The organism is Pseudomonas palleroniana (genome assembly GCF_003031675.1).
GTDB classification, from domain to species: Bacteria; Pseudomonadota; Gammaproteobacteria; order Pseudomonadales; family Pseudomonadaceae; genus Aquipseudomonas; species Aquipseudomonas palleroniana.
The window spans coordinates 1-89,264 of record NZ_PYWX01000052.1; the positions used below are offsets into that span (position 1 = coordinate 1).

Below are 89,264 nucleotides of genomic sequence, written 5' to 3' on the forward strand. Positions count from 1 at the left end.
GGGCTTGCTCCCGATGGCGGTGTGTCAGTCACGGTTTCTGAACCTGACACACCGCTATCGGGAGCAAGCCCCCTCCCACAATTTATTCATCGTCCGCTTTATCGCTTAACTGACAGGCATTAGGGCAAGCCCCCTCCCACATTGACCGGTGCTTATCTTAAAAAGCCAGCTTGTAGCCGATGCTCATCAACATGATCGCCAGGCACGGGCGCAGCACGCCGTCCGGGACTTTGCCGGTCATGTGGCTGCCCAGGTAAATGCCGGGCAGCGAGCCCATCAGCAGGAAACCCAGCAGGTGCCAGTCCATGTTGCCCATGCTGGCGTGGCCCAGGCCCGCCACCAGGGTCAGCGGCACGGCGTGGGCGATCTCGGTGCCCACCAGGCGGCGCGTGGCCAGGAAGGGATAGAGGATAAACAGCGCAACGGTGCCCAGGGCGCCGGCGCCGATGGAGGTCAGGGCAACCATGGTGCCGAGGATGGCGCCGGTCACCACCGTGAGCCCGTTCAGGTTGCGCGGGCTCATGTGGTAATCATCGCCGGCATGACGTTGAGCGAAGGCCAACAGGCTTTTCTTGAACAGAATCGCCAGGGCCGTCAGCAGCAACACCACGCCGAGAGCCTGTTTGATCACCGCGTTCATCGCACTGGGATCGGTGTGCAGGCTGGCAAGGAACCACAGGGTCAGCAACACCGCCGGTACGCTGCCCAGGGTCAGCCAGCCAGTGATGCTCCAGTCGATATTGCGGTTCTTGCTGTGGACCAACACCCCACCGGATTTGGTAATGGCGGCGTACAACAGGTCAGTGCCCACGGCCGTCGCCGGGTTGATGCCGAACCACAGCAGGATCGGCGTCATCAACGAACCACCGCCGACACCGGTCATGCCCACGATAAAACCGACGATCAGGCCAGCGACGACAAACCCCAGATTACCCACATCCATTACAGCTACCCATGGCCTTATAAATTTCTGGCGGCAGGATAGCGATTTTTCTTATAACGACTTATACCAATATGATCTGACTTTATGCCTTTTAGCTTAGTCGGTGGCACACGTACGCTTGAGTCTGGTACGGGAACGCCACGCTATCGCGCCCTTGCAATGCGGGGTGAGTGTCGATCAGCGCCTGCAACTGCGCCCTGACCTTGGCCTTTTCGGCATCGGGCAGCGCGGCGATAAAGCTCACCGACAGGAAACGATCCATGATCACTTCCTGCGGGCTGCCCACATGCTGGTAGGGAAAACAGGTGACTTCAGGCGCGGAAAAATACTTGCCGGCGAACGCTTCGCGCCAACGCCCGGTATGAAAGCGCGGCGTGTCACCTTCATAAGGCGTGATGATTGCAGTGATGGCGGCGACCCAGTCCACCGACTCATCACGCACATTCCACACCAACCCCAGGCGCCCTCCGGGTTTAAGTACACGGTGGATCTGCGCGAGTGCCGCTTGCGTGGCGAACCAATGAAACGCTTGGGCGCAGACCACTGCGTCGGCGGTGGCGTCCCCCAGCGGGATCGATTCGGCGGTGCCTTCCACCAGGCGCACATCGGGTAGCGACCTGGCCAACTGCGCCGCCATCGCCGCAATCGGCTCGACGGCGATCAGCGCAGGCGTCAAGGTGCTGAGCAAGCGGGTGAACTTGCCGGTACCGGCGCCCAGGTCGATCACCGTCGACTGCGGCTCAACCCCCAGCGCCTCGCCGAGCCAGCCGATGAGTTGCCGTGGGTAGTCGGGCCTGCCCTGGGCGTAGGTGGCAGCCTGGGTCGAGAAGCCCTGCTGGGCAGACGCGTGAACATCGGTCATTGTCGAACGCTCCTCAGTCGAATCGGGGAGCCTGATTATGCGCCTGCCGCCGGCAACCACAACCTGAACCGTGCGCCGCCCAAGGGTGAGGCCAACGCGGTCAATGTTCCGCCCTGGGCTTCAACGGCGCGCCGGCTGATGGCCAACCCCAGGCCGAAGCCGCCGGTGGCGCGATCGCGGCTGCGGTCCAGGCGATAGAACGGTTCGAAAATGCGCTCGCGCTGGTCCAGCGGGATGCCGATACCGTCATCGTCCACGCAGATCTCACAGCCCTTGGGGCACACCTTCACCCCCACCTGAATGCGCTTTTCACAATAACGCGTGGCGTTGCGCAGCAGGTTCTGCAACGCGCGGGCGGTGAGGCGTGGGTCAAGGGCGAAACGCTCGACAGCACAGTCGAGCGCTACATCGATGACGATCTCGGGGTTTTCCATCTCGTCATCGACACTGCCCAGTACGCTGTCGATAAACTCGTCGAGCATCACGTCCACCTGCTCCGGCAAGTGCGCCGGGTTTTGCAGGCGGCTGTAGGAGAGCAATTCCAGCACCAGTTCATCCAGTTCGCGAATATGCGCCACCAGGCTTTGCAAGCGTTCGCGGCTGGCCTGGGGCAAGTCTTCGGACAAGGCCAGCGCCAAGCCGAAATCCAGGCGCGTCAGCGGCGTGCGCAGCTCGTGGGAGACCGCATTGAGCAGGTCGCGTTGCTGGTTGAGCAAGTGTTCGATGTCATCGGCCATGGTATCGAACACCGACGCCAGGCTGCCGATGTTGGAGCTGGGCGGAATGTGCGTTCGCTCACTGAGGTTCCCCCTGCCCAGGTGCGCAGCCGTGGTTTTCAGGCGCTCCAGGTCACGCCAGTGCGGGCGCAGCCAGACCAGCAGGCAGGCCAGCAGCGCAGCGCCGATCAACACATTCATCGACCAGTACAGCAGGTTCATGTCCATCGGGTCGGGCGGAACGGTCAGCTTGACCACGAACTGCTGGTTGATCGGTGAACTGATGTCCTCGACCCACCCCCACTCCCCCAGGCGAATCACCGGCTTGCCTTGCTCGAACAGCTTCTCCTCCTCGGGCGTGTAGCTGGCGTCCTGGCGCAACAGCAATTGCACCTTGAGCGGGGCAAAGTCGCGGCCGAGCTGCTCGGTGACCTGCGACCAGCGCTCCACCGGCGCTCGCAGGTATTGCTTGACGATAAGTGCTTGCTGGCCACGGGTCTGTTCGACGTTGTAGTCCATGTAGCGATGTTCGAACAACTGGATGACCAGCTTGGGAATCAGGAAGATCGCCGCGCTGTAGGTGACGATGGTGATCAGGTAGAGACGAATCAGCACACGGAACATGAATCAGCATTCCCACTCGGAACGGCTGAACAGGTAACCCTTGCCCCACACCGTCTTGATCTTGCGCGCCTCACCGGCATGGTCGTCGAACTTGCGACGCAGTTTGGAGATGGCCACGTCCACCGAGCGGTCGGTGCCATTGAATTCGATACCGCGCAGGCGTTGCAGGATCTGGTCGCGGCTGAGCACTTCGCCGGCATGCCGGGCCAGTACCACCAGCAGGTTGTATTCACCGCTGGACAGCTCCACCGGCTGCTCGCGCCAGGTCACCGTGCGTTCGGACAGGTCGATACACAGGTTGCCCATGATGATCTGGTCATTGGCCATCTGCGGTTCGGACAGGCTGCTGCGGCGCAGCAAGGTGCGCACACGGGCAAGCAGTACACGCGGCTCGCAGGGTTTGGTGACGTAGTCGTCGGCGCCCATTTCCAGGCCCAGGACCTGGTCGTGGCTGTCGTCGCGGGCGGTCAGCATCAGGATCGGCAGGCCCGCCGAGTCGGCGCGCAGCAGACGGCACACTTGCAGGCCGTCGAGACCGGGCAGCATCAGGTCGAGAATCACCAGGTCCGGCGGGTTGAGACGTGCACGTTCACGTACATGGTCGCCACGGCTGAGCACGCTGACGTGGTAGCCGTTGCGTTCCAGGTAGCTGGCAATCAGTTCCGAGAGTGCGACGTCGTCTTCCACCAGAAGGATGTTGGGCATAAAGGTGTTTCCAGAAAATACAGTATTGGTCGAACAAAAATCCCATGTGGGAGGGGGCTTGCTCCCGATAGCAGTGGTTCAGCGCCGCCTATTTCAGCTGATACACCGCCATCGGGAGCAAGCCCCCTTCCACATCGGATCTCCCGTGCCGGCAAGGTTGTGCAAGGATATACGCCCGCGGCGCCGAGCGCGCCGCACCTTACATTTCTTCACAGACACGCTACACAGCTTCACAGCACCACGGCGCAGGTGACCTTAGGATGCAGCCGTCATTATTGGGATAAGAGCATGTCGAAGAATCTGTTTGCGCCGTTTTGCCTGCTGGCCCTGACGCTGGCCCTCAGCGCTTGCGGCAACTCGGCGGACGAAGCGCCGGAAATGCCCCTGGCCAAAGTCCGCATTGAAACCCTGCAGGCCAAGCCCCTCTCCATTACCAGCGAGTTGAGCGGGCGCATCGCCGCCCCGCGAATTGCCGAGGTGCGTGCGCGAGTGGCCGGCGTGGTAATGCAACGGGTGTTCAAGGAGGGTCATGACGTCAAACAGGGCGACGTGCTGTTTCGCATCGATCCGGCACCGTTCAAGGCCGACCTGGACAGTGCCCAGGCCAACCTGAGCAAAGCCGAGGCCAATGCCTTCCAGGCTCGCTTGCAGGAACAGCGCTACAGCCAGTTGGTCGACGGCAACGCCATCAGCGCCCAGGACTACGACAATGCCCGCGCCAACCTGCGCCAGACCAATGCCGAAGTCGCCGCTAACAAGGCGGCCGTCGAACGCGCCCGGCTGAACCTGGGCTATGCCACCGTGACCGCGCCGATTTCCGGACGTATTGGCCGCGCCTTGGTGACCGAAGGCGCACTGGTCGGCCAGAACGAAGCCACGCCCCTGGCGATCATCCAGCAACTGGACCCGATCCACGCCGACCTGACGCAGTCCACCCGTGAGCTGAATGACCTGCGCCGCGCCTTCCGCGCCGGCAGTCTGAAGCAGGTCGGCCAGGACCAGGCCAAGGCCACGCTGATCCAGGATGACGGCAGCCCGTACCCGCTGCCGGGCAAATTGCTGTTTACCGACATCAGCGTCGATCCGGGCACCGGGCAGATCACCCTGCGCAGTGAGTTCCCCAACCCGAACCTCGACCTGCTGCCCGGCAGCTTTGTACGGGTGCGCCTGGAACAGGCCGTCGACAAGCAAGGCATCAGCGTGCCGCAACGCGCCATTACCCGTGACAGCGCCGGCATACCGATGGTGCTGCTGTTGGATGCCGAACAGACCGTCAGCCAGCAACCCGTGGAGTTGGGCGCCGTGATCGAGGACCGCTGGGTCGTCAGCAGTGGCCTCAAGCCCGGCGATCGCATCGTCGTCGAAGGGCTGCAACATGCGCGCCCCGGTGAAAAAGTCGAAGTGGATGACAGCCCTGCCTCGGGCCGTCTCGTAAAGGAATAACCCGCCATGCCGCAGTTCTTTATTGACCGCCCGATCTTCGCCTGGGTGGTCGCCCTGTTCATCCTGCTGGCCGGCGCAATCGCCATCCCGCAGTTGCCGGTGGCGCAGTACCCCAACGTCGCACCGCCGAAGGTGGAAATCTACGCGGTGTACCCGGGCGCCTCGGCCCAGACCCTGGACGAAAGCGTGGTCAGCCTGATCGAGCAGGAGCTCAACGGCGCCGACCACCTGCTGTACTTCGAATCCCAGAGCAGCCTCGGCTCGGCGACGATCACCGCGACCTTCCAGCCGGGCACCAACCCGGAAATGGCCCAGGTAGACGTGCAGAACCGTCTCAAGGCGGTAGAGTCGCGCCTGCCGCAGGCGGTGACCCAGCAAGGCTTGCAGGTGGAAAAAGTCTCTGCAGGCTTCCTGCTGCTGGTGACCCTGACGTCCAACGACGGCAAGCTCGACGACGTGGCACTCAGCGATTACCTGGCGCGCAACGTAATGAACGAACTCAAGCGCCTGGACGGTGTGGGCAAGGCCCAACTGTATGGTGCCGAGCGCGCCATGCGGATCTGGATCGACCCGCAGAAGCTGATCGGCTTCAACCTCACGCCGGCCGACGTCAACGCCGCGATCAGCGCGCAGAACGCGCAGGTTTCGGCGGGCAGCCTGGGCGATTTGCCGGGGACCAGGACCCAGGAAATCACCGCAGCGATTCTGGTCAAGGGCCAGCTGTCGACGCCGGCGGAATTCGCCGACATCGTGCTTAAAGCCAACCCGGACGGCTCCACCGTGCGCATCGGAGATGTGGCGCGGGTGGAAATCGGCAGCCAGGAATACCAGTTTTCCACACGCCTGAACGGCAAGCCGTCCACTGCGGTCAGCGTGCAGCTGTCACCCGGCGCCAACGCCCTGAACACCGCGACCCTGGTGCGGGCGAAGATGGATGAGCTGTCGCGTTACTTCCCGGCCAACGTGGAATACAAGATCCCGTACGACACCTCGCCGTTCGTCAAGGTCTCGATCACCAAGGTGGTCTACACCCTGCTGGAAGCCATGGCGCTGGTGTTTGCGGTGATGTTCCTGTTCCTGCAGAACGTGCGCTACACCTTGATCCCGACCCTGGTGGTGCCGATTGCCTTGATGGGTACTTTTGCGACCATGCTGTTGCTGGGGTTCTCGATCAACGTGCTGACCATGTTCGGCATGGTACTGGCCATCGGCATCCTGGTGGACGATGCGATTGTGGTGGTCGAGAACGTCGAGCGCATCATGGCCACCGAGGGCCTGTCGCCCAAGGAGGCAACGCGCAAGGCCATGGGCCAGATCACCGGCGCGATTGTCGGCATCACTCTGGTGCTGGTCGCGGTGTTCCTGCCGATGGCGTTCATGCCGGGTTCGGTGGGGGTGATCTACCAGCAATTCTCGCTGTCGATGGCCACCTCGATCCTGTTCTCGGCGTTTCTGGCCCTGACCTTGACGCCCGCCTTGTGCGCGACCCTGCTCAAGCCGATTGCCAAGGGGGAACACCACACCAAGGGCGGTTTTTTCGGCTGGTTCAACCGGCGCTTTGAAAACCTCACCGACCGCTACGAAGGCTGGGTGGCCTACGCGCTCAAGCGCAGCGGCCGCTATTTGCTGATCTACGTGGTATTGCTGGTGGGCCTGGGGTGGATGTTCAGCCGCCTGCCCTCCTCGTTCCTGCCGGTGGAAGACCAGGGCTACACCATCACCGATATCCAACTGCCGCCGGGTGCGAGCAAGAACCGCACGGTGCAGGTGGCCGAGCAGATCGAAGCACACAACGCCGAAGAACCTGGGGTGGGTGATACCACCATGATCATGGGTTTCAGTTTCTCCGGTTCCGGGCAGAACGCGGCGTTGGCGTTTACCACGCTCAAGGATTGGTCGGAACGTGGCAGCGATGACGCTGCCGCATCGATTGCCGAGCGCGCCAACATGGCCTTCACCGAACTCAAGGACGCCGTTGCCTACGCGATCCTGCCCCCGCCGGTCGATGGCCTGGGCACCTCCAGCGGTTTCGAGTTCCGTTTGCAGGACCGCGGTGGCGTCGGCCATGCCGGCTTGATGGCGGCCCGCACCGAGCTGCTGGCGGCGGCGGAAAAAAGCCCGATCCTGGCCAACGTACGCGAAAGCGCCCTGGCCGAAGCGCCTCAAGTGCAGTTGCAGGTGGACCGCAAGCGAGCCAACGCCTTGGGCGTTGCGTTCGCCGATGTGGGTAATGTGTTGTCCTCGGCCGTCGGCTCGGCCTATATCAACGACTTCCCCAACCAGGGCCGCATGCAGCGGGTGGTGGTGCAGGCCGAAGGCGACCAGCGCAGCCAGGTGGCGGACTTGATGAAGATCAACGTACGCAACAACGCCGGGAAGATGGTGCCCCTGTCGGCCTTTGTCGAAGCCAAATGGACTCAGGGGCCGACGCAGTTGACGCGCTACAACGGTTACCCGGCCATCGCCATCAGTGGTGAACCGGCGCCGGGTCACAGTACCGGCGAGGCCATGCAAGAGATCCAGCGCCTGGTCAGCCAACTGCCGGCGGGCCTGGGCCAGGAATGGACGGGGCTGTCGTTGCAGGAGCGCTTGTCCGGCTCCCAGGCGCCGCTGCTGCTTGGCCTGTCGCTGCTGATCGTGTTCCTGTGCCTGGCGGCGCTGTACGAAAGCTGGTCGATCCCGACCTCGGTATTGCTGGTGGTGCCGCTGGGTGTGCTTGGCGCGGTCGTGGCCGTGGCCTTGCGCGGCATGCCCAACGATGTGTTCTTCAAGGTGGGCCTGATCACCATCATCGGCCTGTCGGCGAAGAACGCGATCTTGATCATCGAGTTCGCCAAGGACCTGTACCAGCAGGGCGACGATCTGATCGACGCCACCTTGAAGGCTGCGCGGTTGCGCCTGCGGCCGATCATCATGACGTCGCTGGCGTTCATTCTCGGCGTGGTGCCGCTGGCGATTGCCACCGGTGCCAGTTCGGCGAGCCAGCAGGCGATTGGTACGGGGGTGATCGGCGGAATGATCACAGCGACATTGGCGGTGGTGTTTGTGCCGGTGTTCTTTGTGGTGGTCATGAAGTTGGTGCGCAAGCGCAGCAGCTAGCTCTAAGCTTCAAGCGGAAAGCAAAACAGGCTTGTTTCTAACTTGTCGCTTACCGCTTGAAGCTTGCAGCGGCGCAACCTATGGTGCTCATCTCTCCCCCGATTCGTGAGCGCCATGCCCTTTCTAGCCCGCACCCACCCTCGCCTCTCCACCGCCGCTGTAATGGGCATTGCGGTGGGCATCCTGGCACCGTCCGACACCCTCCTGGGCAAAATCCTCATCGGCTGGAACGCCGGCGTGTGGACCTATCTGGTCCTGATGCTGTGGCTGACCATCCGCGCCAAGGCCCCGGATGTAAAACGCATCGCGGAAATCGAGGATGAAAACGCCGGCCTTGTGCTGTTCATGGTCTGCATCGCGGCCATCGCCAGCCTCGCCGCCATCACGTTCGAGCTGATCGGCAGTAAAGACCTGGCCCCCACCGAGCGTCTGTTGCATTACGGCTTCACCGGGTTGACGGTCATCGGCTCGTGGTTGTTGATCGGGGTGATTTTCAGCGTGCACTACGCTCGCCTCTATTACACCTGGGAGGGCAAGGAGCCGGCACTGCGCTTTGCCGAAGGGCTGCTCACGCCGAACTATTGGGACTTCCTGTATTTCTCCTTCACCATCGGCGTGGCGGTGCAGACGTCCGATGTGGGCGTGGCCACGCGCAGCCTGCGCAAGGTGGTGCTGGGGCAATCGTTGATCGGGTTTCTGTTCAATACGGCGATTCTCGGTTTCTCGATCAACATTGCCGCCGGGCTGTTCGGCTAAGCAAATCCTTGACGATTCTCCTGGTTTGATGGTTTCCTGAAACCGGTTTCAGCCCTACCCATAAAAATAGCAGGTCAAAGACCGTGAATCACTTTTCCGCCGCCCAGCGCAGCCGCGTGACCATGCTCGACGTCGCCGAGCGCGCCGGGGTGTCCAAGGCCAGCGTGTCGCGCTTTATCGGCGATGACCGCGCGCTGCTCTCCGATGCCATTGCCCTGCGCATCGAACAAGCCATCGAAGCCCTCGGCTACCGCCCCAACCAGATGGCCCGCGGCCTGAAACGTGGCCGCACACGCCTGATCGGCATGTTGGTGGCGGATATCCGCAACCCCTACTCCATTGCGGTGATGCATGGCGTCGAAACCGCCTGCCGCCGGCACGGCTACAGCCTGGTGGTGTGCAACACCGACCGCGATGACGAGCAGGAGCGCCAGCACCTGGCGGCGCTGCGTTCGTACAACATCGAAGGGCTGATCGTGAACACCCTCGGCCATCACCTCGACCAACTGCTGGAGCTGCAACGGGAAATGCCCCTGGTGCTGGTCGACCGCAAGGTCGAACCGTTGCACAGCGACCTGGTGGGCCTGGATAACCCGGCCGCCGTGCGCATGGCGCTGGAGCATCTGCAGCAGCAGGGCTACCGCGATGTGTTGATGGTCAGTGAAGCGGCCGACGGCACCAGCTCGCGCCTGGAGCGCCAGGCCAGTTTCATCGCCGAGATCGACCGCCGCCCAGGGTTGACCGGCAGGGTGCTGGAGCTCGATGCGGCGCTGGAAAACAACCTGCACACCTTTCTCGCCAAGCCCGGCGCCAAGGCGCTGTTCTGCGCCAACGGCATCGCCGCGCTGGCCTGCACCCGCGCGCTCAAGACGTTGGGCTGCCACCTGTTCGACGACGTCGGCCTGCTCGCCCTGGATGACCTGGACTGGTATCCGCTGGTGGGCAGCGGCATCACCGCCCTCGCCCAGCCGACCGAGGCGATCGGCGCCAGTGCGTTTGACTGTCTGCTCAAGCGCTTGCGCGGCGACAGCGACCCCACCCGTACCCTGGACTTCCTGCCCGAGTTGATCGTGCGCGGCTCTACTCGGCGCCTTTAAATGTCTTGCACCTTTCTTTGCACCTTCCTTGCACAAAAAATGAAACCGGTTTCAGAGGTACACAACAATGCATAAATACCCCGTCTCCATCAGCCTTTCCAGCTACGGCGCCGACCTGGTACGCCAGCAGGGCCAATTGAGTTTTGTCCAGGTGCTCAGCGCTGCCGGTGCCCAACGCATCGAATGGCGTGAAGAACTGTTGACCGACGAGCAACCGGGCGAACTGGCGCAAGCAGCGGCGCAGCAGCATTTGGAATCAGTGTTCTCATCGCCCCTGGAACTCTGGGTCGCCGGTCGCGCCCAGCCCAATGCTGAACTGGCCGCGACTCTGGATCGCGCCCTGGCTTTCGGTTCGCGCTGGTTGAAGGTGTCCCTGGGTTACTTCACCGACACCAACGACCTGCAAAGCCTGCACGCCCTGCTCTGCCGTCACCCGGTCCGGCTCCTGGTGGAAAACGACCAGACCTTGCACGGTGGGCGTATCGAGCCGATGCAACGCTTTTTCAGTGAAGTGGAGCGCCTCGGCCTGCCGGTCAAGATGACCTTCGACATCGGCAACTGGCAGTGGCAGGACCAATCCGCCCTCACCGCCGCCCGCCTGCTCGGCCGGCATGTGGACTACCTGCACTGCAAAGCCGTGGCCCGTCGCCAGGACGGCAAGCTCGTCGCCCTGCCGCCCGGCCCCACCGACCTGCATTTGTGGGAACAACTGCTCAAGCACATGACCCAAGGTATTACGCGAGCCGTGGAATTTCCGTTGCAAGGCGATGACCTGGTCCAGGTCACCGCCCAGCAGGTCGCCGCCCTCGCCACCCTTGGCCAGCCCCGTCTGGAGAATGCCCATGTCTAAGCTCGATATCCTGTCGTTTGGTGAAACCATGGCGATGTTCGTCGCCGAACAGACCGGCGACCTGGCGCAGGTGGCGCAGTTTCACAAGCGCATTGCCGGGGCCGACAGCAATGTCGCCATCGGCCTTTCGCGCCTGGGGTTCAACGTGGCCTGGCTGAGCCGGGTGGGCAATGATTCCCTGGGCCGTTTTGTGCTCGACAGCCTGAAAAAAGAAGGGCTGGACTGCCGCCACGTAGCGGTCGACCCGCTGCACCCCACGGGGTTTCAACTCAAGTCCCGTGAAGACGGCGGCGCCGATCCCCAGGTCGAATACTTTCGCAAAGGCTCGGCGGCCAGCCACTTGTCTATCGAGGCCATCCAACCGGCATTGCTGCAAGCGCGCCACCTGCACGCCACCGGCATTCCAGCGGCCTTGTCCGACGCCACGCGAGCACTGTCCCGCGAGTTGATGATGCAAATGCGCAAAGCCGGGCGCAGCGTGTCGTTCGACCCGAACCTGCGCCCATCGCTATGGCCCGACGAGCAGCAGATGATCCGCGAGATCAATGCCCTCGCCGCCCTGGCCGACTGGGTATTACCGGGCTTGAGCGAAGGCCGTCTGCTCACCGGCTTTGATGACCCGGCCGATATTGCCGCCTTCTACCTGGACCAGGGCGCCGAGGCCGTGGCCATCAAGCTGGGGCCTGACGGGGCTTACTACCGGACCCGCATGGACCAAGGCTTCATCGCCGCCGTGCCGGTGGAAACCGTGGTGGATACCGTCGGTGCCGGCGATGGTTTCGCCGTCGGCATGGTCAGTGCCCTGCTGGAAAACCTCAGTTTCCCCGAGGCCGTGCAGCGCGGTAACTGGATCGGCAGCCGTGCCGTGCAGAGCCGTGGCGATATGGAAGGCTTGCCGTTCAGGGCAGACCTGCCGCCGGCACAGAAGGCGAGCTGAGCAAAGGCGCCGCCGCCCGGCGCGGGGCAAGCCCGCACACCACAACCTGTTGCAACAACTACAACAAGCTCAGGAGCAACACCATGGATACCGTGAAACTCGCCACCCGCCGCTGGTGGTACATCATGCCGATCGTTTTTATCACCTACAGCCTGGCCTATCTGGACCGCGCCAACTATGGCTTCGCCGCCGCCTCCGGGATGGCCGAAGACCTGATGATCACCCCCGGAATGTCGTCGCTGCTCGGCGCGCTGTTTTTCCTGGGCTACTTTTTCTTCCAGGTGCCGGGGGCGATGTATGCCCAGAAGCGCAGCGTTAAAAAGCTGATCTTTGTCAGCCTGATCCTGTGGGGCGGCCTGGCGACGCTGACGGGCGTGGTGTCCAACGCCTATATGCTGATCGCCATCCGCTTCATGCTCGGGGTGGTCGAAGCGGCCGTGATGCCGGCGATGCTGGTGTACCTGTGCCACTGGTTCACCCGTGCCGAGCGCTCCCGCGCCAATACGTTCCTGATCCTCGGCAACCCGGTGACCATGCTGTGGATGTCGGTGGTCTCGGGCTACCTGGTGCAGCACTTCAGCTGGCGCTGGATGTTCATCATCGAAGGTTTGCCGGCGGTGATCTGGGCCTTTATCTGGTGGCGCCTGGCCGATGAGCGGCCCAAGGATGCCAAATGGCTCAGCGACAGCGAGAAACAGGATCTGGAAACCGCCCTGGCCGCCGAGCAGGTGGGCATCAAGGCGGTGAAGAACTACGCCGAAGCCTTCCGCTCGCCCAAGGTGATCGTGCTGGCCCTGCAGTTTTTCTGCTGGAGCATCGGCGTGTACGGCTTTGTGTTGTGGCTGCCGTCGATCCTCAAGGCGGGTTTGAAAATGGATATGGTCGAGGCCGGCTGGTTGTCGGCCCTGCCTTATCTCGCGGCGGTGATCGGCATGCTGGTGGTGTCGTGGGGCTCGGACAAACTGCAAAAGCGTAAACGCTTTGTGTGGCCACCGTTGCTGATTGCCTCCATCGCGTTCTACGGCTCCTACACGCTTGGCGCCGAACATTTCTGGTGGTCCTACACCTTGCTGGTGATCGCCGGTGCCTGCATGTACGCGCCCTACGGTCCGTTCTTCGCCATCGTCCCGGAAATCCTGCCGGCCAACGTCGCCGGTGGCGCCATGGCGCTGATCAACAGCATGGGCGCGCTGGGTTCATTCGGTGGTTCGTACCTGGTGGGTTACCTCAATAGCAGCACCGGCTCGCCCGGCGCCTCGTACCTGCTGATGAGCGGCGCGTTGCTGCTGTCGGTGGTGCTGACGATTTTCCTCAAGCCCGGCGCCAGCGATCGCGTACGGGCGCCAACCCTGGAGTTGAAGGTCAAAACCTCATGAAAAAGTCTGTTGTGCTGTACAAAAAACTCTCCGCGCCGCTGATGGCTCGCCTGCATGAACAGGCCGATGTCACGCTGATCGACGCGCTGGACGACACGGGCCTGGCCAAACTGCGCGACGCGTTGCCCAGCGCCCATGGCCTGCTCGGCGCCAGCCTGCGCCTGGATGCCAGACTGCTGGACCTGGCGCCCCACCTGGAAGCGGTGGCCAGCGTCTCGGTGGGGGTCGACAACTACGACATCGACTACCTGACCCGGCGCGGCATCCTGCTCAGCAACACCCCGGACGTGCTCACCGAAACCACCGCCGACACCGGTTTTGCGTTGATCCTGGCCACCGCACGCCGGGTGGTCGAGCTGGCCGACATGGTGCGCGCCGGCCAATGGAACAAGAACATCGGCCCGGCGCACTTCGGTACCGACGTGCACGGCAAAACCCTGGGCATCATCGGCATGGGGCGCATTGGTGAAGCCCTGGCGCAGCGCGGGCATTTCGGCTTCGGCATGCCGGTGATCTACCACAGCCACTCGCCCAAGCCGCAGGTGGAACAGCGTTTCGGCGCGCGGTACCGCAGCCTGAACGAGTTGCTGCAAGAGGCTGACTTTGTCTGCCTGACCTTGCCGCTGACCGCCGAAACCGAGAAGCTGATTGGCGCCGAGGCATTCAGGCGGATGGGGCCGGAGACGATCTTCATCAACATCTCGCGGGGCAAGGTGGTGGACGAAGCGGCGTTGGTCGAAGCCTTGCAGCAGCGCACCATCCGGGCGGCGGGGCTGGATGTGTTCGAGCGTGAGCCGCTCAATCACGAGTCGCCGTTGCTGCGGTTGAACAACGTGGTCGCCACGCCGCATATCGGCTCGGCAACCCAAGAGACGCGCGAGGCGATGGCCAAGTGTGCGGTGGATAATCTGTTGCAGGCGCTGGCCGGGCAAAAGCCGACGAACCTGGTGAACCCGGGGGCCTGGAAGCCATAGCCTCTGAAAAAAAAAGAGAGCAATTGTGGGAGGGGGCTTGCTCCCGATAGCGGTGGGCCAGTCACTGATTTACTGAATGACCCACCGCTATCGGGAGCAAGCCCCCTCCCACACTCCCACACTCCTACATTTTTGGCCTTATTGCAGGTCAGATAACGAAGCGCGCCACCATCCCATTCAGGTCCACCGCCAGGCGCGACAGCTCATGGCTGGCCGCGCTGGTCTGGTTGGCACCCGCCGCCGACTGGGTCGCCAGGTCGCGGATGTTGACCAAGTTGCGGTCCACCTCGCGAGACACCTGCGCCTGCTCTTCCGAGGCACTGGCAATCACCAGGTTGCGCTCGTTGATCAGGCTGATCGATTGAGTGATCTGCTCCAGGGCCACACCGGCGGCGCGAGCCATTTCCAGGGTGGCATGGGTACGCTGGTTGCTCTGCTGCATCGACTGCACAGCTTCGCCGGTTCCGCTCTGGATGCCGGCGACCATTTTTTCGATCTCTTGAGTCGACTGTGCGGTGCGATGGGCCAGCGCCCGCACTTCGTCGGCCACCACCGCGAAACCGCGCCCGGCTTCACCGGCGCGGGCCGCTTCAATCGCGGCGTTGAGCGCCAGCAGGTTGGTCTGTTCGGCAATCGCGCGGATCACGTCCAGTACTTTGCCGATATCACGTCCCTGGGACGCCAGGCCCTCGATCAGCACCGAAGTGCTTTGCACATCCTGGGTCATCGTCTGGATGGCCTCGACGGTTTCGACCACGCGGTCGCGTCCCGCACGGGCGGCCTGGTTGGACTGGCCGGACGCTTCGGAGGTCGACACCGCGTTACGCGCCACCTCTTCCACGGCAGCGGTCATTTCGTTGACGGCCGTGGCGGCCTGGTCGATTTCATTGTTCTGTTGTTGCAGGCCCCGGGACGCTTCCTCGGTGACCGCACTCAGCTCTTCGGCGGCGGAGGACAACTGTGTGGCGGAGCCGGCGATATGCTGGATGGTCTGGCGCAAGTTGGCTTGCATGGTCGACAGCGCACCGAGCAAGCGCGCCGGCTCATCTGTCCCCTCATCGGAAACGGTCTTGGTCAGGTTGCCGCCGGCGATGGTTTCGGCCATTTCCACAGCCTTGTGCAAAGGCGCGACGATGCTGCGGGTCAACAACCAGGCCAACAGCACGGTCATCAGCGCCGCCACCACGGCAACGATGATGATCCCGGTCACGGCCATTTGATAACTGCTCTCGGCGTCGCGCCCGGCCCGATCCGCATCCGCACTGTTGATCGCGATCAGCTTGTTCAACTGCTCCCCCATCAGGTCGGTGCCGTCCTTGATGCGTGTGTTGATCACGGTGCGCATCTCCTCGACTTTGTTCTGCTGGGACAGCGACATCATCTCGGCATGGGCGGCGAGATAACTGTCGAGGGTGGCGGCGAAGGTCTTGTACAAGGCCGCCTCCTCCGGACCGGCCGGCATGGCCGAGTAAGCCGTCTGAGCCTGCTTGACCTTGTCCACCAACACGGCCACGCGGGTCTTGGCTTCTTCCAGCGATGCCGGCTCACGGTTGACCAAGATGCGGAACGAGAGAATACGCAGGCGCAGCACGTTCTCGGTCAGGTTACCGAGGAACCTCACGCTGGGCAGTTGGTTGGTCCCCATGTCCAGCGAGGCTTGCCGGATCTGAGTCATGCGGTTGACCGCAAACACCCCGAGAATCACGACGAGCAGCGCAATGAACGCAAAACCGAGAAAAGCGCGAGGTGCAATATTCAGATTACGAAGAGACATAGGGGGGCTCTCGAGAAGTAGTGTTGGCGCGCGTCCCTGCCGCGACACGATCAGTCGGCGTCAACGCGTCAACTGATCTGTAGGCACCACGGTTGTTGTTGGAAAGTGGGCCTTTCCAGGCTATCGGCAGACTTGATGATTTAATGCAGGATGTTTCGAAATTTTTTTGCACACTTTTGACAGCAAGTACTTTCTGGCATCCTGCGCGCCCTCCTTTCCCTGACGGGCTCGTATTTTGTCTGATACTCAACCCCCTCTCCCTCGCTATAAATCCGACCTGATCTACGGCCTGGAAGACCGTCCGCACTTCACCGCAGCGATTTTTGCCGCGTTGCAGCACGTGCTCGCCAGTTTCGTCGGGATCATCACGCCCACCCTGATTGTAGGCGGTGTTCTGGGACTGGGTAGTGAAGTGCCGTACCTGGTGAGCATGGCGCTGTTCGTCTCGGGGCTGGGGACTTTTGTGCAGGCGCGCAAGTTCGGCCCGGTGGGTTCCGGCCTGCTGTGCCTGCAGGGCACCAGTTTTTCGTTTATCAGTGTGATCCTCAGCGCCGGCTTCATGGTCAAGGCCCGGGGCGGCGGGACCGATGAAATTCTCTCGACGATCTTCGGTATCTGTTTTTTTGCAGCCTTTATCGAAGTGGTGCTCAGCCAGTTCATCGGCAAACTGCGCAAACTGATCACCCCGGTGGTCACCGGCACCATCATTACCCTGATGGGTTTGTCACTGATCAAGGTGGCGGTCACCGACATGGCCGGCGGCTTTGGCTCCAGCGACCTGGGCGCGGCGGGCAACATGGGGCTGGCGGCACTGGTGCTGCTGACCATCGTGGTCCTCAACCGCTTCAGCAACCCGTTCCTGCGCCTGGGTTCGATCGTGATCGGCCTGACCCTGGGCTTTGTCGTGGCTTGGTGGATGGGCCGCGTGGACATGGCCGCCCTGCCCCAGGTGCCGCTGATCAGCGTACCGGTGCCGTTCAAGTACGGGTTCTCGTTCGACTGGGTCGCGTTTATCCCGGTTGCCGTGATCTTCCTGATTTCGCCGCTTGAAGCGGCCGGTGACCTGACCGCCAACTCGATGATTTCGCAACAGCCGGTCAAGGGCCCGCTGTACATCAAGCGCATCAAGTCCGGCCTGCTGGCCGACGGCCTCAATTCGGCCATGGCCGCCACCTTCAACAGCCTGCCGATGGTGACCTTCGCCCAGAACAACGGCGTGATCCAGCTGACCGGTGTGGCCAGCCGCTACGTGGCGTACTTTATCGCCGGCCTGTTGGTGTTGCTGGGGTTGTTCCCGATGATCGGCGCGGTACTGCAACTGATGCCCAAGCCGGTGCTCGGTGGCGCGACGCTGATCATGTTCGGCACCGTGGCCGTGGCCGGGATCAAGATCCTCGCCGAAGCCGGGCTGCACCGACGCAACGTGCTGATCGTGGCGATCTCCCTGGGCATGGGCCTGGGCGTCGCCGCCGTGCCGGAAGTGTTGCGCGACCTGCCCAAGGCCCTGCACAACATCTTTGAATCGCCGATCACCGTGGGCGCATTTTGTGCGATCTTGCTGAACATTTTCCTGCCCGAAGAGTTCATAGAGCTGGAAGAAGACGAATTCGACCCGGAGTCTTCTACCCTCAAAGTCATGCAAGACCCGGACGTTACGCAATAGGAGCAACTTTCAGATGCGCAAGCTCATGGTTCTATCGTTACTGCTGCTGACCTTGAGCGCCTGCGCGCTGTTCCCCCACCGCGACCCGGTCAACATTACGGTGGTGGGGATCGAGCCCCTGCAAAGCCAGGACCTGGAAGTGCGTTTCGCCGTGAAGCTGCGGGTGCAGAACCCCAATGAAACGGCCATCGACTACAGCGGCATCGCCCTGGACCTGGACGTCAATGGCCGGCCGCTGGCATCAGGCGTGAGTGACCAGGCAGGCTCGGTGCCGCGCTTTTCCGAGACCGTGCTGATGGTGCCGGTGAGTGTGTCGGCATTTTCCGTACTGCGCCAAACCCTGGGCCTGAGCCAGACTCAAAGCCTGAACAACTTGCCCTACGTGCTGCGCGGCAAGCTGGCGGGCGGGTTGTTCGGCACCATGCGCTTTGTGGAGCGTGGCACGTTGGACCTGCCGAACACGGCTACCTGGTAACGACCATGCAACCGACCTTGCTCACCGAACGACTGATCCTGCGACCACTGACCCTGGCCGACGCCGAGGGCATCCAACAGCAATTCCCGCACTGGGAAGTCGTGCGCTACCTCAACGCCCTGGTGCCCTGGCCCTATCCGGCCGATGGCGCACGCACCTATCTGGAGCAAATCGCCCTGCCCGCCATGGCCCGTGGTAAGGAATGGCATTGGTCGATCCGCCTGAAAAGCGCGCCGGACAGGTTAATCGGCAATATCAGCCTGATGGACGAACACGATAACAACCGTGGTTTTTGGCTCGGCCCACAATGGCAAGGGCAAGGCTTGATGCGCGAAGCCTGTGCGGCGGTGAACGACTACTGGTTTGGCGTACTGGAGCGGCCACTGTTGAGGGTGCCCAAGGCGGCGCCGAACCTGGCGTCGCGCCGGATTTCCGAGCGTGAAGGGATGCGCTGGGTGCGCACGGATCAAGGCGAGTTCGTTGAAGGTACCTTCCCGCGGGACCTCTGGGAAATGACTCGCGAGCAATGGCTGGAATACCCACGCCTGAGCCAATGAGGCTGCAAATGTGGGAGCCGGCCCTCCCACACAGCTGAGCGGTGTTCAGTCAGCGATGAAGCGTACGCCCGGCTTGGCCCGCTCATCGACCGTCAACTCAAACACATCCGGCCGGGCGTAATGCCCCACCACGTCGTAGTCATAGCGCGCACGCACCAGTTCGTCCGTATCGATCTGCGCCGTCAACAAGCCTGCCTCACCGCGCAATGGCCCGGCGAGTACATCGCCCATCGGCCCGACAATCACACTGCCGCCCGCGATCAACGGGCGCTGCGCCGGCCAGTTGGCCACTTCCACACCCAGCGCCTCGGGCGATGGCTGCACCTGGCAGGCGCTGACCACAAAACAGCGACCTTCGTGGGCCACATGGCGCATGCTGACTTGCCACATCTCGCGTTCATCCACGGTCGGCGCGCACCACACTTCGACGCCCTTGGCGTACATCGCCGTGCGCAGCAACGGCATCATGTTTTCCCAGCACACGGCGCCGCCGATGCGCCCTATGGCGCTGTCGATCACCGGCAGGGTCGAGCCGTCGCCCTTGCCCCAAATCAATCGTTCGGTGCCGGTGGGCATCAGCTTGCGGTGCTTGGCCACCAGGCCGCCCGTCGGTTCGAAATACAGCATGGTGCAATACAAGGTGCTGCCACTGCGTTCGATCACGCCGAGCACCAGGTTCGCCCCCGTACGCGCCGACAATTCGGCCAGCGCCTGCGTCTCCGCGCCCGGCACATCAATGGCATTGGCAAAATAGCGGGCGAAGGCTTCACGGCCTTCGGGCAGGCGGTAACCCAATTGCGTGCCAAACCCTTCACCTTTGGGATAACCGCCCAGCAGGGCTTCCGGCATCACCACCAGTTGTGCGCCGCTGCGTTTGATTTCTTGCTCATACGCCAGGATTTGCTCAAGGGTTTCGGCCTTGCCACCAGGCAAGGCACCGATTTGCAGGGCTGCCACTATCGAAACAGGCATCAGGTTCACTCCGAATGAGGGGGGTTGCCCATTTTCCCGCCAGCCTGGATCATGAATAAAGCCCACTTCAGTGCTAAATGATATGAGCCAAATGAATATTACCCAGGTCGACCTGAACCTGCTGAAAACCTTCGAAGCCCTGCACGACGAGTCGAGTGCCAGCCGGGCGGCCCTGCGCCTGGGTGTCACGCAATCGGCCATCAGCGCGGGTTTGCGGCGCCTGCGCGAGGTGTATGGCGACCAATTGTTCGTGCGTACCGGACGTGGCCTGGCGCCGACGTTGCGGGCCAATCAATTGAAACCGGTCATCAGCGAAGCGCTGGACCGCTGTCGCCAAAGCCTGGCCATGGTCGACCCGGGTAACCAGCAGTATCAGGGACGCTCGGTGGTGGTGGGTTTGTCCGATGATTTCGAGATTGCCTATGGCCGTCGGCTGATGGAGGCAATCGCACAACGCGCACCGAAACTGCGGGTGATTTTCCGTCAGACCCACAGCCAGATTGTCGCAGCCGCCCTGCTTGATCGCACCCTCGACCTGGCGATCACCGCCGGTGGTTTCGCCCAAGGCCGGCTGAGTCGCCAAGTATTGGGAGAAGGTGATTACCGCTGCCTGGTGGACTCGGACCAGGCCAGCATCAGCCTGGACGAGTTCGTCACACGCGAACATGTGCTGGTGTCGTCGGGCGGGTTTATCGGGATTACCGATGAGGGGTTGGCGGCGCAGGGGCTGAGCCGCCAGGTGTGTGCATCCACCAGCCACTTTGCGGCGCTGCCGTACTTGCTCAAGGGCAGCCAGGCGGTCGCCACCATTCCGGGGCACGCCGCCGAGGCGATTGCCCGCATGACCGGCTTGCGCGTACTGCCCTGCCCGCTGGCGCTGCCGCGCTATCCGGTGGAGTTGGGCTGGCGCACTCAGGCCCAGCTCGATCCCCTGTTGCTGAAGGTACGCGAGGCGATTGTGGCGTGCTTTATTTAGCCGCCGCCATCAGCTTGTTGACCTCACTGCGCACCATGTTGGAAAACTCCGGCGGCGACATGCCGTCGAGTTCCGCGCGGACCCATTCGGCCCACTTGCCCTTGCGCTTGGCACGCTCGCCGAACAGCCGCGCGGCCTCCCCCTTGGCCTTGCCCAGGTTGGTTTGCCACAGCTCGTAAAGTCGGGACTTTTCATCTTCCAGCTCGGCGCGTTCGGCGAGGGTCTTGTTGGCGAGATTGAAGCTCATGTTGAATTACCTGCTGCACAAATAGGCGACATCTTACACTGTAGGTCGAAACTTCCTGATCCGGATTTAGCCTTCGACGGCCCCGGCGCAAAAAAACTGCAACTTTTGCCGAGGCCCGATACTCCATTGTTCACTGTCACATCCACTTGCAAGGAGTCACCCAATGGCCCGCAAAACCGCTGCCCAAGCCGTCGAAGACCAAATCAAGGATCAAGCCTTCAGCGAATTGACCGCGCTGATCGAAGAGTCGGACAAGCTGCTCAAAAGCAGCGCATCCCTGGTGGGTGAAGAAGGAGAAACCCTGCGCGAGCAGGTTGCCATCAAACTCAAGCAAGCGCTGGACTCGGTGTCCAACGTACGTGAACGCAGCAAGCCGGTGGTCGATGCCACCGAAACCTACATCGGGGGCCACCCATGGCAGACCGTGGCGATTTCCGCAGGCTTCGGCCTGGTCGTCGGCCTGTTGCTGGGTCGCCGCAACTGATCGAATCCGGGCTGCGCCAGCGCTGGCGCAGCCTGTTTTATTCGCCGGCCAACTCTCGCAGCCGCGCCAACTCCTCGGCATCCACCTCGATACCCTGCGCGTCCGACCGCTCCCGTGTGCGATGACGCCGATCCCCCGGCAACCGCCGCAACCCTGCCGCATGCATCTGGCGCACCAATTCCTGGCTACGCTCGGCAAAGCTTTGCCCGGCGGTCTTGCTCGGGTCGATCACAATCAATAACTGCCCCGTCCAGGGCGTACGCGCCCCTGGATGGTCGGCCCAATTGAATTCGAAAGAAAAATTGCCGCCGGTCAAGGCCGCCGCCAGCAACTCCACCATCATCGACAAGGCCGAGCCCTTGTGCCCGCCAAAGGGCAGCAACGCGCCCCCTTCCAATATGGCCTTTGGATCCTGGGTCGGCTGGCCCAAGCTGTCCACGCCCATGCCTGGCGGCAGGCGCTCGCCCTTGCGTGCCGCGATCTGCACATCGCCATGGGCGATGGCGCTGGTCGCCAGGTCAAACACAATCGGCGCGCCATCGGCACGCGGGGCGGCGAAAGCAATCGGGTTGGTACCGAACAACGGGCGGTCGGCGCCATGGGGCACCACGCAGGTCATGCTGTTGACCACGCTCAACGCCACCAGGCCCTCTTCGGCGAACGGCTCGACGTCCGGCCACAACGCGGCAAAGTGATGGGAGTTATGAATGGCCAACAGTGCAATTCCGGCACTGCGGGCTTTTTCCACCAGCAGCGGGCGCGCAGCCTCAAGCGCCGGCTGGGCGAAACCATTGCCGGCGTCGACCCGCACAAAGCCTGAAGCGACATCGGTGACCACCGGTTCGGCCTTGCCATTTACCCAGCCGCTGGCCAGGGTGCTGACATAACCGGGTATACGGAAAATCCCGTGGCTATGCGCGCCATCGCGCTCAGCGCCAGCACAGTTGCGGGCCAAGGTCGCGGCCACCTGCGGCGAGGTACCGTGCAGTACGAAGACCCGATGCAGCAACGCCACCAGCTCGGCAAAACCGATGCGGACCAACGCCCGCTCATGGACCTGTGACATCTGAAGCTCCGATTTTATGATTGGAAGGGGCAACAAGACTGGGTAGCCAGGCCGACGATTAAACACCGGGGGGCAAGCCCACTGTCAACCTGCGTTTTTCGGTGCATTCCGAAGCATAGGTATCTACACAAATGACGGCCCTGATCCTAATACCATTCAGTTAAGAGAACCTGCCGCGACCAAACTCCGTAGTGAGCGGGCTTGCCCCGCGCTGGGTGGCGCAGCCGCCCCAAACCCAGGCACCTCGGTCCTCCTGAAATACCGTGGCGTCTTTGTTGGGGCGGCTGCGCCACCCAGCGCGGGGCAAGCCCGCTCACTACAGATGATGTGTTCTACATCCCACCGTTTAACTGACTGGCATTAGGCCCTGATCCGTGTTTTTGATCTTGATCTTAGGCCCCCCGTTAAACCACGCTGCCCGAGCCTGAGCGAGGTGCCGAGTGGTGGGGCAAGGACCTTTTGGTTACTTTTGGGTCCTTCCAAAAGTGACCCGCTGTAAGAGCGGAACCCTAAGCCGCCGTTACCGCAGCAATGGATATGTACGCGATCTACCTAACATCCCGGTCGGCTGACAAACTGCCACGGGAGCAAGCTCCCTCGCCACAAGGTTCCAGCTTGGCACCAGAGTTATGGAGATACCCAGGCCTCAGGAAGGCAACAAACGAGAACCACTCCCAATTGAAATGCAATCACCATGATGGCAGTTCTCGTCATCCTGCTACGGAGGTTAGAATGTACGAAATCAGGATGAGTTGATGACCGAAAAGTCCCTTTCAGAAGCCGAATATGACGCCATCACCGATGCGGCCGCGCATTGGTGCATGCGCATGCACGCCAGCGATTGCACGCACGCTGAACGTCAGGCTTTTGCCCAATGGCACGACGCCCACCCGCTGCACGCTTTTGAATACGCCGCGATGCTGGAGATCTGGGACGTCGCCGACCACCTGCCGCGCCATGCGCCCAGCGCTGGGGCAGTACCGCTGCCGTTCAAGCCACGCAGCCGTTGGCGCACTTATGCAGTCGCAGCGGCGATCAGTCTGGTGGCATTGCCCATGGCGGCCTTTACCGGCTGGGAAGCGGGCTGGGTGCCCAGCGCTTATGAACGCTATGACGCCACGCACGGGTTGCGCCAGGTCACCCTGGGCGATGGCAGCCAGGTGGAACTCAACCTGGGCACAGAGTTGGTCTACAGCAACTATAAGGACCAGCGTCGGGTCACGCTGAAGAAAGGCGAAGCCTTCTTCAACGTCAGCCATGACCGTGCCCACCCGTTTATCGTGCAGGCCGGCGAAGGCCAGGTGCGGGTCACCGGCACCCAGTTCAACGTCTGGAAATATGAAGACCAGGTGCGGGTGACGCTGTTGGAGGGCTCGGTACAGGTCGCCAGCGACAACCTGCACGCCAGCGTACCGCTGGCTCCTGGCATGCAGGCCAGCTACCAACCCGGCGACGCGACACCGCGCGTGCAGGCGACCGCCCCCGACGATGCCGCGCTGGCCTGGCGCCAGGGCAAGCTGATCCTCGACAACCTGGCGCTTTCCGACGCATTGCCTTTGATCAACCGCTACCTGGACAAACCGGTGATGCTGGCGGACGCCAGTACCGGGGCGATTCGCATCGGTGGCATCTACAACATCAACGAGGTCAACAACCTCATCCCGTCCCTGCCTAAAGTGCTGCCGGTCTACCTGACCCAGAACCTGGAAGGCAACCCCGTCCTCAATTCCATCCCGCGTAAAGCCCCCAAAGGTTGAGCCTTCTACCTGCCAAGGCCGCTTCGTTCGTGCCCGCAGTGTCCATTTTTGAAACACCTTGCGCCTCTGGATCGCCCACTCTAGGCGAATTCATCGTTTTGTCATGCGTAGTGTTTCATTGCTGAGACACCTTCAGACAAGACTGGGCATATCCCATCAGAGGGCTGTTGTTTCATCAATGAAACACCCTGGCCATCACTTCGCCCTATAAAAAACTCAACCCTTTGAATAACAACGATAAATAAAAAGCGGCACAGCTTCTGCTCTATTCCTTACAGCGCTGTTTAGGGTCAGCGCGAAGAATAAGGAATGCCGCCGTGGCCACACTCACTCAAGTTTCGATGAACATGCTGCTGATCAGCTGTGCACTCAGTTTCGGCCTCAGCGTTCCGAGCTATGCGGGTGACGGCGTTATCGTGACAGGCCGCGATGTACAAGGTCACATGTATGGGCGCCCCCCTTTCGGGCCAGACCCCTACCCCACCACCGCCAACGCCAACCCAAGCCGGGAAGTCATAGGCGCCACGGGCGAGCTCAGTGATGCGGCGATCGGCGGCATCAGCAGCGGTTCGAGCATCGTGCAAGCGGTCCAATCCAGCAGCAACTTGACCCACTTGCAAGCCACTCAGAACGGCATGTCGACCTTGGGTGCCGGCTCTGCCGCCGGTCACGGTGCAGGCAGCAGCGTGGGTGGGCAGATCAGCGACTCGATCCAGCGCGGCATGGCCCCCCTGAACAACATCGGCAGCATGATGGGGGGCAAATGATGAACCGTTCCCTGGTGCTACTTGCCCTGCTGGGCAGTGCTGCGGCCATGGCCGACAACACCGCGACAATCAACAACAGCGGGCAGGACTACGGCGGCAACCTGTCGATCAACCAGGCTGCAGGCAACCAGCAACAGATGGCCAACAACCGCGCCGTCACCCTGGGCGGCCAGGCCACCACTCTCAACATCCAGCGAATGGATGGCAGCGTCGATCCCTCTTTGAACGCCAAGGCGGCGATCCAGGGCACCTCTTTCAGCAACGGCAACGGTGTACTGGGCTTCAACCAGTCGGCCGGGGCCAATAACCAATCAGTCAATGCCGTTCGGATCAGCGTAAACCCTGCCCCGCTCAGCATCGACGACAGCGTCTTGTTGCAACAGAACACCACGACGCTGGCAACCGACTCAGGGCTCACCCCCACCACTGGCAGCCGCCAGGTCGTGACAAGCGACCAGGCCTTCACCGGCAGCCGAGGAGTGATTCAGGTGAACCAGAGTGCCGGGGTGGGGAACCGAGTGGCTAACACCCTGGGCATCACTATCAAGTAAGCGCTTGGTAGCACACGTTAGACCGTACCAACACTTAACCAACTAATTAGAAGCAAGGAGAAACACCATGAAACCTCAAATGGCTCTGAAACCACTGGTTTTCGCTCTCGCCGCACTCATGGCTGCCGCTGCTCAAGCAGGGGGTGGCTGGCACCCTGCCCCTCAACCCACCGGTACTGTTGCCTCCGTCGTGACGGACGTGCAAAAAAGTGCACACAACAAATTCGACGATACCAAAACCGAAAACAATGCTTCGGCTGATGGCTCGGTCACCAACAACAGCGGTAACGTTGGGGTAAACGCGCAGGCGGGTTCGGGCAACCAAGCTGACAACGCCGGTGCTATCTCCAGTGCCAAAGGCGACTTTGCAACGGTATTTGCAGTGATCGACGTGGATCAAGCCAGCACCCACAACACCTTCACCAACAAAGGCACGCAAAACAATGCGTCGCTGGATAACTCGGTGAACAATAACTCCGGCAACGTGGGCTACAACGGTCAGGCCGGGCAAGGCAACCAGGGTAAAAACAACCTGGCGATCACCACCGCCGATGGTAAAAACATCGCGGCAGCCTCCAACACCGAGCAAAACTCGCTCAACAACACCTACCTCAACGCCGCGGCTACCAGCCATGGCTATGGCTGGGGCAGCAAGGCTCAATACGTGTCCAACAACTCCAGCCTCGACAACTCGGTTAACCACAACTCCGGTAACGTGGGTGTGAACCTGCAATCGGGCGGTGGTAACCAAGGCAGCAACAGCCTGTCGATCGGCCAGGGTTGCAGTGTCTGCGCCAGCGGCGTGCGCTTCTGATGCAATGGGGCCTTGGCAACAAGGCCCTTTTTTATTCCAGTGTCCAACAGGTCATACGATCATGCGCCTCGCGACCCTCACCCTCCTGATGCTGCTCACCGGCCCTACGTGGGCGGGCACCATGGCGGTTTCCGCCATGCCTGGCGGTGCAGTCATCTTCAAGAAGGTCGAGAGTATTCGTGAGCGGCGCTTCGCCAACCTGGTGGAACAGAAAACCGATTTCAGCTGCGGTGCCGCGGCACTCGCCACCATCCTGCGCCAAGCCTATTGGCTGGACGTCGACGAAGATCATGTCATCAAAGGCATGCTGGTGACCGCCGACCAGAACCTGGTGCGTACCCAGGGCTTTTCCATGCTGGACATGAAGCGCTATCTCGAAAGCATCGGCATGCGTGCCCGAGGCTACAAAATTGCGCCTGAGACGCTGGTGACGGTGAGAATCCCCGTAGTGGTATTGCTGGAAATTCGAGGCTACAAGCATTTTGTGGTGATGCAGCGCGCCGACAAGGACTGGGTGTATATCGGCGACCCGGTGCTGGGCCATAAACGCTACTCGAAGGACGACTTCGTCAAGGGCTGGAACGGCATCGTATTCGCCGTGCTGGGTGAGGGTTACGACAAGACCAATGTCTTGCTCGACCCGCCCACCCCACTGACCGCCAGGAACATGATGAACAAGTTCAAGCCTCTGGCCGATACCGAGCTGATGGACTTCGGTTTTATCCAAAGCGACTTCTTCTAGAAGCGCAATAAGGAGCAGGACGCTCCAGGAGCTGAAGATGAACACTTCCCGCTGGCTGACCGCCTTGTGTCTGGCAGCCGCAATGCCTGCTTATGCGTCATCGGGGTTCAAACCGATCGAACTCAAGGATTCGGAAATGGCCGACCTGCGTGGCCGTTACGTAATGCCGGGGCGAATCATCAGCTTCGGCATTGTGATGAGCAGCACCTGGACCAACGCCGTGGGCGACACCATTACCGGCAAGGCCAGCATGCAAATCGATAAAACCACGATCACCCCACAGTTCTACGTACAGACCACCGGCGCCACCGGTAGCGGGACTAACCAGCACACCGGTACCGGCAACGTGGTAGGCGGCGCGGGCCTAGGCAGCGGCCAGGGCGTGACCCAGAGCGTACGCACAGCCGGCGATGGCAACACCGCCTACAACGATGTGGGCATCAACATCAGCCAGAACGGCTTCGCCCCCTCCAATGCCGTGCAATCGGGGCAAGTGCTGGTCGCCGGCGGTACCGTCACCGGCGACAGCGCGGCAGGCCGCGTGAGCGTGTCAGCCAACAACGGCGGCCTGCAGATGGCGATCCAGGCCAATCATAACCAAGGCAACAGCCTGCAGCAGATCGGCGGCGGGAATGTGTTGCAAGGTACGGTATTGACCGGCAACTCCAACTTCGTCAACAACATGACCCAGCTCAATGTCGTGATGAACAATGGTCTGAACAATCGCGCGTTGAACTGCAACTTGGATCAACTCAAAGGCCTACGCAATCTCGGTTATTGAACTACGCTGACCCTCGACACTTAAGCATTAAAAGGACGGCTTATTTCATGCAACGATCGTTATCGCTACGTGCGGTGGTCTGTTTGAGTACACTCCTGCCCGCATCCATGTTGTATGCAGCGTCAGATACCGATGTCGAAACCCTCAAACAGGAGCTCCTCGAGCTCAAACAGCGTTACGAAGTGCAGCAAAAAGCCCTCGCGGTGCTGGAACAGCGCGTACGCCAGGTCGAAGACCAACCGGCAACACCCGCGCCGCGCCGCCTGGTCAAGTCGCCCGCCGACTTCAAGAAAGGCGGCACGGCTGTCGCCGGCACAGGTGCCGCAGCGGCGTCCGGAGGCGCGGCAGGCGGCGGCAGTTCCTACGGGCAGTCTCTCAAGGATGATTCGGCCCCCGCGCAAAGTGTGAGCAACCTTTATAACGAAGCCAGCGGCTTTTTCGGCAATGGCAAGTTCAGCGTTGAAACCGGCATTACCTATGCCCGCTACGATGCGCGCCAATTGACCCTCAACGGTTTCCTGGCGCTGGATTCGATCTTCCTGGGCAATCTCAACCTGGACCGGATCAAGTCCGATAGCTGGACCCTTGACCTGACCGCGCGCTACAACGTCGATAACCGTTGGCAGTTCGACGTGAACGCGCCGGTGGTGTACCGCGAGTCGACCTACCAGTCGAGCGGCGCCGGCAACGATGCCACCGCGACATCGGAAGCTTCAGTCACCCGCAATCCAACCCTGGGTGACGTGAACTTCGGCGTGGCGTACAAATTCCTCGACGAAACTCCCAGCCTGCCGGATGCAGTGGTCTCTCTGCGGGTCAAGGCACCTACGGGTAAAGACCCGTTTGGCATCAAGCTGATCAAGCAACCCGACAACGACAACCTTTTCCTGCCCGAAAGCCTGCCTACGGGTAACGGTGTCTGGTCGATCACCCCTGGTATTTCCCTGGTCAAGACCTTCGACCCGGCGGTGTTGTTTGGCTCGCTGTCCTACACCCACAATTTCGAGGAGTCGTTTGACGATATCAGCAGCGACGTCAACCAGAAAGTGGGCGGCAAGGTGCGCCTGGGCGACAGCTTCCAGATCGGCGCCGGCGTCGCCTTCGCGCTCAACGAGAAGATGAGCATGTCGTTCTCGGTGTCCGACCTCGTGCAGCGCCAGAGCAAGCTCAAGCCGGACGGCCGCGACTGGCAGTCGGTAGTCTCCAGCGATGCCAATGCCGGCTACTTCAACGTGGGCATGACCATTGCGGCCTCCGACAACCTGACCATCGTGCCGAACCTGGCCATCGGCATCACGCCGGATGCGCCTTCGTTCAGTTTCAGCCTGAAGTTCCCGTACTACTTCTGACGCAAAGGGCTGCTTTGCAGCCTGGAACACTCAAAAGGAAAGTCCCGACAGGAAAAAGCCCCGCAACGATAAGGGTCGTTGCGGGGCTTTTTGGTTTACCCGCCCTAGCGGATCTGGTGTTTGTGCAGCAACCGGTAGAACGTTGGCCGTGATACGCCCAGTACACGGGCTGCGACACTCAGGTTGTCGCTGTACCGGTTGAGCACATCGCACAGCGCCTGGCGTTCGGCGCGGTGCTTGTAATCTTCCAGTGTAGCCATCACTGGCGCGATTGCCTGCCGGCTTTGCAAACCCAGATCGGCGGCTTCGATTTGCCGCCCCTCCGCCAGCACCAGGCCGCGCCGTACGCGGTTGGCCAACTCGCGCACATTGCCCGGCCACAGGTGCTCGCCCATGGCAACCAACGCATCCTCACTGAAACTGCGCGGACGACGACCGGTTTCCTGACTGTAAAAATGCGAAAAATGGTTGGCCAGCATCCCTACATCACCATGACGCTCGCGTAACGGCGCAGTCACCACCTGCAGCACATTGAGCCGGTAATACAGATCTTCACGAAACGAGCCCTTTGCCACGGCGGCTTCGAGGTCGACGTGAGTCGCGGCCAGTACCCGTACATCCACCGGGATGGGCCGGCTGCCCCCCACCCGTTCGATCTGTTTTTCTTGCAGGAAGCGCAACAGGTTGGCCTGCAACTCCAGGGGCAAGTCACCGATCTCATCCAGGAACAGCGTGCCGCCGTGGGCCGCTTCGATCCGCCCGACCTTGCGTTGATGGGCACCGGTAAACGCACCTTTTTCGTGGCCAAACAGCTCGGACTGGATCAAATGTTCGGGAATCGCGCCGCAATTGATGGCGACAAAGGGTTTGCCATGGCGCTGTGACTGGCGATGCAGGGTCTTGGCCGCCAGTTCCTTGCCGGTACCACTGTCACCACGAATCAACACCGGTGACTCGGTGGGCGCCAGTTTTGCCAGCAGTTTGCGCAGCTCGCGGATCGGGCGGCTGTCGCCGAGCAGCTCATGCTCGGGCTCGTCGACCCGCGCGTGGCATTTGCCACGCAGGCGCGCCATGCCAAAGGCACGGCCGAGGGTGACCTGCACCCTGGAGACGTCGAACGGCAAGGTATGAAAGTCGAAAAACCATTCACAGACAAAATCGCCGACGTTTTGCAGGCGCAGCACATCCTGGCTGAGTACGGCGATCCATTCGGTACCGCTGCGGCTGATCAACTCCTTGACCGCCTCCGGGCGTTCCAGGTGCGAGGGGTGCAAACGCAGCAGGCCGACATCGCAGGATCGCTCGCCCACGGCTTCCAGGTCGCAACTGTCCACCTCCCAGCCGGCGCTGCGTAAACCGGGTAACAGCCCATGGCAATCGTCACAGGGGTCAACCACGAGCAGGCGGCGCTGGACAGGTGTAACAACCATGACTATTCCCTGACGTCAAAATGACTAAAGTTATTTAGAAACAATAGTTTGTGGCAGCTGCTGATAACCCTAGCAAGATCTTGACGCAGGCTTTGTACTAATTCGCTATAAGGAGGCGGCAAAAAGCCACTTTCTCAGCGCATCTACAAAAAAGTTGCGGCGCGCGCAAACTTTCATTCAGCTTTCAAAACAGCCGCTTACATGACTCTAATCAGGAAAAGTCGAAATTTCTTGTTTTAACATGTGACCCGTACCCCGCCATCGTGCATCAGTACAAGTAACCCGCCGCACGGTCAGCCCAACCGACGGCATTTCACTTGAATGGGCATTGAGAGAGACGACCCACATGAACGCCCCGCTCCGCATCAACGAAGCTCTTTTGATCGCAGACCGTGCTTTCCAGCCCTTTCAGTGCGTAGCCTGGCACGATGGCAATGGTGCCCTCAGCCTGAGCGTCATCGACCGCACTAATACCCGTATTGGCAGCAAACAACTTTCGTCGAGCGCCTACACCGACCCGGCACAATTGGAAGACTTGTTGTTGCAGGCCCGCGCTGAACTCGACAAAGATGGCTACCAGTTGCAGTCCTGGGCAATGCCAAAGTAAGCCGCTGCGCTAACTTGCGCTCACTGTAGAACAGCGAGCGCAAGTTCGGCATTGGAACTTAAGGGTTTATCGCGCCGCGAGAATAAAGCGCTCAAACGCTTGCGCCGCGCCATCCTCGAGATTGCTGCCGGTGACGACACTGGCTTGGCGCTTGACGGTTTCTTCCGCCTGGCCCATGGCAATCGAAAAACCCGCCACATGAAACATCGCCGGGTCATTGCCGCCATCACCGATGGCGGCTGTCTGCTCAAGCGGTATGCCAAGGTGCGCCGCCAACGTCTTCAAGGCTTCGCCTTTATTGGCCAGCATGGCCGTCACATCCAGATAAACCGGTTGCGAACGCGAGACCTGGGCCAAACCCTGCACCTTGGGCTGCAAGCGTGCTTCCAGCTCCACCAGCAACTGGGTGTTTTGACTGGCCGCGACAATCTTGTCGACCCGATCCAGGTACGGCTCGAAGCTCTCGACCACTTTCGGACCGTAGCCAAGACCATCGGCTTCACGCTGTACCATCGGACCTGGGGGGTCGCGACGCAACCAGTCGCCATCGGCAAATACCCAGACCTCTACGTCCGGCTCGCCGGAGAACAGCGCCAACGTCACCAACGCCGCCTCCGCCGGCAAGTGGTGGGCGACCAGGATGCTGCCGTCCGGGTTGATCAGCGTGCCGCCATTGAAGCCCGCAACCGGCACATCGATCCCGAAGGCCTCGATCATATGCAACATGGCCTTGGGCGGCCGCCCGCTGGCCAGGCTGAAGAGCACGCCGGCATCGCGCAGCGCGTGTACCGTATCCAGGGTGCGTTGGCTGGGCTGATGATCGGGACGCAAGAGCGTCCCGTCCATATCACTCAAGACGAATCGGATGGGATGAATCGCTGCGTCATTCATCCCAGAGCGTGCCAGCTACGACCATCGCGGGCCAGCAACGCGTCGGCGGCTGCCGGGCCGTCTTCACCGGCCTTGTAGGCCTGGATGCCGTCATCCTCTTTCCAGGCATCGAGGAACGGTTGCACGGCGCGCCAGCCGTTCTCGATGTTGTCGGCACGCTGGAACAAGGTCTGATCACCCGTCATGCAGTCGTAGATCAGGGTTTCATAACCCGTCGACGGTTGCATCTCGAAGAAGTCCTTGTAGTCGAAGCCCAATTCGATATTGGCCATTTCCAGGGTCGGCCCAGGCTGTTTGGCCAACAGGTCGAACCACATGCCTTCGTTGGGCTGGATCTGGATTTTCAGGTAAGTCGGCTTGAGTTCATCCACCTCGGTGTCGCGGAACTGCGCATAGGGCGCATGCTTGAAGCAGATCACGATCTCGGTGTCACGGATGCTCATGCGTTTGCCGGTACGCAGGTAGAACGGCACGCCGACCCAACGCCAGTTGTCGATCATCACCTTGAGGGCAACGAAGGTCTCAGTACTGCTGTCGGGCGCGACATTCGCCTCTTCGCGGTAACCGGGCAGCGACTTGCCGCCGATCTCACCGGCGGTGTACTGGCCACGTACCGAGTTGGCCCGGGCTTCCTCCAGGGACCACGGTCGGATAGCACCGACGACCTTGGCCTTCTCGCCGCGCACCGCATCGGCACCGAACGCTGCCGGAGGTTCCATCGCCACCATCGCCAGCAACTGGAACAGGTGGTTGGGCACCATGTCGCGCAGGGTACCGGTTTTCTCGAAGAAATTACCCCGGGTTTCCACGCCGACGGTTTCGGCGGCGGTGATCTGTACGTGGTCGATGTAATGGTTGTTCCAGAAAGCCTCGAACAGCACGTTGGAGAAACGGCTGATCAGGATGTTCTGCACCGTTTCCTTGCCCAGGTAATGGTCGATGCGATAAATCTGCTTCTCGCTCATCACCTTGAGCAGGCACGCGTTGAGCGCTTCGGCAGTGGCCAGGTCGGAACCGAAAGGTTTTTCGATGACCACACGGCGAAAGGCCTCGTCCGTTTCGTTGAGCAGCCCGGCGCTGCCCAGGCGCTGCACCACGTCACTGAAGAAACGCGGTGCGGTGGCCAGGTAAAACACCGCGTTACCGGTGCCGCTTTCGGCGATCTTCTTGCCGATATCGGCGTAGGTCGCGTCGTCGAGGAAGTCGCCCTCGACGTAGCTGATACCTTTGGCCAGCTGCGCCCACAGCTCAGGGTCCAATGCGTTTCCAGCACTGCCCCTGACCTTGCTTGCCGCCTCGGTGCGAATGAAATCTTCAAGCTTCTTGGCGAAGTCGGCGTCACTGATAGCATTGTGATCAACGCCAACAATACGCAGGCCATCGCCCAGCAACCCATCCCGATTGAGGTTATACAGCGCCGGCATGAGCAGGCGCTTGACCAGATCACCATGGGCACCAAACAGAAACAGTGTGGTGGGCGGGGCGGGTTCGGCCTTGGGTTTCTTGCCGTTGGCGGTCATTTTTTGGAAGTCTCCACGTGACCGCCAAAGCCGAAGCGCATGGCAGACAGCATTTTGTCACCGTAGGTGCTCTGCTGGCGCGAACGGAAACGTGCAAACAACGAAGTGGACAGCACCGGCACCGGCACCGCTTGCTCCATGGCGGCCTCGATGGTCCAGCGACCTTCGCCACTGTCGGCGACGGAACCGGAGTAACCGTCGAGTTTCGGGTCGGTGGCCAGGGCGTCGGCGGTCAGGTCCAGCAACCACGACGAGACCACGCTGCCACGGCGCCACACTTCGGCGATGTCGGCGACGTTGAGGTCAAAGCGTTGGTCTTCCGGCAGGTTTTCCGAGTTCTTGGTCTTGAGAATGTCAAAACCTTCGGCGAACGCCTGCATCATGCCGTACTCGATGCCGTTGTGAATCATCTTGACGAAGTGGCCGGAGCCCGCAGGGCCGGCGTGGATGTAGCCCTGTTCGGCACGTGGGTCGGCATCGGCGGCGCGGTCCTTGGTACGAGGGATGCTGCCCAGACCCGGCGCCAGGCTCTTGAAGATCGGGTCCAGGCGCTGCACGGTCTGCGCGTCGCCGCCGATCATCATGCAATAACCGCGCTCCAGGCCCCAGACGCCGCCGGAAGTGCCCACGTCGACGTAGTGCAGGCCCTTTTCGGCCAAGGCCTTGGCGCGACGCACATCGTCTTTATAGTTGGTGTTGCCGCCATCGATGATGGCGTCACCGTCTTCAAGCAGTGTGCTCAGTTCGTTGATGGTGTCTTCGGTGGGCGCGCCTGCCGGCAACATGACCCAGACGGTACGCGGCTTCTGCAGCCCGGCAACCAGGGCCTTGAGGTCGGCAACGCCGGTGGCGCCCTCCTCGCTCAAGCCTTTGACGAATGCTTCGTTACGGTCGTATACAACGGTGGTATGCCCATTGAGCATCAGGCGCCGCGCAATGTTACCGCCCATGCGGCCTAGTCCGATAATCCCCAGTTGCATGTGCTGATGCTCCTAACTACTAAAAAATGTGTGACATAGTTTATAGCGCAATGAGGCTAATGAGGATTAGTCCAGAGCAGATCCGTGTAGTTTCATGACAAAAAAGTCGCCATCGTTTCAACATCACCCCACCAAAAGTCACACGACCACCAAAAATAAAAAAGTTCCCTTGATCCAAAAAAGAATTCAGACTTGCTCTCGACTGATGCCGAGAACCTCGAACCGAGCACTCCGGCACCGCGATCTACCGGCTATTTGCGAGGTAAGCAATGAGCGCAGTACAAATGACCAAACCGCCGCAAACCCTCTACGTCACCGTTCGTCGCGATGAACTGCGCCAGCTCAAAGACGAACGCGATCAGTTGCAGCAAGAGGTTCTGCGCCTACGCTCGCAACTGCAAGCCCAGCTGGAACAGCCGTCGGGCACCAAGCCTGCACTCTGCTAAGCGCCGCACGCCAGAGCGTTGCAAGGCAATGCCTACAGAAAACTCACAAAGTTTTCACATACCTGTCCCGATACTTCCGACCCGCGATGCCGCTCACTTACCGAGCGGCCTGATGCCGTGCGCGTGTGCGCGGCAATCATTGACTGATGGGGCGCTGGATGGCGATGTTCAAACGCAGCACGACGACTGCGAAAGGCTTTGACTGGGCCGGCCTGGGCTGGCTGTTTCTGTTTTTCTGGTATTTCTCGGGTATTACCCAACTACTCATCCAACTGACCGGCACGTCCGGCTTCAGTGGGTTCCGGCAAGCCTTCTTCCTGAGCGCGCTGTGGCTGGCACCCATGTTGCTGTTCCCGCGCCGCACGCGCCTGCTCGCCGCCTTGATCGGTGTTGTGCTGTGGGCATGCTCCATGGCCAGCCTGGGTTATTTCTTCATCTACCAGCAGGAATTTTCCCAGAGCGTCATCTTCATCATGTTCGAATCGAACATCTCTGAAGCCGGCGAATATGCCACCCAATACTTTGCCTGGTGGATCATATTGGCGTTCATCGCCCATACCGCCATGGCGGTTTTCCTGTGGACGCGCCTGCGCCCGGTCTACCTGCCTCGTGGCCAGTCGATACTGGCCGCCGTCGCGATCGTCGTAGCCGTGGTCGGTTACCCACTGGTCAAGCAGTTCGCCACCAGCGACACCCGGGAACAAGCGATTGAGCGCTTCGAAAGCCGCATCGAGCCGGCGGTGCCGTGGCAGATGATCGTTGCCTATCGCCGCTACACCGAGCAACTGAACAACATGCAAGGCATGCTGACCAGTGCCAGCCAGATTCCCCCCTTGAAAAACCTCAAGGACACCATGGCCGGCCAACCGTCGACCCTGGTACTGGTCATCGGTGAGTCCACCAACCGCCAGCGCATGAGCCTCTACGGTTACCCGCGCAACACTACGCCGGAGCTGGACAAGCTGCGCGACCAACTGGCCGTGTTCGATAACGTCATCACCCCGCGCCCCTACACCATCGAAGCGCTGCAACAGGTGCTGACCTTCGCCGACGAAGAGAACCCGGATCTTTACCTCAAGACGCCGTCGATCGTCAGCGTGATGAAACAGGCCGGCTACAAGACCTTCTGGATCACCAACCAGCAGACCATGACCAAGCGCAACACCATGCTCACGACCTTCTCCGAGCAGGCCGACGAGCAGGTGTACCTGAACAACAACCGTAACCAGAATGCTCGCCAATACGACGGTGACGTGCTGGCACCCTTCTCCAAGGCCCTGGCCGATACCGCCGAGCGCAAGTTCATCGTGGTGCACCTGCTGGGCACGCACATGAGCTACCAGTACCGCTACCCGGAAACCTTCGAGAAATTCACCGATCGCCAGGGCGTGCCCGAGGGCATCAGCGATGAACAGTTGCCGATCTACAACAGCTACGACAACGCTGTGCTGTACAACGACTTCGTGGTCTCGAGCCTGATCAAGGACTACGCCAAGACCGATCCGAACGGTTTCCTGCTGTACCTGTCGGACCACGGCGAGGACGTCTACGACTCGGCCGGACACAGCACGCTGGGCCGTAACGAGGGCAAACCGACAGCGCCGATGTACACGATTCCATTCATGGCCTACGCCTCGCCCAAATGGCGTGAAACCCACGACTGGAGCTTCGCCGCAGACTTGCAGCGCCCGTACAGCAGCGCACAGCTGATCCACACCTGGGCCGACCTGGCCGGGCTGAGTTTCGATGAGTGGGACCGCAGCAAGAGCCTGGTCAACGACAGCTTCAAGCCACGCCCCCGCTTGATTGGCGACCCCTATGCACGCCAGCAGAAGAGCTTGATTGATTTCAGCTTGCTCAAGCCAAAAGCCGCGGACGCTTCCGACGTCGTTCTCAAGTAATCATTGACTGATTATTCCGATATTCCCGAAGTTAACAAAAACGTTAACTTCGGGTCATCACCGCGTTAACCCCCAGTTAATAAGATAGGCCCATAGTCGCTCCATGAATCTAATCACGGAACGACTGGATACCTTTCACTCTTAACGGGAATACTGCCATGAAACTTTCGACTTTAATGCTTGCCAGCCTGATGACCCTGACTTCCGCCGCTGCCTTTGCCGAAGGCGGTTCAGAGCGTTCGAAAGAGTTCTACAACAACTTCAACCTGGTCCAGCAGCAAACCCACGGCACGAATGAACAGACTGCGTCCGCCGATGGCAAGTCGGTAAAAGCCTCCAGTGTTGAACAGAACCGTTCAGAGCCGCTTCCGAAAAGTTGATTTAACGCTGACTTAATCCGTATACCCCTGTGCCACTTCGCTCCTGTGGCAAAGGTTAACTTGGCGCCACTTGATGGCGCCTTTTTTATGCCTGCGTTTATTAAAGCGACTTCTTCCAGAACAACATGCGACCGTGGGCCGGATCAAAGACCGAGTCTTCAAAGCCAAACTTGCGATACGCCGATTGCGCGACGGCGTTACCCTCCAGCACTTCCAGAGTGATCTTGCAGCAACCCCGTTGACGCGCGATCTCTTCAACCTTCTGCAGCATTTTCTGGCTCAGCCCCAAGCCACGGAACGCCTGCATCACCACGACGTCGTGGACATTGACCAACGGGCGACAGGCGAAGGTCGAGAAACCTTCAAAGCAATTGACCAACCCCGCCGGCTCGCCACCGACAAACGCCAGTACGCTGAATGCGTGGGGGCGCTTGGCCAATTCGGCAGGCAGTTGCTCCAACAGGTCGGCCGGCAAGGCATGGCCTCCGCCCATCGGGTCCTGCGCGTAGTGATTAAGCACTTGGCCAATGGCCTCGGCGTGCACAGGGTTTGTGTAGCTGGCTTGCAGCACCAGGATATCTGGGGTGTCCATTGCCTTCCTCGATCGCGACAACAAGGGAACCGGTTCCCTTTGAGAACGAGGATTGTAAGCGTGGAGCCGGACGCAGATGAAGGAGATTAACTACAAATGCCCGACAGAAAGCACGAAGGTTGTGCGTTTCCAAAACGCACCAACTACGTTTTAAGTGGATTTTTCCCCGGCGCCGAAACGCTGCAACTGCATCTCTTGCAAGCGGCTCAAGGTACGCCGGAACGCAAATTCCAGGTAGCCCTCGGTGTAGAGCTGCTGCAGCGGCACCTGCGCCTCGATAAACAGCGGCACCTTGCGGTCGTAGCACTCATCCACCAGCGCGATGAAGCGCCGCACGCTGTCATCGTGCACCGACAGGGCCGGTAATTCGCGATCTCCGGCTTCGACACGCTGCGCACCATCTTCGGTGCCACGGGCGATGCGGCCCGGCCGGGTCTGCGCACTCAGGCAGGGAACCTCACCGAGCAGAATGGCCTTGAACCGATCGCACAACAGCATGAAGTCCATTGCCGACAGTGGTTGCTCGCACAGATCGGCATAGCGGCACCACACTACGCTGTCGCTGAAGCGCACGGCCGCAAGACTTCGGTGGCCCACGCTGAGCGGCCCGTCGGATACCACCTGCCCTTCGCTCAATTGCTTGAACAGCGTGGCAAGCGCCTCCGGCTGATTAACCCAATAACGCTGCAGGCCGGCTCCCGGATGCAAACGGTGGTCTTCAGCGCCGTCCACTGCCACCACCTGCATATGCCGCTTGATGGCCTCGATACCCGGCAGGAAGCGTTCGCGATTGAAACCATCGGCGTACAGTTGCTCCGGCGGCTGGTTGGACGTGCAGACCATCACTACCCCTTCCTCGAACATCACCTGGAACAGGCGACCGAGGATGATCGCGTCACCGATGTCATTGACGAACAGTTCATCAAAACACAGCACACGCACTTCGCGGCTCAACTCGCGAGCCAATGCCTGCAAGGGATCTTGAATGCCGGTGAGCTGGAACAGGCGTTGATGCACCCACCCCATGAAGTGATGAAAATGCTGGCGCCGGGCAGGTACTTTCAGGCTCTGGTAGAACTGGTCCATCAACCAGGTCTTGCCACGCCCCACCGGGCCCCACAGGTAAACCCCGGTGATGGGCGAGTGGCCTTGGTGCAAGGCTGCGTGGCAAGCCTGCAAGGCGTCCACCGCCCGACGCTGGGCGTCGTCGGGCACGAAACCTTGCTGGTTGATGGCCTGTTGGTAAGCGGCGAGTGGAGAGTCGAATGTCATGGCCGCCAGTATGACTTACAGCGAGATATCCAACCGTGAAATCTTGCCCTGCTCGTTCAGGCGAAAGGTGTAGCGCAGCTCCAGCGGGCTACCGGGAAAATTGCCATGCACCACATTGCTGACCAGCACCTTGCCGGTGCGGTGTTGAACCTTGAGTACCTCGACCCGAGGCTGGTAGCGACGCCCAGTGTCCTCCATCCATCGTGCAATGGCGGCGGTGCCGACCTGATGCTCGCCTTCATCGAATACGTTGGCGTCGTCGGCAAAGCAGTGGGCAACCGCCGAAGTGTCATAGGTATTGGCCGCCTCGATATAGGCCGCGATGGCCGGGGCCAATTCAGGAAGGGACATGGCACAGCTCCTTTTTTGGTGATTTATGGCGCCATGCTAAGCCAGGTTTGTGTCAGCTTTTGTCAGGAGTAAAGGGCGCGGATTCCTGTTGTTCCATCAGCTTGCGCCAACCTCGCAGCAGGTCACTGCGTCGCCCTGGGTAGCGCTCGCCCTGGTTCGCCGCAGCAGCCACACGGTCGGTACGAAAGGTCCGATAGGCCCCGCGCAACTCGCACCACGCCACAATGACCCGCACCTCATTGAGAAAACCCAGCGCCAGCGGCCAGATCAGGCGCTGGCTCTGGGTCTGGCTGGCATCGGCGTAATCGATATGCAACTTGGCTTGATGGTTGATGGCTTCGCGAAACACGTTGAGCGGCACGCGGTTTTCCGGGTAGCCGAAGCCCGGCGGCCCGGGCAAGAGCGTCGGGTTGCGCAACGCTTCCTGGGCGGCGGGGTCGAGCACATCCGCAATTTTCGCCAGGGCGTTGGCGGCAGCGCGGCTCAGCACGTCATCGCCGCGCTGGTCGACATAACGCAGGCCCAGCACGATGGCTTCGGTTTCCTCGGCATTGAGCATCAAGGGCGGTAGAAACAGACCGGCGCGCAGTACATACCCTACCCCCGCCTCGCCAAAAATCGGCGCGCCCAATGCCGTCAATTCGGCGATATCGCGGTACAGCGTGCGCTCCGAAACCTCCAATTGCGCAGCCAGCACAGCAGCAGTCACCGGCCGTTTCTTGCCCCGCAGGGCTTGGAGCAACGTCAGTAGACGAGTGGTACGCGACATATCGACCCCGGCAAAGCGAAAAGTGCAGCAGCTTAGCAGAGGCCCCTGTCAGAAAATGGCAGCAGCCGATGGCTTACTTCATCCACCCCCACCCCGCCTGTAGTGAGCGGGCTTGCCCTAATGCCTGTCAGTTAAGAGATAGAGCGGACGATGGATAACCTGTGGGAGGGGGCTTGCTCCCGATAGGCCGCGCAGCGGCCTCAAAAATGGGCCTGCTACGCAGTCCATCGGGAGCAAGTCGAATCGTCGCACCGCCCCTCCCACAATGACCGCGTTAAGCCTAAACTGACAGCCATTAGGGCTTGTCCCGCGCTGGGTGGCGCAGCCGCCCTATAACCAGACACCTCGGTTTTTCTGAAACACTGCGGCGTCCTTGTTGGGGCGGCTGCGCCGCCCAGCGCGGGGCAAGCCCGCTCACTACAAGGGTTAGCTGCGTTATGCGAGGCTCTTGCTGACCACCTCGAATACGTCACTCGACAACTCGCCGGACGCAAGAATGCGCTCCAGCTGCGCCTTCATCAGCGCCTGGCGGGTGTCGTCATATTTGCGCCAGCGTGTCAGCGGCGCCAGTTGGCGCGAAGCGATCTGCGGGTTGAGACTGTTCAGCTGGATCACCAGGTCCGCCAGGAAGCGATAACCCGAACCGTCGGCCGCATGGAAGTTGATCAGGTTCTGCCCGGCGAATGCACCAATCAGTGCCCGCACCTTGTTCGGGTTCTTGATGTTGAACGCAGGGTGCTCCATCAACGCCTTGACCCGATCCAGACCGCCCGGCAAGGTGCTGCCGGCCTGCACGCTGAACCATTGGTCCATGACCAGCGGGTTGCCCTTGAAGTTTTCCGCGAACACCGCCAGTGCCTGGGCCTTCTGCGCTTCGAACGGCGAATTGACCAGCACCGCCAACGCGGTCAGGCGTTCGGTCATGTTGTCGCAGGCGTCGAACTGTTCCAGGGTGGCCGCCAGCACTTCGGGCTTGCCGCTGAGCATCAGGTACGACAGCGCGATGTTCTGCAAGGCGCGCCGCGCAAAGTGCTCGGCGGCCGCCACATACGGGGTCTGTCGGGACAGCGCACGGTTGGCCTGATAGCGCAGCCAAAGCGCTTCGAACAGGTGCTCGGCGAGCTGCTGGCGGGCAAACTCACGCGCCGCGTGGATGGCATCGACATCCGCCACTTCGCTGATTTCCGTCAGGTAGGCTTCACTCGGCAATGACAGCATCTCGGCGACCATCGCCTGATCCAGGCGCTCATCGCTCAACACGCTGCGCAAGGCCTCGATCAGGCGTTGATCCAGCTTCAGCGGCTGACCCGCCTGATGCTGGCTGATCAGTTCCTGCAACACCTGCACCGCCAGTTGCTGGCCGGCATCCCAACGGTTGAAGCCGTCGCTGTCGTGCTGCATCAGGAACATCAGCTGATCGCGGCTATACGGGAAGCTCAGTTTCACCGGGGCCGAGAAACCGCGCAGCAGCGAAGGCAACGGCTGTTCGGCGATATCGACGAAGATAAAGGTCTGCTCGGCTTCAGTTACCGAAATCACCCGCGAGGTGCCGGCAGCGCTCGACTCTCCGGCCAGGCGCAAGGCAATGCCGGCGCCCTTGCCGTCCAGCAGGCCCAACTCGACCGGGATCACGAACGGCAGTTTTTCCACCTTGTCCGGCGTCTGCGGGCAGCTTTGGCGGAACGTCAGGCTGTAGGTCTTGGCCGCGGCGTCATAGGACTCGCTGACCGCCAGGCGCGGCGTACCGGCCTGGCTGTACCAGCGCTTGAACTGGCTCAGGTCGGCGCCATTGGCATCTTCCATGGCCTTGACGAAGTCGTCGCACGTCACCGCCTGGCCATCGTGGCGTTCGAAGTACAGGTCGCTGCCTTTGCGGAAGCCTTCGGCCCCCAGCAAGGTGTGGATCATGCCGACCACTTCCGAACCCTTTTCGTACACGGTCAGGGTGTAGAAGTTGGAGATTTCGATAAAGCTTTCCGGGCGCACGGCGTGAGCCATCGGGCCTGCGTCTTCGGCGAACTGGTGAGTGCGCAGGTATGCCACATCCTGAATGCGCTTGACCGTGGCCGAGTTCATGTCGGCGGAGAAGCCCGAATCACGGAATACGGTGAAGCCTTCCTTGAGCGACAGCTGGAACCAGTCGCGGCAGGTCACGCGGTTACCCGACCAGTTGTGGAAGTATTCGTGGGCGACAATCGCCTCCACACGCTGGTGCGCGGCGTCGGTGGCGGTTTCGGCACGGGCCAGCACGGCACTGGAGTTGAAGATGTTCAGGCCCTTGTTTTCCATGGCGCCCATGTTGAAGTCGTTCACGGCCACGATCATGAAAATATCGAGGTCGTACTCGCGCCCGTAGGTTTCTTCATCCCAGCGCATGGATTTTTTCAGGCTGGTCATGGCGTGCTGGCACTTGTCGATATTTTCCGGCTCGACGTAGATGCGCAGCGCCACTTCACGCTGGGTCATGGTGGTGAAGCTGTCTTCCACGCACCACAGATCACCGGCCACCAGCGCGAACAGGTAGGCCGGTTTCTTGAACGGGTCTTCCCAGGTTGCCCAATGACGGCCGTCTTCACCGGGGCCGCTGGCGATCGGGTTACCGTTGCTCAACAGCACGGGGTAGCGGTGTTGCTCGGCGATCACCGTGGTGGTGAAGGTGCTCATCACGTCCGGGCGGTCGAGGTAATAGGTGATCTTGCGAAAGCCCTCGGCCTCGCACTGGGTGCAGAACATACCGCTGGATTTGTACAGGCCTTCCAGCGCGGTGTTGCTTTCCGGGTGGATCTTGACCGTGGTGTCCAGGGTAAAGGTGGCGCTCTTGGGGTGCACGGTCAGGTGGCTGTCGGTCAACTGGTAGTCGGCGTCAGTCAATTCCTGGTCGGCCAGGTTCACGCTCAGCAGCTCCAGCTGCTGGCCATCCAATACCAACGGCGGCAAGCCGGCGCCGCGCTCAGGGTTGCGGCGCATCACCAGTTGCGCGTGGACCAGGCTGTGGTCCTCGAACAACTCGAAGGTCAGGTGTGTTTCGTCGATCAGGTAATCCGGCGCCTGATAATCCTTCAGGTAAATCATCTTCGGTTGTTCGGTGCGCATGGGTGGCATCCTTCTACTGATGCACGGCGAGCTGGTAGGCCGTGTATTTGCGAATATTGATAACGCCGGTATCGAAGATCAGGTATTGGCCCTTGATCCCCAGCAGCGTGCCTTCGGCAATCGGGTTCTTGTCCAGGTTGAAACTGACGATCTTGGCGGGATATTGCTCCACCGGGTAGCGGATTTCGATGGGCTCGATGTCGGTCACCGGTTGGATGGCCTGCAGACCGAAGCGTTCCTGCAAACCGAGCAAGCCGTCGGCGCAGGCGCTGAACAGTTCTTCGCGCACCTGCTTGAGGTCGACCGACTGGGCGTCACCCTTGAGCAGCGCGCGCCAGTTGGTCTTGTCGGCCACTTGGCTGCGGAACAGGTCCTCGACGAAACCCGATTGCTGGCGGGTGGCGACGCGCATGATCGGCAGCGCCTGGCTCGCGCCCTGGTCAAGCCAACGGGTTGGCAGTTGCGTGGCACGGGTGATGCCGACCTTGATCCCCGACGAATTGGCCAGGTAGACCACATGGTCGGTCATGCAGAATTTTTCGCCCCAGCCTGGATCACGGCAGGTGCCGGCGTCGTAATGGCAACGCTCGGGGCTCATGATGCACAGGTCGCACTGGGCCAGTTTGGTCATGCACGGGTAGCAGTAACCCTGGCTGAAACTGGTCTTGGTCTTGCGGCCGCAATGGCTGCAATGGATGGCGCCGAGGTATTCCAGGCGCACGTGAGTACCGATCAACGGGTTGACCGGCACCTCGGTATCACCCAGGCGAAACGCATACTGAACAGTCGGCTCACCAAGTTGCGCCGACATTTTGCTGACTGCACCGCGACCAATTTCAATCAATGGATCGCATCCGACTTGAACAGGATGTTCGGCACCGGCGCCGATTTGGACGCGCATTCCTGCGGGCCCATATAGCCGGTGCGCTGGTCTTCCGGCAGGTTCTGGATTTCCCAGGCGATCACCGCCTGCAGGGACAGTTCGCGCTGCTCGTCGGTGAGCTTGCGGCCATCGGACCATTTGCCGATTTCCACGGCGAGCTTGAGGCTCTCGTAGATATCCGGGGTGATGTTTTCGATCATTTCAGCAAAAGAGGACATAAGGCTCTTCCTTATCAAATAGACGCTTTGCGACGGCTGTACAGCCCGCCCAGCAAACCTGTCAGGCAACCGATGGCCAAGCCGCCCACGTGGGCCGCGTTGGCGATTTCGCCGAAGCCGATCATCGAGACCAGCCCCGACATGCAGAGCACCAGCCATATCAGCATCATTGCCAGCACCCCACGGGGCAGGCGATAGGCCGGGTTGGGCGACAATAACTGGAAGATCCAGCAGTGCCCGAGCAGGCCATACAACACACCGGACAGCCCGCCGAACAGGCCCGGGCCGCCATAGGCATATTGCGCGTAATTGGAGACCAGGCTGAACAACAGGGTCAGGCCCAGCAGGTTGATACTGCCCTGGCGCACCTCGATACGGCGCCCAAGTTCCCAATACCACATGCCATTCATGGCCAGGTGCAGGATGCCGAAGTGGATCAGCATCGGCGTGACCAGCCGCCACCACTGCCCTGCGGCCAGGCTGTCGGCCAGCGGCGTGAACTGGATGTATTCGCCCATGACCCGGAACGGCAGGAAGGTCAGCCAGGCCATGGCTTGCAGGTTTTCACCGAGCAGGGTCATCGCGCCCACGATCATGCTAGCCAACAGCACCAGCGCGGTCACCGGGCTCATGCGCAATTGCTGGACAAAGCCTGGGCGGGTGACAGGCGCGTGCTCGGGAATGTCCAGTTGCTGGTCCGGGTCACCGGCGGGAAAGCGCTGATACAACACGCGCACGTCGTCGCTGATGCTCTCGGGCACCCACAACACCTGCTCACCACCCTCCTCGCTGACGCGATGAGGCACCTGCATGCGTTGCAGCAGTTTGACGAAACCACCCAGGTCGGCGCTCAAGGGCAAGCGCAATACAGCAACGGTGCTCATGCAATAACCTCAGGCCGCTCAACGTCGACCCATACAAATTTACGGGGGTCCAGCCGGGTTTCCTGGTCCAGTCGATACGCCACCAGCTTGCCGTACAGCACCGCACTGTAGTCCAGGCAGGCCAGGTTCGGGCGGATCGGCGCCGGTTTGCCGCTGCGCCAGTAATGGCCGACGAACAACAACGGCTCGTCGACGCCATAGCGCAGCAGGGAGTTTTTTTCAGTGGACGACAACGGCGTGCGCGCCACCGGCTCCGGCAAGGCGTCGGGCTGGAACACAATGTCGCCGTAGGTCTTGGGGTCGTCCTCCCAGAACTTGGTGCGAAAGAACGAGCGCGTCAGGCCGTCGCCACCGGTCAGCGTCAGCCCATCGGGCAGGCGCATATCGGTGCCACGCAGCAGGCGGTCGAAGGCGTTGCAGGCAAAACTGCCGGGCACGGCGGCGGCCTGCAGGAAGTGCTGGTCGATGCAGCCGTCCGGGAAGGTCGCACGCAGCGGTTGGATAAAGCTGTCGTCCCAGCACGCATGCACCACGCGAAAACGCCCGGCATCGACAAACAGCGGCATGTCATAGAACCAGCCAAGGAAGTCATGCCAGTCGGCCGGGTGATGCTCGAACTGGGTCAGGGTCTCATGGATCAAGCGCGCATGCCGTGGGTTGTGCTCACGCACGAACTGCTTGCCACTGCCTGGCGGTGCCGCGGTGGTCCAACCCAGAGCGTTGAACTCGTGGTTGCCCATGACACACAAAGCCTGGCCGGCCTCGGCCATGTCGTGGACGATATGCAACGCCTCGCGAATGCGGGGGCCGCGGTCGATGATATCGCCGAGGAACACCGCCATACGCGTGGGATGGCGCCAGGTGCCGCCCTGCTTGTGGTAACCCAGCCGGTCGAGCAAGTGCTCGAGGGTATGGGCGCAACCGTGCACGTCACCAATCAGGTCGTAGCTACGCGCGGGATCGAGCATCAGTCGCCTCCACCCCCCAAGCGGCTGCCCCAGCCCAACTTGGTGCGGCACACTTCGTAGTAGTTGTGATCCAGCGGGTGGATCAAGCGCAACTTCTGTGCCTTCTTGCTCACCGTGATGGTGTCACCGGGAGCGCAGGTAAAATGGTTCTGCCCGTCGCAGGAGACTTGCGGGTAGATCTGCATGTCTTTGGATACCACGATCTTCAGCTCACTGTTGCCATCGACCACAATCGGCCGGCTGGACAACATATGGGGGTACATCGGCACGATCACAATGGCGTCGAGCTTGGGGTGCATGATCGGGCCACCGGCTGAAAGCGCATACGCCGTGGAGCCGGTGGGCGTGGCGACGATCAGGCCGTCGGCCTTCTGGCTGCACACGAACTGGCCGTCGATATACAACTCGAACTCGATCATGCGCGTGGACTTGCCCGGGTGCAGCACCACGTCGTTCAGGGCATCGCCCTGGCCGATGGCTTCGCCGTGGCGGCGCACTTCAGCTTGCAGCAGGAAGCGGTTTTCCACCAGGTAATGGCCGTCGAGCACCTTGGCCACTTCGACTTCCAGCTCATCCGGGCGGATATCGGTCAGGAAGCCCAGGCTGCCCCGGTTGATCCCCAGCACCGGCACGTTATGCCGCGCCAACGCCCGGGCCGCGCCGAGCAGGCTGCCGTCGCCGCCGACCACGATCACCATGTCGCACACTTCGCCGAGCATCTTGCGCGACGAGGTTTGCAGGCCATGGCCCGGCAGGATTTCAGCGATAGTGTCTTCGAGGATCACGTGCAGGTGGCGTTCCAGCAGGAACTTTTTCAGCCGGCGGACGGTGTCCAGCACCTGGGTACTGCCCAGACGACCGATAATGCCGATATTGCGAAATTGCTCCATGGGGCTCCTGCGGGATGTAGGGTATGGCGAAAAACAACGATTATGGGCGAAAGGCCGCGCCAGGCAAAACCCTTTGTCGCTGCCCGACCATGATGACAACGGTTCTCAGCCACCTGCCCGGTGCGTAAAAGGCTATGCTCGGACCATGACGGTATTCCCTGACTTGCATCATTTACCCCGCCAACTGCGCCACCCCGAGGTGCGCGACCTGGCGTGGGTGATCCTGGCCCCGCCGATGCTTGCGCAAACGCCCTGGCCTCAGCGTCACCCATTGGCCGGCAGCGACTGGGTGCAGGCGCCCGATCGGCTGGAAAACTGGTTGCGCACTCTCGATCAAGACAGCAGCGCCTTGCAGCATTGGTTGAGCCTGTCACGCACCCGGCGCCTGGGCCTCTACTACGAACGCCTGTGGCAATTCGCCGTGCAACACGCGCCGGGCGTGGAGCTATTGGCGGCCAACCTGCCGATCCGCCGCGCCGGGCACACCCTGGGCGAGCTGGATATGCTGCTGCGCGACCGCGATGGCGTGCACCACCTGGAACTGGCGATCAAACTTTACCTCGGCCCCCAGCACGGCAACGGCCAGGACACCGCGCAATGGCTGGGCCCAGGGTGCCACGACCGGCTGGACCGCAAACTGGCGCACCTGGCTCAACATCAATTGCCGATATCGGCCAAAGCCGAGAGTCGCGAAGCCCTCGCTACGCTGGACATCCAATGCCTGGAGGCGCATTTGTGGCTGGGGGGTTACTTGCTGTACCCCTGGCCCGGCCAGGCCGAGCCGCCCCACGGCGCCCATCCGCAGCATCTGCGCGGGCACTGGCTGCATCAGCGTGACTGGCGGGATTTTTCCAGCGCAAGCCCAGCCGGTCGCTGGCAACCCCTGCCACGCCACGCATGGCTGGCGCCGGCACATTACCCCGCGAGTGAAGTGTGGAGCGTGGAACAGATGCACCACTGGCTGGCCGACCTGGACCCGATGGCGCCGGCACAGTTGTTGGTGCGGCTGGTGCAAACCGGCGAAGACTGGGAGGAAGCCGAGCGCCTGTTCCTGGTAGCGGATCTCTGGCCCAATGTACCAGGGACCTTGTAGTGAGCGGGCTTGCGCGCTGGGCGGCGCAGCCGCCCCAATAAGGCCGCTGCGGTGTGTCAGGTAAAATGCGGTAGCAGGTCTTGGGGCGGCTGCGCCACCCAGCGCGGGGCAAGCCCGCTCACTACAAGTGATCGATGTGGCGATACTCCAACTGCAAGCCCGTCGCCAGCTCCTGGGCCCGCCCCAACCTGATCGGCCCACGCTCGATATCCACCAACCACCCCGGACACTCAAGCAACGGCAAACCGGCAACCTTCTTGAGTCGCCCATCGGTAATCACCAACAAGCGCTGCTGCTCGGCAGGATAGCGCTTGCGCCGCTGCGCCAACCAATTCCCGGCCTCGATCAGTGCCGCCAGCAACGGCGTACCACCACCGGCGCCCAGCTGCTCCAGCCAACCTGCGAGGCTCTTGGCCGCTTTCAGCCCCTGCACCTGCCACTTCGGCGACTGCCCGCTGGCCGTCAGCAACGCCATGCGCGCACGCTGTCGGTAGGCGTCTTCGAACAGTTGGGCCAGCAAGCCCTTGGCGTCGCTTAATGCGCGATGACGCCGCGTGGACGCCGAGGCATCGACAATCACCAACCACAACTCATGCGCCGACCGGCTACGCAGATGAAACAGCAAGTCCTCGCGCGCGTGCGGGCGACCACCGAGCAAGGTGCCCGGCCAATTGACCGAGCCCTGCTGAGCGCTGCGCGCCCTGCCCTGCGCGCCTTTGTCCACTCGCCCCGCTTTGGGCCGGGCATCCACCCCCGCGTCCAGCCGAGGGCGAATGCCTAGGGCTTTTTTGGCCAGGCCGCCACATCACGGCGCGCACCCGTGGGCAGCGCCGGTGCAGGCATATCGCCCCACTGGCCTTGGCCAGGAGAAGGATCGGACTGCTTGGGCGACTGGCCCTGATGGGGAGGACCGGCAGGCGGTGATTGCTCCTGGCGGCGATGGCGCAAGGCAAATTCGGCCACGGCGTCGATATCTTCGTCGGCGATGGCATCAGCCCCTCGCCAAGCGGCATGCGCCCTGGCGCCGCGCAGCCAGACAAGGTCGGCACGCAAGCCATCGACACCCGCCGCAAAACAGCGCTCGGTAATCTTTGCCAGGGCCTGGTCATCCAGCGCGATACCGTCTAGACGCGCCCGGGCCTGGGTGCAACGTTCACGCAACTCGGCCTGTTGCCCGGCCCATTGCGCACAGAAGGCGTGAGGATCGCGGTCAAAGTCCAGCCGACGCCGAATGATCTGCCCGCGTTCGGCGGGCACGGTCTGCCCGCTCAACGCCACATTGAAGCCAAAACGGTCGAGCAACTGCGGGCGCAGCTCACCTTCCTCCGGGTTCATCGTGCCGATCAGCACAAAGCGCGCCGAATGCCGATGGGAGATGCCGTCTCGCTCGATCAGGTTGGTGCCGCTGGCAGCCACATCCAGCAGCACGTCCACCAGATGATCCGGCAGCAAGTTGACTTCATCGACATACAACACGCCGCCATCGGCCTTGGCCAACACGCCGGGGGAAAACTGCGCACGACCTTCGCCCAGCGCGGCGTCCAGGTCCAGGGTGCCGACTAGCCGCTCTTCAGTAGCGCCCAACGGCAAGGTGACGAACTGACCGCTGGCCAGCAAATCCGCCAGGCCACGGGCCAAGGTGGACTTGGCCATGCCGCGCGGGCCTTCGATCAGCACGCCGCCGATCTTCGGGTCGATGGCAGCCAGGCACAGCGCCAGTTTCAATGCATCGGCGCCGACCACGGCGGCCAGTGGGAAATGTGGCGTATCAGTCATCAGCTGTCTTCTTCTATATCCAGCAACAGGTTTTCCAACGCCTCGCGATACGCACCCGGCTCCTGCCACAGGCCGCGCTGCTGGGCTTCAAGCATGCGCTCGGTCATGTCGCGCAGCGCGGCCGGGTTGTGCTGTTGCACAAAGGCCCGGGTGTCGGGGTCGAGCAGGTAGGCGTCGGCGAGCAAGGCGTATTGATGATCATCGATCAGCGCCGTCGTGGCGTCGAAGGCGAACAGATTGTCCACCGTCGCCGCCATTTCGAAGGCACCTTTATAACCGTGGCGTTTGACCCCGTCGATCCACTTCGGGTTGGCGGCACGGGAACGGATCACCCGGTTCAACTCTTCCTTCAAGGTACGGATCTTCGGCAAGTCCGGCTGGCTGTGGTCGCCATGGTAACTCGCGGCTTTGGCGCCACTGAGGGTTTCCACGGCGGCGAGCATGCCGCCCTGGAACTGGTAATAATCGTTGGAGTCGAGCAGGTCATGCTCGCGGTTGTCCTGGTTCTGCAACACCGCCTGCACCTGGCTCAAGCGCCGAGCGAACTGTTCGCGGGCGGCGCTGCCTTCATCCGAGCCACCATAGGCGTACGCCCCCCAATTGAGGTAAACCTCGGCCAAGTCCTCGCGGCTTTGCCAGAGGCGACCGTCAATGGCGCCCTGCACGCCCGCGCCATAAGCACCGGGCTTGGCGCCGAAGATCCGCCAGCCGGCCTGCCTGGCTGCGGCCTCTGCGTCCAGGCCCGAGCTGAGCAGCGCCTCGCGCTCGCTGCGCACCTTGGCCGCCAGCGGGTTCATATCGTCCGGTTCATCCAGGGCGGCCACCGCCTGCACCGCCGCGTCGAACAGGCGAATCAGGTTGGCGAAGGCATCACGGAAGAACCCGGATACCCGCAACGTCACGTCGACCCGTGGGCGATCCAACAGGCTGATCGGCAGGATTTCAAAGTCATCCACCCGTTGGCTACCGGTGGCCCACACCGGGCGCACACCCATCAGCGCCATGGCCTGGGCGATATCGTCGCCGCCGGTGCGCATGGTCGCCGTGCCCCATACCGACAGGCCGAGCTGACGCAGATGGTCGCCGTGATCTTGCAGGTGTCGCTCCAGAATCAGGTTGGCCGACTGAAAGCCAATGCGCCAGGCCGTGGTGGTCGGCAGGTTGCGCACATCCACCGCGAAGAAATTGCGTCCAGTGGGCAGCACATCCAGGCGCCCGCGACTCGGCGCACCGCTGGGGCCGGCCGGTACGAAGCGACCGCCCAGGGCATCGAGCAAGCCGCGCATCTCGGCCGGGCCGCAGCTGTCCAAGCGCGGCGCCACCACCCAGAGCAGGCTTTCGATGACCGCCTTCACGTCCTCCCAGCCCGGTTCTTCCAACTGTTCCAGCGGACCTTCCAGCGCCTGCTCGATCAACCGCGCCGCATACAATTCCAGGCGTTCACGCGTATCGCCGGCGGTGCGCCACAGCTGCGCGTCGAGCGCCTGCAAGACCTCGGGCCGACGCCCGGTCCAGGGCTCGGCCAAGGCACAGTCGAGGGGGTCAAAGCCCAATTCGAAAGCCTTGGCCAATACGCGCAACAGGCTCGATTGCGGACCACGGCCGTCGCCACGCGGGATGCGCAACAACGCCAGCAAGGTGTCGATACGCAGGCGGCCTGCAGGAGATTCGCCGAAGACATGCAGGCCGTCACGGATCTGCGACTCCTTCAAGTCGCACAGATAGGTGTCCAGGCGCGGCAGCCAGACGGCCGCGTCCACGTCGCTGCCCAACTCCAGTTCCTGGTCGATACGGGTTTCGCGCACCAACTTGAGGATGTCTTTCTGCAGTTCCAGTGCGCGGCGCGGGTCAAGCAACTGCGCCTCGTAATACTCATCCGCCAACAACTCAAGGTCACGCAACGGGCCATAGGTTTCGGCGCGGGTCAGCGGCGGCATCAAGTGATCGATGATCACCGCCTGGGTGCGCCGCTTGGCTTGGGCGCCCTCGCCCGGGTCATTGACAATAAACGGATAGATATTCGGCAGCGGCCCCAACAATGCATCAGGCCAGCAGGTTTGCGACAGGCCCACGCCCTTGCCCGGCAACCATTCGAGGTTGCCATGCTTGCCCACATGGATCACGCCGTGGGCGCCATAGGTATGGCGCAACCAGAAATAGAACGCGAGATAGCTGTGGGGCGGCACCAGGTCAGGGTCGTGGTACACCGCGCTAGGGTCTACCTGATAGCCCCGCGCAGGCTGGATCCCGACAAAGGTCAGGCCCAGGCGCAGGCCGGCGATCATCAGGCGGCCATCGCGGCACATCGGGTCGTTATGAGGTGGCCCCCAACGTTCCAGCACGGCCTGGCGGTTGGCTTCGGGCAAGCGGTCGAACATCGCCTGGTAATCGTCCAGGCCCAGGCTCTGGTGGCAAGGGCGCAGGTCGAGGCTGTCCAGATCGTTGGTGACGCCGCCCAGCAATTGGTGGATCAGCGCGGTGCCGCTGTCCGGCAACGCGTGCGGCAGCGGGTAGCCTTGCGCTTGCAGCGCACGCAGGATATTCAGCGCCGCTGCTGGGGTGTCCAGGCCCACACCGTTGCCAATGCGCCCGTCACGGGTCGGGTAGTTGGCGAGCACCAGTGCAATACGTTTCTGTGCATTCGGCACCTGCGCCAGCTCAACCCAACGGCGTGCCAGTTCGGCGACAAAGTCCATGCGCTCAGGGGCTGCGCGGTAGCACACCACGTCCGACTGGCTACGCTCGCTGCGCCACGCCAGGTCCTTGAAACTGATCGGCCGGCTGATGATGCGCCCGTCCAGCTCCGGCAAGGCAATGTGCATCGCCAGGTCGCGTGGGCCGAGCCCCTGTTCGCTGGCCTCCCAGCCCGGCTGGTTGTCTTGCGCGCAGATCGCCTGGATCACCGGGATATTGCGGCGAAACGGGTATAAATGCGGGGCTTCGGGGCTGGACTGGGCAAAGCCGGTGGTGTTCAGGATCACCGCTGCGCTGACTTCGTCCAGCCAGTCTTCGACCGCCGCCAGGCAGCCGGGCTCTTTCAGGCTGGCCACCGCCATCGGCAACGGATTAAGCCCCGCCGCCTGCAGGCGCTGGCAGAACACGTCGATAAAACCAGTATTGGCCGCCTGCAAATGGGAGCGGTAAAACAGCACCGCCGCCACCGGCAACTCAGGGCTCCACTGCTGCTGCCAGTCATTAAGGCAGGCGTTGGCGTGCTGGGGATGATAAATCGCCGTGCGCGGCAACAGCTGCGGCTCGGCCCAGGCGAAATCGCGGCCCAAGTACGTACTGGCCAGGCAGCGATAGAAATCCAGGGCATTGCCCAAACCGCCTTGGCGCAGGAAGTGCCAGAGGCGGTCGCGTTCTTCCACGCCGACGGTGCTCAACCCACTGAGTTCCGGGTCCGGGCGATCATCGCCGGGTACCAGGATCAGTTGCACACCACGCTCGGCCAACTCCACTAACCGCTCAATGCCATAGCGCCAATAACCGATGCCGCCGTGCAACGAAATCAGGATGACTTTGGCGTGGCGCAGCACCTCATCGACATACAGGTCGACCGAAGCGTGATTCTGCACCTGCATCGGGTTGGCCAGGCGCAAGCTGGGGTAATCGTCGGGTAACTGCTGCGCCGCTTCGGCCAACAGCGCCAGGCTGGAATCGCCGCTGCACAGGATCACCAGTTCGGCGGGGGTTTGTCCAAGGTCGGCGATATTGTCGTCCGAGACGAAACCACCGGGCTGGGTCCTGAGCAGGTGCATGGGTCAGACGCTGAGGGCGGCGCGCAGTTGCGCTTCGAGACCCGCCGCATCCAGCTCCTGGCCGATCAGTACCAGGCGCGTGGTCCGTGCTTCATCGGCGCCCCAGGCACGGTCGAAGTGCTTGTCAAAGCGCGTGCCTACCCCCTGGATCAGCAGGCGCATCGGTTTATTCGCAATCGCGGCGAAACCTTTGACGCGCAGGATGCCGTGCTGCACTACCAACTGAGTCAGGGCGTCGAGCAACAGCGCTTCGTCGGTTTGCGGCAGGTCGATGGAGATGGAGTCGAAGGCGTCGTGATCGTGGTCGTGATCCTCTTCGCCGTCGTGGTGGTGATCGTGATGGCTATGCCGACCGTCGATGTGTTCTTCGGAGCCGGCACCCAGGCCGATCAGCACGTCCAGCGGCAAGCGGCCGCTGCTGGCTTCGATGATCTTCACCGCCGGCGGCAACTCCTCGGCCACTTCCAGACGCACACGGGCCAGGTCTTCGGGGTTGATCAGGTCGGTCTTGTTGAGGATCACCAGGTCGGCGCTGGCCAGCTGATCGGCGAACAGCTCGTGCAGCGGCGATTCGTGGTCCAGGTTCGGGTCCAGTTTGCGCTGGGCGTCCACTTGGTCCGGGAAGGCGGCGAAGGTGCCGGCGGCCACGGCTGGGCTGTCGACCACGGTGATCACCGCGTCAACCGTGCAGGCGCTGCGGATTTCCGGCCACTGGAAGGCTTGCACCAACGGCTTGGGCAGGGCCAGGCCGGAGGTTTCGATCAGGATATGGTCGAGGTCGCCGCGACGCGCCACCAATTCGCGCATCACCGGGAAGAACTCTTCCTGCACCGTGCAGCACAGGCAGCCGTTGGCCAATTCGTAGACGCGGCCATTGGCTTCTTCCTCAGTGCAACCGATGGAGCACTGCTTGAGGATTTCACCGTCGATCCCCAGTTCACCGAACTCGTTGACGATCACCGCGATACGACGGCCCTGGGCGTTGTCGAGCATATGCCGCAGCAAGGTGGTTTTGCCCGAGCCGAGAAAGCCGGTAACGATGGTGACGGGGAGTTTGGCCAGTGTTTTCATCGGATGCCCTTTTGGGGCGGGCAGACGGGACGACAGGCCCTGCGACGGCGCGCAGCAGCGGATTTCGTCACCGGATCACCCCGCCCGGTTGAATTGGAAAATCGGTTGCGAGGCAGGTCTCCTGGCTTGGGGCTTGCGGGTCTTGCGACCGGCGCCGGCTGCGCCTTCCCGCGTTATCGGCAGTGGCGTGGCAGTCAGTTGAACCCTTCACAGTTGCGGGGGCAGCCGCGGCTTGAACCGCGTTCCCTTCTTAGCTCCGGCCTGGGCCGAAGAACCTCGAAGGTGCAAGGCTACAGGGGCACGACCAATTTGACTACCGTCGCCCTGCATGCTTTCCTACGTGTCTTGTTTCGGGTGCCCTGCAAAGGGTGAAACGGGAAACCGGTGAGCCATCGATGTATGGCAAGTCCGGTGCTGCCCCCGCAACGGTAAGCGAGCGAAGTGTCACAGCCACTGTGCGAATGCATGGGAAGGCGATGCTTTCAGGCCTCTGTGCAGAGTGCCCCTCGCGAGCCCGGAGACCGGCCCGAAAAATCAGATAACAAACCCGCGGTGGGCGGGCGCTGTTCGGAACTCTGCGGGCCTGGCTCGCGGGGTTTGCATGCGCTCGTGTCACCCTGAAACCGAAGAAAAGGGACGCGCCATGTCGATCATCAGCAGCACTTCGCCCGCCACCAGCGGCACTTCTACCTTGAGCCAACGCCTGACGGCCGCCATCGGTGCGTCGATCCTGGGCGCGTGCCTGGTTTACTTCGCCGGTTTCTCGCATATCGAGGCGGTGCATAACGCCGCGCACGATACCCGCCACAGCGCCGCGTTCCCGTGCCACTGAGACCCGTCGACATGATCAAGCGTATTGCGCAAACCGCAGGTTTCACCGGCTTGCTGGCCGCCTTGTTGCTGACCTTGCTGCAAAGCTTCTGGGTTGCCCCGCTGATTCTGCAGGCGGAGACCTTTGAAAAGGCCCCGGCGACTGCCGAAGTCGCCCATGAACATGCCGCAGGCGCCGCCGCCCACACCCACGATGCCGAGGCCTGGGAGCCTGAAGACGGTTGGCAGCGTGTGCTGTCTACCACCGGGGGCAACCTGGTGGTCGCCGTCGGTTTCGCGCTGATGCTGGCCGGTCTCTACACCTTGCGTGCGCCCACCCGTACGGCGCAGGGCCTGCTGTGGGGCCTGGCCGGTTACGCGACGTTCGTACTGGCCCCGACCCTGGGCTTGCCACCCGAGTTGCCGGGCACCGCCGCGGCGGACCTGGCCCAGCGCCAGATCTGGTGGATCGGCACGGCCGCCTCCACCGCCGCCGGTATCGCGCTGCTGGTATTTGGCCGCAGTTGGCTGCTTAAAGTGTTGGGCGTGGCGATCCTGGCCGTGCCCCATATCATCGGTGCGCCGCAACCGGCAGTGCATTCGATGCTGGCCCCGGAGGCCCTGGAAGCGCAGTTCAAGATTGCCTCGCAATTGACCAACGTGCTGTTCTGGCTGGCCCTGGGCTTGATCAGCGCCTGGTTGTTCCGGCGCAATCGCGACGGCCACTACTCGGCATGACCTTGGTGGTCGGCCTGGGTTGCCAGCGGGGCTGTGAGGTTCACGCCCTGCTGGCGCTGTTTGACGCCGCCCTGACCGAGGGCGGTATCGAGCGCCAGCAGGTCACGGCACTGGCGAGTATCGATCACAAACAGCATGAACCGGGATTGCTCGCACTGGCCGAACAGTTGGGGTTGCCCTTACGCTGTTTCAGTGCGCAACACCTGGCGACGCTTGAACACCGTCTGAGCCATAAATCCGCGATTGCCTTTGCCCATACCGGCTGTTACGGCGTCGCCGAAAGCGCCGCCCTGGCCCTGGCCGAGCAACTCGTCAACGCCCCTGCCCGCTTGTTGATCAGCCGCCGAAAATCCCCCCAGGCCACCTTTGCATTGGCGTGCGCCGGCTGAAATCCCGATAATTGCCCTCCTCGATCATGAACAATCTTCATGCTCGCCCGTTTTTCAACAGGAACTCCCCATGACCGTCTACTTCATCGGCGCAGGCCCCGGCGACCCGGAACTGATCACCGTCAAAGGCCAGCGGCTGATCCGCAGTTGCCCGGTGATTATCTATGCGGGCTCGCTGGTGCCGGCGGCGGTGTTGGAAGGTCATCAGGCGCAAACGCTGGTCAACAGCGCCGAATTGCACCTGGAACAGATCATCGAGCTGATCAAGACCGCCCACGCCAACGGCCAGGATGTGGCGCGGGTACACTCGGGCGACCCCAGCCTGTATGGGGCGATTGGCGAGCAGATCCGGCACTTGCGCGAGTTGGGCATCCCTTTCCAGATCATTCCCGGGGTGACCGCTGTGGCGGCGTGTGCAGCCCTGCTGGAAACCGAGCTGACCCTGCCGGATATCGCCCAGAGCGTGATCCTGACGCGTTACGCCGATAAAACCAGCATGCCGGCCGGGGAAGACTTCGACAGCCTGGCCCGCCATGGCACCACCCTGGCGATTCACCTGGGGGTCAATCATCTGCAGAAAATCGTCGCCCAGTTGCTGCCGCACTATGGCGCGGATTGCCCGATTGCCGTGGTGCACCGGGCCACCTGGCCGGATCAGGATTGGGTGGTGGGTACGTTAGCGGACATCGCCGAGCAGGTTGCGCTCAAGGGCTTCCGGCGTACGGCACTGATTGTGGTGGGCCGGGTGCTGGCCAATGACGGTTTCAGCGAGTCTTCGCTGTACCGCGCAGGTCACGCCCACCTTTATCGCCCCTGAATGCACGGCAGACAAAAATGTGGGAGCGGGCTTGCTCGCGAATGCGCAATGTCAGTCAGCGCCTTGGTGACTGATACACCGCAATCGCGAGCAAGCCCGCTCCCACAGTTGATCTGATTTGTTAGATAGCTCTCATAATTATCTGAATTTCAAGCATAAAAAACGGCGCTCACGGGGCGCCGTTTTTTTGTTCGCAGTGAACACCGTACTTAGTAGTAGGCGTTTTCTTTCTGCGTGTGGTCGGTCACATCACGTACACCTTTAAGCTCCGGGATACGTTCGAGCAGCGTGCGCTCGATCCCTTCACGCAAGGTCACGTCCGCCTGGCCGCAGCCCTGGCAGCCGCCGCCGAACTTGAGTACGGCGATACCGTCATCCACCACGTCGATCAGGCTCACCTGGCCGCCGTGGCTGGCCAGCCCCGGGTTGATCTCGGTTTGCAGGTAGTAGTTGATACGCTCGTTGACCGGGCTGTCGGCGTTGATGTTCGGCACCTTGGCGTTGGGCGCCTTGATGGTCAACTGGCCGCCCATGCGGTCGGTGGCGTAGTCGACCACGGCGTCGTCCAGGAAGGCTTCGCTGAAGGCATCGATGTACGCGGTGAAGCTTTTCAGCCCCAGGGCGGTGTCTTCCGGCTTCTCTTCGCCAGGCTTGCAGTAGGCGATGCAAGTCTCGGCGTACTGGGTGCCGGGCTGGGTGATAAAGACGCGGATGCCGATACCCGGGGTGTTCTGCTTGGACAGCAGGTCAGCCAGGTAATCGTGGGCGGCGTCGGTAATGGTTATGGCAGTCATGGAAACTCCTCACAGGCTTGCCGCCAGTTTACGCCAATCATCGAGGCGGTACAAAGTCCTAGTATTTTTGTCGGAAAAGTCACCGACATACCGGCAGGTATCTATATAGGTCCCGGCCCGGCAGCGCCTGCCTAACATCGGGTTTTACCGACTCGGCCGAGACCCGCCATGGACCCACTATCGTCATCGATTTTTTGCAGAAAACGCCCCGCCCAACTCGACACCCTGTACCACTTGATCGATGCAGTCACCCCGCTGGCCAGCCCCGCCTCCAGCGCAGCGGCTGCCAGCCTCTATTACCGCCCGCTCCCCGGCTCCGAACTCGGCCGACAATGCCAGGCCGCGTTCACTACGCTGCAAAAGCTGGAGGCCGACGAGGACTTTGTCGAATACCTACACAACCGGCAACCCTCCCAGACGCCCTACACCGACACGCTGCTGGACTCCCTCACCGCCCTCGTCAACACCCCCAGGCAGCCAAAACCTGCCATCCCGGAGGTTTTCACGCTGTGCAATCAACCCGTGGTACTGCGCGATATCCCCACCTACTGGACGATGGATGCCGAGGTGCTATTGGCCATCCTCCATCGCGTCGGCGACGGGCTCAAGAGTGACGGCTCGGTGCGCTTCGATCTCGCGCTCAAATACTACGGCCTGATCCCCCACAGCCCGGCCACTCCCGCGCAATGGAACAGGCTGCTCGACACGCTACGCGAATGCTGCGCGCTGCTCGCGCTGGGGCATGCCGATCACAATAACGACCTGGAGCCGCTACTGGGCGACGCCGGCGATGCAATCATCGTCGGCGTGACGCGTGCGCTGGAGGAGGAACACGGCAAATCGCTGTTCAGCCACATCTTGCCCGACAGCTTTTTTGCCCCCCAGCAAAAGCTGGCCCGCAGCCAGCCGACCGCACTGTTAAGCGAATACCTGCATCAGCCCCACAGCCTCGAGGTCGGCCGGCGGATCGTCAGCGCACTCGACTGGTTCGGCGCAGACCCGACGCAGGACTGCCCCCGGGCAGTGCTGGTCAAACTCGTCTGGCGCGCCCTATGGCTGAGCATCAAGCCCCAGGACGCCGCCCAGTACGACAACGAACTCAACCGGTTGATCGAACCGTGCGCCCGCTACGCGCAAATCCGCGAGTCCCTACTGCACGACTACCAGCGTGAGTTGGGCGTCGACGCCCATGGCGCGGCGCTGGTGCTGTGCGTCGCCAAGGCGCACATCGCCAGCGAGGTATGGGTCGACGACATTCCCGATGAGCTGTCCTACGGCACCACCAGTGCCTGGGTGCATTTCAAAAGTGGCTTTCTGCTCGCCGAATGCCTGGCACCCGGCGCGGCGCGGGGTTTCACCTTCGATGAGTTGCACAACCTCTCAGCTGAGTACTTCCGGGCCTGCGAGGGCGATACCGGGCGACAGGCGCTGGTGACCCTGGCCAGATTGCCACCGACCCTGCACTGGGCGCAGGCCAACGGTTTGCTGCCCGTGCAAAAGCAGCGCTATACCCCCGAGCAAGTGACCCAGGCGGTTGCGGCACTGGAGCGCCACGAGCGCGAGGTGATCGAGGCGGTCAAGCAGCTTGTACTCCGGCCACCGGGACGCGCGCAGTTCAGCAGCGACCAAGCCCATGACAAGGCGTTCTATGCCTATTTGCAAACCCCGAAAGCTGCCTATAAAAAACTGATCAAGACACTGCTCGCGCAAATCCCGCCGGCGGTCGGCGATATCGAGCGCGATGAAGTCCGCGTCTATGCATTGCGCGAGCCGCTGCGCGACGTCGAAGCCACCTTCGAAACCCCGCGCCGGACCGCCGCCGTACGTGGCCGCACGGGTTTCATCCTGCGCCTGGGCAACCCGCGTCTGGCGAACGCGGCATGTTACATCGAAGTGTTTCCCGCCCTTGGCGTGATTCGTGTGCGCGACGACATCCGCAGCCTGCTGATCGGTGGCGTGGTCAAGACCCAATCGATTGGCGGCGCCACCCGCCCCGGCAAGGGCAGTTTTCGCTGCGGCACCTTGCTGGCATTCGACTGGCCGGCCTACCGCAACGGCGCAACGCCCAGGCCCGGCCAGCACCATACGCTGATCGCCGACCCCGTTGGCGAGGTGCTGGCACCGCTCGATCTACCCGTCAGTCAGGCGTCCCGCGCCACCAACCACCTCTATGGCGCACGCGCTGAAGCGCTGGCGCACATGATTGCCGAGCAACACTTTTACTGCGACGAAGTCGCGTTGTTGGATACCACCCGTGAAGCCACCAAGGTACTGGACCTCGGCGAATACCTCGGCGAGCGCATGGCGTTCTGGGGCAAAGTCCTGGTGCCGTTCTGGGGCCCCATCGAGGACCTCAATTCCAGCGACCCGGAACGCGTGGCCCTCGGCGGCTTGAGTTTTTTTGCCGATATCGTTGGGTTTGCCCTGCCCCTGGGCAAATACGTGGCCGGCAGTGCCAGGGTGATCGTGCAATCGGGCCGAGCCGGGATCCGCCTGGCGCTGCCCGCGCTCAAGGCCCTGACGCGGCAGTTGATCATCCAGGTGTTGCAGGAACTCAACCCACTCAGCGCCCTCCCGACCCTTTTGCGCATGGGCCATTATTACTCGCTCAAATTGCTCTACAAGACCTTGAACACGTTCGGCGAATGGGCGGACGAGATGATTCCGGCCAGCCGTTTGATCCCGGTAAACCCCACAGGCTGGACGCCACGGCAACCCGGCGACCGACTGTTCGTGGTAGCCGGCACGCCGAATGTGCCGCTGCGTAATGTCGGCAGTAATGCGCGCCCAGACTGGCGCTTGATTGACGCAGCCTCGGACAGCGTCTTCGGCCCACGCTTTCGCGAACCGGTCACGGTCATGAGCAACAGCGACCCGCACATCAGCCGCTATGCGGTGTCAGCCCACTGGATCAGCGGGCTTAAGCCGGATTCCCGGGGGATTTTCCACCGACGCGAGTATGGTCAAGCGTTTGTCTGCAACATCGATGAGCGCGGCGAGATCGCCGTTTATCAGATCCGCGAGCATTCCTACGGCTACCTCAAGGAAATCGCCGAAGGGAGCGCAAACAGTTTTACCGTCGCACTGGTCAACCCGAAAACCAATCAGGACTTGGGTATCAGGCTGTCCTCGGTGCAGCCCGGCCATTGGTTTTCAAGCCCGACAAGACTCGCGGGCGGCGCGCCGGATGGCCTGAATGTGCTTACGCCGCCGACCTTGCAAAAGTGGTCGGCCTTCTCCGAGATGGCCCTGAAACTGGCGGCGGACGCCTTCATCAAAAAGCACAAGCTCGATCCCGCAGCGTTTCATCAGTTTGTGCATACCCGCGGCGAACTGCGCGGTCGCGGCCAGGAAATGCTCGATCAAGCCAACCGCGCTCGGGTGCCCGTAACCTTGAAAAACTTGCAACGCTGGCGGCGCATGCCCCAGGCGATGCGGGTCAAGCGCACCCGCGAGGGCTATGCCCACGATCACAACCTCGACCCGCAGGCCTTTATCGACCACGTCAATATGGACGGCTCATTCACGCCACTTGGCAAAGTCCTGGAAAAACACAGCCTGCAGCAGTCGTTCAGCCCGCTGACCCGGCAAGACCTGGAGGATTGGCACCGCCTGCACGCCCAGACCCAGCCGCATCGTTCGATGGAACACTTCCTCGACCAGCGTAATCTGAACCCGGTGAAATGGCGGCAGTATGTCGAAGACAATGGCCAGTTGACCCAGTCCGGGCGCCTGGCGGTGTTTTTTGACCAGCCCCTGCCCAACACACCGCTGGCGCGCAAGCGCACAGTGCCGGTGCCGGCCGCCAGTCCCTCCAAGGATTCCACCACCCAGACGTCGCCGCGTGAACCCGACACTGAACAGCCTACCCTTGCCGCCAAGCGCAGCCGTACGCACTACGACGCCGATCGCCCCGATGGGCACCAGATCAACAACGCCGCGCCGATCCTGCAAGATCCCTACAACGTCAACCGCAGCCTGACGGCAGACCTGGAGGGCGCGGTGGAGCAGATCAGGATCACCAATGACTGCGGCCTGTTCGACGGGCTCAGGGAGCCCAAGCGCCAGCGGGTGATCGAGGCCGTGACGGAAGACATCCAGGATTGGATCACCAAGGAAGGCCGTCACCATGACCTGCTGAGCGAACTGTTCGAGGTAAAAAAACTCGACGACGGCCCGGAGCGCGGCTACTCGCTGGTGGCACGGCGCGATATCCAGCATTTTGATGTGTTGGGGCCGTACACCGGGCGCCTGCATCTGAACGATGCGTCGCTCAGCGCCGATATTCTTGAGCATGGCATGCAGCGGGTGTCCGACTATTTATTCCAGACCGCCACCGAGGGCGCGACGATCAGCGGGCATGGCAACAGCAATATGCTCAGCCTGATCAATACAGGCCAGATGCCCGGCGCGCCACGCGTGGGCAACGACAATGTGGCGGCCGTCTATGCCGGAAAATACATGGTCTTCCTGATCGCCAAGGACGACATTCGCGCCGGCAGTGAACTGCTGATGGACTATGGCCCCGCCTACTGGTCACGCCCATCCCCGTAGGGTCGACGATAGCGCGGGGACTCAGAGGTTTTCATAGCGGTTCATGTCCAGTACACCCTCTTCCACCGGTGTGGTTTCGTGGATGTACCGCGACAGATCGTGAAAGTACTGCCAAAACAGCGGATGACTGCGACGAATACCCCATCGATCAACGATCTGCTCAAAACCCTTGGCATCCTTGGCGTTCTCCATGGCCGCCACAAACTCAGGCACTTGCTGCGCCGGGATGTTGAAGATGAAGTTCGGATAGCTGGTCAGTACGCCGGGATAAATAGTCAGCGTATCCAGCCCGGGCTGGTAGCGATAGGCCTCACCCAGCAGGAACGCCACGTTACTGTGCGCTCGATTGCGCAGCATGCTGTAGACCTCGCGCTTGCCGCTGGCGGTCTCAATGCGCAGCAAGGTCGCTTCAGGCAATTGGTCGATGACCTTGAGCCCGGCCGCCGGGCGTGAGGTCAGGCGGCTGAGCGCCTGTTCGGCGTCCTGCAAGGCCGGCTCGATACCGTCACGCGAGCAAAACGCGCCGGTGCAGCGGTTGATCGGGTCCGGGCTGACGTTGAGGTCGCCGTAGCGGGCCAGCAACTGGTTGGCGAAGTCGCGTTTCGGGTCTTGCGCGTTGAGGTGCAGGCCGCTCGGCTTGTCGTCGTCAATCGCCTCATAGTCGAGCCACATCTTCAGTTTCCCGCTGTTCTGGTACCAGTCATCGAGAAAACCGTCGCGGCTGTCAGCCGGCATCAAGCGCAGGAAGTTCTGCTCGGCGCCGTTGCGGATCAAGTCGAAATACAAGCGCGTCTGGGCCTGGTGCGACACGTTGCCGAACACGTCGAAATTTACCGCCAGTTGGTAATAGGTGCGCTCCAGCAGCGGATAGTCGAACAACCACATCGTTTGCGGGACTTCGCCGATCAGGCCTTTGGTGACCGAGGCGCTGTCAAAGTGACGAAAGATCGTCAGCAACGCATTGTCGTTGCCGGCCCACAGGGTCGACCAACTGGGCGGCGCCACGTCTGCATAGCTGTCGCGGCGCAAGACTTCGTATTGGTTGCGCTTGTCGCGATAAGCCAGCCACAGGCCGAGCACACTGCCCACGTCATCGTTCTGCCCCGGCATCGCCAGCAACGGCGTGGCCTGGCCGCGATAACGGGCATCGGTGATGTACAGGTCGTGATCCGGGTCCTGGAACAGGGTCCAGAAGTTATCGCGGATCACATCCGTGGCGATCTGCCCACGGCAGACCGGCCCACGAATGAACGTGCGCACAAAATATTCGGCGTTATCCAGCATGAACTGGTAACGCGCCTTGGCCGGGATCGCCTCGAACGTCTCGAACGGGTTGGCGCGACGCCCCGGGCCGTAGCCCGGCAAAGCATTCACTTGCCAGTTGCCGGCGTAGAACAGCGCCTTGATGCGGGCCATCTTCTCGGCGCTGAACGGGTAAGTGATGTGGGTTTTATGCACAATCACCCCCTGCACTGGCCAAAGGCGGTAGTACACCTGGGTACCGGGGTCGTCGTTGGGGCGGCGCGTGGCGATCAGGTCGATGGGTTGGCCGCTCGGTGTGCGTGAACGGACCCATTGAAAGTAATGTCCAGGCTCGCCGTTCTCGAAATAGATATGCGCCAGGAACAAGTGCTCGTACAACCAGCGCGCCACCAGGCTCTCGCGGGCGCCGGGCTGGTTGAACAGGTTCTCCCATTGCTGCACCTGCAAGGCTTCACGGGCACTGGGCGCCAGGCCCTGCTCATCGATCGGCGCACCGGAGGCGAGCCAGCGTTGCAGGGTCTGGTACTGCTGATCGGTGAGGCCGGTGACCGCCAGGGGCATGCCTTCCTTGGGATGCGCGCCGGCATAGGCGTTGAACTCGCCGGGCATTGCGCACATGTTGTCGCGGTTGAGGCCCAGCACGATGTCTTCAGGCAATTTGGCATTGGGTTGCAGCGGTGCGTTGTGGCCCAGTTCCAACATGCGTGCCATCAGCGCGGCCTGGCTGCCCTGGGCGTCCAGCACCGAATAGAAACCCTTTTGCTGCCACGCCTGCTTGCCGAACGCGTCATAGAACAAACGGGTGGTTGGCGTCGCCTGGCTGCGCTCGCCATCGTAAACCGGCGACTTGCTCGCACCGCGCGCCGCGCCCTCGGCACTGCCCAGGTTGAGTTGGCAGGCGGAGTCGTAGCAGGCGTGGCAGGCCACGCACTTCTCGGTAAAGATCGGCTGAATATCGCGGGTATAGGAGATCGCCGAAGCGGGACCTTGTGCCTGGGCATAGCCGGCGACCAACGCCAGGACGGCGCTGGTAATAAAACGAAATGGCATGTGCCCAGTCCCGAATCGAAGCGTACGCTGAAAAATTGCCGGTGATTCTACAGGGCCATCGCCCCTTCCAACATGAACGATATTCATGCAAAGCCCGGGCATGCTCCAAATCGGCACAGGTTTGCTATGATTCATGCCCCCCGTAATGCCTGACCAGAGTAGTCCCATGTCCGATCGTAGCGCTCGTCTGCAAGCCCTTCACCAAGCCCTCAAGGAACGTATCCTGATCCTCGACGGCGGCATGGGCACGATGATCCAGAGCTATAAGCTCGAGGAGCATGACTACCGTGGCAAACGCTTCGCCGACTGGCCAAGCGACGTCAAGGGCAACAACGACCTGCTGGTGATTACCCGCCCCGACGTGATCGGCGGGATCGAGAAGGCTTATCTGGATGCCGGGGCCGACATCCTCGAAACCAACACCTTCAACGCCACGCGCATTTCCATGGCCGATTACGGCATGGAAGAACTGGCCTACGAGCTAAACGTAGAAGGTGCGCGCCTGGCGCGCAAGGTGGCCGACGCCAAGACCCTGGAGAACCCGGCCAAGCCGCGCTTTGTCGCCGGCGTGCTCGGCCCGACCAGCCGCACCTGCTCGTTGTCGCCCGACGTGAACAACCCCGGCTACCGCAACGTGACCTTCGACGAATTGGTGGAAAACTACACCGAAGCCACTAAAGGGCTGATCGAAGGCGGCGCCGACCTGATCCTGATCGAAACCATCTTCGACACTCTCAACGCCAAAGCCGCGATCTTCGCCGTGCAAGGCGTGTTCGAGGAGCTGGGCGTGGAACTGCCGATCATGATTTCCGGCACGATCACCGACGCCTCCGGCCGTACCCTGTCGGGCCAGACCACCGAAGCGTTCTGGAACTCCGTGGCCCACGCCAAGCCGATTTCGGTGGGCTTGAACTGCGCCCTGGGCGCCAGCGAGTTGCGCCCGTACCTGGAAGAGTTGTCCAACAAGGCCAACACCCACGTATCGGCCCACCCCAACGCCGGCCTGCCCAACGAGTTCGGCGAGTATGACGAGCTGCCCTCGGAAACCGCCAAGGTCATCGAAGAGTTCGCCCAGAGCGGCTTCCTCAACATCGTCGGCGGTTGCTGCGGCACCACCCCAGGCCACATCGAGGCGATTGCCAAGGCCGTGGCCGGCTACGCGCCACGCGTGATCCCGGACATTCCGAAGGCCTGCCGCCTGTCGGGCCTGGAGCCGTTCACCATTGATCGCAGCTCGTTGTTCGTCAACGTCGGCGAACGCACCAACATCACCGGTTCTGCCAAGTTTGCCCGGCTGATCCGTGAGGACAACTACACCGAAGCCCTCGAAGTCGCCCTGCAGCAGGTGGAAGCCGGCGCCCAGGTGATCGACATCAACATGGACGAAGGGATGCTCGATTCGAAGAAGGCCATGGTGACCTTCCTCAATCTGATCGCCGGCGAACCGGACATCTCCCGTGTGCCGATCATGATCGACTCCTCCAAGTGGGACGTGATCGAAGCGGGCCTCAAGTGCATCCAGGGCAAGGGCATCGTCAACTCCATCAGCATGAAAGAAGGCGTGGAGCAGTTCATTCATCACGCCAAGCTGTGCAAGCGCTACGGCGCGGCCGTGGTGGTGATGGCGTTCGACGAGGCCGGACAGGCCGACACCGAAGCGCGCAAGAAAGAGATCTGCAAACGCTCCTACGACATCCTGGTGAATGAGGTCGGCTTCCCACCGGAAGACATCATCTTCGACCCGAACATCTTCGCGGTCGCCACCGGTATCGAAGAGCACAACAACTATGCCGTCGACTTCATCAACGCCTGCGCCTATATCCGCGACGAGCTGCCGTATGCACTGAGCTCCGGCGGTGTGTCCAACGTGTCGTTCTCGTTCCGCGGCAACAACCCGGTGCGCGAGGCAATCCATTCGGTGTTCCTGCTGTATGCGATCCGCAATGGCCTGACCATGGGTATCGTCAACGCCGGCCAGTTGGAAATCTACGACCAGATCCCGACAGAGCTGCGTGATGCGGTGGAAGACGTGGTGCTCAACCGCACCCCGGACGGCACCGATGCCCTGCTCGCCATTGCCGACAAGTACAAGGGCGACGGCAGCGTCAAGGAAGCCGAGACCGAGGAGTGGCGTGGTTGGGAGGTCAACAAGCGCCTGGAGCACGCGCTGGTCAAGGGCATCACCACGCATATCGTTGAAGACACCGAGGAATCCCGGTTGTCGTTCGCACGCCCGATCGAAGTGATCGAAGGCCCGCTGATGTCCGGCATGAACATTGTTGGCGACCTGTTCGGCGCCGGCAAAATGTTCCTGCCCCAGGTGGTGAAATCCGCCCGGGTGATGAAGCAGGCCGTGGCCCACTTGATCCCGTTCATCGAGCTGGAAAAAGGCGACAAGCCGCAAGCCAAGGGCAAGATCCTGATGGCCACGGTCAAAGGCGACGTGCACGACATCGGCAAGAACATTGTCGGCGTGGTGCTGGGCTGCAACGGCTATGACATCGTCGACCTGGGCGTGATGGTGCCGGCGGAGAAAATCCTGCAGGTGGCCAAGGAGCAAAAGTGCGACATTATCGGGCTGTCCGGCCTGATCACCCCGTCGCTGGATGAGATGGTGCATGTGGCGCGTGAGATGCAGCGCCAGGATTTCCACCTGCCGCTGATGATCGGTGGCGCCACCACGTCCAAGGCGCACACGGCGGTCAAGATCGAGCCCAAATACAGCAACGATGCGGTGGTGTATGTCACCGACGCCTCGCGTGCGGTGGGTGTGGCCACGCAATTGCTGTCCGAGGAGCTCAAGGCCGGTTTTGTCGAACGGACCCGCGAGGAGTACGTGGAAGTCCGCGAGCGCACCTCCAACCGTAGCGCCCGCACCGAACGCCTGAGCTACGCGGCGGCCATCGCCAAGAAGCCGCAGTTCGACTGGGCCGGCTACACCCCGGTCAAGCCGACGTTTACCGGTGCCAAGGTGCTGGACAATATCGACCTGAATGTCCTGGCCGATTACATCGATTGGACGCCCTTCTTCATTTCCTGGGACCTGGCCGGCAAATTCCCGCGCATCCTCACCGATGAAGTCGTGGGCGAAGCCGCCACCGCGCTGTATGCCGATGCCCAGGAAATGCTCAAGAAGCTGATCGACGGGAAACTCATCAGCGCGCGCGCAGTGTTCGGCTTCTGGCCGGCCAACCAGGTGCAGGACGATGACCTGGAAGTCTACGGCGATGACGGCAAGCCTCTGGCCACCCTGCACCACCTGCGCCAGCAGATCATCAAGACCGACGGCAAGCCGAACTTCTCCCTGGCCGACTTCGTCGCCCCCAAGGACAGCGGCGTGACCGACTACGTGGGCGGGTTCATTACCACCGCCGGCATCGGCGCCGAAGAAGTGGCCAAGGCCTACCAGGATGCGGGCGACGACTATAACTCGATCATGGTCAAGGCCCTTGCCGACCGCCTGGCCGAAGCCTGCGCCGAGTGGTTGCACCAGCAGGTGCGTAAAGACTACTGGGGCTATGCCAAGGATGAAGCGCTGGACAACGAGGCGTTGATCAAGGAGCAGTACAGCGGCATCCGCCCTGCCCCCGGCTACCCGGCGTGCCCGGACCACACCGAGAAAGGCACCCTGTTCCAGTTGCTGGACCCAGAGGCCCATGAACTGCACGCCGGCCGCAGCGGAGTGTTCCTTACCGAGCACTACGCGATGTTCCCGGCGGCGGCGGTCAGCGGCTGGTACTTCGCCCACCCGCAGGCGCAGTACTTTGCCGTGGGCAAGGTGGATAAAGACCAGATTGCAAGCTACACCGCGCGTAAAGGCCAGGACCTGGCCGTGACTGAACGCTGGCTGGCACCGAACCTCGGCTACGACAACTGACCCTGTAGTGAGCGGGCTCGCCCCGCGCTGGGCGGCGCAGCCGCCCCAACAACGACGCCATGGTGTTTCTGAAAGACCGAGGCGCCCGGATTTGGGGCGGCTTCGCCACCCAGCGCGGGGCAAGCCCGCTCACTACAAACGGTCAGCGTTTATGCGATTCCGAGTGGCAAGTTACATCGTGCGCCAACCTAGGCCACGACAACTGACCATCCGGCTTGTGTAGTGAGCGGGCTCGCCCCGCGCTGGGCGGCGCAGCCGCTCCAACAAGGACGCCATGGTGTTTCTGAAAGACCGCGGCGACTGTGGGAGGGGGCTTGCTCCCGATGAGGGTGAGTCAGTCGATAAATTGCTGACTGACACACCCTCATCGGGAGCAAGCCCCCTCCCACAAGTTATTCATCGTCCGTTCTATCGCTTGACTGACTGGCATTAGGACAAGCCCGCTCACTACGACCCGCCAGCGGCTATGCTCTCTCTCACACACCTTGTGTCGAGGGATGTATGGACGATCCAGTCAACAACAAGCCTCCTACCTTCTGGCAGATGCTTCACAGCGTCGTGGCTGCCGCCTTCGGCGTACAGAGCGGCAAGAACCGCGCCCGGGACTTTACCCACGGCAAGCCCAGCCACTTTGTAGCGCTGGGCATTCTGTTTACCGTGGTGTTTGCCTTGACCTTGTTCGGTATCGTCAAGCTCGTGCTGCACCTGGCCGGCGTCTAGCGCAACAGCAGTTGCAGGCTGAAGGGGTAACGGTAGGAAGCCGGCTTGTCGACGGCGGACAGTGCACGGAAATCCACCTTTGCCATAGGCTCGAGCAAACGTCGGGCCTGGGCGGTATCGATCAGTTGGAATAGCGCTTCCTGGCGGTCGCGCCCGCCATGGGCATTGATGTCGACGCCCTTGGCATCATCATTGATCAACACCATCGCCCAACCGCCCAGGGTAAAATGCCCGGCCACCAAGGTTGTCAGCCGCCCGTCCATGCGCGCGTTCAAGACCTCCGGCGAGCTGTTGAGCGCACTGAACAGCACGTCCTTGCCGGGTACGCGGCCGCTGTCTTGCAGGGCCTGCATCGCGCCCAGCGCCATCTCGTCATTGGCCGACCACACCAGCGTCGTCTGCGGGTAGCGCTTGAATAGCAGCGTGGCCTGCTCATAGGCGCGCTGGCGGTTCCACTCGCCATAGACCAGCTGGCGCAGGCGCACCTGCGGGTGTTCGGCCAGAGCGCGACGCAGGCCCTGCTCACGCAGCAAGGCCGCCGGAGTGGTCTTGACGCCGGAGAATGCCAACAGCTCTATGGTCTCGCCAGGCGCCACCGAGCCGTGAGCACGCAGCAGGTCGTTGAGCATCAGGTAACCGGCCTGCTCGTCGTTGGACACCATACTGCCGAGCCAATTAACGCCGCTGCCGAGCATTTGCGCCTGATCAGCCGTCAGCGCGTTATTCACGAGCAATAACTTGACCCCACTGCCTTGGGCCATGCGCAGAATCTGCGGGGCGACGTACTGTTCGTTGACCAGCACCAGATAGTCGGGGCGCTCGGCACCTTGCAGCGCTTCCCGGGCCTGGGCCAGGGTGTTGCGAGTGTCGCGCTCGGAATAACGCACGCGCAAATCCAGGCCGAGGTCCTTGGCCGCGGCCTGCATGAATTGCGCATAACTGACCCAGAAGGTTTCCGTCGACAGGCCGGGATTGAGAAACACCACCGACGCGGCCTGGGCCATCGTCCCGTACGCCGCCCCCAGCAACCACACACACGTAATCAGAACCTTCAACATGGTTGTCCGAGCCTTGAACATTGACCGCCATGATAGTGGCATTGCGACAGTCAATCGAGGCTCAGCGACAGCCTTTTTACTGGTGGCTCACCCAGAATACTGCGGTGCCCACCACCAGAACGATCAAAAACAAAATCGCCCAGGCATCAACGGTACTGTCAGGTTTACGGGCCTTTGTAGAATTGCTCATCGCATCGCCTCTTGTCGGTTTTATAGGTGACTGCACTAAGACTCGACCACAGTAAAGTTCATGATTGCCCGCATGACAAATGTGGGTATCGCGATAACCGTTCTCATTAGTCAATTTGGTTATTTACATATACTCAAACATCACTTTTGCGCATAAACGCAAACTGGTATCGTGCGCCGGCTCCGTTGGGAGTGCGCGGCCGTGCGCGCAGATTTGCCGAGAACAGGACCTATATGTACGTATACGACGAATACGATCAGCGCATCATCGAGGACCGCGTCAAGCAGTTCCGTGATCAGACCCGACGCTATCTGGCAGGTGAACTGAGCGAAGAAGAGTTCCGCCCTCTGCGCCTGCAAAATGGCCTTTATGTTCAGCGCTTTGCGCCGATGCTGCGGGTGGCCGTGCCCTATGGCCAGCTGACTTCGCGCCAGGTGCGCATGATGGCCAAGATTGCCCGCGACTACGACAAGGGCTATGCCCACATCAGTACGCGCCAGAACGTACAGTTCAACTGGCCGGCGCTGGAAGATGTGCCGGACATCCTGGCTGAACTGGCCACCGTGCAGATGCACGCCATTCAGACCAGCGGTAACTGCCTGCGCAACGTCACCACCGACCAATTTGCCGGTGTAGCGGCCGACGAACTGATCGACCCGCGCCCCTGGTGTGAAATCGTCCGCCAGTGGACCACCTTCCACCCCGAATTCGCTTACCTGCCGCGCAAGTTCAAGATCGCCATCAATGGCTCGACCTCGGACCGCGCAGCGATCGAAGTGCACGACATCGGCCTGGAGCCGGTGTACAACGCAGCCGGCGAGCTGGGCTTCCGTGTGCTGGTGGGTGGCGGCCTGGGCCGTACCCCGGTGGTCGGCGCATTCATCAACGAGTTCCTGCCGTGGCAGGACCTGTTGAGCTACCTCGACGCCATCCTGCGGGTCTACAACCGCTACGGCCGTCGTGACAACAAATACAAGGCCCGGATCAAGATCCTGGTCAAGGCGCTGACCCCTGAGGTATTTGCCCAGAAAGTCGACGCCGAAATGGAACACCTGCGCGGCGGCCAGACCACCCTGACCGAAGCCGAAGTCCACCGTGTGGCCAAGCACTTCGTTGACCCTGAGTACAAGGCCCTGGCCAACCAGGAGGCCAAATTCGCCGCCCTCGACCAGCAACACCCTGGCTTCGCCCGCTGGCGTGCCCGCAACACCCTGGCGCACAAGCAGCCGGGCTATGTGGCGGTGACCCTGTCGCTGAAACCGACCGGCGTTGCGCCGGGTGATATCACCGACAAGCAACTGGACGCCGTCGCCGACCTGGCCGACCGCTACAGTTTCGGCCAACTGCGCACCTCCCACGAGCAGAACATCATCCTCGCCGACGTTGAGCAGAGCCAACTGTTCACGCTGTGGGGCGAGCTGCGCGAAAGCGGTTTCGCAACGCCGAATATCGGCCTGCTGACCGACATCATCTGCTGCCCGGGTGGCGATTTCTGCTCCCTGGCCAACGCCAAGTCGATCCCGATTGCCGAATCGATCCAACGCCGTTTCGACGACCTGGACTACCTGTTCGACATCGGCGAGCTGGACCTGAACATCTCCGGCTGCATGAACGCCTGTGGTCACCACCACGTCGGTCACATCGGCATCCTGGGCGTGGACAAGAAAGGCGAAGAATTCTATCAAGTGTCCCTGGGCGGCAGTGCCAGCCGTGATGCGAGCCTGGGCAAGATCCTCGGCCCGTCCTTCGCCCAGGAAGCCATGCCCGAGGTGATCGGCAAACTGATCGATGTGTACATCGAACAGCGTACCGAAGATGAGCGTTTCATCGACACCTACCAGCGCATCGGCATCGACCTGTTCAAGGAGCGCGTCTATGCAGCGAATCATTAAGAACAACCAAGTCGTCGACGAAACCTGGCACCTGCTGCCCAAGGACGCGAGCTTCGACGGCATCTCCAACTGCGACGACCTGATCGTGCCGTTGGCCCTGTGGCGCGAACACGGCCACGCCCTCAAGGCCCGCGACGGCGGCCTGGGCGTGTGGCTGGACGCCGATGAAGAAGCCGAGGAGATCGGCGAGGACGTGGAGCACTTCCAGGTCATCGCCCTGAACTTCCCGGCCTTCACCGACGGTCGTAACTACTCCAACGCCCGTCTGCTGCGTGACCGTTACGGTTACAAAGGCGAACTGCGTGCGATTGGCGATGTACTGCGCGACCAACTGTTCTACCTGCACCGTTGCGGGTTCGATGCCTTCGCCTTGCGCGCCGACAAAGACCCGTACGAAGCGCTGGAAAGCCTCAAGGATTTCTCGGTGACGTACCAGGCTGCAACCGATGAACCGCTGCCGCTGTTTCGTCGACGTTAAGCCTGAATGAAAAAATGGGCACCCGACCCCGTCGGCGTGCCCATTTTTTTCACCTGGCTTTTCTTGCTTTAACCCAGGCGCTACTCAGCGTCTGCTTCCGCAACTTTGACCAGCCGCTTGAGCATCCGGGTCATATGGATCAACCGCTGCTCGATGACCTCCAGGCGAGACTGCTCAGTCGGTGTTTCGGATGAAGCGGGCGCGACATACGGCTCGTAAATAAGCCCGTATCTAGTCGCGATGTCTTTCATCTGTGCCTCAACAACATCCATGGTTTTTTCCAGATTGACCAGACGCCCGCCCGTGTCGGTGGGCGCGCCAGGGCCCTTGCCCACTGCCGGGGCGTCTGGACCTTCGTTGATGGACAGGATTGAATTGACCATCAACTCCAGTTTTATTTCATGGCTTTCCAGGCGCGCCTCAATTTTTTGCTGTTCCGTAGCGCCCGGGTCTACGGTCGTCTTGACGCCGTTTGCGCTGACCTGTTCGGCGCCTGGCATTTTGGCTTGCGCTTCAATCCTGGCAATAATGGTTTTAGACGCAAAATGCTCCCCCACCGTGAATGGGATATTGATCAGACCGCCTACCGCCGCATTCACGAAGGCGCTGCGCGCGCTGGCGGCAACTTGCTTGGGGAGTGGTGGGAACGCATTGTTTTTGTTCAACCCGACAATTTTCTGGGAATCACCCAGGGAGGCTTGCGTACCTTTCAGCTTGGTTATCGGCTTGGGTAGCACCGGCGGCACAGGTGGCAACGGAGGCACAATCGGCTTGGCTGGTTTAGATGACACAGGTGGCTTGCCCGAGTCTACCTCCACAGGCGGCTTGGGTCGCTTTAAGCGCTTCAAACCACGCCTGTTTCGGGTATGGATCTCTTCCTCGCTCGCCATAGGGTATTGAGTAGAGCGCTCCATTTGGCGAGTTGAATCCCGCGTTACATTCGAAACACTTGGAACCCGCACCTCAGGCAACGCCGGGGCAGAAGTGCCTGTTGTTTGCGGGTGAACCATTGGGACCGGTGACGAAATAGCAGACTGACTGGATAACCGCATAGCTAGACCTCTGACATGTTTAGGAGAGGGCTCCCTGCCGCTTCATCTCCTCAGTGGCCGTGCACAAAACCAGAGTTCCATGACTACACGTTATGTCATCAAATGCCTGAGTTTTTGCAGGACAGATGACACAAGCTTCATACAACGAGCTGAACATACGCCCTGGTTGAACTGTCCTCTTCTGATCAGACGCTTTTCATCTCACTGACGATTGGAGTGCTTCATGGCGAAAATCAACCTGGCCCAGCAATTGGCGACCACACTCGAGCAAGCGGGCATCAAGCGTATCTGGGGCCTGACTGGCGACAGCCTCAACGGCCTGACTGACGCTCTGCGCAGCATGGACAGCATCGAATGGATGCATGTACGCCACGAAGAGGTCGCGGCGTTCGCCGCCGGCGCCGAGGCCGCCGTCACCGGCGAGCTGACGGTATGCGCCGGCAGTTGCGGGCCGGGTAACCTGCATCTGATCAATGGCCTGTTCGACTGCCATCGTAATCACGTGCCGGTACTGGCTATCGCTGCGCAAATCCCCTCTTCGGAGATCGGCCTCAATTACTTTCAGGAAACCCATCCCCAGGAACTGTTCAAGGAGTGCAGCCATTTCATCGAACTGGTGAGCAACCCCGCGCAGATGCCCGAGGTGCTGCACCGTGCCATGCGCTCGGCAATTCTCAACCGGGGCGTGGCCGTGGTGGTGATTCCGGGGGATGTGTCGCTGCTGGAAGTCGAAGACCGGCTCAAGCCCTGGCCAGCCCTGCATGCGCCGCGCACGCTACCGGCCGAACAGGACCTGCAGCGCCTCACCGACCTGCTCCAGGGCAGCCAGAAAGTGACCCTGCTATGCGGCAGCGGCTGTGCCGGTGCCCACGACCAGGTCGTTGCGCTGGCCGACGCCCTGGGCGCGCCGGTGGTGCATGCCCTTCGCGGCAAGGAGCATGTGGAATGGGATAACCCCTTCGACGTGGGCATGACCGGCTTGATCGGCTTCAGCTCGGGCTACCACGCCATGCTCAACTGCGACACGCTGGTCATGCTCGGCACCGACTTTCCCTACCGTCAGTTCTACCCGACCGACGCGACCATCATTCAGGTCGACCGCAATGCCCAGGCCCTGGGACGTCGTGTCGCCCTGGACCTGGGCATCGCCGCCGATGTCGGTGAAACCATCGATGCACTGCTGCCCCGCCTGACCCGCAAGACCGATCGCAGCTTTCTCGACACCTCGTTGAAGCATTACGAGAAAGCCCGCCAGGGGCTGGATGACCTGGCGCAGCCGTCAAAAGCCAACCGCCCGATTCACCCGCAATATGTCGCACGCTTGCTCAGTGAACTGGCGGACGATGATGCAATCTTCACCGCCGATGTGGGCTCGCCGACCGTCTGGGCCGCCCGCTACCTGAAAATGAATGGCAAGCGCCGCCTGATCGGCTCGTTCAATCACGGCTCCATGGCCAATGCCATGCCCCAGGCCATCGGTGCCCAAGCGGCGTTTCCTGGGCGCCAGGTGATTTCGATGTCCGGCGACGGCGGGTTCACCATGCTGATGGGGGACTTCATCTCACTGGCACAACTGCAACTGCCGGTGAAAGTCATTGTGTTCAACAACGCGTCCCTGGGTTTTGTCGCCATGGAAATGAAAGCGGCGGGCTATCTCGATACCGGTACCGAGCTGAAAAATCCGGACTTCGCGGCCATGTCCAACGCCATGGGGATCCTGGGGATCCGCGTGGAGCAATCCGAAGACCTGGAACCGGCACTCCGCCGCGCCCTGGCCCATGACGGCCCTGTGCTGGTAGATGTTGTCACCGCTGCCCAGGAGCTGGTGATGCCTCCGAGTATCAAGCTGGAACAGGCCAAGGGCTTCAGCCTGTACATGCTCAAGGCGGTCATGAGCGGGCGTGGCGATGAAGTGATTGAGCTGGCGCGCACCAACTGGTTGCGCTGACCTTCAGTTGCGTGGAGCGGCGCCATAGCGGACCACCACCTGGGTGACCACCTCAACCAGGCGTGGGTCCGCATCCGGCGCACTGAACAGGCGAAACTGCGCATCGGGCAGCACGGGTAAACCGTGCTCGACACCGAGTACCGTCAAGCCCGCGCCGACCTGGCTGCGAACCATGGGCGCGATGGCAAAACCGGCCAGCGCCGCGGCGTGCAACCCGGCATAGCTGGTACACAGGACGGCGGTGCGCTGCGTGATGTTGGCCTGGGCCAGGCGGGTCAGGGCCGCCTCTCGATACGGGCAGGGCTCGGGAAACAGCGCCAGTGGCAGGGGCGTCGGCAACACCGCACGCGGCTGCGCGCACCAGGCCCATACGAGCGGCTCCTGCCACAAGGCCAGGCCTGGCTCGCCGGACTCGCACAACGATCCCACCACCACGTCGAGCTCGCCCTGCTTCATCAGGGCCAATAACGTACCGGGAATGCCCACTTGCACGCTGATCTGCATGCCCGGGTACTCGGCGGCGGCGGCCTGCAATTCGCGCAGCAGTCGCGCTTCGGCGAACTCCTCGGAAACCCCCAGGCGCAGGTTGCCTTCCCAGGCCGAGCGCGTCAGCTCGGCCCAGGCATCCCGGTTCAGCGCCAGAATGCCCCGTGCATAAGCGATCAGCCGCGCGCCGTCCGGCGTCAGTTGCTGGGCGCGCGTGGTGCGGATCAGCAGAGACTTGCCGACCTGCTCTTCCAGGCGCCGCAGATGACCACTCACCGCCGACTGCGTGAGATGCAAGCGGGCCGCGGCGCGACTGAAGCCGCCTTCATCCACCACAGCGACGAAGGTTTTGAGTAGCAGGATGTCGAACATATTTTAATTAATGATTAATGACCACTGAAAACACGATTTATATTTCAATCATCACTATGTTGCAATGCCTGGGTCAACTGCCCGAGGCCCATCATGACCACGCTCCTGCACATCGAATGCTCCCCACGTAAACAGCGCTCCGCGTCCCTGGATATCGCCCGCCAATTTATCGCCCGCTATCAGCACAATGCTCCGGATACAGAGGTGATCACCCTGGACCTATGGGCCCTGGAGCTTCCGGAGTTCAATGGCGAGGTCATGGACGCCAAGTACGCCGGTCTCAGTGGCACGCCCTTGACCGAGGAACAGGCCGGCGCCTGGGCTGCGCTGAAATCCCTGGCCGCCTATCTGCATCAGGCTGACGTGCTGGTGTTTTCGGTGCCACTGTGGAATTTCGCCGTGCCCTACAAGCTCAAGCACTTTATCGACGTGGTGTCACAGAAGGACGTGCTGTTCGAGTTCAGCCCCGAGCACGGCCTGCGAGGCTTGCTGCAGGACAAGACCGCCGTCAATGTGTATGCGCGCGGCATGGACTTTTCCGCACCGGGCGCCCAGGCCATGGATTTCCAGCGCCCGTACATGGACGCCTGGCTCGGCTTTATTGGAGTGACGAACGTGCATTCACTGTATGTGGAGAAGACGATCCTGGGGCCGGAAATCGATCGGGCATCGCGCCTGAAAAGTACCGCACTGGCGCTGCTGCTGGCCGATCAACTGGCCTGAACCCTAAGTAAAAACCCGGCCTTGTCGGCCGGGTTCGAGGCCATCAGCCGTGCTGTTTGATAACCCACTTGCCGAAGGCATCGATAAACGCCTGCAGAAACGGCCGGGTCTTGTCCGAGAGTTTGCCCGCCTCGTCAAACACGCTGCCCGCGCCACCCAGGTAAGCTTCCGGCTGCTGCATGCAGGGCACGTCGAGGAACACCAGGGACTGGCGCAGATGATGGTTGGCGCCAAACCCACCAATGGCACCCGGCGAAACGCTGATGATCGCCCCGGGCTTGCCACTCCAGGCGCTTTGCCCGTAAGGGCGGGAACCGACGTCGATGGCATTCTTCAACGGCGCGGGCACGGAACGGTTGTATTCCGGGGTCACAAACAACACCGCGTCGGATGAACTGACCTGCTGACGGAAAGTACTGTAGGCTGCCGGCGGTGTAGCACCGTCGATATCCTCGTTATAGAGCGGCAAATCGCCAATTTCGACAATGTTCAACTTGAGGTTGGCAGGGGCCAGTTCAGCCAATGCCAGGGCGACCTTGCGGTTGATAGAGGCTTTTCTCAAGCTGCCCACCAGGACGGCAACCGTGTAGACCTTGCTCATTGATTTTTCCCGACGTCTGACTAAGGAGTGTGTAGTTATAGAGCCTTCGCGGCGTGATCACCAGCAGGTTGTGATAATCCTCCAGAGGTATTCCGCAGCGCGCAATGCGCAGGAAGTGCGTAGGAAGTGTCTGAAAACTTCAACGAATAGTATTTTTTTCTTATAGGTAAACTACCCCGCTTCATGACGGTCTACAGAACCGAAATCGAGTGTTTATCTCCAGAGGTTCTAAACAGATGGCTGCAGTACTTGTCGGACAGTTCCATGCCAGAGACGCGGAAGGACGTGTGTATTCGGTGCATGAGTTCCAGGAATCCAACCCGGCGCAGGACAGCCAGGCTGGCTCGACGCCTACCACCACCTACAAGTTGGCCATTGGCGACCGCGTAGAAAAACTGGAAGGTGATGAATTCAAATTGATCCAGTCAGGCACGATCATCGTGCGCGAATCGCAAACCACCCTCGCCTCATAAGATCTCGCCTGGTCGACCTGCTCAGTCCTGGCCCTGGCTGCCACTGACTGGGCTGGCGGATCACCGGTTACGCATCTCAGTCACCTCGACCCCTGGCTCGCCGTCCATTTGCTTGAGCGTCACCATCAACTGCCCTCTCTCGCCCTCGACGACAAACATCGAACGCTTGTACCCCGATGTAGTGCTGGTGGGGTAAGCCACAACCTGCCTGACCAACGCCATTTCCAGCACGGCGCCGACGCGCTCGCTCACCTGTTCCTGGGAACGGATAAACGCTTCGAGCGCCAGGGTTTCAGGTGAATGTTCTTCTTGATTGTTCAAGAGATAAGCAGCCGCACACCCCAGGGTTGCCAGTACCAGGAGTTGCTTGGCCGTTACCCCGAAGATGTTCGTGGGTAGAGGCATTTGAGACCAGACCTGTTGTTGTTTTAAGTGCCGAGTCATCGGCATTGGTCGTTGATGATCAGATGCCCCATTCTAATCAGGTCGCCAGGTTATGCCAGATCTATCAGAGGTCGCCGTAGGTAATATCCTTGTTATCCCCGACGCCACCCAGCGTGCGGTCCTTGCCGAAGGAGAACAGATCGAAGGGAGTATTGGGCTGGCTCGACGGATAGTGATACTGGTAGGCAATACCCCAAGGATCCGTCAGCAACGCCTCGTCGACATAAGGGCCCTTCCAGTTGGCCTCTCCGGCGGGCTGCCGGATGAGCGCTTCAAGCCCCTCGTCATCGCCAGGATAGCGACCGGTATCTTGATGAAAGCGTTCGACGGCCTCACCGAGCCGGCTCACCTGGGCTTTGGCGCTGGCGATCTCGACTAGGGTCACATCACCAAACAACCGCGGCCCCAAGGCCACGGCCAACAGGCCGATGACCAGCACCACCGTCAATGCCGCCCAACGCGTATAACCGCGTTGGGTGTGCAACGGTCCCGCCACTGTGGTCAATCCGCGCATGGGTACGCCTCCTTGATAAAATCAATACGCTCTTTATAGGGCCTGCTCGTTGCAGTTGCACGCATGATTACCCGATATGCCCTCGCAGCATGCGCTCTTTTGCCCCGGCCATTGAAACACCGTCGCGCGCACCCTAGACTCCGGCGATGCGTTTACGTCATATCGAAGTGATTCAGGCCATCTTGCAAACCGGACACCTCGGCACTGCCGCCGAATGGTTGCAACTCCCCGTGGGCGATGTAGACGCCGTGCTCAAAGACGCCGAGCAGCAATTAGGTTTCATGCTGTTTGCCAGTGTGCGTGGGCGCTTGCAAGCCACGCGCGAGACCCTGGAACTGCAGGCCGAAATCGCCCACCTCTACGAGGCCCTGGAGCCGGTGCAACGCCTGGCCAGCCGGTTGAAACACCATCACGCGCCGACCCTGCGCGCCCTGTGCACCCCGCCCCTGGCCAACCAGTTGCTGCCGCAAAGCATCGCCATGCTACGTCGACGCTTCCAGGACACGCCGTGCAACCTGTCGAGCCTGCCGACCCGGGAAATTGTCAGGAGCCTGTTGTTGCACGAGGCCGATGTGGGCCTGAGCCTGCATGACCCGGAACATCCACAAATTCAAAGCACCGTATTGGCCCAAGGCAAATTACAACTGCTCGCTCCCCATGGCTGGCTCAAACCCAGGCAGAAGTACATTGCCCTGCAGGACCTGGCGGGGCAGTCGATGATCGGTCTCGAAGGCCAGGACCCGCTCAGCCGCCTGCTGGACGCCAAGCTGCGGGCCCTGCGCCCGTTGCCGGTGGTGCAGACGCGCGTACAGACCTACCAGATGATGCGCAGCATGGTGGAGGCCGGGGAAGGCTTGGCGATTGTCGACCCGTTTACCGCATTCGGCGCACGGGAAGCAGGGTTGGACGCATGCCCGCTGTCACCGCCGATCCAGGTCAGCCTGTATGCACTGACCCTGAAGGACAGCGTGACGGCCCCTGCCCTGAATGCGTTGCTGGAGATTGTCACGCAGAAGGCAGAAGGCCTGTTGGCGGGCTAGGACGCTGCGGTTTCCGTCTTGAACAAGCGGTACCAGAAGATCGCCACTTCGCGGGTTTGCGGATCAATGCCCCGATAGCGCAGGTGGTCGACGCCCCCCATCACATAGCCACACCGCTCATATAAGCGGCAGGCCCCGAGGTTGTTGTTCTGGGTTTCCAGCATCATGCCCGGCAGGTTTTTCTTGCGGCTCCAGAACTGCGCCACGTCCAGCAGCGCCTTGGCCACACCATGGCGACGCGCAGACAGGACCACCGCCAACTCATCAACATGGGCAAAGCCATTCCAGTTGGTGCTCACCACAATATGCCCTACCGCCCGATCATCGAGGTAAGCCATGAAGACTGCGCTGTCGGCGGCGTTACGGAAACTGGCGAACTCTTCCGGGTCTATGCCATAGCACTTGCGGTACGGCAGGATCCGCTCCACAGGCCATTCGTCAACCCGCTTGCCCATCTGCGGCTGGCCGTAGCCGCTGACCTCAAAGCTGAAGTCATTGCCCCACACATAGGCATCGAAGCCCTCGTCGGCCACGCGGACACTGAGCCCCGGATACTTCACGTTCATCACTGCGTGCATAACCATCCTTAATCCTTGATGCAATCGACGGTGTAACAACGACCATGACCGTCATCTTCGTGCTGCAGCCCATGAACATCGGCGACAAACCCGGGGAAGCCGCTGTCGAACGTGCGGGCGAATGCCAGGTAATCAATGATCGACCGCGTTGCCTCGGTAAAACGCTCGCCGGGCATGATCAACGGAATGCCCGGCGGATAAGGCACCAGCATCACCGCTGCGATGCGCCCAGGCAAGGCATCGATGGACACGGCCTCCACCTCACCTCGCACCAGCTGGTCGTAGGCATCGGCCGGTTTCATGGCGATTTCCGGCAACACCGTGTACATGCGCTTGAGGTGCCTGGCGGTGGCATTGCTGCGGTAACAGCTGTGCAATTGATCACAGAGGTCACGCAGCCCCAGGCCCTGATAGCGCGACGGCCCCTGGGCATACACTGATGGCAAACAACTGGCCAGGCTGACATTGGCATCGTAGCTACGCTTGAACTCCAACAATTCGGTGAGCAAGGTACTCCATTTACCTTTGGTAATGCCCATGGAGAACAACACGAGGAATGAATACAGGCCGGTCTTCTCCACCACCAGCCCACGTTCCCAGAGGAACTTGCTGACCACCGCCGCCGGGATACCCCGGTCGCTCAAGGCTCCTCCGGCGTTGAGGCCGGGCATCACCAGCGTCACTTTGATCGGGTCCAGCAGCACATAATCCTCGGCCACGTCGCCAAAACCATGCCAGTCGTCGCCGGGATGCAACAGCCAGTCCGTCGTGACAACCCGGTCGATGCCCGCCACCGACGGCGGTTGCCAAATCGAGAACCACCAATCGTCAGCGGCCAGATGCTGGCGCAGGTTGGCCAACGCACGACGAAAGCTCAGGGCTTCGTCGAACATTTCCTGCAACAGCGAACGCCCGGCCGGCCCTTCCATCATTGCCGAGGCGACGTCCAGCGAGGCGATGATGCTGTATTGCGGCGAAGTGGAGATATGCATCATGAAGGCTTCGTTGAAGCGGTCACGATCCAGTTGGCGGGCGCCACCATCCTGAACATGGATCATCGACGCCTGGCTGAAGGCGGCCAGCAACTTGTGCGTCGAGTGGGTGGTGAACACCAGGGGGCTGTCCGGTGTGCGTGAAGTGCCCATGCCGTAGCGCCCGGCAAAAAACTCGTGAAAGGCCGCGTAAGCGTACCAGGCCTCATCGAAGTGCAGCACCTCGACACTGCTGCCCAATTGCTGCTTGATCAGCTCGGCGTTGTAGCACAGGCCGTCATAGGTCGAATTGGTCACCACCGCCATCTTCACCTTCGCCGGCCGGCCACGGGTCAGGGGGCTGGCGTCGATCTTGGCGCGGATGGACTCAGGGCTGAATTCGCTCAGGGGAATCGGGCCGATGATGCCCAGCTCGTTGCGCTCCGGGCACAGGTACAGCGGGATCGCCCCAGTCATGATGATCGAGTGCAGTACCGACTTGTGGCAGTTGCGATCCACCAGCACCAGGTCGTTACGGCCGACCATGGAGTGCCACACGATCTTGTTGGCGGTGGACGTGCCATTGATGACGAAGAAGGTGTGGTCAGCGCCAAAGTTGCGTGCGGCGCGGGCTTCGGCTTCGGCCAGCGGCCCGGTGTGATCCAGCAGCGAACCGAGTTCCGGTACTGAAACGGACAAATCCGAACGCAGCGTGTTCTCACCGAAAAACTGATGGAACGCCTGCCCCACCGGGCTTTTGCGATAGGCCACGCCGCCCCCGTGGCCGGGGGTGTGCCAAGAGTAATTGGAATCGGCGGTGTGCTGGACCAGGGCCTTGAAGAACGGTGGCAACAAGCCGTCCAGGTAGGTCCGCGCAGCGCGAGCCACCTGCCGGGCGAGAAATGGCACCGTGTCTTCGAACAGATAAAGAATGCCGCGCAGTTGATTGAGCTCACTCATGGCGTCCGCCGGGGCGTTTTCCAGTGTGACTTGCTCGCCCAGCGCGAAGATCGGCAGGTTGGGCGCCCTCACCCGTGCCAGGCGAATCAGTTCGACCATGTTTTGCAGCAGATGGGTATTTTCCCCGGCACCTTCAGCGGCAATCAGCATGCAGGCCAAGCCGTGATGGGTCGATGCCACCAGCCGCCCCTCGGCATAGTCCACGGCAGAAAAGATACTGAAGCCCTCTTGTTCCAATTCCCTGGCGATGCCTCGAACCCGGTCACCGGCAACGGTGTCGGCCTTGATGTCGCGATGCACGATCAGAACGGGAAACTTCAAGTCTTTGTACATGACGGCTTGTGGTCCTGAGGGCTATGCACTCAGGGTAGAAGCTGGAAGAGAATGTGGCGAATGAAGATTATTGCTCCGCCAGCTGCGACCACAACGCCGGTGCACCCGCCGCCTTGGCAATCGCTTCCAATCGCGCCGCATGCTCGGCCAGGTCCTGCTCGCTGGCACGGATAATGGCGGTCGCTTTACGATCAGCCGGCAGTCGGCGAATTTCCGATGGGCGATTGCCCGCGCCTTCCGCCGAGCCGCTGCCGTCGGATGCATTACCAGCCAGGGACAGGCTGGTCTGGCCACCGGTCATGGTCAGGTAGACGTCGGCGAGAATCTCGGAGTCGAGCAAGGCGCCGTGCAGTTCACGGCCGGAGTTGTCGACGCCGTAGCGTTTGCACAATGCATCGAGGCTGTTGCGCTGGCCCGGGTGGCGTTCACGAGCCATCATCAGGGTGTCGAGGATCGAGCAGTGCTGGGAAATATCCGCCCGGTCCATCTGCCCCATCAGGGCGAATTCGTTGTTGATGAAGCCGACGTCGAACGCCGCGTTATGGATGATCAGTTGGGCGCCGTTGATGAACTCGAAGAACTCATCGGCCACTTCGGCAAAGCGCGGCTTGCCTTTGAGGAATTCATCGGTGATGCCGTGAACGGCGATAGCGCCCTCGTCACTGTCCCGATCCGGTTGCAGGTAGACATGAAAATGACGGCCGGTGAGGCGACGGCCCATCAACTCGACGCAGCCGATCTCGATGATCCGGTGACCATCGGTCACCGGCATGCCGGTGGTTTCGGTATCGAGTACTACGGATCGGATGGCCATCAGGGTTCAACTCTCAGCGGTGTGGTGTATTTCAAGGCGCGCAATCTTAGCACGCCATGGCCCGGGCAACCCAAGACCGGGCCAAGGCGCTCAAGGCTCGACAGTTTTTTACAATCCTTAGCAAAGCTGCAGCAGTTTTGCCCAAGGCGCCCTTGTTAGCCTGCACGCCCTAGTTGATACAGGTCCCACAACCACCATGAACCCGCCAAAACTACTGTGCACCCTGTTGCTGTTGGGCAGCACCTGCACGGCACACGCCACCAGCTTCGTCATGACCACCGACGCGCTGGTGAGCCTGTCCATGAGTGCCACTCGGGGCACCAGTTCGTCATTCAAGGATGACAAGATCGTTCAAGCGGCACGGGACGACGCCGAATCTTTTGTTGCCACGGATGGCCAGATCCGTGGTGTACGCCTGGAGGCGGCGCTGGTACACATTCGCGAACGCCTGCCAGGGCAAACCTTTACCGACATGCAGCTGGCACAGGCCATCGCCGCACTCTGAACATCAGCTCTGCTTGTAACCCCGCACTTCGTCCACGCCACGGTTAGCCAACTGGTCTGCCCGCTCGTTACCGGGATGGCCGATGTGCCCGCGTACCCATTTCCAGGTAATGTCGTGGCGATTGCATTGTTCATCGAGCAATTGCCACAGGTCGGCATTCTTGACCGGTTCCTTGGCGGCAGTCTTCCAACCCCGTTTTTTCCAGTTGACCATCCACTCATTGATGCCCTTCATCACGTACTGCGAGTCAGTCACCAGCAGCACGTTGCAGCGTCGCTTGAGCTCTTCCAGGCCACGAATGGCGCCCATCAGCTCCATGCGGTTGTTGGTGGTGTTGGCTTCGCCGCCCCACAGTTCCTTCTCCACGCCCTTGCACACCAGCAGGGCCCCCCAGCCGCCCGGGCCAGGGTTGCCCTTGCAGGCGCCGTCGGTGAAGAGTTCTACGCTATCGGTCATCGGTCACTCGGCCTGAAATCAAAAAAAGGGTTTTACGATTCACTCTGCTTGCGGTTGACCTTGGCCATCGGCATCGGCACCAGCTTGCCCACGGGCTGGCGTAGCACCTGGCGCACCGGCCGAAGCCCGACCACAATCTTGCGCGCCACCAACAAATAGAAGCCACCACCCGACAGTTGCCAGGCCCCGGCCCGGCGCTCCCAGCCGGCCAGACGTGCCTGCCACTTGGTCGACGCAAGCGGCGGACGATAGCACCCGAAGCGGCGTTTCTCCAGCGCGAAGCCCAGCAGGTTCAGCCAGTCTCCCACCCGCGACGGCGCGATGCAGCGCGCCTGGCGCAGGCCGTCATGGGCGAACAAATGGCGCATTCCCCAACTGCTCCAGGGGTTGATGCCGATAATAAGCAGATGGCCACCGGGGCGTACGCTGCTGGCGGCTTCACGGAGCAAACCGTGGGGAGACAGGCAAAAATCCAGGCCATGTTGCAACACCACCACATCGGCGGCGTGCTCGCTCAATGGCCAGGCTTGTTCCTCGCAGACGATTTCCACACCGGGCAACGGCGCCCCCAGACGCACATTGCGCTGCACCTGCGGGGCCGACGGCGGCGTCTGCGCCGAGGGGCCGTAATGCACCAGGTAACCGCCGAAGAAGCGCCCCAGCTCGTCTTCGAGCATGCGCCGTTCTTCGTCCAGCAGAAATTGCCCTATCGGCCCGGACAGCCACTCGCGGGCCGCGCTGATCAGGGCCAGCCACTCAGGATCGGCCTGGGCGAACGCTTTATCAGTCATTGCATTCTCCAACTCGCCTAGACGTTCTAAGATGCACCAATGTGTTCAGCTTGGCGAATCGAAGAATGATACAGATCAGTGCGCTACCCGCCTTCACCGACAACTACATCTGGTTGTTACAAGACCCAAGCACCCAGCGCTGCGCCGTCGTCGACCCTGGCGATGCCGGGCCGGTGCTCGCCTGGCTCCAGGCCAACCCCGGCTGGCAGCTCAGCGATATCCTGATCACCCACCACCACCATGATCATGTCGGCGGTGTGGAGCCCTTGAAAAGTGCTACCGACGCCAAGGTCTACGGCCCGGCCAGTGAGAAGATCCCGGCACGCGACATTGCCCTGCAGGATAACGACCGTGTCACGGTGCTGGGCTGGGACTTCGACGTCTATACGGTGCCCGGCCACACCCTGGGCCATATAGCCTATTACCACCAGGGCGTGCTGTTCTGTGGCGACACGCTGTTCGCCGCCGGCTGTGGGCGCCTGTTCGAAGGCACTCCAGAGCAAATGCACGCCTCGCTGCAACGCCTCGCCGCCCTGCCCGCCGACACGTTGGTGTACTGCACTCACGAGTACACGCAAAGCAACCTTAAATTCGCCCAGGCCGTGGAGCCGGATAACGCCGATATTGCCGAACGGGTGGCTGACGTCAACCAGTTGCGAGCCCGTGGCGAGATGACACTGCCGTCGAACCTGGCCCTTGAAAAACGCACCAACCCTTTTCTGCGCACCGCTGAAACATCCGTTAAACAAAAAGCGGACGAACGGAACGGTCGCGACAACCGCTCTGGGGCCGAGGTGTTTGCTAGCTTGAGGGCGTGGAAAGATAAGTTCTAACGGGAAGCAATCTGATACGCAATTTCTGAATGGTTGACCGGAACCGAAGCGCTTTCTAGAATCGCCCGACATTTTTGCCCGGAACTTACTTCCAGCCAATGTCGTCATCTATTCGTAAATCCATTTCTTCAGACGCATTGACCCGCCTGGCTCAAGCCGTGGCGGTGGCTGTGTCCGCGACTCTGGCGGGCTGCCAATCGACAAATTTCGCTGCACAATCCACCGTGCAACCCAAACCCAATCTTGCCGCCAAGATCAAGCAAAAACCTATCTGGCTTTCAGAGAAGCCCAGCCCCGAAGTGCCCCAGGATGTCTGGGAACGCATGCGACGGGGCTTTCAATTGCAGGAAGGCCTGGGCGTCAACCCGCGCATCGAGCAACAGCGCTTGTGGTTCGCCAGTAACCCGTCTTTTCTGGAGAACGCCGGAGAGCGCGGCAGCCTCTACATTCACTACATCGTCGAGCGCCTTGAAGAACGCAACATGCCCCTGGAGCTGGCGCTGCTGCCGGTGATTGAAAGTGCCTACAACCCAATGGCCTATTCGCGTAGCGATGCGGTCGGTTTGTGGCAGTTCATTCCCTCCACCGGGCGCTACTTCAACCTGCGCCAGACCCGCGCCTACGACGGCAGACGTGACATCACCGCGTCCACGACCGCCGCACTGGATTACCTGACGCGCCTGCATGACATGTTCAATGGCGACTGGTTGCTGGCCCTGGCGGCGTATAACGCCGGCGAAGGCACGGTCAGCCGGGCCATCGAGCGTAACGAGAAACTCGGCCTGCCCACCGACTACTGGAACCTGCCCCTGCCCCAGGAAACCAAGGACTACGTGCCCAAGTTCCTGGCGCTGTCCCAAGTGGTGCTGGCGCCGGAGGCATACGGTGTCAACCTGAGCCCGATCGCCAACCAGCCGTACTTCGAAGTGGTTGAAGTCAAACAGAGCATGGACCTGTCACGGGTCGCGGCACTGGCTGAAATCGACGAAGACGAACTGTTCCAGCTCAATCCGGCCCTGAAACAACGCACCACCCTGGACGGCCCCCAGCATCTGCTGGTGCCCAGCTCCAAGGCGCATCTGCTGACCAGCACCCTTTCGACGATGCGTCCGGAGGAATTGCTGGCCATGCGCCCGAAAAAGGCCGTGTTCGACGAAGTCGAGACAAAAGCCGTTGCCGGGCGTACCCGCAGCTACAAGGTGCGCACTGGCGACAACCTCACCCTGATCGCCAAGGCGAACAAGGTCGACGTGCATGACCTGCAACGCTGGAACAAGCTCAACGGCCAGGCACTCAAGGTCGGCCAGACCCTGGTGATGCAGGACACGCGCAAAGTCGTGGCCAGCAGCAAGAAGCCGGTGCAATACAAGGTCAAGAAAGGCGACTCGTTGTACATCGTTGCCAAACGCTTCAATGTTGAGATGCAACACCTCAAGCGTTGGAACCCGCGCACCGGCCAGGCATTGAAGCCAGGGCAAATGCTCGTCGTTTCCGGCCCACGATAGCCGGTTCTGTAGTGAGCGGGCTTGCCCCGCGCTGGGCGGCGCAGCCGCCCTAACAAAGACGCCGTGGTGTGTCAGAAAGACCGAGGTGCCTGGTTTAGGGCG

General features: G+C 61.5%; 80 protein-coding genes and 2 riboswitches. Of the genes, 41 read left to right on the top strand and 39 right to left on the bottom strand.

Translation table 11 applies throughout. The features are described 5' to 3' along the window. Positions 1 to 157: 157 nt before the first annotated feature. From C9383_RS17510 to C9383_RS17525, 4 genes are all read right to left on the bottom strand, one after another. Positions 158 to 943: a sulfite exporter TauE/SafE family protein gene (locus C9383_RS17510; RefSeq protein WP_060757067.1), complete on the bottom strand. Its 786-nt coding sequence runs from the start codon at positions 941 to 943 to the stop codon at positions 158 to 160. Between the two features lie 91 nt (positions 944 to 1,034). Further along, positions 1,035 to 1,805, bottom strand: coding sequence for a class I SAM-dependent methyltransferase (locus C9383_RS17515; RefSeq protein ID WP_090371412.1), 771 nt, complete (start codon positions 1,803 to 1,805; stop codon positions 1,035 to 1,037). Positions 1,806 to 1,840: 35 nt separating this feature from the next. Next, on the bottom strand, positions 1,841 to 3,145 hold the full coding sequence (locus C9383_RS17520) for an ATP-binding protein (protein ID WP_090371414.1): 1,305 nt from the start codon (positions 3,143 to 3,145) through the stop codon (positions 1,841 to 1,843). Between the two features lie 3 nt (positions 3,146 to 3,148). Beyond that, entirely contained in the window at positions 3,149 to 3,850 is a 702-nt protein-coding gene (locus C9383_RS17525) for a response regulator (RefSeq protein WP_060757070.1), read from the bottom strand. 288 nt (positions 3,851 to 4,138) lie between these two features. On the opposite strand from C9383_RS17525, the gene C9383_RS17530 reads away from it, so the two are divergent. From C9383_RS17530 to C9383_RS17565, 8 genes are all read left to right on the top strand, one after another. After that, a complete protein-coding gene (locus tag C9383_RS17530; protein ID WP_090371416.1) occupies positions 4,139 to 5,293 on the top strand; it encodes an efflux RND transporter periplasmic adaptor subunit in 1,155 nt (384 codons plus the stop codon). 6 nt (positions 5,294 to 5,299) lie between these two features. Next, the gene (locus C9383_RS17535; RefSeq protein WP_090371418.1) at positions 5,300 to 8,392 is read left to right on the top strand and encodes an efflux RND transporter permease subunit; all 3,093 of its coding nucleotides are present in this window, start codon (positions 5,300 to 5,302) and stop codon (positions 8,390 to 8,392) included. Positions 8,393 to 8,506: 114 nt separating this feature from the next. Then, positions 8,507 to 9,148 (top strand): DUF1345 domain-containing protein, encoded by a 642-nt coding sequence (locus C9383_RS17540; RefSeq protein ID WP_090371420.1) that lies wholly within the window; start codon positions 8,507 to 8,509, stop codon positions 9,146 to 9,148. A gap of 83 nt (positions 9,149 to 9,231) precedes the next feature. Further along, positions 9,232 to 10,245, top strand: a complete 1,014-nt coding sequence (locus C9383_RS17545; RefSeq protein WP_090371422.1) for a LacI family DNA-binding transcriptional regulator — start codon at positions 9,232 to 9,234, stop codon at positions 10,243 to 10,245. A 67-nt stretch (positions 10,246 to 10,312) separates the two neighbouring features. After that, complete coding sequence (locus tag C9383_RS17550; protein WP_090371424.1) at positions 10,313 to 11,095, top strand: sugar phosphate isomerase/epimerase family protein; 783 nt, start codon at positions 10,313 to 10,315, stop codon at positions 11,093 to 11,095. Beyond that, a complete protein-coding gene (locus C9383_RS17555; RefSeq protein ID WP_090371426.1) occupies positions 11,088 to 12,032 on the top strand; it encodes a sugar kinase in 945 nt (314 codons plus the stop codon). Before C9383_RS17550 ends, C9383_RS17555 begins: the two co-directional genes overlap by 8 nt. Before the next feature lie 83 nt (positions 12,033 to 12,115). Beyond that, positions 12,116 to 13,408: an MFS transporter gene (locus C9383_RS17560; RefSeq protein WP_090371428.1), complete on the top strand. Its 1,293-nt coding sequence runs from the start codon at positions 12,116 to 12,118 to the stop codon at positions 13,406 to 13,408. Next, positions 13,405 to 14,382, top strand: coding sequence for an NAD(P)-dependent oxidoreductase (locus tag C9383_RS17565; protein ID WP_090371430.1), 978 nt, complete (start codon positions 13,405 to 13,407; stop codon positions 14,380 to 14,382). Before C9383_RS17560 ends, C9383_RS17565 begins: the two co-directional genes overlap by 4 nt. A gap of 148 nt (positions 14,383 to 14,530) precedes the next feature. On the opposite strand, the gene C9383_RS17570 is transcribed toward C9383_RS17565, so the two are convergent. Continuing rightward, positions 14,531 to 16,156 (bottom strand): methyl-accepting chemotaxis protein, encoded by a 1,626-nt coding sequence (locus C9383_RS17570; RefSeq protein ID WP_090371432.1) that lies wholly within the window; start codon positions 16,154 to 16,156, stop codon positions 14,531 to 14,533. Between the two features lie 235 nt (positions 16,157 to 16,391). Here C9383_RS17570 and C9383_RS17575 point away from each other — a divergent pair, with 235 nt between their 5' ends. Genes C9383_RS17575 through C9383_RS17585 form a run of 3 tightly spaced genes read left to right on the top strand, consistent with a single transcriptional unit; the run spans position 16,392 to position 18,851 of the window. Then, positions 16,392 to 17,819, top strand: coding sequence for a nucleobase:cation symporter-2 family protein (locus C9383_RS17575; protein WP_090371434.1), 1,428 nt, complete (start codon positions 16,392 to 16,394; stop codon positions 17,817 to 17,819). A 13-nt stretch (positions 17,820 to 17,832) separates the two neighbouring features. After that, positions 17,833 to 18,294, top strand: coding sequence for an LEA/WHy family protein (locus C9383_RS17580; protein WP_090371436.1), 462 nt, complete (start codon positions 17,833 to 17,835; stop codon positions 18,292 to 18,294). 5 nt (positions 18,295 to 18,299) lie between these two features. Then, positions 18,300 to 18,851 carry a GNAT family N-acetyltransferase gene (locus C9383_RS17585; RefSeq protein ID WP_090371438.1) on the top strand — a complete coding sequence of 184 codons (552 nt, stop codon included), beginning with the start codon at positions 18,300 to 18,302 and terminating at the stop codon, positions 18,849 to 18,851. 45 nt (positions 18,852 to 18,896) lie between these two features. Here the strand turns inward: C9383_RS17585 and C9383_RS17590 are convergent, their stop codons facing one another. Then, positions 18,897 to 19,823 carry a carbon-nitrogen hydrolase family protein gene (locus C9383_RS17590; protein WP_060757087.1) on the bottom strand — a complete coding sequence of 309 codons (927 nt, stop codon included), beginning with the start codon at positions 19,821 to 19,823 and terminating at the stop codon, positions 18,897 to 18,899. A gap of 82 nt (positions 19,824 to 19,905) precedes the next feature. Between C9383_RS17590 and C9383_RS17595 the strand changes: the two genes are divergently transcribed. Continuing rightward, a complete protein-coding gene (locus C9383_RS17595) occupies positions 19,906 to 20,799 on the top strand; it encodes a LysR family transcriptional regulator (protein WP_090371440.1) in 894 nt (297 codons plus the stop codon). Here C9383_RS17595 and C9383_RS17600 read toward each other — a convergent pair. After that, a complete protein-coding gene (locus C9383_RS17600) occupies positions 20,792 to 21,046 on the bottom strand; it encodes a hypothetical protein (protein ID WP_060757089.1) in 255 nt (84 codons plus the stop codon). The two genes, C9383_RS17595 and C9383_RS17600, sit on opposite strands and share 8 nt — an antisense overlap. A 163-nt stretch (positions 21,047 to 21,209) precedes the next feature. On the opposite strand from C9383_RS17600, the gene C9383_RS17605 reads away from it, so the two are divergent. Further along, positions 21,210 to 21,530 carry an ElaB/YgaM/YqjD family protein gene (locus tag C9383_RS17605; RefSeq protein WP_016979401.1) on the top strand — a complete coding sequence of 107 codons (321 nt, stop codon included), beginning with the start codon at positions 21,210 to 21,212 and terminating at the stop codon, positions 21,528 to 21,530. Positions 21,531 to 21,567: 37 nt separating this feature from the next. Here C9383_RS17605 and C9383_RS17610 read toward each other — a convergent pair whose 3' ends face one another. Continuing rightward, positions 21,568 to 22,596: an Ldh family oxidoreductase gene (locus tag C9383_RS17610; RefSeq protein ID WP_060757090.1), complete on the bottom strand. Its 1,029-nt coding sequence runs from the start codon at positions 22,594 to 22,596 to the stop codon at positions 21,568 to 21,570. Positions 22,597 to 23,351: 755 nt separating this feature from the next. Between C9383_RS17610 and C9383_RS17615 the strand changes: the two genes are divergently transcribed. From C9383_RS17615 to C9383_RS17645, 7 genes are all read left to right on the top strand, one after another. Next, positions 23,352 to 24,353, top strand: a complete 1,002-nt coding sequence (locus tag C9383_RS17615; RefSeq protein WP_090371442.1) for a FecR family protein — start codon at positions 23,352 to 23,354, stop codon at positions 24,351 to 24,353. 317 nt (positions 24,354 to 24,670) lie between these two features. Further along, on the top strand, positions 24,671 to 25,120 hold the full coding sequence (locus C9383_RS17620) for a hypothetical protein (protein WP_090371444.1): 450 nt from the start codon (positions 24,671 to 24,673) through the stop codon (positions 25,118 to 25,120). Further along, entirely contained in the window at positions 25,120 to 25,671 is a 552-nt protein-coding gene (locus tag C9383_RS17625) for a hypothetical protein (RefSeq protein WP_060757205.1), read from the top strand. Before C9383_RS17620 ends, C9383_RS17625 begins: the two co-directional genes overlap by 1 nt. A gap of 67 nt (positions 25,672 to 25,738) precedes the next feature. Next, positions 25,739 to 26,485, top strand: coding sequence for a hypothetical protein (locus C9383_RS17630; RefSeq protein WP_090371446.1), 747 nt, complete (start codon positions 25,739 to 25,741; stop codon positions 26,483 to 26,485). Between the two features lie 61 nt (positions 26,486 to 26,546). Continuing rightward, complete coding sequence (locus C9383_RS17635) at positions 26,547 to 27,227, top strand: C39 family peptidase (protein WP_090371448.1); 681 nt, start codon at positions 26,547 to 26,549, stop codon at positions 27,225 to 27,227. A 37-nt stretch (positions 27,228 to 27,264) separates the two neighbouring features. Continuing rightward, positions 27,265 to 28,008 (top strand): hypothetical protein, encoded by a 744-nt coding sequence (locus C9383_RS17640; RefSeq protein ID WP_090371450.1) that lies wholly within the window; start codon positions 27,265 to 27,267, stop codon positions 28,006 to 28,008. 47 nt (positions 28,009 to 28,055) lie between these two features. Further along, positions 28,056 to 29,357 (top strand): hypothetical protein, encoded by a 1,302-nt coding sequence (locus C9383_RS17645; protein ID WP_090371452.1) that lies wholly within the window; start codon positions 28,056 to 28,058, stop codon positions 29,355 to 29,357. A 104-nt stretch (positions 29,358 to 29,461) separates the two neighbouring features. Here the strand turns inward: C9383_RS17645 and C9383_RS17650 are convergent, their stop codons facing one another. Beyond that, on the bottom strand, positions 29,462 to 30,787 hold the full coding sequence (locus C9383_RS17650) for a sigma-54 dependent transcriptional regulator (protein WP_090371455.1): 1,326 nt from the start codon (positions 30,785 to 30,787) through the stop codon (positions 29,462 to 29,464). Positions 30,788 to 31,133: 346 nt separating this feature from the next. Here C9383_RS17650 and C9383_RS17655 point away from each other — a divergent pair, with 346 nt between their 5' ends. Next, positions 31,134 to 31,394 carry a hypothetical protein gene (locus C9383_RS17655; protein ID WP_025857279.1) on the top strand — a complete coding sequence of 87 codons (261 nt, stop codon included), beginning with the start codon at positions 31,134 to 31,136 and terminating at the stop codon, positions 31,392 to 31,394. A 66-nt stretch (positions 31,395 to 31,460) separates the two neighbouring features. On the opposite strand, the gene C9383_RS17660 is transcribed toward C9383_RS17655, so the two are convergent. From C9383_RS17660 to gnd, 3 genes are read right to left on the bottom strand one after another with little or no spacing between them, the layout of a single operon-like run. Next, positions 31,461 to 32,285 carry an HAD family hydrolase gene (locus tag C9383_RS17660; protein WP_090371457.1) on the bottom strand — a complete coding sequence of 275 codons (825 nt, stop codon included), beginning with the start codon at positions 32,283 to 32,285 and terminating at the stop codon, positions 31,461 to 31,463. Then, complete coding sequence (gene zwf / locus C9383_RS17665) at positions 32,282 to 33,805, bottom strand: glucose-6-phosphate dehydrogenase (protein ID WP_090371459.1); 1,524 nt, start codon at positions 33,803 to 33,805, stop codon at positions 32,282 to 32,284. Before zwf ends, C9383_RS17660 begins: the two co-directional genes overlap by 4 nt. Beyond that, positions 33,802 to 34,785, bottom strand: a complete 984-nt coding sequence (gnd, locus tag C9383_RS17670) for a phosphogluconate dehydrogenase (NAD(+)-dependent, decarboxylating) (RefSeq protein WP_090371461.1) — start codon at positions 34,783 to 34,785, stop codon at positions 33,802 to 33,804. The genes zwf and gnd overlap by 4 nt, the downstream gene beginning before the upstream one ends. A 269-nt stretch (positions 34,786 to 35,054) precedes the next feature. Between gnd and C9383_RS28210 the strand changes: the two genes are divergently transcribed. From C9383_RS28210 to C9383_RS17680, 3 genes are all read left to right on the top strand, one after another. Continuing rightward, positions 35,055 to 35,231: a DUF6026 family protein gene (locus C9383_RS28210; RefSeq protein ID WP_158510695.1), complete on the top strand. Its 177-nt coding sequence runs from the start codon at positions 35,055 to 35,057 to the stop codon at positions 35,229 to 35,231. A gap of 158 nt (positions 35,232 to 35,389) precedes the next feature. Then, a complete protein-coding gene (locus tag C9383_RS17675) occupies positions 35,390 to 37,132 on the top strand; it encodes a phosphoethanolamine transferase CptA (protein WP_090371463.1) in 1,743 nt (580 codons plus the stop codon). A 158-nt stretch (positions 37,133 to 37,290) separates the two neighbouring features. Then, positions 37,291 to 37,512 (top strand): hypothetical protein, encoded by a 222-nt coding sequence (locus C9383_RS17680; protein WP_060757102.1) that lies wholly within the window; start codon positions 37,291 to 37,293, stop codon positions 37,510 to 37,512. Positions 37,513 to 37,612: 100 nt separating this feature from the next. Here C9383_RS17680 and C9383_RS17685 read toward each other — a convergent pair whose 3' ends face one another. The 10 genes from C9383_RS17685 to C9383_RS17730 form a co-directional block, all read right to left on the bottom strand. Then, entirely contained in the window at positions 37,613 to 38,104 is a 492-nt protein-coding gene (locus C9383_RS17685; protein ID WP_090371465.1) for a GNAT family N-acetyltransferase, read from the bottom strand. A gap of 150 nt (positions 38,105 to 38,254) precedes the next feature. Further along, positions 38,255 to 39,376 (bottom strand): cell division protein ZapE, encoded by a 1,122-nt coding sequence (gene zapE, locus C9383_RS17690; protein WP_090371467.1) that lies wholly within the window; start codon positions 39,374 to 39,376, stop codon positions 38,255 to 38,257. A 15-nt stretch (positions 39,377 to 39,391) separates the two neighbouring features. Further along, positions 39,392 to 39,727: a nuclear transport factor 2 family protein gene (locus tag C9383_RS17695; protein WP_090371469.1), complete on the bottom strand. Its 336-nt coding sequence runs from the start codon at positions 39,725 to 39,727 to the stop codon at positions 39,392 to 39,394. Positions 39,728 to 39,779: 52 nt separating this feature from the next. Then, a complete protein-coding gene (locus tag C9383_RS17700; protein ID WP_090371471.1) occupies positions 39,780 to 40,496 on the bottom strand; it encodes a helix-turn-helix transcriptional regulator in 717 nt (238 codons plus the stop codon). A gap of 435 nt (positions 40,497 to 40,931) precedes the next feature. Continuing rightward, entirely contained in the window at positions 40,932 to 43,589 is a 2,658-nt protein-coding gene (pepN, locus tag C9383_RS17705; protein WP_090371475.1) for an aminopeptidase N, read from the bottom strand. Between the two features lie 13 nt (positions 43,590 to 43,602). Then, the gene (locus C9383_RS17710) at positions 43,603 to 44,433 is read right to left on the bottom strand and encodes a DUF2797 domain-containing protein (protein WP_090371477.1); all 831 of its coding nucleotides are present in this window, start codon (positions 44,431 to 44,433) and stop codon (positions 43,603 to 43,605) included. Then, the gene (locus C9383_RS17715; RefSeq protein ID WP_060757109.1) at positions 44,430 to 44,690 is read right to left on the bottom strand and encodes a YeaC family protein; all 261 of its coding nucleotides are present in this window, start codon (positions 44,688 to 44,690) and stop codon (positions 44,430 to 44,432) included. The genes C9383_RS17710 and C9383_RS17715 overlap by 4 nt, the downstream gene beginning before the upstream one ends. Positions 44,691 to 44,704: 14 nt before the next feature. Beyond that, on the bottom strand, positions 44,705 to 45,574 hold the full coding sequence (locus C9383_RS17720) for a rhomboid family intramembrane serine protease (protein ID WP_090371479.1): 870 nt from the start codon (positions 45,572 to 45,574) through the stop codon (positions 44,705 to 44,707). Further along, positions 45,571 to 46,545, bottom strand: coding sequence for a metallophosphoesterase (locus tag C9383_RS17725; RefSeq protein ID WP_372241686.1), 975 nt, complete (start codon positions 46,543 to 46,545; stop codon positions 45,571 to 45,573). The genes C9383_RS17720 and C9383_RS17725 overlap by 4 nt, the downstream gene beginning before the upstream one ends. Continuing rightward, on the bottom strand, positions 46,542 to 47,432 hold the full coding sequence (locus C9383_RS17730) for an NAD(+) kinase (protein ID WP_003217892.1): 891 nt from the start codon (positions 47,430 to 47,432) through the stop codon (positions 46,542 to 46,544). Before C9383_RS17730 ends, C9383_RS17725 begins: the two co-directional genes overlap by 4 nt. A 145-nt stretch (positions 47,433 to 47,577) precedes the next feature. Between C9383_RS17730 and C9383_RS17735 the strand changes: the two genes are divergently transcribed. Beyond that, positions 47,578 to 48,525: a DUF1853 family protein gene (locus tag C9383_RS17735; protein WP_090371483.1), complete on the top strand. Its 948-nt coding sequence runs from the start codon at positions 47,578 to 47,580 to the stop codon at positions 48,523 to 48,525. 121 nt (positions 48,526 to 48,646) lie between these two features. On the opposite strand, the gene C9383_RS17740 is transcribed toward C9383_RS17735, so the two are convergent. Genes C9383_RS17740 through cobW form a run of 4 tightly spaced genes read right to left on the bottom strand, consistent with a single transcriptional unit; the run spans position 48,647 to position 55,133 of the window. Further along, positions 48,647 to 49,249 (bottom strand): vWA domain-containing protein, encoded by a 603-nt coding sequence (locus C9383_RS17740; protein WP_090371485.1) that lies wholly within the window; start codon positions 49,247 to 49,249, stop codon positions 48,647 to 48,649. Positions 49,250 to 49,302: 53 nt separating this feature from the next. After that, on the bottom strand, positions 49,303 to 50,301 hold the full coding sequence (locus tag C9383_RS17745; RefSeq protein ID WP_090371487.1) for a magnesium chelatase ATPase subunit I: 999 nt from the start codon (positions 50,299 to 50,301) through the stop codon (positions 49,303 to 49,305). Next, complete coding sequence (gene cobN, locus C9383_RS17750; protein ID WP_090371489.1) at positions 50,301 to 54,062, bottom strand: cobaltochelatase subunit CobN; 3,762 nt, start codon at positions 54,060 to 54,062, stop codon at positions 50,301 to 50,303. The genes C9383_RS17745 and cobN overlap by 1 nt, the downstream gene beginning before the upstream one ends. Before the next feature lie 3 nt (positions 54,063 to 54,065). Then, entirely contained in the window at positions 54,066 to 55,133 is a 1,068-nt protein-coding gene (gene cobW / locus C9383_RS17755; protein WP_090371491.1) for a cobalamin biosynthesis protein CobW, read from the bottom strand. 94 nt (positions 55,134 to 55,227) lie between these two features. Next, a riboswitch (cobalamin riboswitch) is annotated at positions 55,228 to 55,427 on the bottom strand. A gap of 41 nt (positions 55,428 to 55,468) precedes the next feature. Beyond that, positions 55,469 to 55,677, top strand: a riboswitch (cobalamin riboswitch). Positions 55,678 to 55,776: 99 nt separating this feature from the next. Between cobW and C9383_RS17760 the strand changes: the two genes are divergently transcribed. The 4 genes from C9383_RS17760 (at position 55,777) to cobM (ending at position 57,887) form a co-directional block, all read left to right on the top strand. Further along, a complete protein-coding gene (locus C9383_RS17760) occupies positions 55,777 to 55,965 on the top strand; it encodes a CbtB domain-containing protein (protein WP_060757117.1) in 189 nt (62 codons plus the stop codon). 11 nt (positions 55,966 to 55,976) lie between these two features. Further along, a complete protein-coding gene (locus tag C9383_RS17765; protein WP_060757118.1) occupies positions 55,977 to 56,681 on the top strand; it encodes a CbtA family protein in 705 nt (234 codons plus the stop codon). Then, a complete protein-coding gene (locus tag C9383_RS17770; protein ID WP_090371493.1) occupies positions 56,678 to 57,070 on the top strand; it encodes a cobalamin biosynthesis protein in 393 nt (130 codons plus the stop codon). Before C9383_RS17765 ends, C9383_RS17770 begins: the two co-directional genes overlap by 4 nt. A gap of 70 nt (positions 57,071 to 57,140) precedes the next feature. Further along, positions 57,141 to 57,887 (top strand): precorrin-4 C(11)-methyltransferase, encoded by a 747-nt coding sequence (gene cobM, locus C9383_RS17775; protein ID WP_090371495.1) that lies wholly within the window; start codon positions 57,141 to 57,143, stop codon positions 57,885 to 57,887. Between the two features lie 209 nt (positions 57,888 to 58,096). Here the strand turns inward: cobM and nfuA are convergent, their stop codons facing one another. Next, the gene (nfuA, locus tag C9383_RS17780; protein WP_060757121.1) at positions 58,097 to 58,681 is read right to left on the bottom strand and encodes a Fe-S biogenesis protein NfuA; all 585 of its coding nucleotides are present in this window, start codon (positions 58,679 to 58,681) and stop codon (positions 58,097 to 58,099) included. A 168-nt stretch (positions 58,682 to 58,849) separates the two neighbouring features. Between nfuA and C9383_RS17785 the strand changes: the two genes are divergently transcribed. Next, complete coding sequence (locus tag C9383_RS17785) at positions 58,850 to 63,235, top strand: SET domain-containing protein-lysine N-methyltransferase (RefSeq protein ID WP_090371497.1); 4,386 nt, start codon at positions 58,850 to 58,852, stop codon at positions 63,233 to 63,235. Between the two features lie 21 nt (positions 63,236 to 63,256). Here C9383_RS17785 and C9383_RS17790 read toward each other — a convergent pair whose 3' ends face one another. Further along, positions 63,257 to 65,548, bottom strand: a complete 2,292-nt coding sequence (locus C9383_RS17790; RefSeq protein WP_090371501.1) for a fatty acid cis/trans isomerase — start codon at positions 65,546 to 65,548, stop codon at positions 63,257 to 63,259. Between the two features lie 166 nt (positions 65,549 to 65,714). Between C9383_RS17790 and metH the strand changes: the two genes are divergently transcribed. Both metH and C9383_RS17800 read left to right on the top strand, forming a co-directional pair. Next, positions 65,715 to 69,425: a methionine synthase gene (metH, locus tag C9383_RS17795; protein ID WP_090371503.1), complete on the top strand. Its 3,711-nt coding sequence runs from the start codon at positions 65,715 to 65,717 to the stop codon at positions 69,423 to 69,425. A gap of 501 nt (positions 69,426 to 69,926) precedes the next feature. Beyond that, on the top strand, positions 69,927 to 70,145 hold the full coding sequence (locus tag C9383_RS17800; protein WP_060757125.1) for a DUF2970 domain-containing protein: 219 nt from the start codon (positions 69,927 to 69,929) through the stop codon (positions 70,143 to 70,145). Here C9383_RS17800 and C9383_RS17805 read toward each other — a convergent pair. After that, positions 70,142 to 71,203: an ABC transporter substrate-binding protein gene (locus C9383_RS17805; RefSeq protein ID WP_090371506.1), complete on the bottom strand. Its 1,062-nt coding sequence runs from the start codon at positions 71,201 to 71,203 to the stop codon at positions 70,142 to 70,144. The two genes, C9383_RS17800 and C9383_RS17805, sit on opposite strands and share 4 nt — an antisense overlap. A gap of 423 nt (positions 71,204 to 71,626) precedes the next feature. Between C9383_RS17805 and C9383_RS17810 the strand changes: the two genes are divergently transcribed. Next, positions 71,627 to 73,285: a nitrite/sulfite reductase gene (locus C9383_RS17810; protein ID WP_090371508.1), complete on the top strand. Its 1,659-nt coding sequence runs from the start codon at positions 71,627 to 71,629 to the stop codon at positions 73,283 to 73,285. Further along, positions 73,269 to 73,763, top strand: a complete 495-nt coding sequence (locus tag C9383_RS17815; RefSeq protein ID WP_090371510.1) for a DUF934 domain-containing protein — start codon at positions 73,269 to 73,271, stop codon at positions 73,761 to 73,763. Before C9383_RS17810 ends, C9383_RS17815 begins: the two co-directional genes overlap by 17 nt. An 80-nt stretch (positions 73,764 to 73,843) precedes the next feature. Here the strand turns inward: C9383_RS17815 and C9383_RS28440 are convergent, their stop codons facing one another. Further along, positions 73,844 to 74,677 carry a hypothetical protein gene (locus C9383_RS28440; RefSeq protein WP_235863274.1) on the bottom strand — a complete coding sequence of 278 codons (834 nt, stop codon included), beginning with the start codon at positions 74,675 to 74,677 and terminating at the stop codon, positions 73,844 to 73,846. 361 nt (positions 74,678 to 75,038) lie between these two features. Between C9383_RS28440 and poxB the strand changes: the two genes are divergently transcribed. After that, positions 75,039 to 76,763 (top strand): ubiquinone-dependent pyruvate dehydrogenase, encoded by a 1,725-nt coding sequence (gene poxB / locus C9383_RS17825; protein ID WP_090371512.1) that lies wholly within the window; start codon positions 75,039 to 75,041, stop codon positions 76,761 to 76,763. A gap of 3 nt (positions 76,764 to 76,766) precedes the next feature. Here the strand turns inward: poxB and C9383_RS17830 are convergent, their stop codons facing one another. Further along, positions 76,767 to 77,621 (bottom strand): LysR family transcriptional regulator, encoded by an 855-nt coding sequence (locus C9383_RS17830; RefSeq protein ID WP_090371514.1) that lies wholly within the window; start codon positions 77,619 to 77,621, stop codon positions 76,767 to 76,769. A 93-nt stretch (positions 77,622 to 77,714) separates the two neighbouring features. On the opposite strand from C9383_RS17830, the gene C9383_RS17835 reads away from it, so the two are divergent. After that, on the top strand, positions 77,715 to 78,344 hold the full coding sequence (locus tag C9383_RS17835; RefSeq protein WP_090371517.1) for an FMN-dependent NADH-azoreductase: 630 nt from the start codon (positions 77,715 to 77,717) through the stop codon (positions 78,342 to 78,344). A 43-nt stretch (positions 78,345 to 78,387) separates the two neighbouring features. Here the strand turns inward: C9383_RS17835 and C9383_RS17840 are convergent, their stop codons facing one another. Beyond that, entirely contained in the window at positions 78,388 to 78,945 is a 558-nt protein-coding gene (locus tag C9383_RS17840) for an NADPH-dependent FMN reductase (RefSeq protein WP_090371519.1), read from the bottom strand. 236 nt (positions 78,946 to 79,181) lie between these two features. On the opposite strand from C9383_RS17840, the gene C9383_RS17845 reads away from it, so the two are divergent. Then, the gene (locus C9383_RS17845) at positions 79,182 to 79,418 is read left to right on the top strand and encodes a hypothetical protein (protein ID WP_017136925.1); all 237 of its coding nucleotides are present in this window, start codon (positions 79,182 to 79,184) and stop codon (positions 79,416 to 79,418) included. A gap of 60 nt (positions 79,419 to 79,478) precedes the next feature. Here C9383_RS17845 and C9383_RS17850 read toward each other — a convergent pair whose 3' ends face one another. Both C9383_RS17850 and gspG read right to left on the bottom strand, forming a co-directional pair. Continuing rightward, complete coding sequence (locus C9383_RS17850; RefSeq protein WP_090372431.1) at positions 79,479 to 79,823, bottom strand: hypothetical protein; 345 nt, start codon at positions 79,821 to 79,823, stop codon at positions 79,479 to 79,481. A gap of 103 nt (positions 79,824 to 79,926) precedes the next feature. Continuing rightward, complete coding sequence (gene gspG / locus C9383_RS17855; RefSeq protein WP_090371521.1) at positions 79,927 to 80,376, bottom strand: type II secretion system major pseudopilin GspG; 450 nt, start codon at positions 80,374 to 80,376, stop codon at positions 79,927 to 79,929. A 146-nt stretch (positions 80,377 to 80,522) separates the two neighbouring features. On the opposite strand from gspG, the gene C9383_RS17860 reads away from it, so the two are divergent. Continuing rightward, complete coding sequence (locus C9383_RS17860) at positions 80,523 to 81,416, top strand: LysR substrate-binding domain-containing protein (RefSeq protein WP_090371523.1); 894 nt, start codon at positions 80,523 to 80,525, stop codon at positions 81,414 to 81,416. Here the strand turns inward: C9383_RS17860 and C9383_RS17865 are convergent. The 3 genes from C9383_RS17865 to dnaQ all read right to left on the bottom strand — a co-directional run bounded on the left by C9383_RS17865 (position 81,413) and on the right by dnaQ (position 85,066). Further along, positions 81,413 to 81,982, bottom strand: a complete 570-nt coding sequence (locus C9383_RS17865; RefSeq protein ID WP_060757208.1) for a GNAT family N-acetyltransferase — start codon at positions 81,980 to 81,982, stop codon at positions 81,413 to 81,415. The two genes, C9383_RS17860 and C9383_RS17865, sit on opposite strands and share 4 nt — an antisense overlap. A 20-nt stretch (positions 81,983 to 82,002) precedes the next feature. Continuing rightward, on the bottom strand, positions 82,003 to 84,258 hold the full coding sequence (locus tag C9383_RS17870) for an Orn/Lys/Arg family decarboxylase (RefSeq protein ID WP_090371525.1): 2,256 nt from the start codon (positions 84,256 to 84,258) through the stop codon (positions 82,003 to 82,005). Between the two features lie 67 nt (positions 84,259 to 84,325). After that, the gene (dnaQ, locus tag C9383_RS17875) at positions 84,326 to 85,066 is read right to left on the bottom strand and encodes a DNA polymerase III subunit epsilon (RefSeq protein ID WP_162843555.1); all 741 of its coding nucleotides are present in this window, start codon (positions 85,064 to 85,066) and stop codon (positions 84,326 to 84,328) included. A gap of 202 nt (positions 85,067 to 85,268) precedes the next feature. On the opposite strand from dnaQ, the gene C9383_RS17880 reads away from it, so the two are divergent. Further along, positions 85,269 to 85,577, top strand: coding sequence for a DUF2388 domain-containing protein (locus C9383_RS17880; RefSeq protein ID WP_060757137.1), 309 nt, complete (start codon positions 85,269 to 85,271; stop codon positions 85,575 to 85,577). Between the two features lie 3 nt (positions 85,578 to 85,580). Here the strand turns inward: C9383_RS17880 and rnhA are convergent, their stop codons facing one another. Together rnhA and C9383_RS17890 are read right to left on the bottom strand one after the other, a co-directional pair. Next, positions 85,581 to 86,033, bottom strand: a complete 453-nt coding sequence (gene rnhA / locus C9383_RS17885) for a ribonuclease HI (RefSeq protein WP_003173571.1) — start codon at positions 86,031 to 86,033, stop codon at positions 85,581 to 85,583. 32 nt (positions 86,034 to 86,065) lie between these two features. After that, a complete protein-coding gene (locus tag C9383_RS17890) occupies positions 86,066 to 86,824 on the bottom strand; it encodes a class I SAM-dependent methyltransferase (protein WP_090371529.1) in 759 nt (252 codons plus the stop codon). 65 nt (positions 86,825 to 86,889) lie between these two features. On the opposite strand from C9383_RS17890, the gene gloB reads away from it, so the two are divergent. Both gloB and C9383_RS17900 read left to right on the top strand, forming a co-directional pair. After that, entirely contained in the window at positions 86,890 to 87,657 is a 768-nt protein-coding gene (gene gloB / locus C9383_RS17895) for a hydroxyacylglutathione hydrolase (RefSeq protein WP_090371531.1), read from the top strand. 98 nt (positions 87,658 to 87,755) lie between these two features. Next, the gene (locus C9383_RS17900; protein WP_060757140.1) at positions 87,756 to 89,162 is read left to right on the top strand and encodes a transglycosylase SLT domain-containing protein; all 1,407 of its coding nucleotides are present in this window, start codon (positions 87,756 to 87,758) and stop codon (positions 89,160 to 89,162) included. The last annotated feature ends 102 nt before the right edge of the window (positions 89,163 to 89,264 follow it).

Bases quoted from the DNA above. Each gene is read 5' to 3' on its own strand.
- C9383_RS17510 (WP_060757067.1), bottom strand. From the start codon at position 943: ATGGATGTGGGTAATCTGGGGTTTGTCGTCGCTGGCCTGATCGTCGGT.
- C9383_RS17515 (WP_090371412.1), bottom strand. From the start codon at position 1,805: ATGACCGATGTTCACGCGTCTGCCCAGCAGGGCTTCTCGACCCAGGCT.
- C9383_RS17520 (WP_090371414.1), bottom strand. From the start codon at position 3,145: ATGTTCCGTGTGCTGATTCGTCTCTACCTGATCACCATCGTCACCTAC.
- C9383_RS17525 (WP_060757070.1), bottom strand. From the start codon at position 3,850: ATGCCCAACATCCTTCTGGTGGAAGACGACGTCGCACTCTCGGAACTG.
- C9383_RS17530 (WP_090371416.1), top strand. From the start codon at position 4,139: ATGTCGAAGAATCTGTTTGCGCCGTTTTGCCTGCTGGCCCTGACGCTG.
- C9383_RS17535 (WP_090371418.1), top strand. From the start codon at position 5,300: ATGCCGCAGTTCTTTATTGACCGCCCGATCTTCGCCTGGGTGGTCGCC.
- C9383_RS17540 (WP_090371420.1), top strand. From the start codon at position 8,507: ATGCCCTTTCTAGCCCGCACCCACCCTCGCCTCTCCACCGCCGCTGTA.
- C9383_RS17550 (WP_090371424.1), top strand. From the start codon at position 10,313: ATGCATAAATACCCCGTCTCCATCAGCCTTTCCAGCTACGGCGCCGAC.
- C9383_RS17555 (WP_090371426.1), top strand. From the start codon at position 11,088: ATGTCTAAGCTCGATATCCTGTCGTTTGGTGAAACCATGGCGATGTTC.
- C9383_RS17560 (WP_090371428.1), top strand. From the start codon at position 12,116: ATGGATACCGTGAAACTCGCCACCCGCCGCTGGTGGTACATCATGCCG.
- C9383_RS17565 (WP_090371430.1), top strand. From the start codon at position 13,405: ATGAAAAAGTCTGTTGTGCTGTACAAAAAACTCTCCGCGCCGCTGATG.
- C9383_RS17570 (WP_090371432.1), bottom strand. From the start codon at position 16,156: ATGTCTCTTCGTAATCTGAATATTGCACCTCGCGCTTTTCTCGGTTTT.
- C9383_RS17580 (WP_090371436.1), top strand. From the start codon at position 17,833: ATGCGCAAGCTCATGGTTCTATCGTTACTGCTGCTGACCTTGAGCGCC.
- C9383_RS17585 (WP_090371438.1), top strand. From the start codon at position 18,300: ATGCAACCGACCTTGCTCACCGAACGACTGATCCTGCGACCACTGACC.
- C9383_RS17590 (WP_060757087.1), bottom strand. From the start codon at position 19,823: ATGCCTGTTTCGATAGTGGCAGCCCTGCAAATCGGTGCCTTGCCTGGT.
- C9383_RS17595 (WP_090371440.1), top strand. From the start codon at position 19,906: ATGAGCCAAATGAATATTACCCAGGTCGACCTGAACCTGCTGAAAACC.
- C9383_RS17600 (WP_060757089.1), bottom strand. From the start codon at position 21,046: ATGAGCTTCAATCTCGCCAACAAGACCCTCGCCGAACGCGCCGAGCTG.
- C9383_RS17605 (WP_016979401.1), top strand. From the start codon at position 21,210: ATGGCCCGCAAAACCGCTGCCCAAGCCGTCGAAGACCAAATCAAGGAT.
- C9383_RS17610 (WP_060757090.1), bottom strand. From the start codon at position 22,596: ATGTCACAGGTCCATGAGCGGGCGTTGGTCCGCATCGGTTTTGCCGAG.
- C9383_RS17615 (WP_090371442.1), top strand. From the start codon at position 23,352: ATGACCGAAAAGTCCCTTTCAGAAGCCGAATATGACGCCATCACCGAT.
- C9383_RS17625 (WP_060757205.1), top strand. From the start codon at position 25,120: ATGAACCGTTCCCTGGTGCTACTTGCCCTGCTGGGCAGTGCTGCGGCC.
- C9383_RS17630 (WP_090371446.1), top strand. From the start codon at position 25,739: ATGAAACCTCAAATGGCTCTGAAACCACTGGTTTTCGCTCTCGCCGCA.
- C9383_RS17635 (WP_090371448.1), top strand. From the start codon at position 26,547: ATGCGCCTCGCGACCCTCACCCTCCTGATGCTGCTCACCGGCCCTACG.
- C9383_RS17640 (WP_090371450.1), top strand. From the start codon at position 27,265: ATGAACACTTCCCGCTGGCTGACCGCCTTGTGTCTGGCAGCCGCAATG.
- C9383_RS17645 (WP_090371452.1), top strand. From the start codon at position 28,056: ATGCAACGATCGTTATCGCTACGTGCGGTGGTCTGTTTGAGTACACTC.
- C9383_RS17650 (WP_090371455.1), bottom strand. From the start codon at position 30,787: ATGGTTGTTACACCTGTCCAGCGCCGCCTGCTCGTGGTTGACCCCTGT.
- C9383_RS17655 (WP_025857279.1), top strand. From the start codon at position 31,134: ATGAACGCCCCGCTCCGCATCAACGAAGCTCTTTTGATCGCAGACCGT.
- C9383_RS17660 (WP_090371457.1), bottom strand. From the start codon at position 32,285: ATGAATGACGCAGCGATTCATCCCATCCGATTCGTCTTGAGTGATATG.
- zwf (WP_090371459.1), bottom strand. From the start codon at position 33,805: ATGACCGCCAACGGCAAGAAACCCAAGGCCGAACCCGCCCCGCCCACC.
- gnd (WP_090371461.1), bottom strand. From the start codon at position 34,785: ATGCAACTGGGGATTATCGGACTAGGCCGCATGGGCGGTAACATTGCG.
- C9383_RS28210 (WP_158510695.1), top strand. From the start codon at position 35,055: ATGAGCGCAGTACAAATGACCAAACCGCCGCAAACCCTCTACGTCACC.
- C9383_RS17675 (WP_090371463.1), top strand. From the start codon at position 35,390: ATGGCGATGTTCAAACGCAGCACGACGACTGCGAAAGGCTTTGACTGG.
- C9383_RS17680 (WP_060757102.1), top strand. From the start codon at position 37,291: ATGAAACTTTCGACTTTAATGCTTGCCAGCCTGATGACCCTGACTTCC.
- C9383_RS17685 (WP_090371465.1), bottom strand. From the start codon at position 38,104: ATGGACACCCCAGATATCCTGGTGCTGCAAGCCAGCTACACAAACCCT.
- zapE (WP_090371467.1), bottom strand. From the start codon at position 39,376: ATGACATTCGACTCTCCACTCGCCGCTTACCAACAGGCCATCAACCAG.
- C9383_RS17695 (WP_090371469.1), bottom strand. From the start codon at position 39,727: ATGTCCCTTCCTGAATTGGCCCCGGCCATCGCGGCCTATATCGAGGCG.
- C9383_RS17700 (WP_090371471.1), bottom strand. From the start codon at position 40,496: ATGTCGCGTACCACTCGTCTACTGACGTTGCTCCAAGCCCTGCGGGGC.
- pepN (WP_090371475.1), bottom strand. From the start codon at position 43,589: ATGCGCACCGAACAACCGAAGATGATTTACCTGAAGGATTATCAGGCG.
- C9383_RS17715 (WP_060757109.1), bottom strand. From the start codon at position 44,690: ATGTCCTCTTTTGCTGAAATGATCGAAAACATCACCCCGGATATCTAC.
- C9383_RS17720 (WP_090371479.1), bottom strand. From the start codon at position 45,574: ATGAGCACCGTTGCTGTATTGCGCTTGCCCTTGAGCGCCGACCTGGGT.
- C9383_RS17730 (WP_003217892.1), bottom strand. From the start codon at position 47,432: ATGGAGCAATTTCGCAATATCGGCATTATCGGTCGTCTGGGCAGTACC.
- C9383_RS17735 (WP_090371483.1), top strand. From the start codon at position 47,578: ATGACGGTATTCCCTGACTTGCATCATTTACCCCGCCAACTGCGCCAC.
- C9383_RS17745 (WP_090371487.1), bottom strand. From the start codon at position 50,301: ATGACTGATACGCCACATTTCCCACTGGCCGCCGTGGTCGGCGCCGAT.
- cobN (WP_090371489.1), bottom strand. From the start codon at position 54,062: ATGCACCTGCTCAGGACCCAGCCCGGTGGTTTCGTCTCGGACGACAAT.
- cobW (WP_090371491.1), bottom strand. From the start codon at position 55,133: ATGAAAACACTGGCCAAACTCCCCGTCACCATCGTTACCGGCTTTCTC.
- C9383_RS17760 (WP_060757117.1), top strand. From the start codon at position 55,777: ATGTCGATCATCAGCAGCACTTCGCCCGCCACCAGCGGCACTTCTACC.
- C9383_RS17765 (WP_060757118.1), top strand. From the start codon at position 55,977: ATGATCAAGCGTATTGCGCAAACCGCAGGTTTCACCGGCTTGCTGGCC.
- C9383_RS17770 (WP_090371493.1), top strand. From the start codon at position 56,678: ATGACCTTGGTGGTCGGCCTGGGTTGCCAGCGGGGCTGTGAGGTTCAC.
- cobM (WP_090371495.1), top strand. From the start codon at position 57,141: ATGACCGTCTACTTCATCGGCGCAGGCCCCGGCGACCCGGAACTGATC.
- nfuA (WP_060757121.1), bottom strand. From the start codon at position 58,681: ATGACTGCCATAACCATTACCGACGCCGCCCACGATTACCTGGCTGAC.
- C9383_RS17785 (WP_090371497.1), top strand. From the start codon at position 58,850: ATGGACCCACTATCGTCATCGATTTTTTGCAGAAAACGCCCCGCCCAA.
- C9383_RS17790 (WP_090371501.1), bottom strand. From the start codon at position 65,548: ATGCCATTTCGTTTTATTACCAGCGCCGTCCTGGCGTTGGTCGCCGGC.
- metH (WP_090371503.1), top strand. From the start codon at position 65,715: ATGTCCGATCGTAGCGCTCGTCTGCAAGCCCTTCACCAAGCCCTCAAG.
- C9383_RS17800 (WP_060757125.1), top strand. From the start codon at position 69,927: ATGGACGATCCAGTCAACAACAAGCCTCCTACCTTCTGGCAGATGCTT.
- C9383_RS17805 (WP_090371506.1), bottom strand. From the start codon at position 71,203: ATGTTGAAGGTTCTGATTACGTGTGTGTGGTTGCTGGGGGCGGCGTAC.
- C9383_RS17810 (WP_090371508.1), top strand. From the start codon at position 71,627: ATGTACGTATACGACGAATACGATCAGCGCATCATCGAGGACCGCGTC.
- C9383_RS17815 (WP_090371510.1), top strand. From the start codon at position 73,269: ATGCAGCGAATCATTAAGAACAACCAAGTCGTCGACGAAACCTGGCAC.
- C9383_RS28440 (WP_235863274.1), bottom strand. From the start codon at position 74,677: ATGGAGCGCTCTACTCAATACCCTATGGCGAGCGAGGAAGAGATCCAT.
- poxB (WP_090371512.1), top strand. From the start codon at position 75,039: ATGGCGAAAATCAACCTGGCCCAGCAATTGGCGACCACACTCGAGCAA.
- C9383_RS17830 (WP_090371514.1), bottom strand. From the start codon at position 77,621: ATGTTCGACATCCTGCTACTCAAAACCTTCGTCGCTGTGGTGGATGAA.
- C9383_RS17835 (WP_090371517.1), top strand. From the start codon at position 77,715: ATGACCACGCTCCTGCACATCGAATGCTCCCCACGTAAACAGCGCTCC.
- C9383_RS17840 (WP_090371519.1), bottom strand. From the start codon at position 78,945: ATGAGCAAGGTCTACACGGTTGCCGTCCTGGTGGGCAGCTTGAGAAAA.
- C9383_RS17845 (WP_017136925.1), top strand. From the start codon at position 79,182: ATGGCTGCAGTACTTGTCGGACAGTTCCATGCCAGAGACGCGGAAGGA.
- C9383_RS17850 (WP_090372431.1), bottom strand. From the start codon at position 79,823: ATGCCTCTACCCACGAACATCTTCGGGGTAACGGCCAAGCAACTCCTG.
- gspG (WP_090371521.1), bottom strand. From the start codon at position 80,376: ATGCGCGGATTGACCACAGTGGCGGGACCGTTGCACACCCAACGCGGT.
- C9383_RS17860 (WP_090371523.1), top strand. From the start codon at position 80,523: ATGCGTTTACGTCATATCGAAGTGATTCAGGCCATCTTGCAAACCGGA.
- C9383_RS17865 (WP_060757208.1), bottom strand. From the start codon at position 81,982: ATGAACGTGAAGTATCCGGGGCTCAGTGTCCGCGTGGCCGACGAGGGC.
- C9383_RS17870 (WP_090371525.1), bottom strand. From the start codon at position 84,258: ATGTACAAAGACTTGAAGTTTCCCGTTCTGATCGTGCATCGCGACATC.
- C9383_RS17880 (WP_060757137.1), top strand. From the start codon at position 85,269: ATGAACCCGCCAAAACTACTGTGCACCCTGTTGCTGTTGGGCAGCACC.
- rnhA (WP_003173571.1), bottom strand. From the start codon at position 86,033: ATGACCGATAGCGTAGAACTCTTCACCGACGGCGCCTGCAAGGGCAAC.
- C9383_RS17890 (WP_090371529.1), bottom strand. From the start codon at position 86,824: ATGACTGATAAAGCGTTCGCCCAGGCCGATCCTGAGTGGCTGGCCCTG.
- gloB (WP_090371531.1), top strand. From the start codon at position 86,890: ATGATACAGATCAGTGCGCTACCCGCCTTCACCGACAACTACATCTGG.
- C9383_RS17900 (WP_060757140.1), top strand. From the start codon at position 87,756: ATGTCGTCATCTATTCGTAAATCCATTTCTTCAGACGCATTGACCCGC.